Annotated in this window: 103 protein-coding genes and 1 pseudogene (1 of these 104 running past the window's edge); 67 read left to right on the top strand and 37 right to left on the bottom strand. The window is 38.6% G+C overall.

The window, feature by feature from the left end:
* Positions 1 to 1226 carry the 5' portion of a YccS family putative transporter gene (gene yccS, locus AAV97_RS14825; RefSeq protein WP_080633136.1) on the bottom strand. It extends 949 nt beyond the left edge of the window, so the window shows 1226 of its 2175 coding nt (coding positions 1-1226); its start codon is at positions 1224 to 1226; its stop codon lies beyond the left edge, outside the window.
* A gap of 146 nt (positions 1227 to 1372) precedes the next feature.
* Here yccS and AAV97_RS14820 point away from each other — a divergent pair, with 146 nt between their 5' ends.
* The gene (locus tag AAV97_RS14820) at positions 1373 to 2587 is read left to right on the top strand and encodes a multidrug effflux MFS transporter (protein WP_046760944.1); all 1215 of its coding nucleotides are present in this window, start codon (positions 1373 to 1375) and stop codon (positions 2585 to 2587) included.
* Between the two features lie 329 nt (positions 2588 to 2916).
* Positions 2917 to 3372: an ABZJ_00895 family protein gene (locus AAV97_RS14815; protein ID WP_046760943.1), complete on the top strand. Its 456-nt coding sequence runs from the start codon at positions 2917 to 2919 to the stop codon at positions 3370 to 3372.
* 24 nt (positions 3373 to 3396) lie between these two features.
* On the opposite strand, the gene AAV97_RS14810 is transcribed toward AAV97_RS14815, so the two are convergent.
* Positions 3397 to 3819 (bottom strand): hypothetical protein, encoded by a 423-nt coding sequence (locus AAV97_RS14810; protein WP_004830127.1) that lies wholly within the window; start codon positions 3817 to 3819, stop codon positions 3397 to 3399.
* Between the two features lie 552 nt (positions 3820 to 4371).
* Between AAV97_RS14810 and AAV97_RS14805 the strand changes: the two genes are divergently transcribed.
* The 3 genes from AAV97_RS14805 to AAV97_RS21225 all read left to right on the top strand — a co-directional run bounded on the left by AAV97_RS14805 (position 4372) and on the right by AAV97_RS21225 (position 6544).
* Positions 4372 to 5994, top strand: a complete 1623-nt coding sequence (locus AAV97_RS14805) for a mechanosensitive ion channel (RefSeq protein ID WP_046760942.1) — start codon at positions 4372 to 4374, stop codon at positions 5992 to 5994.
* A gap of 82 nt (positions 5995 to 6076) precedes the next feature.
* Entirely contained in the window at positions 6077 to 6241 is a 165-nt protein-coding gene (locus tag AAV97_RS21230) for a hypothetical protein (RefSeq protein ID WP_171248693.1), read from the top strand.
* 150 nt (positions 6242 to 6391) lie between these two features.
* Positions 6392 to 6544, top strand: coding sequence for a hypothetical protein (locus AAV97_RS21225; protein ID WP_171249383.1), 153 nt, complete (start codon positions 6392 to 6394; stop codon positions 6542 to 6544).
* 25 nt (positions 6545 to 6569) lie between these two features.
* On the opposite strand, the gene AAV97_RS14800 is transcribed toward AAV97_RS21225, so the two are convergent.
* From AAV97_RS14800 to AAV97_RS14780, 5 genes are all read right to left on the bottom strand, one after another.
* On the bottom strand, positions 6570 to 7769 hold the full coding sequence (locus AAV97_RS14800) for an NAD(P)/FAD-dependent oxidoreductase (protein ID WP_046760941.1): 1200 nt from the start codon (positions 7767 to 7769) through the stop codon (positions 6570 to 6572).
* 74 nt (positions 7770 to 7843) lie between these two features.
* The gene (locus tag AAV97_RS14795) at positions 7844 to 8713 is read right to left on the bottom strand and encodes a 1-aminocyclopropane-1-carboxylate deaminase/D-cysteine desulfhydrase (protein ID WP_046760940.1); all 870 of its coding nucleotides are present in this window, start codon (positions 8711 to 8713) and stop codon (positions 7844 to 7846) included.
* Between the two features lie 114 nt (positions 8714 to 8827).
* Positions 8828 to 9955: an HlyD family secretion protein gene (locus tag AAV97_RS14790; protein ID WP_009585241.1), complete on the bottom strand. Its 1128-nt coding sequence runs from the start codon at positions 9953 to 9955 to the stop codon at positions 8828 to 8830.
* Positions 9956 to 10029: 74 nt separating this feature from the next.
* The gene (locus AAV97_RS14785; RefSeq protein WP_046760939.1) at positions 10030 to 11682 is read right to left on the bottom strand and encodes an MFS transporter; all 1653 of its coding nucleotides are present in this window, start codon (positions 11680 to 11682) and stop codon (positions 10030 to 10032) included.
* 11 nt (positions 11683 to 11693) lie between these two features.
* Complete coding sequence (locus AAV97_RS14780; RefSeq protein WP_009585243.1) at positions 11694 to 12242, bottom strand: TetR/AcrR family transcriptional regulator; 549 nt, start codon at positions 12240 to 12242, stop codon at positions 11694 to 11696.
* A gap of 235 nt (positions 12243 to 12477) precedes the next feature.
* On the opposite strand from AAV97_RS14780, the gene AAV97_RS14775 reads away from it, so the two are divergent.
* The 5 genes from AAV97_RS14775 to AAV97_RS14755 all read left to right on the top strand — a co-directional run bounded on the left by AAV97_RS14775 (position 12478) and on the right by AAV97_RS14755 (position 15591).
* Positions 12478 to 13119 (top strand): D-Ala-D-Ala carboxypeptidase family metallohydrolase, encoded by a 642-nt coding sequence (locus AAV97_RS14775; protein WP_046760938.1) that lies wholly within the window; start codon positions 12478 to 12480, stop codon positions 13117 to 13119.
* A gap of 70 nt (positions 13120 to 13189) precedes the next feature.
* Positions 13190 to 13828, top strand: coding sequence for a hypothetical protein (locus AAV97_RS14770; protein WP_046760937.1), 639 nt, complete (start codon positions 13190 to 13192; stop codon positions 13826 to 13828).
* 99 nt (positions 13829 to 13927) lie between these two features.
* Positions 13928 to 14689 carry a class I SAM-dependent methyltransferase gene (locus AAV97_RS14765; protein WP_046760936.1) on the top strand — a complete coding sequence of 254 codons (762 nt, stop codon included), beginning with the start codon at positions 13928 to 13930 and terminating at the stop codon, positions 14687 to 14689.
* Between the two features lie 58 nt (positions 14690 to 14747).
* Positions 14748 to 15170 (top strand): hypothetical protein, encoded by a 423-nt coding sequence (locus AAV97_RS14760; protein WP_228136554.1) that lies wholly within the window; start codon positions 14748 to 14750, stop codon positions 15168 to 15170.
* A gap of 241 nt (positions 15171 to 15411) precedes the next feature.
* Positions 15412 to 15591 carry an NF038215 family lipoprotein gene (locus AAV97_RS14755; protein ID WP_046760935.1) on the top strand — a complete coding sequence of 60 codons (180 nt, stop codon included), beginning with the start codon at positions 15412 to 15414 and terminating at the stop codon, positions 15589 to 15591.
* Between the two features lie 64 nt (positions 15592 to 15655).
* Here the strand turns inward: AAV97_RS14755 and AAV97_RS14750 are convergent, their stop codons facing one another.
* On the bottom strand, positions 15656 to 17275 hold the full coding sequence (locus tag AAV97_RS14750) for an oleate hydratase (protein ID WP_046760934.1): 1620 nt from the start codon (positions 17273 to 17275) through the stop codon (positions 15656 to 15658).
* Between the two features lie 399 nt (positions 17276 to 17674).
* Between AAV97_RS14750 and AAV97_RS14745 the strand changes: the two genes are divergently transcribed.
* From AAV97_RS14745 to AAV97_RS14730, 4 genes are all read left to right on the top strand, one after another.
* Positions 17675 to 18298, top strand: coding sequence for a LysE family translocator (locus AAV97_RS14745; RefSeq protein WP_004830107.1), 624 nt, complete (start codon positions 17675 to 17677; stop codon positions 18296 to 18298).
* Positions 18299 to 18438: 140 nt separating this feature from the next.
* Positions 18439 to 19110: a CsgG/HfaB family protein gene (locus tag AAV97_RS14740; RefSeq protein ID WP_046760933.1), complete on the top strand. Its 672-nt coding sequence runs from the start codon at positions 18439 to 18441 to the stop codon at positions 19108 to 19110.
* Positions 19111 to 19124: 14 nt separating this feature from the next.
* The gene (locus tag AAV97_RS14735; protein ID WP_004830102.1) at positions 19125 to 19502 is read left to right on the top strand and encodes a DUF4810 domain-containing protein; all 378 of its coding nucleotides are present in this window, start codon (positions 19125 to 19127) and stop codon (positions 19500 to 19502) included.
* The gene (locus AAV97_RS14730; protein ID WP_004830101.1) at positions 19499 to 20173 is read left to right on the top strand and encodes a DUF799 domain-containing protein; all 675 of its coding nucleotides are present in this window, start codon (positions 19499 to 19501) and stop codon (positions 20171 to 20173) included. Before AAV97_RS14735 ends, AAV97_RS14730 begins: the two co-directional genes overlap by 4 nt.
* Before the next feature lie 337 nt (positions 20174 to 20510).
* On the opposite strand, the gene AAV97_RS14725 is transcribed toward AAV97_RS14730, so the two are convergent.
* From AAV97_RS14725 to AAV97_RS14710, 4 genes are all read right to left on the bottom strand, one after another.
* Positions 20511 to 21254 (bottom strand): amino acid ABC transporter ATP-binding protein, encoded by a 744-nt coding sequence (locus AAV97_RS14725; protein WP_046760932.1) that lies wholly within the window; start codon positions 21252 to 21254, stop codon positions 20511 to 20513.
* Positions 21255 to 21267: 13 nt separating this feature from the next.
* Entirely contained in the window at positions 21268 to 21945 is a 678-nt protein-coding gene (locus AAV97_RS14720) for an amino acid ABC transporter permease (protein ID WP_004830097.1), read from the bottom strand.
* Between the two features lie 2 nt (positions 21946 to 21947).
* Positions 21948 to 22790, bottom strand: coding sequence for an amino acid ABC transporter permease (locus AAV97_RS14715; protein ID WP_004830094.1), 843 nt, complete (start codon positions 22788 to 22790; stop codon positions 21948 to 21950).
* A gap of 91 nt (positions 22791 to 22881) precedes the next feature.
* On the bottom strand, positions 22882 to 23793 hold the full coding sequence (locus AAV97_RS14710; protein WP_004830092.1) for an amino acid ABC transporter substrate-binding protein: 912 nt from the start codon (positions 23791 to 23793) through the stop codon (positions 22882 to 22884).
* A gap of 525 nt (positions 23794 to 24318) precedes the next feature.
* On the opposite strand from AAV97_RS14710, the gene AAV97_RS14705 reads away from it, so the two are divergent.
* From AAV97_RS14705 to hisC, 8 genes are all read left to right on the top strand, one after another.
* The gene (locus tag AAV97_RS14705; protein ID WP_009585239.1) at positions 24319 to 25767 is read left to right on the top strand and encodes an RNA polymerase factor sigma-54; all 1449 of its coding nucleotides are present in this window, start codon (positions 24319 to 24321) and stop codon (positions 25765 to 25767) included.
* A gap of 180 nt (positions 25768 to 25947) precedes the next feature.
* Positions 25948 to 26289, top strand: a complete 342-nt coding sequence (gene hpf / locus AAV97_RS14700) for a ribosome hibernation-promoting factor, HPF/YfiA family (protein ID WP_004830088.1) — start codon at positions 25948 to 25950, stop codon at positions 26287 to 26289.
* Between the two features lie 148 nt (positions 26290 to 26437).
* Positions 26438 to 26689 carry a BolA family iron metabolism protein IbaG gene (gene ibaG / locus AAV97_RS14695; protein WP_004830087.1) on the top strand — a complete coding sequence of 84 codons (252 nt, stop codon included), beginning with the start codon at positions 26438 to 26440 and terminating at the stop codon, positions 26687 to 26689.
* A 6-nt stretch (positions 26690 to 26695) separates the two neighbouring features.
* Complete coding sequence (gene murA, locus AAV97_RS14690) at positions 26696 to 27961, top strand: UDP-N-acetylglucosamine 1-carboxyvinyltransferase (protein WP_004830086.1); 1266 nt, start codon at positions 26696 to 26698, stop codon at positions 27959 to 27961.
* Positions 27961 to 28656, top strand: a complete 696-nt coding sequence (gene hisG / locus AAV97_RS14685) for an ATP phosphoribosyltransferase (RefSeq protein WP_046760931.1) — start codon at positions 27961 to 27963, stop codon at positions 28654 to 28656. The genes murA and hisG overlap by 1 nt, the downstream gene beginning before the upstream one ends.
* A gap of 147 nt (positions 28657 to 28803) precedes the next feature.
* Positions 28804 to 29466, top strand: a complete 663-nt coding sequence (locus tag AAV97_RS14680) for a DUF4272 domain-containing protein (protein ID WP_046760930.1) — start codon at positions 28804 to 28806, stop codon at positions 29464 to 29466.
* 128 nt (positions 29467 to 29594) lie between these two features.
* Positions 29595 to 30896 carry a histidinol dehydrogenase gene (gene hisD / locus AAV97_RS14675; protein ID WP_080971984.1) on the top strand — a complete coding sequence of 434 codons (1302 nt, stop codon included), beginning with the start codon at positions 29595 to 29597 and terminating at the stop codon, positions 30894 to 30896.
* A 192-nt stretch (positions 30897 to 31088) separates the two neighbouring features.
* On the top strand, positions 31089 to 32186 hold the full coding sequence (gene hisC / locus AAV97_RS14670; RefSeq protein WP_009585228.1) for a histidinol-phosphate transaminase: 1098 nt from the start codon (positions 31089 to 31091) through the stop codon (positions 32184 to 32186).
* Positions 32187 to 32298: 112 nt separating this feature from the next.
* Here the strand turns inward: hisC and AAV97_RS14665 are convergent, their stop codons facing one another.
* Positions 32299 to 33654: an anthranilate synthase component I family protein gene (locus tag AAV97_RS14665; protein WP_046760929.1), complete on the bottom strand. Its 1356-nt coding sequence runs from the start codon at positions 33652 to 33654 to the stop codon at positions 32299 to 32301.
* Positions 33655 to 33995: 341 nt separating this feature from the next.
* Here AAV97_RS14665 and AAV97_RS14660 point away from each other — a divergent pair, with 341 nt between their 5' ends.
* Positions 33996 to 34904, top strand: a complete 909-nt coding sequence (locus AAV97_RS14660; RefSeq protein ID WP_042086075.1) for a DUF6160 family protein — start codon at positions 33996 to 33998, stop codon at positions 34902 to 34904.
* Here AAV97_RS14660 and AAV97_RS21620 read toward each other — a convergent pair.
* A pseudogene (locus tag AAV97_RS21620) lies at positions 34860 to 34988 on the bottom strand (hypothetical protein); the annotation flags it as partial. The gene AAV97_RS14660 and the pseudogene AAV97_RS21620 sit on opposite strands and share 45 nt — an antisense overlap.
* Positions 34989 to 35111: 123 nt before the next feature.
* Here AAV97_RS21620 and AAV97_RS14655 point away from each other — a divergent pair.
* The 5 genes from AAV97_RS14655 to AAV97_RS14635 are packed head-to-tail and all read left to right on the top strand — an operon-like array spanning position 35112 to position 42142.
* A complete protein-coding gene (locus AAV97_RS14655) occupies positions 35112 to 35945 on the top strand; it encodes a C39 family peptidase (protein WP_005033675.1) in 834 nt (277 codons plus the stop codon).
* A 53-nt stretch (positions 35946 to 35998) separates the two neighbouring features.
* A complete protein-coding gene (locus tag AAV97_RS14650; RefSeq protein ID WP_046760928.1) occupies positions 35999 to 37189 on the top strand; it encodes a hypothetical protein in 1191 nt (396 codons plus the stop codon).
* Positions 37190 to 37201: 12 nt separating this feature from the next.
* Positions 37202 to 38866 (top strand): OmpP1/FadL family transporter, encoded by a 1665-nt coding sequence (locus tag AAV97_RS14645; RefSeq protein ID WP_042086073.1) that lies wholly within the window; start codon positions 37202 to 37204, stop codon positions 38864 to 38866.
* Positions 38866 to 40188, top strand: coding sequence for a putative pilus assembly protein FilE (gene filE, locus AAV97_RS14640; RefSeq protein WP_046760927.1), 1323 nt, complete (start codon positions 38866 to 38868; stop codon positions 40186 to 40188). Before AAV97_RS14645 ends, filE begins: the two co-directional genes overlap by 1 nt.
* Before the next feature lie 10 nt (positions 40189 to 40198).
* Positions 40199 to 42142, top strand: a complete 1944-nt coding sequence (locus tag AAV97_RS14635) for a hypothetical protein (RefSeq protein ID WP_042086069.1) — start codon at positions 40199 to 40201, stop codon at positions 42140 to 42142.
* A gap of 88 nt (positions 42143 to 42230) precedes the next feature.
* Here AAV97_RS14635 and AAV97_RS14630 read toward each other — a convergent pair whose 3' ends face one another.
* Positions 42231 to 42779, bottom strand: a complete 549-nt coding sequence (locus tag AAV97_RS14630) for an NUDIX hydrolase (protein ID WP_009585212.1) — start codon at positions 42777 to 42779, stop codon at positions 42231 to 42233.
* A 124-nt stretch (positions 42780 to 42903) separates the two neighbouring features.
* Between AAV97_RS14630 and AAV97_RS14625 the strand changes: the two genes are divergently transcribed.
* The 13 genes from AAV97_RS14625 (at position 42904) to AAV97_RS14565 (ending at position 56525) form a co-directional block, all read left to right on the top strand.
* Positions 42904 to 43518 (top strand): CoA pyrophosphatase, encoded by a 615-nt coding sequence (locus AAV97_RS14625; protein ID WP_004830068.1) that lies wholly within the window; start codon positions 42904 to 42906, stop codon positions 43516 to 43518.
* A 53-nt stretch (positions 43519 to 43571) separates the two neighbouring features.
* Entirely contained in the window at positions 43572 to 44105 is a 534-nt protein-coding gene (locus AAV97_RS14620) for a gamma carbonic anhydrase family protein (RefSeq protein ID WP_046760926.1), read from the top strand.
* Between the two features lie 401 nt (positions 44106 to 44506).
* On the top strand, positions 44507 to 45172 hold the full coding sequence (tsaB, locus tag AAV97_RS14615; RefSeq protein WP_004830066.1) for a tRNA (adenosine(37)-N6)-threonylcarbamoyltransferase complex dimerization subunit type 1 TsaB: 666 nt from the start codon (positions 44507 to 44509) through the stop codon (positions 45170 to 45172).
* Positions 45173 to 45234: 62 nt separating this feature from the next.
* Positions 45235 to 46059, top strand: a complete 825-nt coding sequence (locus AAV97_RS14610) for an undecaprenyl-diphosphate phosphatase (RefSeq protein WP_009585249.1) — start codon at positions 45235 to 45237, stop codon at positions 46057 to 46059.
* Positions 46053 to 46871 carry a class I SAM-dependent methyltransferase gene (locus AAV97_RS14605; RefSeq protein ID WP_046760925.1) on the top strand — a complete coding sequence of 273 codons (819 nt, stop codon included), beginning with the start codon at positions 46053 to 46055 and terminating at the stop codon, positions 46869 to 46871. Before AAV97_RS14610 ends, AAV97_RS14605 begins: the two co-directional genes overlap by 7 nt.
* A gap of 121 nt (positions 46872 to 46992) precedes the next feature.
* A complete protein-coding gene (locus AAV97_RS14600; protein WP_005033652.1) occupies positions 46993 to 48408 on the top strand; it encodes a C13 family peptidase in 1416 nt (471 codons plus the stop codon).
* Positions 48409 to 48493: 85 nt separating this feature from the next.
* Positions 48494 to 49330 (top strand): S-formylglutathione hydrolase, encoded by an 837-nt coding sequence (gene fghA / locus AAV97_RS14595; protein ID WP_042086063.1) that lies wholly within the window; start codon positions 48494 to 48496, stop codon positions 49328 to 49330.
* A 171-nt stretch (positions 49331 to 49501) separates the two neighbouring features.
* The gene (locus tag AAV97_RS14590) at positions 49502 to 50608 is read left to right on the top strand and encodes a YjgN family protein (protein WP_046760924.1); all 1107 of its coding nucleotides are present in this window, start codon (positions 49502 to 49504) and stop codon (positions 50606 to 50608) included.
* A gap of 20 nt (positions 50609 to 50628) precedes the next feature.
* Positions 50629 to 51762, top strand: coding sequence for a M48 family metallopeptidase (locus AAV97_RS14585; RefSeq protein ID WP_046760923.1), 1134 nt, complete (start codon positions 50629 to 50631; stop codon positions 51760 to 51762).
* A gap of 268 nt (positions 51763 to 52030) precedes the next feature.
* Positions 52031 to 52717: a ribulose-phosphate 3-epimerase gene (rpe, locus tag AAV97_RS14580; RefSeq protein ID WP_042086059.1), complete on the top strand. Its 687-nt coding sequence runs from the start codon at positions 52031 to 52033 to the stop codon at positions 52715 to 52717.
* 409 nt (positions 52718 to 53126) lie between these two features.
* Positions 53127 to 53552 carry a hypothetical protein gene (locus tag AAV97_RS14575; protein ID WP_228136553.1) on the top strand — a complete coding sequence of 142 codons (426 nt, stop codon included), beginning with the start codon at positions 53127 to 53129 and terminating at the stop codon, positions 53550 to 53552.
* A 134-nt stretch (positions 53553 to 53686) separates the two neighbouring features.
* Positions 53687 to 55606 (top strand): multicopper oxidase domain-containing protein, encoded by a 1920-nt coding sequence (locus tag AAV97_RS14570; protein WP_416202233.1) that lies wholly within the window; start codon positions 53687 to 53689, stop codon positions 55604 to 55606.
* Entirely contained in the window at positions 55593 to 56525 is a 933-nt protein-coding gene (locus tag AAV97_RS14565) for a copper resistance protein B (RefSeq protein ID WP_046760920.1), read from the top strand. Before AAV97_RS14570 ends, AAV97_RS14565 begins: the two co-directional genes overlap by 14 nt.
* A 50-nt stretch (positions 56526 to 56575) precedes the next feature.
* On the opposite strand, the gene AAV97_RS14560 is transcribed toward AAV97_RS14565, so the two are convergent.
* Positions 56576 to 57067 (bottom strand): DUF6985 domain-containing protein, encoded by a 492-nt coding sequence (locus AAV97_RS14560; protein WP_046760919.1) that lies wholly within the window; start codon positions 57065 to 57067, stop codon positions 56576 to 56578.
* A gap of 217 nt (positions 57068 to 57284) precedes the next feature.
* Here AAV97_RS14560 and sugE point away from each other — a divergent pair, with 217 nt between their 5' ends.
* From sugE to AAV97_RS14545, 3 genes are all read left to right on the top strand, one after another.
* Positions 57285 to 57602: a quaternary ammonium compound efflux SMR transporter SugE gene (sugE, locus tag AAV97_RS14555; RefSeq protein WP_046760918.1), complete on the top strand. Its 318-nt coding sequence runs from the start codon at positions 57285 to 57287 to the stop codon at positions 57600 to 57602.
* Between the two features lie 90 nt (positions 57603 to 57692).
* Entirely contained in the window at positions 57693 to 58010 is a 318-nt protein-coding gene (locus tag AAV97_RS14550; protein ID WP_046760917.1) for a DMT family transporter, read from the top strand.
* Between the two features lie 42 nt (positions 58011 to 58052).
* Positions 58053 to 58532: a methylated-DNA--[protein]-cysteine S-methyltransferase gene (locus AAV97_RS14545; protein ID WP_009585224.1), complete on the top strand. Its 480-nt coding sequence runs from the start codon at positions 58053 to 58055 to the stop codon at positions 58530 to 58532.
* A 139-nt stretch (positions 58533 to 58671) separates the two neighbouring features.
* On the opposite strand, the gene AAV97_RS14540 is transcribed toward AAV97_RS14545, so the two are convergent.
* The 4 genes from AAV97_RS14540 to AAV97_RS14525 all read right to left on the bottom strand — a co-directional run bounded on the left by AAV97_RS14540 (position 58672) and on the right by AAV97_RS14525 (position 61750).
* Positions 58672 to 59286, bottom strand: a complete 615-nt coding sequence (locus tag AAV97_RS14540; protein ID WP_035300845.1) for a LysE family translocator — start codon at positions 59284 to 59286, stop codon at positions 58672 to 58674.
* Between the two features lie 86 nt (positions 59287 to 59372).
* On the bottom strand, positions 59373 to 60179 hold the full coding sequence (locus AAV97_RS14535) for a helix-turn-helix transcriptional regulator (RefSeq protein WP_005033624.1): 807 nt from the start codon (positions 60177 to 60179) through the stop codon (positions 59373 to 59375).
* A gap of 162 nt (positions 60180 to 60341) precedes the next feature.
* Positions 60342 to 60887, bottom strand: a complete 546-nt coding sequence (locus tag AAV97_RS14530) for an FG-GAP repeat protein (RefSeq protein ID WP_046760916.1) — start codon at positions 60885 to 60887, stop codon at positions 60342 to 60344.
* Between the two features lie 95 nt (positions 60888 to 60982).
* Positions 60983 to 61750: a hydroxymethylpyrimidine/phosphomethylpyrimidine kinase gene (locus AAV97_RS14525; RefSeq protein WP_046760915.1), complete on the bottom strand. Its 768-nt coding sequence runs from the start codon at positions 61748 to 61750 to the stop codon at positions 60983 to 60985.
* A 105-nt stretch (positions 61751 to 61855) separates the two neighbouring features.
* Here AAV97_RS14525 and AAV97_RS14520 point away from each other — a divergent pair, with 105 nt between their 5' ends.
* Entirely contained in the window at positions 61856 to 62500 is a 645-nt protein-coding gene (locus AAV97_RS14520) for an HAD-IA family hydrolase (protein WP_004830031.1), read from the top strand.
* A gap of 63 nt (positions 62501 to 62563) precedes the next feature.
* Here AAV97_RS14520 and AAV97_RS14515 read toward each other — a convergent pair whose 3' ends face one another.
* Complete coding sequence (locus AAV97_RS14515) at positions 62564 to 63028, bottom strand: Lrp/AsnC ligand binding domain-containing protein (protein ID WP_004830027.1); 465 nt, start codon at positions 63026 to 63028, stop codon at positions 62564 to 62566.
* A 138-nt stretch (positions 63029 to 63166) separates the two neighbouring features.
* Between AAV97_RS14515 and AAV97_RS14510 the strand changes: the two genes are divergently transcribed.
* From AAV97_RS14510 to AAV97_RS14490, 5 genes are all read left to right on the top strand, one after another.
* Entirely contained in the window at positions 63167 to 64426 is a 1260-nt protein-coding gene (locus AAV97_RS14510; RefSeq protein ID WP_009585200.1) for a D-amino acid dehydrogenase, read from the top strand.
* A gap of 89 nt (positions 64427 to 64515) precedes the next feature.
* Positions 64516 to 65631 (top strand): alanine racemase, encoded by a 1116-nt coding sequence (gene alr / locus AAV97_RS14505; RefSeq protein ID WP_046760914.1) that lies wholly within the window; start codon positions 64516 to 64518, stop codon positions 65629 to 65631.
* Between the two features lie 10 nt (positions 65632 to 65641).
* Positions 65642 to 66013, top strand: coding sequence for a RidA family protein (locus AAV97_RS14500; protein ID WP_004830021.1), 372 nt, complete (start codon positions 65642 to 65644; stop codon positions 66011 to 66013).
* A 181-nt stretch (positions 66014 to 66194) separates the two neighbouring features.
* On the top strand, positions 66195 to 67628 hold the full coding sequence (locus AAV97_RS14495; RefSeq protein WP_046760913.1) for an amino acid permease: 1434 nt from the start codon (positions 66195 to 66197) through the stop codon (positions 67626 to 67628).
* Positions 67629 to 67871: 243 nt separating this feature from the next.
* The gene (locus AAV97_RS14490; RefSeq protein WP_046760912.1) at positions 67872 to 68975 is read left to right on the top strand and encodes an acyltransferase family protein; all 1104 of its coding nucleotides are present in this window, start codon (positions 67872 to 67874) and stop codon (positions 68973 to 68975) included.
* Positions 68976 to 69488: 513 nt separating this feature from the next.
* Here AAV97_RS14490 and AAV97_RS14485 read toward each other — a convergent pair.
* From AAV97_RS14485 to AAV97_RS14455, 7 genes are all read right to left on the bottom strand, one after another.
* Positions 69489 to 69941, bottom strand: coding sequence for a CopD family protein (locus tag AAV97_RS14485; protein ID WP_004830008.1), 453 nt, complete (start codon positions 69939 to 69941; stop codon positions 69489 to 69491).
* 82 nt (positions 69942 to 70023) lie between these two features.
* Complete coding sequence (locus AAV97_RS14480) at positions 70024 to 71256, bottom strand: beta-ketoacyl synthase N-terminal-like domain-containing protein (RefSeq protein ID WP_009586190.1); 1233 nt, start codon at positions 71254 to 71256, stop codon at positions 70024 to 70026.
* Positions 71257 to 71540: 284 nt separating this feature from the next.
* Entirely contained in the window at positions 71541 to 75380 is a 3840-nt protein-coding gene (locus tag AAV97_RS14475) for a DUF4132 domain-containing protein (RefSeq protein ID WP_046760911.1), read from the bottom strand.
* A 114-nt stretch (positions 75381 to 75494) separates the two neighbouring features.
* Entirely contained in the window at positions 75495 to 77627 is a 2133-nt protein-coding gene (locus AAV97_RS14470) for a hypothetical protein (protein ID WP_046760910.1), read from the bottom strand.
* Positions 77624 to 78808, bottom strand: a complete 1185-nt coding sequence (locus AAV97_RS14465) for a VWA domain-containing protein (RefSeq protein ID WP_042086027.1) — start codon at positions 78806 to 78808, stop codon at positions 77624 to 77626. The genes AAV97_RS14470 and AAV97_RS14465 overlap by 4 nt, the downstream gene beginning before the upstream one ends.
* Complete coding sequence (locus AAV97_RS14460; RefSeq protein WP_046760909.1) at positions 78805 to 81375, bottom strand: DUF5682 family protein; 2571 nt, start codon at positions 81373 to 81375, stop codon at positions 78805 to 78807. Before AAV97_RS14460 ends, AAV97_RS14465 begins: the two co-directional genes overlap by 4 nt.
* Entirely contained in the window at positions 81375 to 82466 is a 1092-nt protein-coding gene (locus AAV97_RS14455; protein WP_046760975.1) for an ATP-binding protein, read from the bottom strand. The genes AAV97_RS14460 and AAV97_RS14455 overlap by 1 nt, the downstream gene beginning before the upstream one ends.
* 351 nt (positions 82467 to 82817) lie before the next feature.
* Here AAV97_RS14455 and AAV97_RS14450 point away from each other — a divergent pair, with 351 nt between their 5' ends.
* The 7 genes from AAV97_RS14450 (at position 82818) to rimI (ending at position 90731) form a co-directional block, all read left to right on the top strand.
* A complete protein-coding gene (locus AAV97_RS14450; RefSeq protein WP_046760908.1) occupies positions 82818 to 84284 on the top strand; it encodes an EcsC family protein in 1467 nt (488 codons plus the stop codon).
* Between the two features lie 147 nt (positions 84285 to 84431).
* Complete coding sequence (gene rpsL, locus AAV97_RS14445) at positions 84432 to 84806, top strand: 30S ribosomal protein S12 (RefSeq protein WP_002050319.1); 375 nt, start codon at positions 84432 to 84434, stop codon at positions 84804 to 84806.
* A 178-nt stretch (positions 84807 to 84984) separates the two neighbouring features.
* On the top strand, positions 84985 to 85455 hold the full coding sequence (gene rpsG, locus AAV97_RS14440; RefSeq protein ID WP_004655203.1) for a 30S ribosomal protein S7: 471 nt from the start codon (positions 84985 to 84987) through the stop codon (positions 85453 to 85455).
* A 187-nt stretch (positions 85456 to 85642) separates the two neighbouring features.
* The gene (gene fusA / locus AAV97_RS14435; protein WP_009586196.1) at positions 85643 to 87778 is read left to right on the top strand and encodes an elongation factor G; all 2136 of its coding nucleotides are present in this window, start codon (positions 85643 to 85645) and stop codon (positions 87776 to 87778) included.
* Positions 87779 to 87871: 93 nt separating this feature from the next.
* Positions 87872 to 89062, top strand: coding sequence for an elongation factor Tu (tuf, locus tag AAV97_RS14430; RefSeq protein WP_004718491.1), 1191 nt, complete (start codon positions 87872 to 87874; stop codon positions 89060 to 89062).
* 220 nt (positions 89063 to 89282) lie between these two features.
* On the top strand, positions 89283 to 90164 hold the full coding sequence (locus AAV97_RS14425; protein WP_005033594.1) for a metal-dependent hydrolase: 882 nt from the start codon (positions 89283 to 89285) through the stop codon (positions 90162 to 90164).
* Between the two features lie 108 nt (positions 90165 to 90272).
* Positions 90273 to 90731, top strand: a complete 459-nt coding sequence (gene rimI / locus AAV97_RS14420; RefSeq protein ID WP_005033592.1) for a ribosomal protein S18-alanine N-acetyltransferase — start codon at positions 90273 to 90275, stop codon at positions 90729 to 90731.
* 41 nt (positions 90732 to 90772) lie between these two features.
* Here rimI and AAV97_RS14415 read toward each other — a convergent pair whose 3' ends face one another.
* From AAV97_RS14415 to trxB, 4 genes are all read right to left on the bottom strand, one after another.
* Positions 90773 to 91588, bottom strand: a complete 816-nt coding sequence (locus AAV97_RS14415) for an arginyltransferase (RefSeq protein WP_004829984.1) — start codon at positions 91586 to 91588, stop codon at positions 90773 to 90775.
* 22 nt (positions 91589 to 91610) lie between these two features.
* Positions 91611 to 92342 (bottom strand): leucyl/phenylalanyl-tRNA--protein transferase, encoded by a 732-nt coding sequence (aat, locus tag AAV97_RS14410; protein WP_005033587.1) that lies wholly within the window; start codon positions 92340 to 92342, stop codon positions 91611 to 91613.
* Between the two features lie 69 nt (positions 92343 to 92411).
* The gene (locus AAV97_RS14405) at positions 92412 to 93962 is read right to left on the bottom strand and encodes a class I SAM-dependent methyltransferase (RefSeq protein WP_009583865.1); all 1551 of its coding nucleotides are present in this window, start codon (positions 93960 to 93962) and stop codon (positions 92412 to 92414) included.
* 109 nt (positions 93963 to 94071) lie between these two features.
* On the bottom strand, positions 94072 to 95025 hold the full coding sequence (trxB, locus tag AAV97_RS14400; protein WP_004829981.1) for a thioredoxin-disulfide reductase: 954 nt from the start codon (positions 95023 to 95025) through the stop codon (positions 94072 to 94074).
* A gap of 311 nt (positions 95026 to 95336) precedes the next feature.
* Between trxB and AAV97_RS14395 the strand changes: the two genes are divergently transcribed.
* Together AAV97_RS14395 and rhtC are read left to right on the top strand one after the other, a co-directional pair.
* The gene (locus tag AAV97_RS14395) at positions 95337 to 98459 is read left to right on the top strand and encodes a DNA translocase FtsK (RefSeq protein ID WP_046760907.1); all 3123 of its coding nucleotides are present in this window, start codon (positions 95337 to 95339) and stop codon (positions 98457 to 98459) included.
* 155 nt (positions 98460 to 98614) lie between these two features.
* The gene (rhtC, locus tag AAV97_RS14390) at positions 98615 to 99235 is read left to right on the top strand and encodes a threonine export protein RhtC (protein WP_046760906.1); all 621 of its coding nucleotides are present in this window, start codon (positions 98615 to 98617) and stop codon (positions 99233 to 99235) included.
* An 82-nt stretch (positions 99236 to 99317) separates the two neighbouring features.
* Here the strand turns inward: rhtC and AAV97_RS14385 are convergent, their stop codons facing one another.
* Positions 99318 to 99809: a copper resistance protein NlpE gene (locus AAV97_RS14385; protein WP_005033576.1), complete on the bottom strand. Its 492-nt coding sequence runs from the start codon at positions 99807 to 99809 to the stop codon at positions 99318 to 99320.
* Between the two features lie 42 nt (positions 99810 to 99851).
* Here AAV97_RS14385 and AAV97_RS14380 point away from each other — a divergent pair, with 42 nt between their 5' ends.
* Positions 99852 to 100379 (top strand): hypothetical protein, encoded by a 528-nt coding sequence (locus tag AAV97_RS14380; protein WP_227567082.1) that lies wholly within the window; start codon positions 99852 to 99854, stop codon positions 100377 to 100379.
* Between the two features lie 129 nt (positions 100380 to 100508).
* Positions 100509 to 101147 carry a 1-acyl-sn-glycerol-3-phosphate acyltransferase gene (locus tag AAV97_RS14375; protein WP_046760973.1) on the top strand — a complete coding sequence of 213 codons (639 nt, stop codon included), beginning with the start codon at positions 100509 to 100511 and terminating at the stop codon, positions 101145 to 101147.
* A 97-nt stretch (positions 101148 to 101244) separates the two neighbouring features.
* Here the strand turns inward: AAV97_RS14375 and AAV97_RS14370 are convergent, their stop codons facing one another.
* Complete coding sequence (locus AAV97_RS14370; RefSeq protein WP_046760905.1) at positions 101245 to 101571, bottom strand: hypothetical protein; 327 nt, start codon at positions 101569 to 101571, stop codon at positions 101245 to 101247.
* A 468-nt stretch (positions 101572 to 102039) separates the two neighbouring features.
* Here AAV97_RS14370 and AAV97_RS14365 point away from each other — a divergent pair, with 468 nt between their 5' ends.
* From AAV97_RS14365 to AAV97_RS14350, 4 genes are all read left to right on the top strand, one after another.
* The gene (locus AAV97_RS14365; protein WP_046760904.1) at positions 102040 to 103614 is read left to right on the top strand and encodes an amidohydrolase; all 1575 of its coding nucleotides are present in this window, start codon (positions 102040 to 102042) and stop codon (positions 103612 to 103614) included.
* Between the two features lie 43 nt (positions 103615 to 103657).
* Positions 103658 to 104662, top strand: coding sequence for a CobW family GTP-binding protein (locus tag AAV97_RS14360; RefSeq protein WP_046760903.1), 1005 nt, complete (start codon positions 103658 to 103660; stop codon positions 104660 to 104662).
* Positions 104663 to 104800: 138 nt separating this feature from the next.
* On the top strand, positions 104801 to 106192 hold the full coding sequence (locus AAV97_RS14355; RefSeq protein ID WP_046760902.1) for a purine-cytosine permease family protein: 1392 nt from the start codon (positions 104801 to 104803) through the stop codon (positions 106190 to 106192).
* Positions 106193 to 106217: 25 nt separating this feature from the next.
* A complete protein-coding gene (locus AAV97_RS14350) occupies positions 106218 to 107543 on the top strand; it encodes a hypothetical protein (protein WP_046760901.1) in 1326 nt (441 codons plus the stop codon).
* Between the two features lie 316 nt (positions 107544 to 107859).
* Here AAV97_RS14350 and AAV97_RS14345 read toward each other — a convergent pair whose 3' ends face one another.
* Genes AAV97_RS14345 through AAV97_RS14335 form a run of 3 tightly spaced genes read right to left on the bottom strand, consistent with a single transcriptional unit; the run spans position 107860 to position 112798 of the window.
* A complete protein-coding gene (locus AAV97_RS14345) occupies positions 107860 to 109116 on the bottom strand; it encodes an HlyD family type I secretion periplasmic adaptor subunit (RefSeq protein WP_228136552.1) in 1257 nt (418 codons plus the stop codon).
* Complete coding sequence (locus AAV97_RS14340) at positions 109113 to 111248, bottom strand: type I secretion system permease/ATPase (RefSeq protein ID WP_005033558.1); 2136 nt, start codon at positions 111246 to 111248, stop codon at positions 109113 to 109115. Before AAV97_RS14340 ends, AAV97_RS14345 begins: the two co-directional genes overlap by 4 nt.
* Positions 111245 to 112798 carry a TolC family protein gene (locus AAV97_RS14335; protein ID WP_046760900.1) on the bottom strand — a complete coding sequence of 518 codons (1554 nt, stop codon included), beginning with the start codon at positions 112796 to 112798 and terminating at the stop codon, positions 111245 to 111247. The genes AAV97_RS14340 and AAV97_RS14335 overlap by 4 nt, the downstream gene beginning before the upstream one ends.
* Positions 112799 to 113704: 906 nt before the next feature.
* On the opposite strand from AAV97_RS14335, the gene AAV97_RS14330 reads away from it, so the two are divergent.
* Both AAV97_RS14330 and AAV97_RS14325 read left to right on the top strand, forming a co-directional pair.
* Complete coding sequence (locus AAV97_RS14330) at positions 113705 to 114169, top strand: hypothetical protein (RefSeq protein ID WP_046760899.1); 465 nt, start codon at positions 113705 to 113707, stop codon at positions 114167 to 114169.
* 146 nt (positions 114170 to 114315) lie between these two features.
* Positions 114316 to 115343: BapA/Bap/LapF family prefix-like domain-containing protein (locus AAV97_RS14325; RefSeq protein WP_046760898.1), on the top strand; the 1028-nt coding region annotated here is incomplete at its 3' end.

Raw genomic sequence — 115343 nt, 5'->3', positions numbered from 1 at the left:
CCGATAAATAAAACCACAGAAACCCGAATCGCATGTCTAAACAAGACCGATTCAGGGGTTAAATTTTGTTTGATACGGATAACAATATCATCCCAGCCTTTTAAATCATCATCTTTCAGTTGTTGTTCAACATTTTTATTTTGATCATATTTAATATGACGTTCAGTCTCTAAGTTCTGTAATTGGGCATCAATGGATTTTAAGTTTTGATAAAGTGCAAATAATGAGTTGATCCAAATGAGGTCATAGTGTTCTTCTTTTCTGAGTTTATTTAAAGACTGTTTTAAATTTTTAAAAGCATATTCAAAGCGGGCATTATGTTGGTATGTGGTCCGATGTAAAATGCTATCACTTAAATCCTTACATGCTTTGCCTTGTAGTGCCAAAATACGTTGAAAGCGAAATAAAACATCACTATGTTCAAACATTTTTGCCAGTTTTTGATAATCAATGTGTGCTGAATCCGCACGCTCATGTATATCTTGCGCTACAAAGTAATATTGCAAGCTACGCCGTGTATCACGTTGCCCACGGTCGCCTTTGAGACGGGTGAGTAACGCTGTGCGCATATCGTTAAAAATGCTAATCAACTGACCATTCTCCATGGACAGGCTAATCATGCTGTCTTGGTAACTGGTCGCTGTCATATCAACATCAAATAAGTTGGATTTGGAAAAAAGAAAATTACCCAATGATGAAAAACATTGGGACAGCTTGTCTTGGACCTGACGTACTGGGAAGAGCAAAAAACTGATGGTGGAAATGAGACCGTACCAAATCGCCCCAATCACTAAAAGACTAGGTTGGATATACCAATGCTCAAAAAGATGAACGCCAAGCATAGAATAAACTGAAACGACCAAGCAGCCATAAGAAATGGTGGCATAGCGTCGTCCCAAAGAACCCAATAAAATCCATCCGATACAAGAAACAATTAAACCTAAAGCAAAAAGTACAGGATAAGGGAACAACAAACTCACTGAGGCAGCAGTGATAAAGAATCCGATATAGGTATAAATCAAATTCATGATCCGTACCGAAAAGCGATCATCAATATCACTCAGACCTGCGGCAACTACACCCAAGGTCAATGGAATGGTCATCAACTGCTGACCCAACAAATAAGGGACAAAAGCAGTGCCTGTAAAGGCGATGACCATCCTCAAGTTATACATGAAACTTGTGTTATAGGTGGCTTTTCGTAGTTTTAACAGCCATGTGTTCAAAGGAAATCCTTATTCAATCGATACGGTGTTATTGCTGGGGTGCTTGTTTTATTGCTGAGGTGATTTTTCACTTATCTTTGTGACACATCTTACAATGGACAGTGTAAACTTGTTCGCAATATTTAGTATGAAATTATAAACGATCTATGTCTGAAAAAAACGCTGGTCAACAGTATTCAACAGGTTGGATTATGCTTTTGGCACTATTTACCTCGTTAGGTCCTTTATCTATCGATATGTATTTGCCAGCACTCCCACAAATGGCGCAAGATTTTAATGTCACCACCCAGCAAGTTGCCAATACTTTACCTGCGTATTTCTTGGGTTTGGCTGTGGGACAATTGATCTATGGTCCGATCAGCGACCGCATAGGTCGTAAAAAGCCACTTTACTTTGGTATGACCTTATTCGCTTTTGCCAGCTTATTATGCGTTTTAGCTCCTGATCATTGGTCATTGATTGCTGCGCGAATTTTACAGGCTTTGGGCGGTTGTGTAGGTGTGGTCATGGCACGCGCAGCCATTCGAGATCGTTTAGATGTTCAAGGTTCTGCTCAAGCTTTTGCCAGCATGATGATTGTGATGGGAATAGCGCCTATTCTTGCGCCATCTATAGGTGCTGGAATTCTGTATTTCTTTCACTGGCAAACAGTATTTGTTGCTTTATTTTTAATTGGTTTGATCTGCTTAGCCTGTGTTCATTTCTTATTTAAAGAAACTTTAGCGCCATCACGTAGACTTCAACTGAATTTTAGTCAGGTTTTTATTTTATATGCTGCTATTTTTAAAGATCGAAGTTTTCGCTTTCCAATGATGGCAGGTTGTTTTACAGGGGCTGCGCTATTTTGTTATATCAGCTCCGCTGCAGCGGTATTGATGGATGGCTATCATTTAACACAACAACAGTTCGCAATTGCTTTTGGTTTTAATGCTTTTGGTATTATTTTACTGTCTTCAATCAATAAACGTTTAGCCAATCGTTTTTCAGTGATCCGCCGTTTAACCATGGGGGGATTGATTCAGGTTGCAGGTGCATTAATTATTGTGGGAACTGGTTTAATCGCACAAGCACCATTGACAATGGTGATGCTCGGTTTGTTCCTAACAGTTTCAGGGATCGGTTTTACAGGACCTAATGCGATGGCTTTAGCGATGTCAGAACAAGGTTCAAGAGCAGGTACAGCCAGTGCAATTATGGGCAGTATGCAGTTTGCTTGTGGTTTATTGGGTGGTGTGGTGTTGAATTTTTTAGTCTGGAATCACTTATTCAATATGGGGATATTGATGTTGGCTTTTACTGTTGCAGGATTCTTGGCAATTTTAAAAGTATCGCAACAACTTAAGCTCAAACAACTTTCATAAATTCCACGCCATTTTTTACACAAGACATAGAAAAGATCAAATGTAAAAAAACAAAAGCCGACGATTCGAGTGATGAGTAAATCGTCGGCCAAAATACTTCGTTTATAAAGATTCAGGCTGCTATTCTAAATCTTGAAGAAGCATAAGTTTTTAGTCTCTCTGGGGGAGTTAAGGTCTCCAAATTTAACTGCGGATGCCGTGCAATAAACTTGGTTGCTGCAGACCTTATACTTATATAACGACAACAGTTTCTGATTGGTTGACAAGAAAATGAAAAAAAATTTAAAAAATTTTATAATGTCGGTCTCATTGCAATTTAAGTTGACACTATGGTCTCTTTAAATAAATATTTTTTATGGTTTTTTCTACTTTGTTTAGTGTTAACAATGATTGCTGGCATATTGGTGGCAATTTTACCCAATGAGATTGCAGGTGCATTTACTGCGATACCTTATTTACTTGCCGTGATTATTGTATTGTATCGTTTTCTTAAACAACAACGTCGAGCACCAACCGATCAAGAACGTAGAAGTTTAACCCTAGGTTTTACGCTCATTTTCTGGAGTTATAATATATTGGGCGTTTTCGCGGGCGTCTGGTTTTTTTCTCGCAACGACCCTGAAATTTGGCTATCATTCATTGCCTATATGCAAAATATCCGATTTTTGAGCACGATGCTTATTATGCTTCTTTTGCTTGCCGTTCCGCTCTTTTTAATTACTTATTGGTTTTATGGAACGCAAGCAAAACGAATGGCGGCGAAAATGTTTGAGAATGAAAATTAGGTTTGCTGGTGTGCTAGCTAAAGATCAATGCACAAACATATCCATAAATTCACGTAACTCCTGAATCGCGACTTCAATATCAGTGGTCAGCCAAGTGGGTTCAAAAATACCAGCATAATGTTCTAAACGATCTTGAGGCACGACCAGACGTATTGGACAGTCTTCTTCGAGTAAGCGCCAAGGAATAATAGGAACTTCATTGTCAAGAAAGGAGTTGATATTACGAATATCAATGATCATGGCATTGATACATTCAGGGAAGGGCATTACTGAAAATTCATCAGTACGTCTACGGAAATATTCCAGATCTCCCCACTTTAAAATATAGCTAGGCTTACTAAACTCAATGATTCCGATTAAATGATCATCTCTAGATGTATGTAAGAAGCATTGATGAGTGACATCGGTGTCTAAATCGAGTGCGACACTTTGTCGTTGATATGCCATATATACAATAGTCAACAAAAATGGGGGTACATATTATAGCCCATTTATCTGTCTCTTACCGCTTTAGATTAAAATTTACTTTTACTTAAAATATTTTACACAAAGTTGATGAATAGACTGATAGTATAAAAATACATCAAGTTGATGGAGGTGGATGTCATGAGACACGATTTCAATAAACCATCTTACGTAACCAGTAATGAAGAGATTACACATAAGAATCGCCTACCAATTTATATGCTTATTCTTGTGGGATTATTTCTCGTATCATTGCTTATTTATATGGCGGCCGATTGGCTCTAATTTAAAACTTATCAATAATTTAAACTATACATTAAGCAGAAACCCTAGTCAGCAAGCTAGGGTTTTTTGATTCTGCTTAGTATTTATGCTTTGTTTTGTTGTATTTATGCAGTAAAAATTGATCGTTATATAAGCAAATTATAAAGTAAAAGAGTAGTTCATCACGCTTTCTGTTGAAAATAAGAATGATGCTTGGAGTCATTTGAGCACACTCAAATTGTTATAAATCTATGACTTGAGGGAATAAAAATGAATGAAATTTTACACACTCAGGGGAATTTTGATGCCATGTATTATTGGAATCAATTTCACCCAATTTTAGCCGCTGTAGCTATCCTGATTGTCGGATGGATTATTGCATTAATTGTCGCAGCAGGTTTTAGAAAAATCCTAGAGAAACTGGGAACAAATTCGAAATTATCTTCTGCCACAGGGCATCGTTCAAACATCGAAAGTATCCTTTCCAGAATTATTTTCTGGGTGGTCATGGTCATTGCTGTCATTGGCGCGCTCAATGTACTGAATTTGAACAGTGTGAGTAGCCCATTCAGTTTGATGATTCAACAATTCTTATTGTTTATCCCGCAACTATTGGCTGCTGTAGCAATAGGATTCATTGGTTGGATTGTAGCAAACCTCGTCAAGGTTGGGCTAAAAAAAGCTTTAGATCGTACTCAACTTGATGAAAAGCTAAGTGCAGATGTGGGTGTTAGCCCAATTAGTCATAACATTGCTGATATTGTTTACTGGTTGATTTTATTGTTGTTCCTGCCGATTGTTCTGTCGATCTTAGGCTTACAAGGATTATTGGTTCCTGTTCAATCTATGTTGAATGAAGCCATCTCTTATTTACCTAATATTTTCATTGCAGGTGTAATCATTTTTATCGGTTATATTTTGGCAAAAATTGTGCGTGGGATCGTAGAGGGCTTAATCAGTAGCTTAAATTTACAAAGCCAAGCTGAAAAAGTGGGGCTATTTAAAAACTCAGATCAGGGCTTATCTAAGTTTTTAGGTTCATTTGTTTTTGCTGTGGTCATGATTACTGCTTTAATCGTGGCATTTGAAGCTTTAGGTATACAGGCAATTTCACAACCTGCAACAATGATGCTCGGTGAAATTATGTATGCGATTCCACATATTATTGCAGCGGGATTAATTTTAATCGTTGCCTATGTGGTGTCTCGTTTTGTGGGGCGTTTGGTTGCTGAAGTTGTTGCAGGAACAGGTGTAGATTCAATTCCTGCTAAATTAGATGTGCAACGCTTTTTAGGTGAAACTAAAGTTTCTTGTATCATTGGATATTTGATCGTGTTCTTTACTATGTTGTTTGCAGTTTCAGAAGCTGCGAATCGACTCGGTTTTGAGCAGGTCAGTGGTCTGATCTCGATGTTCATTCACTTTGGTGCGAATATTCTCTTGGGTGCAGTGATATTGGTTATTGGTTTCTGGTTGGCCAATATCGTGGCAAATGTTGTACAACGTGGAGAATATAACAGCTCGCGATGGTTAGGAAATCTTGTTCGTGTATTGATCATGGGCTTAGTGATTGCAATGGGCTTAAAAGCCATGGGTATCGCAGACTCTATTGTCAATCTTGCATTTGGCTTAACCTTAGGTTCTGTGGCTGTAGCATTTGCTTTGGCATTCGGTTTAGGTGGTCGTCAACCTGCTGAACGTGTTTTAACAGATTTGATTGACAAAGCAAAACAACAAGCAAATCAACCGAATCCTCTAAATCAGAAAAATACAGATTCCGTTGTCCCTCCAGCAACAGACTCTAGTCAAGTCACAGCGGATACACCTACGATCGAAAATGAATATAAATCTTTAACCGATTCATTTAAAGAGGATAAAGATGACCCGAATTAACATGTAAATCCTTACAAAGATCGATCAGGATTAAAGCTTGATCGATTTTTTATTCTAAGGTCAAAAAATAAGGGAGATTGAGATGTCTAAGAAAAAGCCAAATAATTTTATTGCTCCAATTGTGATCGCAGGTATTACGGTTGGTTTTTTAGCAAGTGCATATAAATTTGTTTTTGCAAAACCGAAGAAGCAACAAGCGGATGATGTTGAAAAACAAGATGAATCTCAAAATAAATCCCAACCGTGATTGATTAGGCATGTGTTAAGTTGTTTATATGATGTTTTTCTTGAAAAGAGATAGACATCGGCTGATTTATTGTCTAAATTTAAGTCATTCATATGCAAGAAGTAAAACACCAATCGAGCTGAATAAAAGTCATTTTTAAAGGAAATAGAAATGAAAATAATCCACTTTGTACAAAAAATTCATCAGTCTTTATTTGTAAAAAAAGATCGCCCGAATCAGATGGATTTAGCCATTCAGCGTGTTACGCAGAAGCAGCAAATTCAAAATCAACTTATTTTGTTTAAAACCGACTATTTAGAATAATTGGATAAATTTGAGTGAGGATGGATTAAACATATTCAGATGCGGCATGTGCTGAAGCCCATGCCCATTGAAAATTAAACCCACCGAGATGCCCAGTGACATCTAGGACTTCACCAATAAAAAACAAACCTTTTTGCTTTTTACTTTCCATGGTTTTGGAAGAAACCTCAGTAGTATCTACCCCACCTAAAGTCACCTCAGCTGTTCGATAACCTTCTGTACCCGAAGGTTTGACCTCGAATTGATGTAATTGTTTGGCGATGTGCTCAAGCTTTTCATCACTGAGTTGTCCGATGGCTGTTTCTGCCCATGTTGACCAAACCAGATTTTGTAATTCAATCACCACACTTTTTGGTAAGTGTTCAGTCAATAATGTTCTCAGCAAAACTTTAGGCTGAGTATGTTTTTTTGCCTTGAAGAAATCAAATAATCCGAGATTTGGTAAAAAATCGATATTAAATGTTTCTCCTGCATTCCAGTAGTTGGACAGTTGTAATGAACTTGGACCACTTAAACCGCGATGGGTAAACAATAAGGCTTCAGTAAAACTATTGAGATCGTTGGATAGAGTTGCTTCAACCGCGTTACCACTCAGACGTGTGGTCACTTCTTTAAATTGATCTGAGAATGTAAAGGGGACTAAGCCAGCGCGTGTTGGAAAGATATGATGACCAAACTGTTTAGCAATTTCATAGCCAATCCCTGAGCCTCCTAAAGTGGGTATAGATAAACCACCTGAAGCAACCACAACAGACTCAGCTTGAAAATAACCTATATTGGTTGCAACCTGAAAATGATCTTGCGCACTACACGTTACCGCTTTGACTTCACAACTGGTTTTGATGTCAACCAAATGAGTTTTTTCACATTCCTTGAGTAGCATGGCTAAAATTTCTTTGGCGCCACTCAGGGTAAATAGTTGTCCGTGTTTACGTTCTTCATAGTCGATACCGTATTCACAAACCAGACCAATAAAATCCCAATTGGTATAACGACTAAGGGCAGAAATAACAAAATGCGGATTATGTGAAATAAAATTGTCAGGTTCGACATAAAGGTTGGTGAAATTACACTTTCCACCACCAGACATGAGGATTTTTTTACCGACTTTATTGGCTTTCTCTACGACCAACACTTTACGCCCACGTGCAGCAGCTTTGGCTGCAAGCATTAACCCTGAAGCACCTGCACCAAGGACTACCACATCGTATTGGTTCGAAGACATAATACACTCATGAAAATGACAAGCAGGGGATTATAGACAAATTTAGGCAATTTTTCAGAACAATTGTTAGTGTATTATATTGTGAGACGCCCTTGTAAACCGCCAGTATGAATCAACAGAATTCTGCTGTTTTCGACAAAATAGTCTTTAGAGATCAGATCAAATATCCCATAGAACATTTTACCTGTATAAATATGTTCCAATGGTAATTGATACTCTTGCTCAAAATTATGAATAAATCTGAGTAGTTCTGGTGTTGTTTTGGCATAACCACCACAACAATATGCATCGGTAAGTGACCAATTGATTCGCTGGGTCCACTGTTGGATCTCTTGTTTAAGAAAATCTCCTTTTAAAGCTGAGAAGCCGAGAATATGTTGTTCAGGCACGCTGCGCTCAATAATGCCTGCAATTGTTCCACCTGTACCGACAGCACAGCAAATCACATCATATTGAGTGCCGTCTTGAGGCTTTAAAATCTCCTGACAACCTTGTATTGCCAAAGCATTTGTACCGCCTTCAGGAATAATATAGGTATCGGGATACTCAACTTGGAGTTGCTGATTAAATTCAGGATCTTGCTTTAGCTTGTAATTTTCACGTGAAACAAATTTAAAATCCATGCCCATTTTTTGAGCAAGCATGAGGGTAGGATTATATGTTTTACTGGCTAATTCCTCACCACGAATGATTCCAATACTTTTAAAGCCAAATAATTGTGCTGCATAAGCTGTGGCGGCAATATGATTAGAGTACGCACCACCAAAAGTCAGAATTTTTTTAAAGCCAAGGCGTTGAGCTTCAACGAAATTATATTTAAGTTTAAAAAACTTATTGCCAGAAATATTTGGATGAATTTGATCAAGACGTCTGACCGTGAGTTGCACAGAACAAGCTAAGTTTAAGTGCTGGTCAGAAATTGTTTGGGCAATAGGATCAAACATCGTCATTTTAAGTACAGGAAAGTGTATTTACAGGCTAGTTTACCCAAATCTGCCCAGAGGAATAAAGAATTGAGTAAACATACTTGCTAAAACGGTATTTAGTATCTCTATTGACTATGATTGTGTATCAACAGAAGTCACTACAGACATTCCAGGTCGTAAAAACTCTAGACCTTTTTGATTTGGATCAATCGCAATCCTGACTGAAATACGCTGTACAACTTTAGTGAAGTTTCCAGTGGTATTGTCGGGTTTCAATACGCTAAATTCAGCACCGGCAGCAGGCGAAATTTGTTCAACGTGACCAGTAAATTTTTGATGCTTCATTGCATCCACAGTAAAGCTTGCCTTCTGTCCAATACGCATATCCGCGATTTGAGTTTCTTTAAAGTTGGCAATCACCCATGTTTGTTGTGGAATCAGATACATTAACTGTGTTCCTGCTGAAACATATTGTCCGACACGAGGTGTAACTTCACCTAACTGCCCATCCATTGGCGCTGAAATTACACTATAGTCTTTAGTCGTAACGGCTTGGTCAAATTGTGCTTTGGCATTGGTCACTTGTGCTTTGAGCCCTGATTCAGCAACTTGTGCTGTTTTTAAGGCTTCTTGAGCGACTAAAACGTTTGCCTCGGCCTGCTTTAATAATGCCAAATTGTTTTTTACATCTGCTGCGGCTTTGTCCTGTTCGGTTTTAGAAGTCGCACCACTGTTGCCTAATTGTTGATAACGACGAAGTTGTGCTGTAGATAGCTCATAGCTTGCTTTGGCTTGTTCCACTTTGGCTTGTGCCGCCACAATATCAGCTTTGCGCTGTTCAATCGCTTGGCTTTGATTGGCTAAAGTTGTATTGGCTTGGTCAACACCTGCTTCAGCCTGAGTAACTTTTTGATCATAAGTGGTGGTATCAATATGCATCAATGCCTGACCTTTTTTAACATGATCAAAGTCAGTGACCAAGACATCTTTGATATAACCATTAATTTGCGAAGATAGAACAGTCGTTTTACCCTTGATATAGCTGTTATCAGTTGACTCTATTGCACTGTCAAATGGACCAATTTTCCAAGCACGCATAATTACCGCGATCCCGACCAACAACACCAAAAACATAATCAATAAGGTTCTTTTGGCGGTAGGAATTAATTTACTGGATGGCGGTGGCGTTACAGCTGCTGCGGATGCCTGCTGTGCAGGTGCTGGCGTTGCTGGTTCTGTTGGCTTTTGATCTTGTGACATAAGAGTTCTCAAATATTTTTAATGCATAGAATGACGTCATAGGGTATTGAATTGATAAAACTCATGAGCGTTGTCTAACTGCTATTGAGGGCTTGTTGCTGTTTTTTGAGTTGGTAACGTGTCCAAGTAATATTAAAACTACTCCAAATCAACAGTAAAATGGCAAATATTCCATTTAATGCAATCACATCATTATACGCGCGTACCTGAGCTTCACGTGTCACAATCTGGTTAAGGTTACGATAAGCTTGATTCTGTTCTAATGCTTGATCAATTGTATATTTATTGGCAGATTGCTGATACAAAGCAAGACGCTGTACAGCTAAAGGGTCTGTTGGCGATAAATCACTGACGATTTCTGCACGATAATTTTGTGTACGCAATTGTTGGTAGGTTGAAAAGAACGAATTTCCAATTAAGCCACCAAAACTTTGTGTTGCTGAGAATAGCACCACAAAAGTAACCATATGCGTTGGACCTTTTTGTAAGACACTGATAAATCCTGTCAATAATAAAGGACCAATAAACATACCACTGGCAAAACCCACGATAAACTGACTACGATAGAAGTTTTCTGGTCGCACATCACTGGTCAGGTGATAATCCAAAGCACAAGCGATCAGGACCAAAATCACAGCACCGACCAGATGCCATGAAATTCGTTCTCGTTTAAAGGTCAATGCACTAAAAATAGTCCCCGAAGCAATTCCTAAAAAAATCACGCTATATAGTGTAACGAACTGATCTGGACCCATGCCCATGGTCTTTAAGAAATTCACAGCAGCATAGCTTTGCTCTGACATCAGTAAACGAATTGCCAACGCACCAAAAACAAATTTTAATGTGCTCGCTGAACCCAGCCAACGGGTAATAATCAATGGATTAACCCGGTAATGTTCATAGGTTAGCCCAATAATAATTAAGCTAAATCCTGCAATGAGAGCATAACCCAACCATTTAACTTCAAACCACCAAAGAATAGGACCTTGGCTAAGTACGATACAGAGTAGGGCAAATCCTGGGGCTAATAGGGCAAAGGTCAAAAAATCTTGCTTTTCAAATACTTCAATTCTTAAACTACGCGGCAGTTTTAAAGAGACCACCATCGCCAAACAACAGATCGCCAAACCCAGCTCAAAGGTATATAACACCACCCAGTCATTGACATCGACCAGTGATGGAGAAATGATCCAAGCCAGTGGAATGCCCAACTGTTGGAAGCCCAGTGCGAGATAGATTCCACGTCCGAAATTTTCCCGTCGAAAGGCTTGCATAATGTAGTACATACCCAGTGAGCTGAGTGGGGCAGCAACCAGACCACTGATGACACGAACAAACAGTGCCATTTCAAACGTATGAACAAAAATATGTAAAACCAAAACGCAGATAAACAAGACCAATCCGATTTCGGAAAAAAGCCGTAGACCATATTGTTGTCTTGCTTTAAACAAAATCATGTTGGAACTGATATTTGCCATGACATAAGCCGCAGGAATCCATGCAGCTTCTGACGGAGTGAGCGAATATTCACCTTGAATCAGGGGGAGGTTTGCGGTAATAAATCCATTACTTAAACTTCCTGAAATTGCCACAAATAAGCCAATAAAAAAATAAATCAGTTTTTTATAAGTTGGATGTGCAATAACAGCAGGCGAACCGGGTAAGGTTGGACGTTCTTCAGGCGTCCAATCGGGTGCAGGTTCAAGTATACGTGGTGATTTATCCATAGCAGTCCCAATTACGCCTTGATACCATCAATCAGCAAATCAACAGCTCTTGTGGCAAGTTGCACCTGTTCCTCATCAGTGAGACCTTGAAATGAAGCACGCAAAATTCCTGTAATCAGTGCATAGTCTTTTGGGGTGAGATCAGGACGGCAAATTTGATGTGCAATTGCTTGGTCAATCAACGGTTGTAAAATCGCATCTCGCCGTTGGTAGATATCCACCATCACTGGATCATTACGATCTATCACACGCCAATATTCCATTAAGGCGGTCAGATAAGGTAAATTCTCAACATGATTACGAATCAAACGAATCAGACCATCTGGATATTCGGAAAAACTTTTTGCCCGTTCATCTAAGCGAGTCAGAGCTTGTTCCATTAACGCAACCACCAGTTCTCGACGATCCTGAAAGTTGCGATAGAAAGTGGCTCTGCCTACTCCAGCTTGATCAATTACTAACTGTAGAGGCGCACGTATCCCTTGTTTGCGGAAAATTGTGAGAGCAGCATCGAGTAAATCCTCACGATTTTGTGCTGCCTGTTGTTGGCGTTTACGCATAGCGATAGAGAGAGTTAATTTTATAGTGATATTTAACGGACATTTTTGTCCGTTGTAAATCATTATCTGTGTGATTTTTTGTAAAGTCAGCGCTTATTGTGGATGGGATTGGTTAGAATATCTTTGTGATTCAAATCATAACTAGTCAAAATCCAAGTTTTTATTTATTTATTTTTTAAAATAAAACAATACGTGTGCTGTCATTGTGAAAAATTCTAAATTAATATTCATCATTATGGGCTGTATCAGTTGGGTGGCTTTGAATGGCTGTACACCATCTGAAAAAAATGCTGAACATTCATCGTCTTCAAAAAAAACATCAGAACAACAAATTGAACAACAATTCAAAGTTTGGAAGGCCCAACAAGACCCTCATTTATTGGCAGATTATTATCAATTTATATCGCAGTATCTAAAACATCCGCCAAGCTTAATGGAACTTACCACGACTCGAAACTATATGCCTGAACAATGCTATCCCAAACGTTTTGCTGTTCCTCCCAAAGCTTATTGGAAAAACGTGGTGAGTAGTTTACAACTGGTGGAAAAGTTAAATCGTAATGGATATTTTAAAACCTATACCATCACAGCGATCTATCGTGCACCTGAATTAAATAAGTGTGTTGGCGGTGCAGGGAAGAGCAAGCATTTAAGTAATTATGCGGTAGATTTTCACGTATTGTCTCCTAAAGAAACGGTTGAAAAAGATCGCGAATTATTGATTAAAAAAATGTGTCATTTTTGGAAAGTGGAAGGCAAAAATTATAAAATGGGGCTAGGGGTGTATGGGAATAACCGCTACCATATTGATACCCAAGGCTATCGAACTTGGGGGAAAGACTATAAATCGAAAAGTTCAGAATGTTTAAAAAATTAGAATAGTATTTTAAAATCAAGCATCATGAATGTGTTTATATTTAAAAATGCTTGAACTTTAGGAAAGTGATATGTCAAGAATAATAAAGAATTGTGTATGTATACTGGGTGTTTTCACTACGACATCTATCTTTGCGCAAAACAATGCTGCTGTAGAAGTTGATATTGAACAAAGTCAGATTTTGGGACATGCAGGAAAGGTGAAAATTAAAGCAGAATCATGTGCTAAGGAAAATTATATCTGTGATTATGTACTGTATGATGCTAAAGGCAAGCGTGAGGTATTACTAGAACAATGGAGTAAAACCGCACATGTTTATCAGTTTAATCCCAACTTAATGGGTTTCCTGATGGGAGCAACGGGTGGTGATCATAACCTTATGGTGGTGAATGATAAAAACCAGCAAAAAGATTATGGTAGTTTTCTTGCTATGAATGCCTCACAGAGCTGTTTTGTCACCTATGAATCAAATTTAAAAAATATGCCAAATTCCTTGGTTTTTTATAGTGTTCCTGATTTTCGAGTCCGTTTAGTGCTCAACAATAAAGTGCCTCAATTCAAACAATTCAGTTATCCAACCACTGCAAATTTTAATGATAATAGCGATTTTTCTTTTAATTATAATATTAAAATTGAAGGTGAAATGGGCGTGCAAGATGTCATTATTCAAAACCCATGTCAGTCCGATTATCGGGTCATTATGAGTTAGGTTTAATAAAATAAAGTTATTAATTTTATTAAAAAGCATCATTTTTATTTTTGAATCAAGTTGACTATTGTAGATTTATTCAACCAAAAGGAATCTATTATGGTCACTCAACATCAAATCAATCAAAAACAATATCAAACTAAATCAGAAGCTTATTTAAATAGTGCTGTACATGCTCAGGGGGACGAGTTTGCAAAAATGCAAAACTTAATCCAACAGCATGACTTTAAGCGGGTCTTGGATTTAGGTTGTGGGGGTGGGCATGTGAGCTATCAAGTTGCACCCATTGTAGAGCAAGTAATTGCTTATGATATTACTCCCGAAATGGTCAATCTTGTGACCACGCAATCGCAACAAAAGGGATTTGATCATGTGGTTGGACAGGTTGGTGCAGCAGAACAATTGGATTTTCCTGCAGAGCATTTCGATTGTGTGATTAGTCGTTATTCTGCACATCATTGGCAAAATATCACGCAGGCACTCCATGAAATTTACCGAGTATTGCGTGTGAATGGCAAAGTGATCATGTTTGATATTATTGGTAACTCCAATCCTGTCTTAGATACCTTTATTCAAACCATTGAAATGATTCGAGATCCAAGCCATGTCCGAAACTATAATTTATCTGAATGGATGGCTTTTGTGGAACAGGCAGGCTTTAAAGTCGAAATCATTGAGAAACAAAGTTTAGCGTTAAATTTTCGTAGTTGGGTAGAGCGGATGCAAACACCTGAAGATGGCATCAGCACGATTCGCTATTTGCAATCTACAATATCAGATCATGTACGCAAATATTACCAAATTCAGAAGGATGGCACATTCACCAGTGAAGCGGTATATTTGGTATTGAGTAAAATTTGATTTATACACCATGTCAAAAATAACAATGAAAAGATGTTTAATCATAATATTGAGCCTGATGTTTTACACAGTAAATAGTCATGCTGAAACATTTAAACGTACTGTGGCAAACATTGGGCAGTTTTCTGTTATTCAAGAATCATGTGATGAGGATGCCAATAAGCATTGTGATTTTGTGCTGTATGAAGGTGATGATTACAGACTACCTTTGGTTGTGGATTGGGAACGAGGTTTAAATTTTGAACATCAGACCAACGATTTTTTGCATTTAAGTTATGGGTATACCTTCAATCTTCATCATAGTTTGTTTATCTCCAAAGATGGTGTAGTTCAAGCCTTGGATGATGTTGTTGCGGTAGATGAAAAGTCGGAGTGTATTGCTCGATTTGAGTTCAAAGATGCACCTACAATTATATTTCAGAAAATGTTTCGCTCGACAGCACTCAATAAAATACAATTAAAACCTAATGAATATCCCTAAGCCGAATCTGTATGGGTGGATGCTTCGCAGTACTTTAGTGATATGAAATTTGATGAACAAGGACGTTTTAATTATCGTTATGCCAATAAAAACGCTGAAGAAATCACTGCTTACTTGAAACACCCTTGTAAAGAATAAAGTGTTTAGACCAATAGAAAACATTTGAAATAAAAAAAGCTGTATTTTTAATCAAAACTGTTATGCTCAAAGGATAAATAAAACAAAAAGTAGAGGAGATGCTATGAAAAAGCTATCCATGGGTTTGAGTGCAATATTGGTGGTGTTGTTAGTTGGATGTGAAAAAAAACCTCCTACACCGACCAAGACTGAAGTTCGCTCCATTCATATTGCAGGAATGCCAGTATATGAAAAAGATTACCGCTTAACTGCTCGCGATACATCAACCGAAATACAACCATAGAAGCGTATTTTGAAAATATTCAACCCACAGATCAAAGTTGATCTATGGGTTGAATTAAATTGACTTAATGAAAGACTGTTTCTAATGCTTTTAATCCGACTTTAGGATCAAGTAAACCATTATAAATATCGGGAATTTCACGTTCTACGCCAAAAAATGCATAGATTGCGAGCATTGCACCACGAACTGAATATTCAACAGTAAAAACAACATCATCTTCAATTTCAACGAATTGTCCCAAGAAGGCAAAGTTTTTAGAACCTTGAGGAATCACTTGAGGGCGATCACCAGACTTGCGACAAGCAAATAATGCTGATGCATAAGGCATCATTGCTGTTGTCACTGTGGTATTCGCTAATACATGTTCGAGAATATCATCAAAACCAAGTTGTTGAATCAGCTCAGTAAGGATCTCATTGCCTGTGGCTTGGGACATCGGCTTTTTGATGTAATCCCCATTTTGATCAATTTGGAAACCATAGCCCCAAAGTGTAAATGTGCCTTGAGGTAAATCAGCAAAATGTGGTTGGGCTGGGACAACAATCGACAAATGCCAACCAGACTCAAACCAAGTCATCAATGCGCCTGTGCCAGGTTGATTACCGGTATATTCAATAATGCGATTTAACAGCACATCATCATGCATGGTGAGGGTGAAAGATTCCCATTTATGTTCATCGATGTTGCCATAAAAAGTCATTGGACGACCAAAGTCAGGCGCTTTTTTTGCCAAGGTTTCCCACAATGTCCAGCCATGATCAAGACGATCACGAATAAGTGCTGGCACATCATCATTCCCACCATAACGGGAATCAGCTGTAATCGAACCTAAAGTAAATATAGCCAGATCATTTTCTTTTAAATCGATTTGCTCAGCACCTTCAGGGAGGTTGATATATAAGCGTGTCGCTCGTCGTTCTGAGGTTTTCTTATCGGTTTGGAAATCAGCATCAGTTACATAATGTCCAAAACGAACATCGACGCCTTGCTCTACCAGCCAGCGTTGTAATGGTAAAATCATTGAGTCATATTGGTTATATTTGGTTCTTTTTACGCCTGCGAGCGTATGAATACGGGGCAGTTCTTGAATAAAGCGTAGAAAATAGCGACGCAGTTCTGCTGCACTGTGCCATTTCTGGAAAGCGAATGTTGTACGCCACATACGCCAGAAATTTGTTTCAAAGAAGGTTTCATCAAAGAACTCATCTATACGACGACTCCCAATTTTTTCTTCTTTTGATGCCAATAAACGTAACATTTGTGCACGATGTAAGGTATTTAAACCCAGTTTAGATGCATCAGAGATAACATGTTGTGCATTGATCAAGCGAGCTTGGGCATGAGTTTTGATCTGCTCATTGAATTCACGACACTCTTCACGAACAGAAATATCAGGATTTTCTAAAGACGGAATACTGGAAAACAAATCCCATAAACATAAATAAGTTTCATCAGTAAGCATACGTCCACCGCGAGTAACCCATGCTTGAGATGTATTGGGTGTGTGTGCACCATCCATAGATCCACCAGATACATCCAGTTCTTCTAGGATATGAATATTTTGAGCAGGAACCTTGGCATCACGGATCGCAAATGCAGCTGCTGCCATACCTGCGATACCACCGCCAACAATCCAAAGATGTGCTTGTTTAGCATCTAAATGATTAGGTTTATAGTTGTTCATTTTTACCCCTGAATATGAAATTTTGATGATGTATAAATTAAAACCATAGTTTTATTATGGGTTTTTATAGCTTAAAAAAGAGTGAAAAGGAAAGTTATTTTTTGTGATCAAAATCTTCAGTTTTATGGATTTTCAGAATATTTCAACGCGATCTATTAATTTTTTGATATGATACAAGTTATTGAAAAATAATTTTTTATTGAGCTTTTGCTCTAAAATGAATCAAAGCTATTGTATTTGAGAATAATTCACAACTGTATAGAACAAAGTGGATGAATTCGATATGGTTTTAAACTATAGAAAAACTTCATAGTGAAATAATCAATTTTTTTGTATCTTCAAAAAACGCTTGTGGCTTAAAATAAGCTTCTTTAAATACTCTTTGTGACGAGGTAACTCTTGGAATCGTTATTGATTTTAGGCTCTATTGCGCTAGCGTTAATGTTGGGTGCAATTAGTCCTGGTCCTACATTTGTGTATGTCGCTAAAAATTCAATTGCGATTTCTCGTAAACACGGATTATTTACAGCATTGGGTACAGGAACTGGTGCAGCATTATTTGGCTTTCTTGCAGTGATGGGCTTACAAGCCATATTACTGGCAGTGCCATCTGCCTATTTAGTTTTAAAACTCTGTGGTGGGCTGTATTTACTTTGGCTGGCTTATAAAATTATAAAACATGCCAAAGATCCAATGGAACAAGCATCTGGCTCTTCGTTTAGTATGAGCTATCAACAAGCTTATCGCTTGGGTTTGATCACACAGTTGAGTAATCCTAAAATTGCCATTATTTTGGCGAGTATTTTTACCGCACTTTTACCTAAAGAAATTCCAACCTATTATTATTTTGTTTTACCCATTTTGTGTTTCTTTATCGATGTTGGGTGGTACTCCTTGGTTGCTGTTGCATTGTCAGCAGAAAGACCACGCCGTGTATATTTAAAATTTAAGAAAGTATTTGACCGAGCTGCTGGCGGTGTGATGACTGTACTGGGGCTAAAGTTGATTTTTGGATTGAAATAATCAAGTGATTATTCTATAAAAACAGCGCCTGTTATTGAAGTTCTTTTATTTTGTTAATTAAATTAAATAGTTAATTTAGTATTTGCTTGTTATAATTGGCTTGAAAATTATAATGGCTTTGACCATAGAGAGATGTAACCTTGAAAAAAATATTATTTATTGCTGCCCTAAATGGGTTAGTTCTGAGTGCTTGTTCAACCACTGAAACTTCAAAAACGATTCAAGCACCGCAAGTGGCTGCTGCGACGACAACGATGAAATATACAGGTGTTAAAACACCCATCTCGATTGGTAAGTTTGATAATCGCTCAAGCTATATGCGCGGCATTTTTTCTGACAATGTTGATCGCTTAGGTGGTCAAGCAAAAACAATTTTAGAAACGCATTTACAGCAAACAGGATATTTTTCTGTATTAAATCGAGATAATCTTTCTGAATTACAACAAGAAGCTGGATTTGGTAAGGCTGCTCAGTCGATTAAAGGCGCTCGTTTTGTTTTGACTGGAGATGTTTCTGAGTTTGGTCGTAAAGAAGTGGGTGATCATCAATTATTTGGTTTACTTGGTCGTGGCAAGACACAAATTGCGTATGCAAAAGTCAATATCAATGTGGTGGATGTAAAAACTGCAGAAGTTGTACATTCTGTGCAGGGTGCAGGTGAATATGCGCTGAGTGAACGAGAAGTTTTAGGTTTTGGTTCAACCGCATCATATGATTCAACACTCAATGGTAAGGTTTTAGATTTGGCCGTTCGTGAAGCTGTCAATAATCTTGTGAATGATATCCAAACCAACAAGTGGTCAACACAATAGGTTTGAATCAACACATGAAAATTGTTTTATTCTTGATCAGTTGCTTGGCGACCTTAAGTTTAGTCGGCTGCGCTTCTGGACCAAAGTCTCTATATCGTTGGGGAGGATTTCCTCAACAAACTTACCTGATGTTGAGCGTTCCTGAAAAAACTTCACCTCAGCAGCAAATTTTGCTGCTTGAGAAAGATATTGAAAAAGCAAAAGCCAAAAACGAAGCAGTACCGCCTGGTTTATATGCACATTTGGGTTTATTAAACTTAAATATCAATAATGCTCCACGTGCAATTGAGTACTTTGAATTGGAGCGTCAAGTTTACCCTGAGTCCACAGTATTGATGGATCGTTTACTTAAGAAAATGACCACTCGATCTGTTGAGGTTAAGACGCCATGAAGAAAATGAAACAATTGCTGATTTTGAGCTGTTTCGCGATGCTTTTTACTGGCTGCGCAGTGGCACCCAAAAACAACCGAGATTTGGCTGCATATCATGCGCATCAACCTAAGTCGATTTTGGTACTACCACCCATTAATAACTCGCCTGATACGCGTGCAACTTATGGATATTGGTCAACGGTGGCACTTCCAGTTGCTGAGGCGGGTTATTATGTGTTCCCCATTTCTGTTGTTGATACCATGTTTAAAGAGAATGGGGTCACCAATGGATTTGATGCGCAAGCAATTGCTCCTCAAAAGTTAAAAGAGATTTTTGGGGCTGATGCTGCACTTTATATCAAAGTCAACGAATATGGTTCTAAGTATCAGGTGATTCAATCTGTTTCGACAGTTGCTGTAGAAGCAAAGTTGGTGGACCTCGCATCTGGAACTTTACTTTGGCAAGGTGAGGAGCGACTTCAACAATCCAATGATAATAGCAATGCAGGTTTACTAGGGGCTTTAGTGGGCGCTGTGGTGGATCAGATTTCTAATCACTTGTCTGATAAAGCTTATGCCTTATCTGGTGTTGTGAGTTCGCAGTTGTATTCCCCTAATTTAAGCCAACAAAAAGGCTTGTTATACGGACCAAGATCGCCCAACTTTACTCAAAATACAGTAAAACCTTAGGGGCTGTGGACATTTCATAAATGGCTTGCGTTGTAGGTTAAAATTGAGCAGGCAAGGCATCAAATGAAGAGAATAGCGAGACTATTTTTAAGTTTCATAACGTAGCCTGAGATAATTTTAGCCACAACCCTTCGGGACTAGCGTGTTTTTTGTCGCTTCGTCGTTACGAACTACTCATTTAGAATGACTAAATTTCGTATTTCGTGCCTAGAATCGCTTAAAAAACACACCTAGTCGCAAACATAGACGAATTGTCCACAGACCCTAATAATTTATTGTTCTTGTTAAAAAAACAAAACCCCAATTTTAATTGGGGTTTTGTTTTAAAGCCGAAATATCAATGTACCATTGAAATCTTGTCTAAGAAGAACTTGGTTCTTTCATGACGCTCATCTGGTTTATTAAAGAAGTCATTGGTTGCACAGTCTTCTAAAATTTTACCTTGATCCATGAAAATCACTCGGCTTGACACTTTACGCGCAAAGCCCATCTCATGAGTTACGCACATCATGGTCATCCCTTCTTTTGCCAGCTGACTCATAACTTCAAGAACTTCGCCAACCATTTCTGGATCAAGTGCAGAAGTTGGTTCGTCAAATAACATACATACTGGATCCATACACAAACCTCGGGCAATCGCAACACGTTGTTGCTGACCACCTGACAGTTGTCCAGGAAACTTGTTCTTATGTGCTGCTAAACCGACACGATCTAAATATTGTAAGGCTTTTTTCTCAGCTTCAGATTTAGAACGTTTCAATACTTTGATTTGCCCAATGACTAAATTGTCTAAAACGGTCATATGCGGAAACAATTCAAAGTGTTGGAATACCATACCAACACGAGAGCGAAACTGTGCCAGATCAGTTTTTGAATCTTTGAGCGCTGTTCCATCAACAATAATATTGCCTTCTTGGAAAGGTTCTAATGCATTGACTGTTTTAATCAGTGTGGATTTTCCAGAACCAGATGGTCCACAAACGACCACAACTTCACCTTTTTCAATGGATGTGGTGCAATCTGTGAGAACCTGAAAATCTCCATACCATTTTGAGATATGTTGTATTTCTATCATTGGCATATTGATTCTCCAATTATCGAATTATTGCTATTTTTTGATGTAAACGCTTCACAAGTCTTGAAAGCGCAAAGGAGATACAGAAGTAAACAACTGCTACAATCAGGTAGAAGGTTGCTTTGGTTTCAGCACCATACGTATTTGCTAAAGTATTTGCATTGCCTAGGAAGTCTGGCGCACTGATCACATACACCAAAGAGACGTCTTGGAAAAGTACGATAGATTGAGTCAATATAACAGGTAACATATTTCTAAATGCTTGAGGCAGTACGACATTGGACATAGTTTGTCCATAAGTGAATCCTAAGGCATAACCTGCATTGACTTGACCTTTTGAGACAGACTGAATACCTGAACGAACAATTTCTGAAAAGAATGCAGCTTCAAAAATTGCAAAGGTGACGACACTGGAAAAGAGTGGTCCATAATAGGTATCAGATTGAAACTCAAAGAATTTAGGCAATAAAAAATAGAAAATAAAAATGACCTGAATCAGTGGAACACCACGGAAAAAGTCAACATATGCTTTAGCAAAATTACTGGCGACTTTATTGTCGGATAAACGCATCATGGCTAAAGGCGTGCCAATCAGAATCCCGCCAATAATAGATAAAATCGTCACAGTAACGGTAAACTTAAACCCTGCAATCAGTGTTTGAATCACATCGTGATTTTGTAAAATACTAAAATCCATGACTATTTACCTCCTGAACCAAGACCAGGAACAGCCATTCTTTTTTCAATCCACGCCATAATAAGCTTAATGGTGTAGGTAATGACCAAATAGACTGGTGTTGAAAGAATAAGAATCACAATATCTTGTGATGTTTCTTCTCGCATCGTTTTGGTATAAGCAAAGAAATTTAAAACACTGAGTGCATACAGCACGGCAGAGTTTTTGAAAATATTCATTGCTTCGGAAGTGAGTGTCGGCCATACAATTCGATATGCAACAGGAAGAATGACATAACGATAGCTTTGGCTTTGGGTAAGACCAATTGCAAAAGCTGCATTTTTTTGACCTCTGGAAACAGTATTGATCCCTGAGCGGACTTGTTCTGCGATACGTGCTGCTGTGTACAATCCTAATGCAAAAACCCCAACTGCGGCTGGATTGTCATTGAGAATATTTTGCCACCATCCACCGTGTACCATTTCACCACTGCCTGTGCTGAGGCTGAGTGGGAGTAGTTCAGGAAAAACGAATGCCCAGAAAAAGAGTTGGACAATCAGTGGAATATTTCGAAACAGTTCGACATAACATGTGCCAATAAATGCAAGTGGCTTGTTGGGAATCGTACGCAAGATTCCGATTAACGAACCCAGCAGGAAAGCGATAAAAAATGCAAGTACCGCAGTCCAAACCATGGTCCAGACACCTGAACCTAAGAGTTGTAACCATGTTGGTGCATCAGCAACAGGAGAGTAACTTTCACCACCTATAGCTTTACAGACGGATTCAGCCCATGCAGCCTTATCCAAACTATATTCATTTGAGGGGAGACAATATGCTGTCCAGTTAAGTGAGCCTACTGACATGTGTGCTCCTTTGTATTTTTAATTTTGTAAAAAACTTATAGACCAGACCTTGATTTAAGCCTGATCTATAAACTGTGATTTGAGCACGGAATTAATTAATGCCAGCGTCTGTAGGATTGGCTTTAAGTTTTAAGTAGGATGAACTCATTGGCATATTTAAGTTCACATTCTTTGGTGCAATTGGAGATTGGAACCACTTTTTATATAAAGCTGCCATTTGACCATTTTTCCACATTGTAGTGACAGTCTTATCTGCAATGGCTTTATATGCTGCATCACCTTTAGGAAGCATAATGCCGTAAGGCTCAGAAGAAAGCACTGGACCTACGATTTTAAAGTCTTTCGGATTTGAAGATTTCGCAATGAGACCTGCAAGAATATTGTCATCCATAACAAATGCTGCTGCACGTCCTGATGCCACCATTGCGAATGAATCAGAATGATCTTTACCGTAAACGTTGTTTACGTTGACCTTTTCACCTTTTTCACCCATTTTGATGTATTTATCAGATGTAGTTCCTTGTGTTGTCACTACAGCTTTACCATTTAAATCTGCTATTGATTTAATTGGTGCATTTGCTTTGACTGCCATGCGTACTTCTGTCGCATAGTAGTTGGTAGAGAAGCTTACTTGTTGTTGGCGTTGAATAGAGTTGGTGGTTGTCCCACACTCCATATCAATATTGCCTGCCAGCATTTCTGGAATACGTGTAGATGAAGTAACAGCCTTATATTCCACTTTAAGGTTAGGCATTTTAAGGGTTTTTTTAAGTTCGTTGGCAAAGTTGTTACAGATATCAACCGCATAACCCATTGGTTTACCACCAACAACATAGGAAATTGGATCTGAAGACTCACGATAACCAATGATGACTTTTCCTGATTGCTTGATTTTTGCCAAAGTATCAGCAGCTTGAACTTGTGAAAAAGCGCCACCAGCCATAAGTACGCCAAGCGCAGTGGTGAATACTTTTTTTGATAGTGCTTTTGTAGATTGTGTCATTTTGAGTTCTCCATTACATGATTATTTTGGCATTACAATAGTGCTTGTCCTTAAATTAAGCAGTTATCGTGCCAATGCTTTTCCTTGAAAGAATGATCCATCATATTTCTTTATATCATTATTTTTATACTCACTATTCCAATAAGTAAAGGATAAAAATAATAAATTTAGCAAAACTAGAAATGTGATTGGTATCACAAAGCGAAACCTATTTTATTTAAATATTTTGAAATAAATAGCCCTAAGCTCATTTATTTTTGCTTATAGTTTTTTAAACTATATTTAGATATTTGATGGCTATTTCACCAGTACCAATATGTGACTATTCGATAAGTCATTCATAAAAATAATACATTTTTAAAATTTAACTTTAACTTATAAATAATAAATATTTTTATGTGATTTATTCATTTTTTTTGCTAGTCGTCCCATGGTTACTGTGGTATAAAAAATCAATAGGCATGAATTTTGCTTTATTTACTAAAGCAAAACAAAGTGAAATAAAGCACTGTGGGAAGTATAGATATGAAGTTATCGGTTGGATTAAAAGTTGCAAACTCGTTGTCGCTTACGCCACAACTGCAACAAGCCATTCGATTACTACAATTATCGAGCTTAGAACTTGAACAGGAAATTCAAATTCAACTGGACAGTAATCCTTTGCTTGAAAAAGTTGAAGAAGAAACACATGAAAGTTTGGAAAGTGCACAACAAGAACAACAAGAGTATGAACTTTCAGATGCTTTAAATGCCAATCATTTGCCTGACGAGTTACCTGTTGATACCGATTGGGATGATGTATATACCCATCAATCTACTGCAATTGAGCGTCCAGAGTTTGAAGACCGTGAAGACAATCGCCATTCCAATGCATCATTAAAAGAGCATATGCTGGGACAAGTGAATTTGTTGCATTTTTCCCCAGTCGATAGGTTAATTGCGTATTGCATTGTGGATGCCTTGGATGAAAAAGGTTTTTTGGAGGCGGATATCGATGAAATAGTCAGTTCTGTTCAACATTTGCTACAACAAATGGACTATGACATTGAAGTAGAAGAAGACGAGGTTTTGGTTGTCTTAAAGCATATTCAACGGCTTGAACCGATAGGTATTGGAGCACGAAATCTTGCAGAATGTCTTTTTGTGCAAATCGAAGCTCTCCCTATAACGACTTTGTTTAGGAAAGAAGCCTTGATGTTATTAAAACATTATGAGCTTTTGGTCAGTAATGATCTCAATAAATTGATTAAGCAAACTGGATTAAATGCTGAATCATTGAAATCAGCAATTGAATTGCTCAAAACCATGAAGCCATATCCTGGGGCAGAGTTTGAGCAAAAAGAATCAGATTACCAAATTCCTGATGTAGTGGTTTCCAAAAAGAATAATCACTGGCATGTTCAGCTGAATCCAGATGTTTTGCCTAAGTTGAGGATCAACTCTTTTTATTCAGGCATGATCAAACGTGCAGATCAAAGTGATGAGAATCAGTATTTACGTAATCAAATGCTGGAAGCTAAAAACTTTATCAAAAGTGTCGATGAGCGCCATAAAACGTTATTAAAAGTCGCCAGTTGTATCGTACAGCATCAACGTGAATTTTTAGAAATTGGTGCAGAAGGTATGAAGCCTTTGGTGTTGAGAGATGTGGCTGAAGAAGTTGAATTACACGAATCAACAGTGTCGCGAGTCACCACGAATAAGTTTTTACTCACACCATTGGGTTTGTTTGAGTTGAAATATTTCTTTTCAAGCCATGTGGGAACGACTTCGGGTGGTGAAGCATCATCAACAGCAATTCGTGCCAAAATTAAAAAATTGGTGGCGGATGAAAATCCTCGTAAACCATTGTCTGATAATACGATTGCTAATTTGTTAAAAGAGGATGGGATCGATGTTGCACGACGTACGGTCGCAAAATATCGCGAATCGTTACATATTCCATCGTCATCAGACAGAAAAGTCTTGATCTAGTTTTTAAAGTGTGGCTATTCTAATGATTCATTATGACGAAATAATGAATCGCTTGTTTGTCTTTTGGAGTAACTTAAATGATTGCATGATATTAAGCACAGTTTTTTCCTTGGTGAATTCTGTCATGAAATCGTTTTGGTTATGACTTTCATATTCCTATAAAAGGAGAGGGATAAAGCTATGCAAATTACAATTCGTGGACATCATTTAACCATTACACCTGCAATAGAAGAAAATATTCGAGATAGATTCGCGCAGATGACAAAGCATATCGATCAAGTGAACAGTATGCAGGTGAAATTAAGTAAAGATCATCAATTAGATAAAAGATCAAAAAAAGGCAGTGCAAATCATATCGCAGAAGCGATTGTTCGTTTGCCCGGGATCGAGCTTTTTGCGCAAGCAACTGCGGATGATATGTATAATGCCATTACTAAGCTGACCGATAAATTAAAAAGACAATTAGATAAGCATCGTAAAATGCAGCTGGATTATCAGCCGATGAATATTTTAGCGACTTAAACTTCAATATTTTTAAACATTTTAGAAAGAGGTTGAAAATACCTCTTTTTTTTATCTATATTTTTTGTACCAGCTAATGAATTATTTTAGTGAGTTATAGTAAAATAGCCAGTTTTTACACTGTTAGTCCTAATAAGAGGTCGATGCAATGAATAGTGAACAGCTCACTGAAATCTTAAAAGCAGCTTTTCCTGATGCTGAAGTTGCTGTCAGTGGACAAGCAGGTAAATTTGATCTCCGTATTGTCGATGATCAGTTTGAAGGGAAACGTCCTGTTCCTCGTCAACAAGCTGTTTATGCACCACTTAACAGTTATATTGCTAGTGGTGAAGTACATGCGGTCACTATTCGTGCGATGACTAAAGAAGAATGGCGCAAAGCCAGTATGTTTGGAGCTTAAGCGTCAATGGATAAATTTGTCATTCAAGGCGGTGTAAAACTCGAAGGTGAAGTACGTATTTCGGGTGCAAAAAATGCGGCATTACCTTTGTTGGCTGCAATGATTCTTGCAGACACACCAATTACTTTAAGAAATGTCCCAAATTTAAAAGATGTCCGTACCTTGGTTAAATTGATTGGTGGTCTTGGCGTCACCATGAGTTACGAGGGAGAAACCGTGATTGCGGACACCTCTACTCTGGATAATCAATTTGCACCTTATGAATTGGTAAAAACCATGCGTGCATCAATTTTGGTGCTTGGACCATTATTAGCGCGCTATGGTAGTGCAAAAGTCTCACTTCCGGGTGGTTGTGCGATTGGCTCACGCCCTGTAGACCAGCATTTAAAAGCGTTGGAAGCTTTAGGTGCGCAAATTGAGGTCGAAGCGGGTTATGTACATGCCAAAGTCGATGGACGTTTGAAAGGTGGTGAAGTCATCTTTGATATGGTGACGGTCGGTGGAACTGAAAATATTTTAACCGCAGCTGTTTTGGCTGATGGGGTCACGACGATTCGTAATGCTGCACGCGAACCTGAAATTACAGATTTAGCGCAAATGCTGATTAAAATGGGCGCAAAAATCGAAGGTTTGGATACAGACACGTTGGTGGTTACAGGTGTTGAAAGCCTACACGGTTGTGAGTATTCAGTGGTTGCTGATCGTATTGAAACTGGTTCATATTTGGCTGCTGCGGCAATCACTGGCGGTAAAGTAAAAACCACCCATACTGATCCAAATTTGCTTGAATCTGTTTTAGATAAATTTGAAGAAATGGGTGCAGAAGTCACCCGTGGTGAAGACTGGATTGAGCTTGATATGATGGGCAAACGTCCAAAAGCAGTCAGTTTCCGTACTTTACCTCATCCAGAGTTTCCAACAGACATGCAAGCACAGATCATGGCTGTAAATGCAATTGGTCGTGGCTTTGCAACAATTTCTGAAACGATTTTTGAAAACCGTTTTATGCATGTCCCTGAATTAGCGCGGATGGGTGCAAATATTCAGGTTGAAGGTAATGATGCTATTGTGACAGGTGTAGAAAAACTATCTGCTGCACCTGTAATGGCAACTGATCTGCGTGCTTCATTTTCTTTAGTTTTGGCTGCTTTGGCAGCTGAAGGCGAAACCATTGTTGATCGTATTTATCATATTGACCGTGGTTATGAGAATATTGAAGCAAAATTACAAGGTCTAGGTGCCCAAATTAAGCGAGTGAGCGAGACAAGTTAATGAGCGATATGAGAAACGATGATCCAAATTTTGACGTTATGGGCAATTTTGATCATGGTTTGACTTTGGCATTGAGTAAAGGACGTATTCTCAAAGAGACGCTTCCTTTACTTGAAACTGCGGGAATTAACTTACTGGAAGACCCTGATAAATCGCGTAAGTTAATCTTCCCAACCACACATAAACAAGTTCGTATTTTAATTTTACGCGCTTCTGATGTGCCAACTTATGTTGAAAATGGCGCAGCAGATATTGGTGTCGCAGGTAAAGATGTGCTAATGGAACATGGCGCTCAAAATGTCTATGAACCATTAGATTTAAAAATTGCCAATTGTAAGTTAATGACTGCAGGTAAAGTGGACATGGTACGTCCTAAAGGACGTTTAAAGATTGCCACAAAATATGTCAATTTAACTCGTCAATACTATGCAAGCCTAGGTGAGCAAGTCGATGTGATTAAACTTTATGGCTCAATGGAGTTGGCGCCTTTGGTAGGTTTAGGGGATTACATTGTAGACGTGGTTGATACAGGAAATACTTTGCGTGCCAATGGTTTAGAACCTTTGGAAGAAATTTGCAAAGTGTCTTCACGTTTGATTGTGAATAAAGCAAGCTTTAAGCGTAAGCAAACTTTATTAAATCCTATACTTGCACAGCTTGAAAAAGCAGTGGAAGAGCGTGAACAGCAAAAGTAATATCCTCAAGTCAATGTATAATCAAAATCACCACTCAAACTAGAGTGGTGATTTTTTATAATCAAAATCAAATTTTTAACAAATTATGGCATAACCTAAATACGGTTTATGATAAAACATCATAGTCATTCATATATAAAAGCTCAGATGAAAACGCCTCAACAACGTAAAAATCAATCTATACAGATCCTTAAGCAAAATTCAATTCCCTATATTGATCACTTACCTGTGATCGAATCTGTGGAAGAAGCGCAAATGCGTACAGCTGAAGAGATTGCTAAACGAGCGATTGCTTGTTTATGGGTCATTCAGGTGGCTTGTGATCTAAACAATGATCAATACGATGATGAAACGCAGGAATTTGTATTTGATATTTTAAAAAAAATGCAAGTTTTAGCGGAATTGACCAAAAAAGAGCAGGCGATTTTAAAGCGTGATGTATCTGAACAAGACGTTGTTAATATGGTTTGGAAATACGAAGCTTATTGGGTCTTGTTATGGGCTTTAGGTCTCGTGGATGAGCTCACTTATCCTGATCATATTATTGATTGTGATTTTGCGATTCAAGCGGTGACCTCCTGTGAAACATTTGATGCTTTTATGAGCAAAGTGAAATTACGTGAGATTGAGGAAATTTTAGATCAGGCAGATTTAATTTATCGTTATGATTGGGCTTGTATGGATGCGCGTTTAAAACAACAGCAAGCACCTGCAAATCTAAACTCATCGGTTGTTGTTGAAAGACACGGTGCATTGAATTGGTTAATTCAGGCAGATAGTGACTGGGATTATCCAGATGTGAGTACTTAAATCAGATTTTGTATGATCAACAGTATTCCTCATCAGACTTTCCTATCAAACTAAGTTAAATTGACTATGTGATCTTTGCCCACAAGATGTTCAAAACAAGGTAAACTAAATCTTTCTTAAACAACCTTGTGGGTAAATTGATGCGACGTTTATCGACTCAAGAGCAGAACTTTAAACAAGTCTTTGCTGACTTGTTAGCTTTTGAAACAGTGAGTGATCCTGAGCTTTTAAAAACAGTAGACCAAATTATTGCAGATGTGCGTCAGCATGGCGATGCACATGTATTAAAACTCACTCAACAGTTCGATCGACATCCAGCGCATCAATTTTCAGATCTAGAACTGTCACAAACCCAATTGAAAGCTGCATTTGAGGGGTTAACGGTTGAAATTCGTGACGCCTTAGAAATGGCAGCACAACGTATTCGTTCATTTCATCAAGCACAAAAACAAGAAGGTTGGACTTATATTGATGATTTGGGCAATACCTTGGGTCAAAAAGTAACACCTTTAGATCGTGTTGGGATTTATGTTCCAGGTGGTTTGGCATCTTATCCATCTTCTGTGCTGATGAATGCCATACCTGCACATGTTGCTGGCGTACAAGAAATTATCATGGTTGTACCTGCGCCGAATGGTGAATTAAACCCTTTGGTCTTGGCTGCTGCATATCTGGCTGGAGTACATCGTGTATTTACCATTGGAGGTGCTCAAGCAGTTGCGGCATTGGCTTATGGTACAGAAACAATTCCACAGGTGGATAAAATCACTGGACCTGGCAATCGTTTTGTTGCCGCTGCAAAACGTGCGGTTTTTGGTCAAGTGGGAATTGATATGATCGCTGGACCTTCTGAAATTTTAGTGTATGCAGAAGGTGAAAATAATCCAGAGTGGTTGGCGATGGATGTATTGTCACAAGCAGAGCATGATGCTGTTGCACAGGCAATTTTTATCACACCGGATGAGCAGCTTTTAAATGATGTGGAGCTGGCAATTGAAGCACATTTGGCTGCTTTGCCAAAAGCAGAGATTGCGCGAACATCGATTGCGAATCGTGGAGCTTTAGTTTTGGTTAAAAACCGCCAAGAAGCGATTGATTTAATTAATCAAGTTGCGCCAGAACATTTAGAGTTGTGTTTGGATGAGGCGCAAATGATGTCAGAAAGTATTCGCCATGCAGGTGCGATCTTTATGGGGCGTTATACACCAGAAGCGATTGGTGATTATTGTGCAGGTCCTAACCATGTACTGCCAACATCAGGCACAGCACGCTTTTCATCACCTTTGGGTGTTTATGACTTCCAGAAACGTTCAAGTTTAATCATGTGTTCTGAGCAGGGGGTTAAACCACTGGCTAAAACAGCAGATCTTCTTGCTCAGCAAGAGGATTTGGATGCACATGCACGATCTGCACGATACCGTTACCAGTAATTAAATTGAATACCTCATTGATTATGTAATGCAAATTCCTCTCAAAGCAAAAGAGAGGAAGCTATTTAAAGTAGAATGCAGAGTCTGTGGCATTTATTTTGATAGCTTTGAATTACCTTCTCTCAATGCGCTTTTAGTGAGTTGCACTTAAAGTGGTGTAAGAGGCAGATGAGGCAAATAAGAGATAAGAAAATGTCAAAGATTCGTCCTGAACAAATGCGTTTTTGGAGTCCTGAGGTACGTGAGTTAGATCCGTATGTCCCGGGAGAACAGCCTAAAATTCAAAATTTATTAAAACTGAATACCAATGAAAACCCTTATCCGCCATCGCCGAAAGTGGTTGAAGCGGTTGAAGCTGTTTTGGAAAATTCCGCGGATGCATTACGACTTTATCCAGATCCCGATGCAACTGCATTGAAACAAGCAATTGCTCAACAACAGCATGTCAATATTGCCAATGTTTTTGTCGGCAACGGTTCAGATGAAGTTCTAGCCCATATTTTTAAGGCTTTTTTCGTACAAGATCAGCCTATTTTATATCCAGATATTACCTATAGTTTTTATCCTGTTTATAGTCAGTTTTTTGGGCTTTCTGCTCAAACAAAAATCATTCCTCTAAATGAGCAGTTTGAAATCGTGGTGGATGATTATAAACAGCCTAATGGTGGAATTATTATTACCAATCCAAATGCGCCCACCAGTATTGCATTGGGTTTAGATGCTATTGAAGAAGTTTTACAATCCAATCCAGATGTTGTGGTGGTGATTGATGAGGCTTATGTTGACTTTGGAGCGGAATCTGCGGTACAGCTGGTTGAAAAATATGAGAATTTAGTGGTCTGTCAAACGACTTCAAAATCTCGTTCTTTAGCGGGACTACGCGTTGGATTTGCGATTGCACAGCCACATCTCATTGCAGCATTAGAAGCTGTTAAAAATAGTTTTAACTCCTATCCGATTGATCGTTTTGCCATTGCTGCTGCCGTTGCGTCTTTTGAAGATCAAGAATACTTTGAAGCGCAATGTCAAAAAGTGATTCTCAGTCGCGACAAACTGGTTGCAGACTTAGAAGCGATAGGCTTTAAAGTGCTGCCATCTAAAGCGAATTTTATATTTGCATCTTTACCGTCTAAAGATGCTGGTGAACTTGCACAGGCGTTGCGTGAAAGGGGGATTATTGTCCGTTATTTTAATAAGCCTCGTATTAACCAGTTCTTAAGGATTACGATAGGTACAGATGAGCAAAATCAACGGCTTGTTGATACTTTAAAGCAGGATATCTTGTCTTAACTGTAATTATTGCATGTGGTCGACATGGATGTCGCCTTGCGATCGTGATGAAGATAAAATGGCTGATAGGGAAACAAAAGCCATTTTATTTATATTGAGTGAATCATGCTCGTTAATTTCGTTCCGTGTATTGGTCTTCTGGCTGATACCAAGTATTGAGCAGATCAAGCATTGCGGAAACTTTATCAAAACATTCCTGATATTCAGCATCGCAGTCAGACGCAATGGTGATTCCCCCACCTGCCCATAATGAAATGTCATTTTTATATTTTTGAATCGAACGAATTAAAATATTCCAAGATCCTGTACCATCAAAATTAAAATATCCCAAAGAACCACAATAAGCACCACGCGGAGCACACTCTAACTCTTCAATAATTTGCATTGCTCGAATTTTTGGTGCGCCTGTGATTGAGCCACCTGGTAAAGCCGTTAAGAGTACATCAAATGGATTGACTTCAGGTTTTAATGTTGCTGTGACTTCACTCACCATGTGGTGGACTTGGTTAAAAGACTCAATATTGAAAAGTTTAGGTGTTTTTACTGAACCTGTTTCGGCATATACACTTAAATCATTACGTAACAAATCAACGATCATGACATTTTCTGCCTGATCTTTTTGAGAATGAATTAACCGATCTTTGGATTGTTGATCTAAAACAGGGTCATCATAACGCGGCATCGTGCCTTTGATGGGCTTAGTGATAATTTTACGATCCGCTTTAAAATCAATAAATAATTCAGGTGAACAACTCAGTAACTCAAAATCATCAAGTTTTAAATAACCTGAATAAGGTGCATCAGTCAGCTTCCAAAAATGTTCAGCTGTATCTAAAAGTAAGCCTTGTGCCTTTGCGCTGAACTCTTGTGTCAAATTGATTTGATAGCAATCGCCAGCCTTAATATATTCTTGAACTTGGGTAAAAGCTTGTGCATAGTCTTGTTTTGTCCACATCGCTTGACAAAGCGTGTTGAGTTTAAATGTGCTTGGTGCTTGATTTGTATGTAGTAGATTCTGTACGAATGTGAAAAATTCTTCTGCACAAGTTTCTAAGCTACAGAAAACTAATTGTTGATTTTCGATGTGAATAAAAGTTTGATATTCACCCATATAAAAATTAGGCTGGGTTCTTGTTGCTGAATCAATATGTTGGGCACTGGCATAATTGTAGTCGATAAATCCAATATAACCTCCTTGAAAATTTTCAACGCTATCCGAAGAGGAGAGTGGATTAAAAGAAAAAAAATGATCGAACTTATTTGTATTTTGATCTTTTTGATAATTGCTAAAGTCGGTTCGTGTATAAGTCTCGTATTGTTGTGAGGTTGAAATACAATACTTTTCAGGTAAGAAGGCGATGACATCTTGCCCTGAATTTTTTAAATAGACACAACCAAAAAGCGAGTGAAGTCGATATAATACTGTAGCAATGCTGTTTGATGGAAAATGTAATAACTTCCGAAACATAGGGAGATTGAACTCAAAAAGAAAAATTGATTGATTCGGCTATATTCTACCTGAAAACCAAGGTGAAAAAACTGTTTACCGTTTATCGGTTTTATCAACTTTGTGATAAACAGCGGTTGAACAAAAAAATAACATAATGTAGTGAAACTGCTTACCGTTTATCGGTTTCATCTCCTTTTTGATAAACAGCAGTTGAACAAAAAGTAACATACAGTTAATTTAAAAGGGCAAAACGGACTACTCAAGGATTGGTGTTCTAAGTTGTAAAACAACTAAAAACAACAGGGAACTACGGAGAGTGGTTAAAAATGAAAAAAAATGCTCTTGGGAGAGTACGGATTATGAAATTATTTACTAAACTCGCTTTAGTTTCTGCTGTTGCTGTTAGCTCAAATGCAATGGCTCTGCAAGCAATGGATGATGCTGCACTGAGTGCAACCACAGGTCAAGATGGTATCAATGTTGGTATTGATGCTTCTAAAATCGAAATTGCTAAACTACATGTTTTTGATGGTGATGGTTTGGCTGTAAACGCAACAACTGGTGGTTCAGGTAAAGCGGGTGCGATCACTTTAAATAATGTGGTTGTGACCAAGACAGGTACTGGTAATCTAGCTGATTTAGTAATTGATACTGATGGTAGTGCAACAGCTGGAGCAACGGGCAAGCCATTTTTAAACGTAGCGGCAGCAATTAATGCGCTTAAAATTGATTTAGGTAAAATTGAAGTTAATAACGTGACAGGTACGGCGGGAGCTTATAAGCCTGATGCTGGTTCTGCTGAAATTTTAAGTGGTTTAACGGTAAATGTAGGCGCAACAACTGCAAACATTCAATTGGGTAATACACCACAAGGTGCAATGATTAAATTGAATGGTTCAATGATTGGTGGTTTATCAATCAGTAACTTAGCATTTAAAGATGCTTCTGCTGGTGGTGGCGGTTATATCGTTTTAGGTGGCGTAAAAGTAACTGATACAGGTTCAGCAAATTTGGCTTTAGATGCTGATATTGCAGTAACACCACAAGGTTTAGCTGTAACAGCAATGAAAAGTGCAACAGGTACAGATATTTATTTAACTAAAGTCGTGTTGGGTGGTGGTACAGGTTTTGTACCAGGTACTCCAGGAACTGCTGGTACAGGTACAGGTACAGGCTCAATCGGTGATGTTTCGATTACAGGTATGAAATTCTATAACGGTGGTTCAGCTACGCCAAATGGTGTAAAACTGACTATTTCTGGTCACTAAGTTAGAATTGATTGGTTGTAAAAAGACGCATGCAGAGCATGCGTTTTTTTTTACAAAAAAACGTCCTAAAAACGACAAAAGTTCAAAAAAAGACTGTTTTTTTTTTCAAAAAACGGTATCTTCTAGTTTCAGGGATGTAGAGTGTTCACTCTAAAAATAAAATCAGCACTTTAGGCAAAATACTGCCGATACTTGATAGTTAAAATTATGTTAGAAATTACTTTAGGTTCGGCATTAATGTACTATTTTGCCAACCATGCGCTAGATGTAAAACCCAAGCCAAAGGATGCTGTTTATTATACTGAGCTTGCGGATTCTCGAGACCCATCATTCTCACGAAATCATCGTGAGATGGTACAGATTAAACCTGCTTTAGAAAATCAATTCCGTGGGATCGTCCGTCAGGCATATGACTATAGTTGTGGCTCTGCGGCGCTCACGACATTGCTTAATGGATATGTCGGAACAAATTTAACTGAACAGCAAACCATGGAAGGTTTATTACGTTTTGGAGAATACAACCGTATTATCGAACGTCGAAGTTTTTCTCTGTTGGATATGAAACGTTTTGTGGCTGCGATTGGTTATGAGAGCGGCGGCTTTAAAGGGGAATTCACAGACTTAATTAATCAAAATCAACCTGTGATTGTGCCTATTTCTTATGCAGGCTTTAAACATTTTGTCGTATTTAAAGCGTATAAAGATGGTCGGGTCTATGTGGCTGACCCTGCATTAGGAAATATTAGTTTTGACCAAGAGCGCTTTAAGCAAGTTTGGGAAAATAATACTTTATTTATGATTAATGCGCCTAAGGACCAACAACGTAATATGTTGGCTTTACAAGAGGCGGATATGCGTCATGTTGATGATGCAACAATTAATCGTTATGCATTGGTAGAGGCTCAATATTCAACAGATTACGTCAATAGATTGGCAGATAAAGCATCAACCATGCGTAAAGTAATTGACCTAGATACCAAGTCAGCAACCTATAATCAGCCAATTACAACTTACCTACGACTCTATTATAAACGTAAGTAAAAGATGGACTAAAAATTACATAACTGAATTGGATTTTTTGGGATAGGAATAATATGAATAATCAATGGATGAAAAGAACTTTACTTGCAGTGAGTATTCAGTTTGCAATTGGAAGTTTATATGCGGCTGAAACAAATACTGAGGTTGATGCAAGTGCTGAAGCAGCAGTAGATCAAGCTGTTCCAGCTAAAGAAGATGTACAGATTAATAAAGATGAAACAAAATCTTTAGCACCAAAGTCAGGCTCTCAAGCGGCTGAAGCATTACAAAAAAAAGAAGGTGATGCTACTCAGGAAACCAACTTACAAGAAGTTTTTACATCCAATGAACGTCAGTATTCCTTAATTAAAAAAGGCGAAATATCAACTTTCTATGATTTGGATTATTCATACTATCGTGATTCACAACTGAATTTGGGGATTAATGAAGGTACTGCTTATCAACTTCGTGTAGATGAGGATGCAAGTCATACCATTACCAATACCTTTACGGCGCAATATGGCGTTCGAGATAATTTAACCTTTACCGCTTCCGTCCCTTTTATCGCAAAATCAGACAGTTTAAAAGATGCAACTGCCGCAGGTCTGGGAGATATCAATTTAGGCGCGCGTTGGGAACCGTTCCCACTTAAAGCTGGTCGTTTACCGCTGATTTTATTTGGTAGTGTATCGACAAAAACAGGGGATAGCCCATACGAAATTAACCCGAATACAGATCTCTCCACAGGTAAGGGCTATTATTCTGTCGGTTTCGGTGCAAGTACCCGAAAATATATTGACCCTGTTGTATTATTTGCCTCTGTTTCGGCTAACTATGGATTTAAAGAAACTGGTTTAAACCAAGTGCGTGGTGGTGGAAATGCCAATGGTCAGGGTGGTCAGCAGCTCGGTCAACGGGTTTTAGAAGAATTTGATCCAGGAATTACGGGCGGATTCTCTTTTGGTTTTGCGTATTCATTTAACTATGATGTATCTATGACCATGTCATATCAACAATCATTTAATATGAATACCTCCTTTACCTATCAGGCAAATCCAGCAACCCCTGAAAAGGGGCGTGAAAAATATGATGCTGCGAATCAATCAAGTGGTATGTTCTCGATTGCTTTAGGTGTGCGAGTCAATCCTGAAACCATTGTGAATGGTACATTGGGCATTGGTTTAACTGAGGATTCACCGGATATTTCACTTGGATTGTCCTTCCCATTAGATATTATTGGCTTTGGTAAGAAAAAAGCTCGCTAAGGAGTGTAAGGTATGAAAAACATACGTTTGCGCCCATTAGTAACAGCAATTTTATTAACAGGGTGTTCAACTCAAGTATTTGCACATTTAGGGCTTAACCTATCTGTAGATATACGTTCATTGACGATGGGGAATGCTGTTACTGCAGACCCTCCAGGAATTAGTGCAATTCATTTTAACCCGGCTGGATTGACGAAACTTAAAGGTCTACAGACCGACGTACAAGGTATCATTGCAAACTTTGATGTTCAACGAGAGTTTTCTGCACCGCCAGGTTATAACGTATTTGGTTATTCTGATGATCCTTTAATCTGTAATGATGCACCTGATAATCCATCCAGCTTATGTACAGACTATAAAGACTCTGTACGTGGTGACGTTGAATATGCAAGTTTATACATTCCTATTTTAAAGAAAGTTGTAGATTTGGGACCTGGATGGCCGGTATTGGCGCCTACTGGTGGGGTTTCATATAACCCACCAGGTTCAAAATTAACCTATGCAACCGCAGCTTATGCACCGATGGTGGCAGGATTTGGTTCAGAAGATAAAAATCCCGGCAACTTTATGGGACAACAGGTTGCCATTGAACGTATTACATATTTATCACCTTCTGTTGCATATCAAGTCAATGATCAACTCTCTTTGGGAGCTTCGATTGGGATGTCATATAATGCCATGGCATTAAAGACGGACTTACGCTTCCCCAATGAAATGATTGGCGTATTACGAATGGTGGATGAGTCTGTTTGTGGACCATTCCGAAATAACTCCAATATGATCACGGATCTTTTGCTATTTGGTATTTGTAATGCCAATGAGGGGATGAATCCTTTTGGTCAGTTCGGGAAAATGCAGGTTTCTTTAGAACAAAGTCTGAGTCCAAGCTATAACTTGGGTTTAATGTGGGAGCCAACTGAAAACTTTGGTTTTGGTATGGTCTATCAAAGCTCGGCAAAAATGCGTATGAAAGGTAAATATTTTATCGATAATGCCAACGCGCCAAGAGAACTGATTAAAGGCTTAAACTCATCTGCGACGGGGCAAATCCTTGCTGCGATTCTTGGGTTTCCAGGTTATATACCACCAACAGAATCTGGTTTGATCGCAATGGATTTGGAATATCCAGCACATTTCCAAGCAGGGATAAAATATAAGGTTTTACCTGATTTACAAGTGAATTTCGATGTTGGGTGGACAGACTTTAAAGCGTGGGAAAAATTCCAATTTGAGTTTGATCGCCAAATTTCAGCATTAAAAATTGCTAAACTTTTGTCCAATCAAGTCACAGATACTTCATTGGCTTTCCCGCTTGGCTTTAAATCACCATGGAGCTGGGGAATTGGTGTTGAGTATTCAGCCAATGACCGTTTAAAACTTCGAGCAGGTTATGAACCTCGTGCCAGTGCGATTCCGGATGATAAACGAAATACTATGGTACCGATCAATAATGCTCAATTATTCGGTTTAGGTTTAGGTTACCGTTTTGATGAAGATACGGATATTGATTTATCTGTGGGCTTCTTACGTAGCCGAGATAATATTCCTGCAAATACCAGTAGTTTAGCGAATAAAACAGGGGTAGATAATTTACTGCTCAACCCATATGCTGGATTGAATGTAAAAACAAATACCAAAGTCACAATTCTAGGGATTAACTACAGAACGAGATGGTAATGCATTTAAAAGCTGAGAAAAAAATAGTTTTGACTTCTTTGTGGCTGGTAATTGGTATGAGCTTAGCCACATCAGCTTGCTATGCATCCAGTTTCTATACCATTATCGGACCTGATGGGCATCCGATGATTATCCAAAAACCTGAATCATCAACAAAACCTGAAACCAAACAAAAAAATAATGAGAAGAATGAAAGCAAAACTGTAAAACCTATTATTGAGGCTATTCAACCTCAATCCAGTACAACACAAAATAAAAATGTGACTCAACCTGAGCGTTTTCCTACAAGTGCGCCAGAGCCAAAAAAATCTGTGATACCTTTAACTAAGCATTCATCAGAAATCCAAACAAAGCCGCAAGAAACTGTTAAGGTTTCACCACAACCACAACCACAACCACAACCACAACCACAACCACAACCACAACCACAAAAAACTATTTCGTCATCAGTACAGCCAGATGAACAAGAAAAAACAGCTGTAGTTGTTCCAGAAACCAAAACTGCTGAAATAGCTAAATCACAACATGAAGCTAAACAAGTCGAAAAACAACAAAAGAGTTTAACGACTCAGAACTCACAAATTTCCAAAGCTGCGCTTAAAACGCAGAGTATCCAAGAAACAGAAGACAAAAATTTCACCATCATTGATGGTGAAAAGTATGTAAATAATGAATATCTGGAAGATCGTGAATTTAATCTCGAGGGGAAAAAGCGATTTTATATGACCCCAGAGATTGGTGCAGTACATGGGCGTTATGAAACAATTGAACGACAAAAGGGACTGAGTACAAGTCTCTTAAACCGTATTCGAGGCAATCCAGATGCTGACGAAAAAAAACCAGTCGTGCTATCTTCAACTTATTTCCGATTACCTAAAGACGAAGTGGTTCATAATTTAGAACAAGCTTGTTTCACAGGTAAAAAAATACTTAAAGCAAAAGGTTTATCACTTAAAAATCAAGAGATTGGTTTATGGCCTGTTGCGCCGATTAAAGCGCATTTTGCTTATGAAGTGGTGAAATTAGATGCTCAGGTACAAAATATACTTTTGACCTCCTACGCATCCTCTTCTAAGACACAAACCTATTATTGGCCTTTAGTTGTATTTTTAGATGAACAAGGCTGTGTCATTGAAGGTGTCAGTGGCTTTAAAAATGAAGAATCACACGACAACAATTTACAATATGCCGCAATGGAAGGTGTGTTGAGAAAACCAGAAAAAGCGACTTATCTATTTTTAACACCATTATCCTCAGCTATAGATGTTGAAAATAAACAGTTAACAAATCATGGACAAATTAAGCTGAGTGTTATTCAGTAAGGACGAGATTATGAAAAAAAGAGTATTAGCCCCTTTCGTTTTAACGAGTTTAGGTTTAGCACTTACTGGTTGTGGTGGTGAAAGTTCAACAGTCAATGAAGATCCCTACAAAGGTATCGTCACTTATACCAATGGCTGTGATGCATCTTATGAAAAATGTTTAGGTTTTTATGTCGATTATCCAGTGACTGGATTAAATTTTGATTGTAGTACAGATACTCGAAATCATTTCAACACCAAATTAGAAGGTGGTTTGGCTTCTGGCGGTTGTTTAATTGGTGATAAGGCAAAATTTTATATTCAGGGTTCTCAATCAGAACGTAAAATTGTTTTGGGGGATGTAGATTTAAACAAAATTCGTCCATTAAAGGTGAGGGGACAACCTGCTGCGATTGGTTTGATTGATATCGCAAGTGCCATGACAGGCAAAACACCTGCCAGTATGGATATGAGCGATGATACTTTTAAAGTCATGGTTGGCTTGGTTCGTGTTTTCCAAGCGATTGGTGTAGAGCAAAATACTCACCAGGTTGGGGATATTCAACCTATCGAATTATCAGATAATTTAAAAAATAACCTTAAAGATTTACCTGCGGATATTGGTGTTGCCGATTTTCTTGATGGCAGTTACATCGAGAAATTAAAACCATGGCTCAATCTTGAAACTGTCGATAATGCTTCAGCACAGTTAACAGCACAGCGTTTGATTCAACAGTCGCTAGTTAATATTTACTCTACAAACTTCCTGATTTTTAGTGGAGCAAATGTTGATATCCAAGGCTTTACAGGGAAGAGTGACTTAAATACGAAGAACGAATCGATAGCCAATATGTATCTCGTGACGGACCGCCAAGGCTATACGACAGGTTATGCGATGCAATGGATAGGTGTTCCGCAAAAAGTCGAAGGTAGCACCATTGCTGATTCATTGTTAAAGTTCCTGTTACTCAATCAAGTGGTTCCACAAAAATTAGATGTCAATCCACAGCAAGGTTGGATCAGTCCATTAACTCGAAAAATCAGCAATCCATTGATATTCAAAAAAGATCAAACAACAACAGATCAACTGAGCATTTATCAAGGTACATTACTGAACAATACCAATGTAGCTGGTACGGAATATATGTATAAACGTGCCACTGGTGCGACCACTGCTCCGACAGATACGACGGTTTATGGCAAGTGGCGTCAGACATTCAATGGGGATCAGCTTTCAGGTGGTATTGATATTTATAAAACCAATCCTGCGAACTATCTAGATCGAAGAGTTTTCATGACGAAAAATACAGTAAAAACAGGAGAAAAATATTACTTCCCACTGTATGCCAATATTACATTTACGTTTACGAATCCTGAAGTTAATCCAAATACTCAAACCTTAGGTATTGTGATTGATGAAAATGGGGATATCCGTACTAACCTTGGTCGAAATGGTACTTTAAATTCAAATACCTGTGCGGATGTCGATCCAAGCACTTATATTGATAAAGAAACAGGTGTTCAACAATATCGACTGGGTACAACAGGGACTGCTTATATTAATGGGGATATTGAAAAATCAATTACACTGCGTATGATTTTAGCCAATCCTATTTTTGGAAGTCTTGATGGTGCTTTAGTGGGATTAAATGAAAAATTGGTCGTTACCCCTACGAGTGGGACTACCAATGATGACTTAAATAAAGCTTCAGTCTCTTCGGGCGGTATTCGTTTAAACCTTCAACGATTAATTAATGAACAAAATACATCTAGTGGGGTGAATATAACCAGTTGGGATGGAGACAAAACAATTCAGGCAACTTGGGTCAATTTACAAGCGGTTTATCAGGCAATCTATAACAATACAGATACTAATAAAGATAAGCTTACTACAGAACAAAAAGAGTTAGCGAAGCGTCAGCAAGGGACCCTATCGGTAAGTTTGCCACAGTGTTATACAGTGAAAACAAAATAATCTCATTGCGCTAAAAAAATCCCCCAATTGAGATTGGGGGATTTTTTTAGCTCTCTATATAATTGACTATCAATAAATTAATTTTTAATCAACCTGTTTGGTCGAGACGTGTTCCTAATGTTTCTAAGTGCATTGGGAAGATATTATTTTTCCGATCTTCAAAATAATGACGTAATGTACGTTCAACGCTTGGAAATGCTAAATCATTCCAAGGGATTTCATGTTCTTCAAATAATCGGCTTTCGAGTGTTTCTTCTCCAGCACCAAAAAAACCATCTTTAATTTGTGTTTTAAACAACACATAAATCTGTCCAATGCGTGGAATATTATACATACAGTACAATTGTTCGATTTCTACTTCTGCTTCTGATTCTTCACGTGTTTCACGTGCTGCACCTTGCTCCATGGTTTCAAACAGTTCCATATACCCAGCAGGTAATGTCCAAAGCCCATAGCGAGGTTCTATTGCACGGCGACAAAGTAAAACTTTATCTTCCCAAAGGGCAAGTGCGCCGCAAATAACTTTAGGGTTGACATAATGAATAGTGCCACAGTGTGTACAAACTTTACGGATTTTTTGATCACCTAAAGGAATTTTTTCGATTGTCGAATGACCACAAACACTGCAAAAACTCATAAGCTTCATTGAAAATGTGAGATAACTCAGCATAACTGAAAAATTCTACTTTCGCATCATTTATAGCCTTATCCATAAAATTTCATATATGATAGAAAGAGAACAAAAATATTGAGTGAGATACATGCAGGATCATGAGTTAACACAAATATTGCAAAACAGATTACGTTTTGGCAGAAGAACATTTCCTGCCAATGCTGCGGTTCTGATTGCAATTACTCAGGAAGCTGATCCTAAAATTTTGTTGACCAGACGTTCTGCATATCTATCAAATCATGCTGGTGAAGTTTCGTTTCCGGGTGGTAAGCGTGATCCGAATGATACCAGTAATATTGTTGTGGCTTTACGTGAAGCTTGGGAAGAAACTGCGTTAAATCCTTTTGATGTCAAGCTGATTGGTGATTTGCCGATGGAGCGAGCAAAAAGCGGAATTACGGTGAAACCTGTGGTGGGCTTAATTCCACCTGATATTCAATTGATTCCACAACCGACTGAAATTGATCGTATTTTTTATGCGCCGATTAAAAAAATGATGGAATCACAACCCATTCCTTATGAAGTGCGATTGGCACATCAATCCGTATATTTTCCTAGCCTGCGAATCGAAAATGAAATTATTTGGGGTTTAACGGCTAGAATTTTAATTTCATTATTTAAATATGGATTGGATTATCAGAAAAACTGGCCATTTTTATTGAATTCTCCATCATTTAAATCTCAAATCTTTAATCGAAAATAAGTTTTATATTTAAAAGTATTGTTACAGGGAAAAATTGAAAGGAATATCACGCGATGATGTATAAATTTAAAGGACTGGCACCTAAAGCGTTACATGAGCCTTTTGATGGTTGGGTTGCTGATAATGCAACTGTAATTGGTCAAGTTGAGTTGGGACAACAAGTCAGTGTTTGGTTTGGTGCCGTTATTCGTGCGGATAATGCGAAAATTCATGTAGGGAATTTCAGTAATGTTCAAGAGAACGCAGTGTTACACACTGATGCAGGTATTGAATTACACGTTGGCGATTATGTGACTATTGGACATCAAGCAATGCTGCATGGTTGTACCATCGGTGAGAATAGTTTGATTGGTATCAATGCAGTGGTTTTAAATCATGCTGTGATTGGTAAAAACTGTATTATCGGTGCCAATAGCTTGATTCCTGAAGGTAAAGTCATTCCAGATAATTCGTTGGTGGTGGGTTCTCCTGGGAAAGTCATTCGAATTTTAGATGAAAATGCAGCTAATTTATTAAAAATGAGTGCAATGCATTATGCCTCACACTATAAAGATTTTATCAATTTAGAAGAGTTTAAGTTTGATTAGCATGGTTGTTTCAAAGTGAATAGCGTCATTTAAAAATGAATGATGTCTTTGAATAAGGCTTTATTTTTCTCGGGCGAGGGGTACATGCTGTACTCTCGCTTCAATACTCATCCCATTAAGTAAAATTACATAACATAAATAAATTGCTTTCATCGCCTTATATTTTAAGAAAATTTAATCAGTTTGCTTAAGTCGTATCCATGCGTTAAAGATATTCAACTAAACACTGCCATCGAGAGTGTTAATATCTTTTTTGCTCAGGAAAAAAGTCTATTGCCTTGATTTTTTGTAGATGAATTTGATCTGATGGATTTTATCTGACAGGCTTTAGCGCTTAGTTCTCGCGCTAATGAAATGAGTGGAGTATCATAGGCAACATTTTTAATACAGTAAGGTTGTGCATGAAATTGCTGGCATTGGAAACTGCCAATGAGCAGTGTTCCGTTTCGATTGTTGATGAAACTCAAACACTCTATTTTCAACTTGATACGCGAGCAAAGGCACAGACTCAAACGATTTTGCCAATGATTGAGCAAGGCTTTCAGCAAAACCAAATCAGTAATCAAGCGCTGACTGCAATTGCGTTTAGCCGTGGACCTGGTTCTTTTAGTGGTGTACGTATCAATGCCGCAGTGACCCAAGCATTGGCATGGGCACATGATATTCCTGTCATTCCTGTGTCTACATTACAAGCATTGGCTCAGGCAGCATATCAACATGCTCAATTGGTAGAAGTTACAGCCGTTTTAGATGCACGTATGAATGAAGTTTATATGGCGAGTTTTAAGCTCGATCAAAATAACATTATGCAACTTGTAGATGAAGAAAAATTATTAGACTATCAGCAGGCTGCAGCGTACCAAAAATATACTTTAATTGGTTCTGGTGCAACATTGGTCGATGCTGAAGCGACTAAATTTCAGCAGCTTACTGCAAATGCCAACGATATTGCGACGATTGCAAGACAATATGCATTGAAACAGCAATGGCTCAGTGCTGAACAGGCATTACCTGTATATTTGCGTGATAATGCATGGAAAAAAATACCAGAACAAGGCAAGCCATAATCGTTTTTCGCTTTAATTTTTAGGATTTAATTTTTTTAGGATTTAATTTTTTAGGATTTAACATGGATCTTTTACTGCTACTCAAAGCAGCCATTATGGGTATCGTTGAAGGTATTACCGAATTCTTACCTATTTCAAGTACAGGGCATTTAATTCTTGCATCTGAATTAATGAATTTCTGGACCAAAGAAAAGAGTGACTTATTTGTTGTTGCGATTCAAATGGGGGCAATTGCTGCCGTCATTTATGAATATTGGGGCAAACTTTGGGGAGCTGCTATCGGTCTGTTTTCTGGCGAGCCTAAAGGTCGACATTTAGGCGTGAGCATTATTGCTGCTTCAATTCCGATCATGATTGTGGGTTTGACTTGTGGTGATATCGTAAAAGAACTTTTGTTTAATGATATTTCAGTAGCGATAGGTTTAATTGTTGGTGGTTTAATTATTTGGTGGGTAGAGAAAAATCCACCTAAAGTTAATGCAGTTGAAGTCGACAATATTACGATTAAAGAAGCAATCTATATTGGTTTGATTCAAGTTTTAGCGCTTATTCCAGGTACTTCACGTTCAGGCGCAACAATTATTGGCGGTATGATGTTGGGTGTATCGCGTAAGGCGGCAACTGAATTTTCTTTTTTCTTAGGTATTCCTGTTATTGTCGGTGCAGGGTTATTAGATCTTTTTAAAAACTATCATATTTATGAAACTACTCAAGATTGGACCGTATTTTTTGTAGGTTTGATTGTTTCGTTTGTTTCTGCATTAATTCTGATTCGTGTTTTGGTGGCTTATGTTTCCAAACGTGATTTTATGGTCTTTGCTTGGTATCGCATTGCATCAGGTTTAATCATTTTATTATTTGCTTTAACAGGTTGGAAATTATGGTAAGCGAGATTCGCTTATTTACAGAACCCACTTTTTTAGAGAAAGCACAGTCTTATCAAACTGTGCTTTCTTTACGTGGAGTCGTGGTTAATATAGAGGTGATTGATAAACTCAACGCGCGTTTTTTAAGGTTAAACCCTGAACTCGCACTGTGTGTTGATGAGCAAGGTTTGAGTCTATGTGCCAATGGCATGAGAATGCAGCCTGATTGGAAAGCTGAAATATCACGTCTAAAACGTGCCAGTTTAAAATCAGAAATGATTGCCCGTGCTTGTCATCTTTCAGAAAAACCAAAATTGGTCGATGCCACAGCAGGTTTAGGTCATGACAGCTTGTTGATGGCTTATCTGGGTGCCAATATTCGCTTGGTAGAGCGTCATCCAATTTTGTTTACTTTGCTTGAGGATGCAAAAGCACAGGCTGAAAATGATCCATTTCTAGGAAAAGTCGTTGCGCGAATTGATTTAATTTTTTCGGATTCCACCGTCTATTTAGAGCAATTGATTCAAGACAAACAAACAGTCGATGTGGTTTATTTAGATCCCATGTTTCCGCAACGTGATCAACATCAGCAGGCAGTCAAAAAGCAGGCGCAAGTCAAAAAGCAAATGCAGTTATTGCACATGCTGCTTCCAGAAGATGGTGAAATGGATTTAGGAGATCATCTTTTAGTCTTAGCTCAACACATTGCCAAACGGGTTGTGGTAAAACGTCCTCGATTGGCTGTATTTTTAAATGATCAACCAACCCATCATCAGTGGCAAGGGGATGCTTGTCGTTTTGATGCTTATTTTAACAGCAATCTTATTGAGTAGTTTGGTAACTGTTTCAATAATAGTCGAATTATTGATATATAGTTAAATCAAACATTGATAATTTTTTAGCCAAGCCTAAACTAGATAGGCTGATTGAAGCGACTGCCTTAACAGAATCTATATGATAGACCTTAAACCCTCAATTAACTTTTGGCATGATTTGAAAAGTAACCAACGTGCAGGGATCTGGTTATTCTTGGGTTCGCGAAAGTCTTTACAAATTGTTCGTCCGTCAATTTTACAGCTTATTTTTTGGGGGCTGTTGGGTGCATGTGCCAATACTTTATTTAGTTGGTTGGTCGCAGGTGATGGTGGGGTATTTAATCGTCAAGGCTTAGTCAGTTATGCTTTATGGCCATTTATTGCTTTGATTGTTGGGATATTCCTCTCTCAACGGACCAATAATCCACGTTTAATGTTGGTGCCTGCATTATTATGGTTGGTGCTTGATACGCATATCATGTTGTTTCAGTGTCTTTTACAGTATCTGGGCAATCATGATCTGTTACCGTATTTCACTTATGATGTGATTCCGCTGTTGTTCTTTGCTTTATTTATTTGGCAGAGCCTTGCAGTAGTTTGGGTGTTTTCGAGAGAGTTAAAATGGCCGTGGTGGGAACGTGCACTGATCATGTTTGCTACGGTTGCGACACTGTTTACTTGGCAAGTGTCTATTAAAGAGCAGCCGATTTGGAAAGTAGAAGAGGTTCCACCGAGTATCAGTGAAAATGCGTTCTATGCTCAAAGTCGTTTACTCAATAAGGCATTAGAACAAATTCAGTTTGGTGAGTTTGCCAAAACACACTGGTACTTTTTAGGTGTGGCAGGGGCAAGTTATCAGGATGTATTTAAATTTGAGATCGATCGAATTAAAGAGCAATTCGATACGCGTTTTGGAACATTCGGGCGCTCTATCGAGTTGGTGAATAATCCTGCAAGTATTAACGAGACCCCAATCGCTTCAAAAACCAGTATAGATCTCGCCTTACGCCGTATCGGGCAGCAAATGAATCGTGAAAGTGATGTGTTGTTTTTGTATATGACATCACACGGTTTACCGAATCGTTTTGAATTGGAAAATGAACCGATTGATTTAAGCGATGTTGATCCAAAATGGCTCAGAGAAAGTTTAGATAAATCGGGTATTCGTTGGAAAGTAATCGTTATATCAGCCTGCTATTCAGGTAGTTTTGTTTCAGCACTGCAATCACCAGATACCTTAATTATTACTGCTTCTGCAGCTGATCGTGCATCATTTGGTTGTTCAAATGAAGCAGATTATACTTATTTCGGTCGAGCGTTCTTTGATCAAGCAATGCGTGAACAAGGCTCATTAAAAGCGGCGTTTAAAGAAGCATCTGAAACAGTTGCGAAATGGGAAAATGCACAAGGATTTGATCCATCTGAGCCGCAGTGGGTGATTGGAAAAAATATGGAATTGATGTTGCCTCAATTGGAGCAGCATTTATTTCCACAACAAGGTGTGATTGCTTCCGCACAAAGTCAGAATGAAAAGTTAGATCCAGCTAAACCTTGATGGTTATTGTCATTTAGGCATCAGGTAAGTGATATAAGACTATAAACCTTAAACAATTTGTAAATCCAAATTTAGAGAGATGGCAATGGAACTTTTAACTAACACGATTTGTTTTGATGGTGAACAACGAATTTATCAGATTCAGTCGAATTATTTAAAAGGTGCAAGCAAAGTTGCTGTTTATATGCCACCTCAAGCTTTAAAAGGGCAAAAGTGTGCAGCATTGTTTTATCTGGCTGGTCTGACCTGTACTGAGGAAACATTCATTATTAAGGCGCATGCCCAGCGCTTGGCGTCACAACTCGGTTTAATATTGATTGCGCCAGATACTTCGCCACGAGGTCAAGACGTTGCTCAAGGCGATTCATGGGATTTGGGACAAGGTGCTGGATTCTATATCAATGCAACTCAGGCACCGTGGTCTAAACATTTTCAAATGGAAAGTTATATCGTCGATGAACTTTATTCTTGGGCGCTTGAAACATTCCCAATCCAATCAAATGCGATCGGTATTTTTGGGCACAGTATGGGAGGACATGGCGCTTTAACATTGGCATGGAAATATCCACATTATTTTAAATCTGTGTCTGCCTTTGCGCCAATTTGCGCACCAAGTGAATGTCCTTGGGGCGAAAAAGCTTTTTCCCATTATTTAGGGGATGACCAATCAGTATGGCGCCAACATGATGCCACGCAGTTGTTGTTTAACAAGGGTTCACTGTTTGATGAGGTTTTGATAGACCAAGGCTTAAAAGATCAATTTTACAGTCAATTGAATCCTGAAAAATTCCAGCAAGCGTGTAATGCTGTTGGGCAAAAGATCAGCCTGAGATTTCACGAAGGCTATGATCATGGATATTATTTTATCCAAAGTTTTATGGATGATCATTTGCAATTCCATGCTTTACAATTGCAAAAATAGAATGCGATTTATCCCAAAATATTAAAAAAAGCAAATTGATGCTGAGTAAAAGTAAATTGTTGTTTGCTTTTACTCTATTTCTTTCAGTTTAGAAAAAATATACACTGGCACTGATATTTTTTATTATGAAAAACTTGAGTTCACCATCATAATTTGAATAAAGAGAATAATATGCAAGATCAAATTCCACCTCCATTTCCTGATCATTTGAATGTGGATCAACAGCTCACACCACCCAGTATTCCGCAATATACAGACCAACAATACCCTAAAGTTCACCGCTTTAAGTTTCATGGTGATGCAATGGAGTATTTTGGAATATGGATTGTCAATATCCTATTGACCATTGTGACTTTAAGTTTGTATGCACCTTGGGCAAAGGTTCGTCGTTTACGTTATTTTTATGGAAACACGGAGTTTTTTCAGCGACGTTTTGACTTTACGGGTATACCAACCAAAATTTTAATAGGGCGTTTGATCGCATTGGGGATCTACGCAGCATTTTCCATTTCATCCCACTATTCAATGATAGCAACTGTGGTTGGGTTGGTTGTGTTATATGCTGCAGTCCCTTGGTTGATTCGTGCAACTATGCGTTTTACTGCGCGAAACAGTAAATTCGGGAACAGCCGATTTTATTTTGCTGGAACCACTAAAGAGTCTTATAAAGTCTTTTTCTTGAGCATATTGGTGTATATTTTTACTTTGGGTATCTTTTCGCCTGTAGCGATATGGCTATATAAAAAATATTATCTCAATCATTTATATGCAGGGCAGTTAAACTTTAAATTAAATGCAGATTGGTCTGCTTATATGGCAGCAGTTTATGTGCCGATTTTTATGTCGATTGGTGTAATTATTGCATTTTCTGTGGTTTATTTCGGCATCATTGGCACTGTTGCAGGCTTCTCACCAAGCTTTTTCATTACTGGGATATTTATCATGTATGCAGTGGTTGGATTATTTATTTATCCATTGATTGCTGCACGTCTTTTTATTACCACATGGAACAATACCACGGTCGGCAACAGCCAATTTAAAACAGATTGCAATCAGTGGCGTTACGCATGGATTATTGCCTCAAACTGGATTGTCAAAATTTTAAGCATAGGATTGATGTCTGCTTGGGCTGCGATTCGTATTCACAAATATCAGGTTGAGTCGATGAGCTTAATTTTGCATGATGATCCAGATCAAATGATGAATTTGGCACAGCAAGAACAAAGCGCTTTAGCCGAAGAAATCAGTGACATTTTTGACATTGATATTTCTTTATAATGATATGAGTTGAATAATCTATGTCACAACCAGTAGATATTATTTTCTATGATGGTGTGGTGTCTAAACCGCACCATGCACAGATTTCAGCTCAATCTGAGTCTGAAGTTCTGATTCGCTATGGTGATCGTTTAGAGCAGCATCGTCGCTATCAATATTCAGATATGGCATTGATTGGTGCGCTTGGGCAATTACATCCTGTGATTGAATTAAAAGACGATGCGCGTATCGAGTTTCATGGAGCATTACCTGAATGGTTTAATTATGGAACTAAAAAAGTTCAGCATTCAATCTGGAAACTTGAACGTTCACCAAGCCTGATCATTTTTAGCGTGATTTTTGTGGTTGCTTTTGTGTTTGCCTTAGTCAAATGGGGCGTTCCAGCTGCTTCACATTATGTGGCTTTTCAATTGCCTGAAAATAGTTTGAAAAAATTAGGGGATGAAGCCGAAACCTATGTTTTAAATAATTGGACAGCGCCCAGCCAATTGGCTCAAGGTCAAAAGGATTTAATTTCCAAACAATATTTAAATACAGTGGCTGAAGGCAAACCTGCCAAATTGGTTTTTCGTGAAGGAGGGCGCTTGGGTGCCAATGCGGTGGCATTGCCCAACAATACCATCATTATCACGGATGAATTGATCGAAATGGCACATAGTGATCAAGAAATTTTAGGCGTCTTGGCGCACGAGCAAGGTCATTTAATTCAGCGCCATAGCCTACAACAAGGCTTAACCAGTTTAGGGCTTAGCGTCTTGTATATTGCCATGACGGGAGATAGTTCGGACTTATTTACTTCATTACCTGCTGCAATGATTGGTGCAAATTATTCACGTAAATTTGAATCTGAAGCTGATCTATATGCTTTACAGTTGATGGATCGAAAGGGCATTGAAGTCTCACATTTTGCCAATTTCTTACAACGTTTAAGTGATGAAACAGAAGATTCAGAAAAAGCTGACAATGCGAGTCAAACTGCCAATGCTGATAAAAAGGCATCCGCTAGTTCGCCTTCATCGCAAAAAGAGTCGGATAAAAATCAGTCTTTAGCAATTCTGGATGCATTATCTTCGCATCCTGCAACTCAAGAACGCATTCAAATGGTTCGCGATTTTGAGAAAAAACAACAAGAGAAGCATCAGCAGTCCAAATGATCTTCTATCTTTAGATAACGACTGATTTGATCAAGGGCTTGTTAAAGCCCTTGATTTTTTTGGTTATCCAAAACGCTTAAAAGAAAATATTTTAAGTTTGCAGTATCATTTATTGTAGTTGGAAACAATTTACACAGGATTCATCGATGGTCTGCATTAGAATTATTTTATAAATACTGATGAAGATTAAAGCTGTCTACTTTTAAATCAACCTTGTAAGGTAAGTTTGTTATAATAGGAAAAATTTTTATATCTGCTAGGTTGTTTCATGTCCAAGCCATTTCTAATTGCCCCTTCAATTTTGTCTGCTGATTTTGCCCGTTTAGGTGAAGAAGTTGAAAATGTATTGGCTGCAGGCGCAGATGTTGTTCATTTTGATGTGATGGATAACCATTATGTTCCAAACTTAACTTTTGGTGCTGGGGTGTGTAAGGCATTAAAGAAATATGGCATCAAAGCACCGATTGACGTGCATCTCATGGTTTCTCCTGTAGATCGTATGATTGGTGATTTTCTTGAGGCAGGTGCGGATATTATTACCTTCCACCCTGAGGCAACACACCATATTGATCGTTCTTTGCAACTGATTAAAGATGGTGGCGCAAAAGCGGGTCTAGTATTTAATCCAGCAACACCATTACATTATTTAGATTATGTGTTGGATAAAGTAGATCAAGTCTTATTGATGAGTGTTAACCCTGGTTTTGGCGGTCAAAAATTTATTCCAAAGACTTTAGAAAAACTCCGTGAGGCACGTAAGATTATCGATGCTTCAGGTCGTGATATTCGTTTAGAAATTGATGGGGGCGTTGGACCTGTCAATATTCGTGAAATTGCGGAAGCGGGTGCAGATATGTTTGTGGCAGGTTCAGCGATTTTTGGAAAACCTGACTATCAAGCGGTAATCAATGAAATGCGAGCTGAATTAGCCAAAGTGGGTCAAGTTTCAGTTTAAAAGTTTTCCACAAAAATTGAAAATACCCTGTGGATAACATTGTGATTAACTATATGGATAACTATGTTGATAAGCATATGGATAAGCTGGGTATAGATTAAACAATTAGTTGTCAATTGTTTAGTCGTTCATCAAGAATCGTTTAAAAAGAGTTCATATGCGCTCTTTTTTTATGAAATGTGTTGTTTATTGACCTGCTCAATGATTCAGCATTGTATAAAAAATAACGTGCTGAAGATTTATCCAATCAGTACTTATGCATTGAAATGTGCGATATTTGCCAAAATCGAGATTATTGGCTATGCTTTAGGCTCATGATGGGCTTAACAAGGTTCAAGTTTTGTTTATACAACTCCGCAAACAGCTGTGGTTTGTTTGTCTTATGGTTTTTGCCATAGGGTGGAGTGGTGTGTCTATTGCATCTGCAAAAGTCATGCAGATGAGTATGCAGCATCAGCAAATGATGTCATCATCTCATCACATCGATGGGCATCAAACAAAAAAGGAATATGGGTCTGTACAACAGCTTAAAAATCTTTGTACAGATATAAATAAGAATAAAAATGGACAAAATCAGCATACAAATGATGATCAAGCGATAACGGATCAAAATGATTGTCATCAGCAAGTGAGTCAATCTGAGCCAACACAAGCGTTTAAGTGCCAAGATTGTAGCTTGTTATCCTGTCAATCTACCGTGATTTGGTTGAACAGTGATATCCCCAAATTGACCATACCTGATCATTTTCAAAATAGTGCTTCTTATCAAGCAAACTACAGAGCACAGCATCTTGCTGGTTTTTGGCAAGAAATCTTACGTCCACCCAAAGCTTAGCCTGATTTTAGAAACTTTTTATTCGTAAAGTTTATTTTTAAAATTTAGGTTAAGTTATGTCTATTTATTTAGTTCAAAAACGTTTGGCGAAAAGCCTGCTTGTCTCATTGTGTTTGTTTTCCTCAACATGGGGAATGGCGGCAGTGAGAGAGTATCGATTGACGATTGATGAAGGAATGGTCAATGTTATTGGCAAGCCCTTAAAACGTATTACTGTGAATGGTCAGTTTCCAGCACCCCTTTTAGAGTTTGAAGAAGGTGATGATGCTGTTATTCGTGTCACCAATAAATTAAAAAATCAGGATTCCTCCGTTCATTGGCATGGTCTGTTACTTCCTGGAATTATGGATGGAGTTCCAGGTTTTAATGGTTTTAATGGAATTAAACCCAACGAAGAATATGTATATAAGTTCAAGATTCGTCAAAGTGGAACCTACTGGTATCACGCGCATTCAAAAGGACAGGAACAAGACGGTTTATATGGTTCTTTAGTTATTTATCCCAAAGATAGAAAACCTTTGGCAGCGCATGAACGAACAGAACGTGATTACGTGGTCATGCTATCGGACTTTCATAAGCAGACCAGTGATCAAATTCAAAACAATTTAAAAGTCTCAGCGGAATACTACCAAAATCGACGAGAAACGGTTTTTGATGTTTGGAAACAAATACAGCGTGATGGTTTAAAGACCACGTGGTCTGATCGGAAAATGTGGAATCAGATGCGTATGTTAAAAACAGATATGTCTGATGTGACGGGTTATACCTTTTTGGTCAATGGCAAAACCCCTGAACAGAATTGGACGGGTATGTTTAAACCAAATGAAAAAGTACGTTTACGCTTTGTGAATGCATCAGCAATGTCATTTTTTGATGTCAGAATTCCTCATTTAAAAATGACGGTTGTCAGTGCTGACGGGCAACCAGTGAAACCTGTTGCTGTTGATGAGTTCCGCATAGGAACGGCTGAAACTTATGATGTAATCGTTGAACCTAAAGGCAATCATTATCAAATTGAGGCTGAGTCGATTGACCGTTCAGGATTTGCGATTGGAACACTGCATAATGAATTGATGCCTAAAGCCTCAGGTATTCATATGCCTAATGCTCGTCCACGTTCACTGTTGACCATGGAAGATATGGGAATGGACCACTCCAGTATGGGAGGAGGAAGTATGCAAGGCATGGACCATTCAAAAATGAGCACCGACAGTATGCAAGGCATGGACCATTCAAAAATGAGTGCCAACAGTATGCAAGGCATGGACCATTCAAAAATGAGTGCTGACAGTATGCAGGGCATGGATCATTCAAAAATGAGTGCCGACAGTATGCAAGGCATGGACCATTCAAAAATGAGTGCCAACAGTATGCAGGGCATGGACCATTCGAAGATGAGTGCTGACAGTATGCAGGGCATGGACCATTCGAAGATGAATGCTGACAGTATGCAAGGCATGGATCATTCTCAGCATGACCAGGCCTCAAAGTCTAAGAATGACCAAGTGGTTTATGGTTGGGCAAATGCCTCAACACCTCAAGGAGATAAAGCGCTTCAATACAGTGATTTAAAGTCACTCACACCACAACCAGATACGCGTGAGGCGACCAGCGAACTGGTGGTCCGTTTAGGTGGAACTATGGAGCGTTATGTCTGGACCATTAACGGTAAAAAATTTAGCGAGGCTGAACCGCTTAAAGTGAAATACGGTGAGCGCATTCGTATTAAATTTATTAATGACAGCATGATGGCGCATCCAATGCATTTGCATGGCATGTTTATGCAGCTGGAAAATGGTCAACCTCCAGTAGATATGCCAAATAAACACACTGTTGTTGTACCGCCAGGTAAAACAGTGACGGCATTGCTTACTGCTGATGAATTAGGTGAATGGGCAATCCATTGTCATTTGTTGTATCACATGACGTCAGGCATGATGAATAAGTTGATTGTTGCAAATGTCAGTGATGGCAAAGTGTCAACACAACCTATTCAAGCAACAAAAGCAAATCAAAAAACTGAAATGAAAGGAGGCGAACATGCGAATCATTAATCTTTTTTCAAAATCAGTTTTAAATATTTCATTGTTGTCAGTCAGTGGTTTAGCAATCGCCCATGAAGGTCATCAGCTGCAAGGTGTAACGAATGCAATCACTGAATCCACCACGACGATGAGCAATTCATCCATGGATCATTCCAAAATGAACTCAATGGAAAACCCAAACCAAACAGTTGATCATTCTCAACATCAAATGGATGCTGAGCAGAGTAATGACTCAGCAAATACGGGTTCATCCCATGATACACATGACCATCGAAAGGAGCATGGTAGACAAGTATATCAACGGGTAACGATCGACAATGCCTGGATGTTGGATGAGGATGGTAAAGGTACTCTGGATTCTTCATTCGAACTCAGAGTTGGAACAGATGAAAATAAACTGTTTATTAAAGGAAGTTCCAGTAAAGCCGAATCAAGCAAAGCTGAATATGATCTGAGTGCCTTATATAGCCGTAATATTGCAGCATTCTGGGATGTTCAAGCGGGTGTGCGTTATAGTGATAATCCTGAACGAGAAACTGATCAAGAACGTGTAGATGCTGCACTCGGTTTGCATGGTTTGGCGCAGTATTTCTTTGAAACAGATGCTTATCTTTATTTTGGTCAAGACAGCAGAGTGGCGTTTAGTTTAGAAACCTCACGTGATTTACTGTTAACTCAAAAACTGATTTTGCAGCCATATTTAGATCTCAATGTGGTCTTTAGTGATGACTCTCGATATGCAAAAAAGTCAGGTCTAAACAGTATGACGACGGGTTTAGAAACACGTTATGAAATCACCAAAAAAGTCATGCCTTATGTCAGTGTTGCCTATACTTACTCTAAGGGTAATAAAGAAACTCAATGGCAAACAGCAACTGATTCAGAAAACGGTTGGTTATATGGTGCAGGGTTGCGTTTAAGATTCTAATTTTTGATTTTCAAAAATAAATAAAAGGTCACTTCTGAGGAGGTGACCTTTTATGTTTCAGCGATACCTGCTACGGTTTCAAGCTGATCATTGACAAACTTAAACTCCATTCCGTGCTCAGTATCCAAATCATAATGAATGGATAGCCTTAATATGTCTGGTGAACTTAGTCGTAAATTTAACATGGTTTGAATATAAGGATTATGTGACTCAACATCGTGAATATTTAAAGCCGCTTCTCCTGACTTTTCAGGATTTTCATAGTGGTGTGCATAAAGTTTTTGGTAACGTTCGAAAGCATGTTGCTGTATTGTTTTGAGGTGTTGTTCAAAATTTTGTAGGAATTTTTGATATGTTTTGGCGAATGCATTAAGTTGTTCTTGATCAGGTTCTTGTTCTATTTCATGACCTTCTTCATCGAACTCTTCTCCCAAAAAAATTTCTCGATCTGCATGTTGATTAAAAAATGCATGTGAAAAAAAAGTTTCTGAACTAAATCCTGCCCAACTTGGATGAATTTCACCCCAATAATCATGTTTCATGGCGTATCTACTCCGCTTTTATAATGACTGTGAATGATCATAAAGTAAGCCTGATGAAAAAGTACCATTCAAATGTAAATAAGGTCAAATTTTGTAAATTTTAATAAATTTAGTCAGATGAGTTGATATAATTAGGATTCTTTAGGAGGAACGACCTCCCTCAATCTGAGAAAAATCGTCAGGACGACCTGATTCTAATTTAATTTTGGAGCTGGTCATGGCTTGGATTGTTCTCGTCTTTGCAGGTATCTTTGAAATCGTTTGGGCATATACCATGAAAATGTCTGAAGGATTTACTAAGCTCACACCGAGCATTATCACTTTATTTTTTATGATTTTAAGTTTTGGTCTATTGGCATATGCGATGCGTACCTTGCCATTGGGAACGGCTTATACCATTTGGACAGGAATTGGTGCAATTGGTTCATTCTTAGTGGGGATTTTTATCCTCGGTGAACCTGCAACAGCAATGCGTATGATGGCAGCTGTACTGATTATTTCCGGTCTAGTGCTGATGAAGCTTTCATCCAGTTAATTGGAATATCGAAGTGCCATCCTGATTGGGGATGGCACTTTTTTGTGTGATCATATTGAGAAATAACATATAGAAAATGGTGAATATCGAATGGCATGGGTTTTATTGGCGGTTGCAGGGTTATTTGAGGTGGTTTGGGCATATTTTATGAAGGTCTCAGATGGCTTTAGTAAACTGATTCCTAGTGTTTTAGCCCTTATTTTTATGATCGCAAGTTTTGCCTTATTATCTTATGCAATGAAAAGCTTACCACTTGGTACTGCCTATACGGTTTGGACAGGAATTGGCGCTGTGGGTTCATTTGCTGTCGGTATCTTCTTTTTAGGTGAACCGGCATCTGCCATGCGGATGTTGGCTGCTGTACTGATTATTTCTGGGTTAGTGTTGATGAAATTATCTTCAAGCTAAGTTAATCTGTGAAAATAGATATCAGCAACAGTGAGTCATTTGATGCAGCTTTCATTTATGGAAATGAATTCACCTGTAGGTAAATTGAAACTAGTGGCCCACGATCAAGCGTTGGTTGCAGTACTTTGGGAAAATGAAAATCCTAAACGTGTCCGTTTAGCACAATTGATTGAAAATAAAAATCATCCCGTTTTGTTGGAAACACAGCAACAATTGAATGAATATTTTCAAGGACATCGAACCCAATTTGACTTAGCCCTAGATTTTGCTGGAACAGAGTTTCAACAAAAGGTTTGGCAAGCTTTACTTACGATTCCATTTGGTGAAACGCGAAGTTATAAGCAAATTGCTGAACAGATTGGTAATGTGAAAGCCGTTCGGGCAGTCGGCGCTGCGAATGGTAAAAATCCAATTTCTATTATCGCACCATGTCATCGTGTGGTGGGTGCAAATGGTAAATTGGTTGGTTTTGCCGGAGGTTTGGAAAATAAGGATGTGTTATTAAAGTTGGAGAAAATTTAGCTCAAATTTGAATTAATTTTTTGACTTAATCTCCGTCAAAACGAAATTAAATTTGAGCAATGCTATAAATAGCTTTTCAATTCTTCACTTTGATCAAATCGTATATATGATTTAGACACTTAGAAAGAGAGTAAAACTTTCATGATTTTGAACTAAATAAGAGTTTCATACTTAAACCAACAAAACTCATAGAAAATATGCGCCTAAGCCATTTTAGTACACTCGGTTTTCCTAACACATATCGGCGCATCATTGCAGCGAAACACCCATAGAAAATAAAAACAACTAATGTAAGCAGCATAAATATTAGACTTAAGCCGAGCATGTCCAATATAGGTTGAGCGGTATGGCTAGAAATAAACTGAGGTAAAAAAGCTAAAAAAAACAAGGGAAGTTTTGGATTGAATAAATTAATAAATATTGCGTGTTTGATAATTTTAAGAGAGGAGTGCTTAGTCTCATTTTGTTCAAATTGAAAGGAGCCTTTCTCTTGGAGTGCTGACCAAGCCATATATAGTAAATAAGTCACACCTAGAAACTTTAAAATCATAAATACTGAGCTACTCATGGTAAACACGAACGCCAGTCCGAGGATTGCTATGAATATATGGGGAATAATCCCTAATGTACATGCAATTGCAGCAATCAAACTGGCTTTTGTACCACGTGATATCCCTGTGGCTATGGTATAAATGGCACCTGTACCCGGTGAAATAACAACAATAAGTGATGTAATTAAAAATTCGAAACTCATGTACATGAGCCTGCTCCAAATATAAATGAAGCTTGATTATCTTAAAGATATAAAATTAAAGTCTTGAATAAAATTGCAGGATACTTTTAACACAAATAATATTTTTGATAGCGACTTGGCGTCATTGCAAATTGACGTGCAAAGGCTCTTGTCATATGACTCTGATCGGCAAAGCCTGCAAATAAAGCAGCTTCAACTAAAGTTTTTCCTTGTAATAGGTAGTTTCTCGCTTGGCAAACACGTCGTTGCATTAAGTAAGCATGTGGTGTAATGCCAAATTCATGCGAAAAACTTCTGAGTAGTTGAAATCGACTGATATCGCATAAATCAGCGAGCTCACTCAGAGTAACTGTATATCCAGACATCTCGTCAAGATATTCTTTAGCACGCTTTACAGAAAAGTGTTGCGTGGGTCGATGTTTTTTCGAGAGTATGTGATGACGACTTGTATGCATTAAACTAAACAAAAGCATTTCTTCTAATGCAACACTTTCAATGTCAGGTTGAGACATATGTTTAAAAAGTTGAGATAAATGCTGACTCAATAACTGATCATGTATGAGTGGATGCAATATGGCATCTGCACAGCGTCCTTCAGCAAGCAATTCTTGTTGCAATAGTTCTGGTTGAAAATAAATCATTTGCCAACAACGTGGTCCATCAATAGGAATACCATCATGAATTTCACCGGGATTTACGATAATGACATCACCAGATGCTGCTTCCACTTGACCAATTAAACTCCAAGAACGTTGTGCTCCCCGTGTAATAATACCTATACCAAAGTAATCATGTGAATGCCGAGGAAAAGAGTGCTCCGTCAACAACGATATTGCTTCTGTGCCAGCAATAGGAAGGCTTAATGGGGTGATTTGATGAATACGTTTGGACAATCGTTATCTTCTCATTTTGTTATAATGATTAATTTCATTGAAAAAGCATGATCACCATTTCAAGTTATTAATTTACGCTTTTATATGGGGTGGGTAAAGTTTTTGGTCCTTGCTATTTATTGTGCTGATTTTTTAAGACGCGCTGATCATAAAATTGTTGAATCATTCATCCTCTGCCTTAGATTTTAACCATTTCCATTGCCCATGTTTAAATTGAAAGGTATCAACCCACCATCTTGCGCCACCTCGACATGAACTGGTCATTTGTTTTTTCTGAGGAATCAATTTGAGATCTGCCAATATAGAACATTGGGCATGGCTAAAATCAATTTTACTTTGATCTAATACTTGATAGTCTTTGCTTTTTGGTTGGTAAAGAAAAATATCAAAGACAGCATAAACTCCCATACCCATATCTGGAGCAGACACAGCAATATCGGTATATCCATCAAAATTATAATCATTAAAATAGATTTGATAGGAGCGTTGATAAGGCAATTCTTGTAGTGGGAATGTTTGCCGTTTTGATGCAGTTTTAATGGTGAGCTGCCCTAACTCTTCATCGCCATTTTTAAATAAAAATTGTGTTTTTTGTCCATTTACAGTGTAGTTTAAATTGCCTGTAACAGTTTGTTGTTGGGGTAAGGCAAAAGTGAGTGGACTGAGAAAAAAAACACAAGCCAGGATGATTGAGCTTTTTTTAATCATTGTTGTTCTCTGTTATGTTTGATCAATTGTCCAAAACTTTACTTATCAATGGATGGATAAAATTTTGGACATTAGTTTGTTTAGGATCATTAGGTTTAAAAACGTTTTGGAATTTTTTGCCCACCTTCAATGGGTGTTTCTGCATTTTTCAATACACCAAATAACCATGTTTCAGCATGTTGTACCGCAATTTTAAGTTGATCACCCAGTGCCAAGCGCCCAGCAATAAAGCTCGCAAGTGAACAACCTGAGCCATGATATTCACCCGCTAAACGCGGACATTTCGATTCAGTGATCATTTCACCATTTACATATAAAGCATTGCGAATATAGTCAGGTGTATCTTCATGTCCACCTTTAACTAAAACGGCTTGAGCACCCATTTCAAAGAGTTTCTGGGTTGCCTGTTCTAAATTATCTTCACCTGTTAAGGCACGTAACTCAACTGTGTTTGGGGTAATGACAGTTGCTAACGGAATCAGTTCAACAAAGGCTTTAACTAAGGTCTCTTGATTACCTAGAGAACCACCACTATTCGCCACTAAAACTGGATCAAGCACATAGAGATAGTCTGGATGTTCTCTTAAAAAATCAGCCAAAGCGGCAATGTTATCTGTAGTCCCCAGCATCCCAGACTTCACTGCTTTAATCGGTAAGTCGCCAACAACAGCATTGGCTTGAGCAAGTAAGAGTTGTTTTGAGGTCGCTTCAAAACCAAAGACTTGTTGAGAGTTTTGAATGGTTAATGCTGTACAAGCAATTGCCGCATGCGCACCACTTTGACCAATTGCTTCAATATCAGCTTGTAAGCCAGCTCCACCTGAAGGGTCTAGACCTGAAAAACAAAGTACAGTAGGGCGCACGATGATGTCCTTAATTCTCAAATTTGCGTTAGTATAGGCAACTTTGAGAGAACACTCGATAGTAATTTGATAATTGTTTGAAACGCAGATTTAAAGGATTGGACCATGATAAAGAATATTTTAATTGATTTGGATGGAACACTCACTGACCCAAAGGTAGGGATTACCACATCTGCACGATACGGTCTTGCAAAAGTAGGACATCCTATTCCTGAGTCTGAAAATATTGATTGGATCATTGGTCCACCGCTAAAAGCATCTTTAGCAAAATTGTTGAATATTGATGTAAATGATGTATTGGCTGAGCAAGCTTTATTGGGTTATCGAGAGCGTTTTGCTGTTACTGGGCTATTTGAAAATCATGTATTTGAGGATGTTGCGCAGACCTTAGCTGCACTGAAAAATAAAGGTTATCGACTGTTTTTAGCAACAGCAAAACCTGAAGTCTATGCGCGTCAAATTCTAGATCATTTCGATTTATTGAGTTATTTTGACTATCCTTATGGAAGTGAACTCAATGGTGAACGAACCAATAAAGCCGAATTGATTGCCTATATTTTAGATAAAGAACAGCTCAATCCAGAACAATGTCTTATGGTCGGAGACCGAGAGCATGATATTTTCGGTGCTCGCAAAAATGGTATTGAAACGATTGCTGTTGAATATGGATATGGAAGTCAGCAGGAATTAGATCTCGCTCAGCCAAAGGCTCGGATCAAAAGCTTTGCTGAACTGCTCAATTTTGTTTGATGCGATCTATGGTGGTGACCAAAAGAAAATCAGTCTAGCAATATAAGCGAATGAAATAGATGCTTATTTTACGTCTAGATAGAGTGATTCTTTAATTTCTTCCATCACAATATAACTATGTGAAGATGCGGAAGAGGGGAGTTTTTTAAGTAAGTCACCCAATAAACGGCGGTAAGCACTCATTTCTTTTAGTCGGGCTTTGACCAGATAATCAAAGTCCCCAGAAATGAGGTGGCATTCTTGTACTTCTGGTATTTCCATTAAATCTTTCGCGACTTGTTCAAAAACGTCACCAGATTTTGCAGAGAGACTAATTTCAAGAAAAACCAATAAGTTACGATCGAGGTGTTTTGGATTGAGGCGCGCATGATAACCCATAATGATGCCATCACGTTCCAAACGCTTCACTCGCTCAGAACAAGGTGTTGTTGATAAACTAACTCGCGAAGCCAATTCACTGATGGCAATGCGACCTTCATTCTGAAGAATTTCTAAAATCATTCGATCTATACGGTCTAATTTACGCATCAATAATTTCCTTTTTTTGGTGAATTTTCACGACAAAAAATTAAAACACCTAAATTTTAACATCAAAAATAGTGAAATAAACTATTGAACCAAAAATATACTAGTTAAATAAACTAGTAAATGCGTAAAGGATAAGAAATGCGTGTAATCGTATTAGGTAGTGGTGTGATTGGTGTAGCAAGTGCATATTACCTCGCGCAGCAAGGAGCACAAGTTACAGTTTTAGATCGTCAAGCAGGTCCTGCTGAAGAAACCAGCTTTGGTAACGCAGGTCAAATCTCCCCAGGATATTCAACGCCGTGGGCTGCACCCGGTATCCCATTCAAAGCCGTGAAGTGGATGTTTCAACACCATGCACCGCTGGCAATCAATATCGATGGAAGCATGTGGCAATTACAGTGGATGGCGCAAATGCTTAAAAACTGTAATTCAGAAAGTTATGCCATCAATAAAGAACGTATGACACGTGTTGCTGAATATAGCCGTGACTGTTTAAGAGAGCTTCGTAAAGATACAGGTATTCAATACGAAAACCGTTCAAAAGGTACTCTACAAGTCTTCCGTAATGAAGCACAATTAGAGATGGTTCAACGTGATATTGCTGTACTGAAAGAGTGTGGCGTTCCTCATGAGCTATTGCTTAAAGATGATCTTGCTAAGGTTGAGCCAGCACTCGAACATGCGAAAGATAAATTGGTGGGTGGTTTACATCTTCCAAATGATGAAACAGGCGATTGTTATTTATTTACCAATGCCTTAGCCAACTTAGCCAAAGATTTGGGCGTAGATTTTAAATTTAACCAAAATGTTGAAAAACTTGTGGTTGAAGGTGATGAAATCAAGGGTGTCGTGGTTAATGGTCAAGTATTGACAGCTGATCGTTATGTATTGGCATTTGGTAGCTATTCACGGGATTTCTTAAAACCTCTTGAGTTAAATTTACCAGTCTATCCTGTAAAAGGTTATTCATTAACCATTCCGATTGTTGATCCAACATTTGCACCACAGTCTACAGTTTTAGATGAGACTTATAAAATTGCAATCACGCGTTTTGATCAACGTATCCGTGTGGGTGGAATGGCTGAGCTGAGTGGTTTTAACCATGGTTTAAATGCTGACCGTCGTGGCACTTTAGAAATGGTTACTCAAGACTTATTCCCAGGTGGTGATTTGGCACAAGCATCGTTCTGGACAGGTCTTCGTCCAATGACACCAGACAGTACACCGATTATTGGTGCGACACGTTTTAAAAACTTATTCTTAAATACAGGTCATGGCACATTAGGTTGGACGATGGCATGTGGTTCAGGAAAATTGATCAGTGATCTTGTATTGAATCATCAAACAGATATTAGTACAGAAGGTCTATCTATTCAGCGTTATCCTCACGCAGCTTAAAAACTGCATTCATTTTTATTATTCACATTGTATTAAGGCGTTTAGAGATAAACGCTTTAATTGCAGATTCGTATTCAGGGACGAATAACATGCCTAGACCAATTACTGCTGTCATTCATCATGATGCATTACAGCATAATTTAAATGTTGCTCGTCAATTTATGCCTCAAAGTAAGGTTTTTGCAGTGGTCAAAGCCAATGCATATGGGCATGGAATTGAGCGTGTTTATGAAGCGTTTAAATCCGCAGATGGTTTTGCTTTATTGGATATTGAGGAAGCAAAAAGATTAAGAAAATTAGGTTGGACAGGTCCAATCTTGCTTTTAGAAGGTATCTTCTCCGCAGAAGATCTAATGGATTGTGAAAAATACCAATTGAGCTTTAGTTTGCATCACACAGCACAAATTACTTGGTTAGAGCAGTTCCAAACACAACATGCTCGATCACAGACCCAATTCGACGTATTTTTAAAAATGAATACGGGCATGAATCGTCTGGGTTTTAAACCAGAGGTTTATCGTACAATGTGGCAACGATTGAAACAGTGTGCTGCGGTCAAGTCCATCACCCATATGATGCATTTTTCAGATGCAGATGGAGAGCGTTTGGGAAAATCTGGGATTGAATATCAACAACGTGTTTTTGATGAGACGATTCACGATTTAGCGGGTGACCGCTCGGTCTCAAATAGCGCTGCCATCCTGAGACATTCACAAGATTTACATTCAGATTATATTCGTAGCGGCATTATGCTTTACGGTAGCTCACCTGATTATCCTACCCATTCAATCCAAGACTGGAATCTTAAACCAAGCATGAGTTTGCGCAGTGAAATCATTGCAGTTCAAGATTTACAGGCAAATGAAACAGTGGGTTATGGTTCAAAGTTCACAGCACCCCATGCGATGAAAATCGGTATTGTTGCATGTGGTTATGCTGATGGTTATCAGCGTATTTCTATGGATGCGCCAGTGTTGGTCAATTCTGTACTGACTAAAACCATTGGTCGAGTCAGTATGGATATGCTCGCAGTTGATTTAACTCATATTACGGATGCTGACATTGGCAGTGAAGTGGTGTTGTGGGGACAATCTTCTGACGGTGCTGTACTGCCGATCGATGATGTTGCTGTAAGTTCAGGCACAGTTGGTTATGAACTCATGTGTGGTGTCACTGCACGCGTTAATTTCAAAATTTCGAAATAAGGAAATAAAGATGTCAAATAATCTTCAACATGCTGATATTCAGAAACTGAATAGCAATGAAGTGATGAGTGCAGTCACAATTTTTAATAAAGTGGTTTATTTATCTGGTCAAGTACCTAAAAATACGCAACTTGATGTTGTGGGTCAAACCAAAGATATCTTGGCAACTATCGATCAACTATTGCTTGAAGCCGATACTGATAAATCACGTTTATTGTCTGCAAATGTTTACATAAAAAATTTATCAGACTTTCCAGCATTCAATGCTGTTTGGGTGGATTGGTTAAAAGGTTGTGTTGCCCCTTCTCGTGCCACAATTCAAGCAGATATGGTGAATCCAGATTGGTTGATTGAAATTGCAGTCACTGCAGCACAGAAATAAGCTTTTTAATGTCTACGCATTGATCACTGCATGACTTAAATCGTACTTATTTAGAAACAAAGCCAAAGCACATGTAAACCATGTGCTTTCGCTCAAGTTGGGTAAAACAAAATAGAACGGGAATGTTCTGTTGCCACAAGCAAGTTTTACCTCCAGAAAAATTGTCAAAAAGGATATTTTTATGACAACTTCAAGCCATACAGATGACGCACCATCGTCGCCACATGAGCTGCAACGGAAACTATCAAATCGTCATTTGCAATTAATTGCCATAGGCGGTGCGATTGGTACAGGTTTATTTATGGGATCAGGGAAAACAATTTCTCTAGCAGGTCCCTCGATTTTAATCATTTATATGATTATTGGTGCCATGTTTTTCTTCTTAATGCGTGCATTAGGGGAAATTCTACTTTCCAATCTGCATTACAAATCATTTATCGACATGGCACATGACTTGATTGGTCCTGGTGCAGGTTACTACATCGGCTGGTCTTATTGGCTGGGTTGGATTTTGGTCGGCATTGCTGATTTAGCTGCAATTATTAATTATTTGAATTTTTGGTTACCCGATGGCGTTGCTTTTACGCCCATGGGGCAAGCCCTGATTAGTGCAGGCTGCGTGCTTTTGGTCCTCGGGATTAACCTACTTACCGTAAAATTGTTCGGTGAAATTGAATTTTGGTTTGCATTGATTAAGATTTTAGCCATTCTTGGCTTGATTTTGATTGGTGGGTATATGGTATTTAGCCACTTTCAAGCGCCAAGTGGCTCCGTTGCCAGCTTTAGCAATGTGTGGTCATATGGGGGAATGTTTCCGAAAGGCGGAACTGGCTTTTTAGCAGGCTTCCAAATTGCCTTATTTGCTTTTGTCGGTGTTGAGCTGATTGGGACGATGGCAGCAGAAACCAAAGATCCAGAAAAGAACTTGCCTAAAGCGGTCAATGCAATTCCTACACGGATTATTTTGTTCTACGTATTGGCATTGTTTATTGTTATGTCTGTAACACCTTGGACAGAAATTCCAGCTGACCAAAGTCCTTTTGTATCGTTATTTATGCATGCAGGTATTGGTGGTGCTGCCATTATTATGAATCTGGTGGTGTTATCTTCTGTGATGTCATCAATGAACAGTGGTGTGTTTTCAACCAGTCGTATGCTCTTTGGTTTAGCCAAAGAAGGTCAAGCGCCTGAAAAGCTAGCTGAGCTATCAAAGCGTGCTGTTCCTGCAAAAGGGTTGTTGTTCTCTTGTGGTTTCATTATGGCTGGTGCAGCCTTACAGTATTTTGTACCCAATACTGTTGAAGCATTTACGCTGGCAAGTTCTCTGTGCGTGATTTTGTTCATCAGCATCTGGAGTATCATCATGGTATGTTATATACGCTATCGTAAATTACGCCCAGAACTGCATGTAAAATCAAACTTTAAAATGCCAGGTGGCGTATGGATGTCATATATTGTATTGATCTTCCTTGCGTTTACATTGGTGATTCTCAGCTTGGAGCCTGATACTTTAAAGGCACTCATCATCAGTCCGTTGTGGGTGATTATTTTGGCGGTCACTTATCAGTTCATGTATAAACCGCGTATGAGAAAACGTAGTCATCAACAAGACTAATGTTGAATATCTTCAACTTTTAACTGATCAGGAGATGGTTTTAGGTCATCTCCTGTATATTTTTTCTAATTAAATTGATTTCGTTATAAATTTTATATAGTTCATGATGTCTTGATCGACATTATTTTTAGATTCACAATCCATCGGCTACATCAATTTATTAACAAATTGTTCAAAATAAAATACTGAAATAAAAATAAAAAACACGTTTAATAGCACCACTTTAGGTAAACAATAATATCTATGCGCAATAACAAGATTGATTTATTACGAGGCATTTCAATTTTATTGGTGCTGATTCATCATTTTAATATTCCTTATAAATTACACGACACATTTTTAGGTGTACAAATTTTTGGAGAAAGTCTTAATAATTTGATTGCGCGTAATGGCAACTATGGGGTGACGATGTTTTTCGTCATTTCAGGCTTTCTGATTACCCAGCACACTTTACAAAGAAGTGGATCGTTAGGGCATATCAGAGTAAAAGACTTTTATGTTCGCCGTATTGCACGAATTATACCTTGTTTAGTCCTGCTTGTTGCTTTGGTCACGATATTTGGTGCGATGGGACTTAAACCATTTATGAATCAAGCACCCAATGACATTGAAGTCTCTTATGGGCTCACTGTATTTTCTGCTTTTACCTTTTGGATGAATATATTGATCATTGAGAATGGTTGGGTGAATTATGCACTTGGTGTCTTATGGTCATTGTCGGTTGAAGAGGTGTTTTATTTAGCCTTTCCAATACTCTGTTTGGCTTTAGGGCGAGGGAAAGGTTTTATTGCATTGTTGTTGGTGGTTATTTGTTATGCACCTTACTTTCGTTCTTTACATTTTGCTGAAGAAAGTGGGGCATATTTATATCACTATTTTTCGAGTTTCGATGGCATTGCAATGGGGTGTTTGACCGCATTAATTGCTCAAAAGGTGGGGACAAAGCTTGATATTCTAAAAATCATAGTGCCTGTGGTTTGTATTTTGATGATTATGTTGTACTTTTATGCCCCAATTAAAGATGTCAGTACATGGGGAGTGTCTATTTTTGCGCTATTGTCTGCGATTTTAATTTTCTGTTTTGCTCAATATCCGCAGGCTGAACCATCCTCTATGCTCTCCAAAGCTATGGAGTGGGTAGGGCAGCGTAGTTATGAGATGTATTTATTTCATCTGATTATTCTTGGTATGTTTAAAGTTTTTTATCTTCCCAAAGAAACTCTACCCGCCGAAAAATTGATGCTATTGCCTATTTATTTTATGGGAGTATTTATATTGAGTTGGGCAATCGAAAAGTATTATTCAACACCGTTGAATTTGAAAATTAGACGTTGGTTGATTAAGTAGAATTTAAAGTTAGATGCATACTCATGAAAATTAAACAAAGTAAGGAGTATGAAGGAATTGATTTAATCTGGCTTGATTGTGGCATTTTGTATTGCCGATTGTACATTCATTCATTTATAAGCATTAAACTCTAAAATAAATTCATCTACAGGATTTGGATACGCTGATAAATTCATTCGATATTTTTCTGACTTTGAATTAATGCTAACGAACTTACTCAAAATGGATGATTCTATCGATATTGCCAAAAAAGATATTTTTGTTTATGGCTGGACAAATATGCACAAAGTATTTTTGAAGAAAAAATACTCATGAGATCGTTGAAATTCCAAAAAAACTATTTTTATCAATGATGTTGACAATGAAATTTTAAGAAATTATTGATTGAATATTTAGTTTAAAGATACTGATTTCACTCAGCATAAACTTATTCAAATAGAAAGCACACTTTAAATTGGACGAAATGTCTAACTTTGAGTGTGCTTTTTATAGCATGAGGCTTGAATTTTTTAGTTAAAACGTAGGTTTAACCACCACCAAAATAATCACAGCAAATAAAATCAATGTCGGCATCTCATTAAAAAAACGCCAAAACTTGTGTGATTTATAATGTGCATTGCCAATCAGTTTTTTACGGTAATAACCACAAACAAAGTGGTAAATCACCAACAGACCAACCAAGCCAACTTTGAGATAAAACCATAATGCTTCATGGTAGTGGCGTGTGGCATCACCCCAATCCACTAAAAAATGCGCAGTAATTAGTGTTGCAATCATCGATGGCCACATGATGCCACGATACAACTTACGTTCCATAATTTCGAAACGTTGATGACTGACTGTATCCTCACTCATTGCATGGTAAACGTATAAACGAGGGAGGTAGAACAATGCAGCAAACCAGCACACGACTGCTATGATATGTAAAGCTTTAACCCAAAGGAAAGCTTCAGAAGGAGCATCCATCAATTTACCCTTTTAAGGGCAGTGTGCGAAAACTTGATCATTCACAGTATAGATAAACCATGAATGATCAGAATTGCTTAAATTAGCCTTCCCATTTTTTGAAAATGAGACAAGCATTTACACCGCCAAAACCGAAACTGTTACTCATTACAGTATTCAATTTTGCGTCACGTTTTTCAAGTACGATGTCATAACCTTTTGCGCCTTCATCAAGTTCAGTCACATTGATGTTTGGTGCGATAAAGTCGTTTTGCATCATCAACACAGAGTAAATTGCTTCTTGAACACCAGCAGCACCTAAGCTATGACCTGTCATAGATTTGGTTGAGCTGAGTGGAGGGACATTGCCTTCACCGAACGCACGTCCCATAGCCAGTAATTCTGTTACATCACCAGCAGGAGTAGATGTACCATGCGTATTCACATAGTCGATCTTGTCTACGCCGTGTTGTTTAGCTTCTTCAAGTGCCATAAGGATACAACGTGTTGCACCTTCACCTGATGGTGCAACCATATCCGCACCGTCAGAGTTCGCCGCATAAGCAACAACTTCAGCAAGGATATTTGCACCACGAGCTTGGGCATGTTCAAGTGATTCAAGTACAACGAAACCACCACCGCCAGCGATAACAAAACCATCACGGTCAGCTGAGTAGGGACGAGAAGCTGTTTCAGGCGTTTCATTGTATTTAGAACAAAGTGCGCCCATTGCATCAAACAATAAACTTTGTGACCAGTGATCTTCTTCACCACCACCGGCAAGCATTAAATCTTGTTTACCCAATTGGATCAGGTTGTAAGCATAACCAATGGCATCAGCAGAAGTTGCACAAGCGCTGGTAATGGAATGTGCAACACCTTGTAGTTTGAATGCAACACCGACATTGGCGGTGATTGTGTTTGACATATTGCGTGGTACAAAGAAAGGTCCAATTTTACGTGCACCTTTTTCTTCTAAAAGCTTAACCATTTCTGCGACAGAAGCAGTTGAGTTACCACCTGAACCTCCTGCAATACCATAACGAGGATTACCACCGATTTGTTCAGGAGTTAAACCTGCATGTTCAACAGCTGCAAGCGCTGAATTATACGCATACATGGCACAAACACCCATAAAGCGTTTCAGCTTACGGTCAATACCATCAAAATCTTGTTCAGCTGCAGCACTGACATGACTTTTAAAATTAAGTTCTTCGTAGGTTGAATTATGACGTGTTCCTGAAATACCATTTTCCAAAGAATGCTTAACAGCTTCCAATGTATTACCGATACATGAGTTAATACCCATACCAGTGATCACAACACGACGGTTCATGCAAAGTCCTTTATTTTAGAATACAGAATGAATGGTCACATTTAAACGCGTTTAGTTTTTCAGTTCAATGGCGAAAGATACTGATTCTTAGGCGTCATTTACACGATTAACTCCAAGGATTAAATGTTATTTAATTGATTGAAAATCCAAGATTTTATAGTGTGGTTTAGCGTTTTAATGAATCTTGAGAATTTACATCAATTAGGCAAAACCATCCATAACAACAAGTCATTATAGATGGTTTTGATTGGTGGTTTCTTAAATTAACTTTAAAGAAATATGGCTTACCACGGAGTTTTCTTTTCCCACTCTGGATCAAAACCAGATGTTGCTGCAGCGACTTTTAAATAATCCGCGTAGCTTTCTGCCAGTAAAATAGGTGGGATCTCTTTGATTGGGAGTTCATTATTGTTCCAAGAGCGGCTGGCTTTTTTACTAAATGCCAATTCATATAGCACTGCTGGAATGTTCTCTTCAGGAACATAACTGCCACTGAATGTAATTTCGACATCGATTCCCAGTTGTTTATAAGGCTTGGTATATCGGTCAAATGAGCCACCATCTTCAATGCTGGCACGCTGATATCCCAACTTGGTCACTACACCACGCAAGGTAAATGTATCGGTTAGCCAACCTTTATGATCACTGATCTCTGTGACATTATCATCTTCAAATTGAGGTAAATGATGAGTCATTTGTTCAAATAAAAACTTCACTTTATAGTCTTTGAAGTGTGCAATCCAAGCTTGGGCTTCTTCTTTACCAACTAAAACCGCATGTGAAATTTGAATCTTACTGTCAGGACTGAGTTCAATTTCATCATCGTCCAAATTCAACAGTGCACCGTCATCACTTGGTCTAAAACTGACTTTATCACCGTTGCTTTTAATTTCAAGCCAAGTCAGACGTTGAATCAAGCGACGCATAATTGGATGTTCAAAGATGTATTCTTGCCATTCAGCAACATTCCACTGACGTTCACTGCACATCGCCTCATACAAACGACCTGTTTGCATATCAACCACTTGTTTAAATTCTTTTTTACTGGTACTGAACAGTGATTTAGCCTCTTTGATTAGGCTTTCATCATCATTTTGCCGTGCAGCAGGTAAGGCTTTAACTTCTTTTCCTTCTTCATTTTTTAAAATGAATTTGTCTTTATCATCCACAATGGCAGTAAAGTTACGTGAGCCATATTGTAGTTGTAATACACCATTTTCGTCTAAGCCGGCAGTTGGAATGGTGCGATCAGCAAGTTCATCGCTGGTCCATTGATTGCGTTCTGCGATCTCGGCGACTAAAGCATTCGCAAGGGATTGTACTGAAGCAGTACGATAACGGCGAGAAAGTGCAAGCAATAGCTGGATAATCAAAGGATCATTGCTGATGGACAATGCACTGATCATTGCTTCAATTTGCGAGCGACGCGGGTAGTGCTGTTTCATATAGTTTTGGAGTTGTTTGACTGCAAAACTTCCTTGTGCATTAGCGGTGAGTGAAAGCATACCTTTACTCTTGATTGCAGAACCCAGATAGAGCCCTAAACGTTCACGCTTAATTTCTTCAATCACCTCTTCTAAAGTGATGGTCGCGTATTTGGCATAATACTCAGGATATTTCTCACCGTAGCGTTTATAGGCATCGCGATAAGAGCTTAAGCGACTAGGCGCTTCTTTGGTTGCGTATTGTGTTGCTTCATCAAGTGGTGTCTGCAAAGTATCTTGATGAATAAAACTGTGTAATAAATGGTTTGCCAATTGAACTTGGTCTTTTTCATCAACTAAGCCCATGTACCGCTGTAATAATTCATTGGCTTTTGGTTCTTTCAGTTTTTCAGCCAAAATCACCCACCATTTGATGATCTTAGGATCAACAGCTTTGCCATTTTTCCATTTCACTTTTGGCAGTGTTTCAAAATCAAACCAAGTAAAACTTGCCGATAGTTTTCCTTTAAGTCCATCTTCTGCTTCTTTGAGTAATACTTCTGGTTTGAGATAGGCGCTAATATCTTGCCCTAATTTTTCTAGTGCAGTTAATAGTGCAGCACGTACAATTTCTTTTTTCTCTTTTTTCAGTAAAGCGTTAAGTGGTTTGACTGCATTTTGATTTTGTAATCGTGCGAGCCATTCAATTGCTGTGATTCGAATCTCTTGTTTACCTGAGTCTAGCGCTTCAATCGCACGCTGATGGATATCAGGAAGGTGTTGCAAGGCTTCTTGAGCTTCATAACGTAATCGTTTGTTCTCACCTAAGGCAAATTCCAATAAACGTGGAATAAATTGAGTTGGCAATGACGGGAAGCATTTCAACACAAAAATTGCATCAGATGGGGTAAAGCTTTGATATTCATTTTTTTCGAGTGATGGGGAAAGCCCTAAAGCTTCTGTTAAGTATTGTTGATTCTCAGCAAAGAATGGCCAAATTTTATCTGCGTCATAAATATAATCCTGCAAACTTTCATAATAGGATGATGACGATAAAATACCTTTAGCAACTTTACGTTGTGGACTGAAAAATTTAGCTGCCTCTAAAGCTTGGACAATGTGACGCAACTCATATTGAGCATATTCCTCTGGACGTAGCATTTCAAATAAGTTTGGCCAATAGATCCAGTCTCGATTTCGTGTAGAAACAATTCGAGCAGCGTGGATTATCGAAAACTCAGGATATTTTTTATATTTGTTTTTATAGGTAATAATATTTTCAACATTGTGAAAATTTTTAAATGGTGCATCACCATTTAATTGATCCACAAGTGCCAATAAACTCTCTCGACTGATCTTCTTCAATTGTTTTAAATGGTCTTGTGCCCAATTGCGCTTGTAGTTGGCAGTTTTATTTTCTTCAATCTCATCAAGCGCATTTTGTTCAGCTTTTGCTAAAATTTGCTGATAATTTTCTAAAATAACCTCTGAAAAACTCTGTGGAATTTTTTGTTCGATAAAGGGCTTAAATTCAGGGGTTTCAATATTTTCTTGAAGTTGTGCACTGTCAACGGATCTTAAGCGTTGAATTGCCATTTGTAGGATTTGTTGTACGGACTTTTGCTTTTCTTGCTCAAAAGCTTGTTCTAAAACAGCAAGATTGTCTGCACCTAAACGCGCCAATAAATCTGCTGAAAAGCCACGTTCTTGGCTAGAACCTTCCAGTAAACTGTGCTGTAAATATTTTTGACTATCTTCAGCATTGAGATTGCTCAGCAAACTGGTTGCCTTGGTACGGATCGTTTTAGACTTACCTATCGCGAGTTTTACAATTAAGTCAGGTACCTGTTTGATTAGAGAAGGTTGTTTAACAATATAATCTAAAAAGTTTTCCTGTCCGATAATGCTTAGATTGGGAATAATGTTTTTTAATTGTTCTAGGCGTTCAATAATAAATTCTTTGGTGTCTTTTAAGAGCAATAATTTTTCTAATTTGTTGGCATGGTAACTGTCTATATTTTGACGCTCAAATAAATAAGCTAACAGCTCTTGCCCTAAACCTTGCTGTTCATTTTCAAGTAAATCGACCAGTTTTTGTTGTGTCCAATTTTGCTTTAATAATTTATTTGGATCAGTTTCACTAAAATGCTGGCTATCAAAAGCAGTGATAAATGCATCTACGGTGAGGTAGATAAACCAAGAAGGTACCTTTTCATAAATATTGGTGAAATTTTTTTGCTTGGTGGCGGCTTCGAGCACTTTGGCAAAACGGGTAATTTGATCAGCATTTAATTCATCAAAAATCTCGCCATAATAACGACGGCGTAGTTTTAATGCTGCATCAGCAAGCTTGTTTTGTTTTTTATCTAGTGCTTGACTATTTTGAGGCCAATACCAGCTATAAGTACCAGGCTTGCCCAATAAAAGTAATGCTTTTTCATCGGTGTACTGTTGTAGTTTGATGAGAATTTCAGGGTTTTCACCTTCCAAAATAAATAAAACTACATGCTGATCAAGTTGTTCTTCAATGACAGCCAAAGGGCTAAAAATATGATAAAGCTTTTCTACTTTACTTTTGAGGTTCTCATTATATTTGTCAATATCTTCAGCTGGGGATGAGTTTGCCTGTTGTGCTTGAATGCTTTTATCTTCAGGCTTCGAAAACATAGACTCTATTTTTGAAAAAAGTTGATTTAACATATACATTCCTTTTGAGCAACTGCGTGTTGCTTTTCTATAGTCTTTAATACTTCGCTAGGTTGTTCAGCAAAATTATAGAAAAATATCATCAATTTAAATACCAGAACTAATTTATCACGACGTAACTTGTCCTTCTAAAACGATTCTTTGATTTAAACGTTGTAGTTGTAATAAAACATGTCGCCATTTTAAAAGTTGCGTTGCAAGAGCGTCTTGAGTAGAACCCATTTGTAATGTGTTGCGAATAAAACTTAAACCTAAGTCTGCAAATTGTTGGGCAAGCTCATTGAGTTTATCTTGATCATCACGATCAAATTGAGAACGACCTGTATTGGCATAAAACTCAAGCAATGTTTGTGTTTCTAAAACCAACACCTCTAAAGCAGACAGATGTTGTTGCTTTTGCCATTGTTTTTTCTGTTCCAGAAGCTTTTCAATTCGTCCTGTGATGAGTTCAGCCAAACTACTTTTCTTTTGTATTGGGTGGTCATAGTCAAGACTAAAAATTTTTAATCCTTTGGAGGATTGCCAAATCACACTACATGGAATGAATTGCAGCTGTTGTTGTGTTGTTTCAACACGCACCAAGGTTGCAAGGATTTTTTCATTTTGGATAAGATGGGTAAGATGTTTAATTCGAACACGATATTCTGCTTCGATTGGAATCACTAATTTCAAAGCAATGTCTTGTTGGTCTGTCACGCGATATTCAAAATATTGTTCAAGCTCGTTAAGTTCAGGTGCATTGATACTGCGATGGCGCAACAGAACATAACGTGATTTGAGTTGTTCTAGACTTGAATGTGGGACAAACATCTCTTGTAAAGTTTGCCATTCAGATACGCCGATATTCATCTGGTCTAAGTCAGAAATGCTCAACTCATTGAACGAGCCTTTCTGTAAAAAACGGGTATCCGTGCTTGCACTGAGCTGAGTATCTGAACTTGATTTTGCATGGGTCAGTTCAAGTTGGTGTTGAAGTAAAAAGTTTAAAGAGCTTCCCCAAATTCCTGTGTTAGCTGCACTATGCATATCAAAAGTGCGGTCTAAATGATTGGCTCTGGCTTGAGTGACTTCTTTGAGTTGTTGTTCAGACACATCCCAAAAACACACCGTTAAACCATGCGCACCGCTGTCGGTACTCCACCATTCACAACCCAGTGGAATCAAATGAGCAATCGTTTCATTTTGATAATCACGTTTTATCACACCGCGAAGTTTGGTTAAGGCCTCAGTTTGAAACTCTGGGTTTAAAGACTCAATTTCTGAAAGTGCAGTCAAATAAGCATATAGATGTGCCAATTGATTATAAATCTGTTGTTCATCAACCTGTATATCGTCCTCTAAAAATTGCCGCATAGTGCCATGTAGTGTACGTAATAAACTGCCTAGGCGAGGAAGGTTTTGGGCGCGTGCCTGCATATTTAAAATATGCAGTGACATAACGCTTTCTTTGGCAAGATGAGATAAACCGTGTTGAATAAAGTTCTGACAAATTGTTTTAAGTTCTTCGATGAACTCACGATCATCCAAAGCAAGTTGTTGGTTCGGATTGTTTTGTTGTTCGTTTAACTCAATCGACCATTGCCATTTTTCTGGTGCATATTGCAAAAAGAAGTAAGCAACACATGCTAAATGCGCTGCAATTTTTTGTTTGTGATTGATTTCTGACAAGATGCCTTCAAATCCAGTAGCAGGGTAGAGTAGAACAGGATCAGGGCTTAAATCTGTTTGAAAAGAAATTTTATTGGTTTGAATGTCAATCTGACATTGTTCGGGTTGTGCTAACCAATTTTGAATAAATTCATAAGCTAAACGAATATTGGCTTTACCTGCCTGCTTTTGAATTTTGTTTGGATCAAAGTCCAAGAGTTGTTCTTTTGCAGATGCTGTGGCGTGCTCAGAGGTAACGGATGTATTGGAGCTTTGTTGCAGAGTTGTACTTTCAGTCGTATTTTCCAATACAAGCTGATTTGTTGAAAATTGAGCGACGTTTTCTTGAACCCATAAAATACTGGTTAAAATATGTTTGCAACAACCTTGAGCAGGGCAATTACATTGCGCCTGAGTGATTCCTTTTATCGGTAATAGAACCTCACATTCTTCAACTTTAAAAAGTAGTTGTTCATCACTGTGTTGAAGTAATTCAACGTCATTGAGCGCTTTTCGTGCACGTCTTAATAAGCCTGCATTACTGTGCATAATGAGGCTATCTTCATCGTATTGGGTATATATCTGCCAACTCATTGCATTACCTCTGCAAACCAAGTCGCTAAATGTTCAGGTGTCATTGCGGCGATTTGCATGCCACGTTCTTGGAGTTTTTGTGCCATATTACTGTCATAAACGGGATTGGCAGCTTGATCGAGTGCTGCAAGTCCAAGTAATTTACAACCTTGTTGGTTGAGTTGACTGGTGGTATTGAGCATCTGTTGAACAGATGCTCCTTCTTCAAAATCGCTGATCAAAACTAAAATACTGCGATGAGGCTGTTTGATTTTCTTTTGACAATATTGTAAAGCCTGCCCAATATTTGTTCCTCCTCCAAGTTGCATGGTGAGTAGAACTTCAACAGGGTCATGCGCCAAATGACTGAGATCAACAATTTGAGTATCAAACAGTACCAGACTGATGTTTACTGCAGGCAGTGCAGCTAAAATACTGGCACAAATCGCAGCATACATGATCGAGTCCATCATTGAACCACTTTGATCCACGCAGAGGACAATTTCCCAAGGCAAATGCTTTTGGACACGGGCATTAAAATAAGGCGTTTGAATAATCAGTTTTTGTAAGTCAGGCTGGTAGTTTTTCAGATTGGACTGAATGGTACGTTTCCAGTCAAAATTCTGTGCCTGTTTTAGCTGCGAACGTTTAAAACGATTACGACGCCCCTGAAAGGCTTGTAAAAATTGTGTACGAATTTTTTGTAGTAATTCCTCAACCACCTTTTGAATCAGCTCTCGAATAGCCGCTTTCATCTCATTGTTTAAACGACCACGCATACTCAGTAAGGCTTTGGCTACAGCTGGATTGGGTTCAAGTTGTCGAACATGTTCAGGATTTTTAAATAACTCGGTTAATTCATATCGTTCAATCGCTTGTTTTTGCATGCGTTCAAAAGTCGATTTTGGGAAAAGTTTGCGACTTTGATTCAGCCAATTAATTGCATTTAATTGGGATGCTTCTAAACCACCATGACGATTTTTACCTTGTTGGATTCCACGACGTTTATATTCATTTTGATAGAGATAATCGAGATTGCGTTCAAGCTTCAATTGCTCGCCAGAGAGCGTAGCAGCAGATAAATTTTGATCCGCGTAACGACCCAACATCAGACGCCAGCGACGTGCTTGATCCATTGCATCAAGCGAAACATGGCTGTCTGAGTTGTCATGTTGATTTTGTTCAGGAGGCAATTGGCTCATGAGTTTGCTCCCCAGTGTTCTAAATGGTCATATGCAAATATTTTATAAAGTTGCTGATTCAGTTGAACGCCTTGTAATACATCTTGCTCACTGATATGACTCAATACCTGATCCAGAATGGTGTCATTTCCAAGCCCTGTGATTTGGGCGATAAGTTTAGACACTTGTGTACTTTGTTTAGGCGTGAGTTGACTAAAGATATAACGTAAATCAGGCAAAATCTGAATAAAGGTATCTTCAGTCCAATGGCTGACCAATTGATGTAATGCATCAATTGCTACTTTTGATTGTACAAAGATTTCTGGTGCAATAAAAAACATGCCATGTAAATACTGCACCGAATCTTCAGGAGAACTGCCTGCGGCAAACGCCAGTTGTAAGTATTGTTGAAGCTGCTGTTGCTCGATTTGATGATCTAAAAACTGTAAAGTATGCAGTGCACCTTTCAATGTATTGAGATGGAATTCATCCAGTTTTGTTAGATCAATCTGTTCATACATCAAACTCAATAAATCGAAGTCTTGCGTTTTAAATACATGATGTTCAAGCGGCATCTTTTGTTGTTGGATGTTTAAAATCAGTTCATGTAAACTTTTTAGGTTTTTCAGGTTTTGTTCAACTTTTTCTTCATGGGTATCATAAAGTTGATCAAGTAAAAAACAGGCTTGATAGACCGCAAAGCTTAAACTTTTTAATAGCATTTGTTCTGGAAGCTTAAGTAGTTTGCGACCATGCCATAAATAGTAGAGTTGTTGTGCTGCGCCAATTACTGAAGCCAAGTTTTGATCGCTTTCAAGATATCCATCGAGTTGCTGATTCAACAGTTTTAAATGCTGTTTCAATCCCAAACGGCAGGCGAGAGCCAATAACTTAGCAGTTTCAAATGCAGATTGCCCCATACCCTGTTGTTCATTTTCTTGCTGCAACTTGCGCATTTTAATCAAAGCAATCTGTTCAAGCTGATTGCCCATTTCAGCCAGTTCAATTAAGCGTGCCTCAACACTAGGGGTCCATGCATAACGCCATTCCTCGAATAGAAGGTCCAAGCTTGCCCCTTGCACAAAATCAGGTCCTGAAATACGTTGTGCAAAATGACAGCCGACAAATTCCAATAAATGTAAGTATTGACTGATTTCTTGATGCAATGGTTTACGATAAATATCGAGTTTTCGATGACGTAAAATAGTGTCATTGAGATTAAAACGGTAAGTCTTAATTTGTTGATAGGTATTTTGAAGTAAGGCTGGACTATGTTGATTCTGTGCAACTTTGCCAAGTCGTTGTCCACTTAAAAATTGAAAGATATGGGTAAATAAGTGTTGTTGCCCATCATCCATTTCACCTTTGATCAGTGCAGATTGCAATGCATCGAGTAGATCATAACGGCTAGGTTGATTGTGTCCACGCAGTACCGCCAATTGCCATGCGATTTCCGCAGTATTTTTAAGTGCAATATATGGGGTGATATCAAGCGCATTTTGTTGATTTAAAAAATGGCACAATTCATTTAAATACTGAAAAAAAACTTGTTGTTGATCTGCTGGTGTTGGGGTGTTCTGAGTATTTAAGTTTTGCCAGTGGTGTTGATAGTAGGCTGGTGATGGCATGCCAGAAGCATAACCATTCAGGGCATCAAGACGATCAAAACTATAACGAATCAGCCATGCTTGTTCTTGCCACTTTTGAGTTGAGTTTTGAACAATAAAGCGTTCAGCCTGAGCGGTATCACTCAAATTTTCAATTAAGGCAATACTATGGAACCCGCCTGTCACCACTAAAACTTTGTGTTCGGGATCCATCACCTTTTGGATACAATTCCACATCACGTCTTCACGGTGTAAAGAGGCTTCTCGTAAAAGTACCTCTCGTTCATAATCCAAACGCGCCAATGAGCACCACACAAACACATCATCAAAAAAACGTTGCGCCTGTTGTAGTTGACTGGCGGTTTGTAGTTCAAATAAATGATCCCATAGTTCGTCATGATTTCGACAATGCATGCTTTCAGCAAGTTTTTGAATATATTGGCTATGTGCAAAATATCGTTCAGACATCAAACTTTTTTGTTGCCAATCAGCATCCTTTTGCTGACTTTTTAAAATGCTTTGCTGAGTCCAATCCAAGTCAATAAACTTAACTTCTGCATGTTGTTGTTTTGCCGCTTGAATCGCCACCCATTCTGGTGAATATTCACAAAAAGGGAAATAGGCAGAAAAAAACTCAGGTTGAGATTGATTAGCTTGATGTTGTTCATCCTGTTGTGCGCGAGACGGGGAACCGTTGTGATGAGATTGTGCTTGCGCGAAGATCGCAATCGGAGGTTCGGTGGCTTGGTCTTGTAAGCTTTGGATCAAGAACTCAAAACTGGTTGGCGCTTCAATCAATATATGTGTGGGTTTGATTTCATTGATGTATTGTTTTAAAGCAAAAGCACAGGCTGGACTATGATGGCGAATAGGTGCAAAGAATACATTTTGCTGTGCCAATTGTTGTTTAAGGTGAAATGCTTGTTTTAATCGAGCGGGCATTTCATCAATGACTGTGATTGGGTCCAGTAGTTGCATCATTAAAACTCTCGACTGGCTTCATAAAAACTTTTCCAATCGGCATCTTTACGTGCCCGTTCTTTTACTACTGTGTCCAGATAATAACGCAAGCGTTTGGCATCATCTGGATTATCTTTAAAGACAACCCCAACCAACTGTTGTGCAATATGCTCTGCTTTTAAAATACCGTCACTTAGATAGATGGCTTGAAGTCCTGCGGCATGGGCAATATTTACAGCTTCGGCTGTAGACATGACCGCATCTGGTGTTTTCAAGCTTGCACCTTGTAGACTTTGCCCTGTTCTTAATTCATTGAAAATAGTGACTAATAGCTCAATGATTTCTGGGCGTATTTGAATTTCTTGATAAAGTTCTGCAAGCTGCTGTTTCAGCTGCAATCCAACCAGCTCAATTTCAAACTTTCGGTCACGAATCGCTTTGACGGTTTCAAAATTAAAGCGGCGCTTTAATGCGGCTGACATCTCATGTACACCACGATCACGTAAGTTGGCTGTGGCAATAATATTAAAACCCTGTCTCGCAGCTAAGTTAAAATCTTGTCCCATTTCTGGAATCATCATTTGTTTTTCTGAAAGTAATGACACCAAAACATCTTGAATTTCTGGTGGGCAACGGGTGATTTCTTCAAACCGTGCAATTTGACCATTTTTCATGGCGTGAAATAAGGGGGATGGAATCAGTGATTTTTCAGTAGGACCTTCTGACAATAGCAGGGCATAGTTCCATGAGTATTTAATGTGGTCTTCGGTTGTACCCGCAGTTCCTTGTATGGTGAGATGAGAGTTTCCAGAGATGGCTGCACTGAACAGTTCTGAAAGCATGGATTTAGCTGTCCCCGGTTCACCTACCAGCATCAGCCCTTGATTTCCCATCAATGTGACTAAGGCACGGTCAACAAGGGCATCATCGCCATAAAACTTTTTTTGAATATCAAGTTTGTGATCACCTAAAATAAATGAACGAACCGCATACGCTGAAAGTTGCCAACCTGCTGGTTTTCTGTGTTGATCCTGTTCTTTTAAACGTTCAAGTTCTGCTTGATATTTTTGTTCAGAACTGTATTTAATTTGATTCTGTAAATTCTGTTTCATAATCATTGAGTAAATATATTTGAAGGAATATAAAACTATCATAGCTGGCAAAAGCCAAGATCACCACCCGTTCAATTGTTGTTCGCGACAAATTGTGACATCTATTTGTTAATATTATTGTTTATAAGAAAATATATTGATTTTATCGCCATCGAGTAGCCTTCGGATTGTTTATAATTGTATCGTATACTGATCTGTACTGAAATTTTATGAAATAGTAATTGTATTGGTGAATGATTCGGTACATTAATGTACAGGGGGTGTTGCTGATTCCATCGTAGATGATTTGTCAGCAGACTCAGGGTATATGTCTTAGTATTAGTAATATAAACATAGTTACAGAGGATGCAGATGGTAAATTCCAATAAAAAACATTCAAGCGGACTTATTTCAAATGCTTTTGGTGTAGCAAAAAAACTCAGTGAAACGGGTTTAAATGTGCTTCAGCATGTCGCGCCAGGAACAGTCAGTAAGCTTACACAAAGCCCTCAAGCAGACTCAGTTGTTCAAGGTACAGCCCAAGAAAAAAATGCTTTTGAGCGAAAAAAATATGAAAATCCTCAGCAAATGATGCGTGAGCATTTACCCAATGTAACTGGCAAACTGTTGGGAAAACATTCAAAAAAAATTAATCATGTTGCTTCATTTATTTCCCCAGATTTAAATGAAAAACTGTCAGATTTCCTTTTCGATAAACTCAATGATTTCGTCTCTGAGTTGACCTCTGTTGAGTCCTTATTAAAAGAGGTTGGTGCAAAAAATCTAGCAGAACTTAGTCAAGATACTGAACGTTCAAGAAGGATCAGTACTGCATTAGCGAATCAAAATAAGATTATTGCCGCAATTCAGGGTACATTGACAGGTGCGGTTGGAGGCGTTGGTGCGATTATTGATGTACCAACTTCCTTGGCTCTGGCACTACGCAGTGTTTACCATACTGGGCGAGCATATGGTTTTGAGTTACAGGCTAAAGACCATACCGTTGTAGAATATATTTTTAAACAGATTGACCTTGGGACTGTCGCTGAAAAGCAGGCATTAATTGCGGCAATTCGAACAATTGCGGGTGTTTTGCAAACCCATAATGTCAATCAACTCCAGCAATTATTAGGTTCAGCAAATGATGCTGAGCTGCTAAAAAAATGGATTGCCAATGAAGATGGTTCATTTAAATTATCATGGATGAATAATCTTCCTCAGTTCAATCTGTTGACGCGTTTAACACCTTTAGCCACGATGGGAATCAGCGCTGTATATAGTTGGAAATTGGTGGATGATGCCACAGCGCAAGCTCAAATCGTTTTTTCAGGAGCACGTCAATATTTGCTTCAGCACCCTGATCAAACAATCGATACTTTAGAGGCTTATGAGCAGTTTACTCAGTTGCTGTCTGATGCCAATCCATTACTTTTAGCGGATTCATCGCAAAAGAGTAATCCAGAGAAAACAGACGCACAAATTGAGAACAAAACCATTACTCAAGTTGAAGTGAAAGAAAAACCTAATGAGGAAGATGTTGTTTCAAATCCTGTAGAAAAAGTTGAGCAGGGTATTCAAAAGTTAGCTGATACGCATATTGGAAAAAACACGTCTGAACAGTTGGATGAAAAATCGATCACGGCAAAACCTCGCCGCAATGTACAGAAAAAGCCAGCTACAGCTACTTCAACTTCTGCGGTAAAGGCAACGACAGCCGCAAAAACTGTAACAAAAAAACGTACACCAGCCAAACCGAAAGTTAATGCTGAAAATACAGTAAAAGGCACTGAAAAAAACGCAGAAGCTACTGATAAAAAATCAGAAAATAAGCCAGACTAAGTTTGCTTGGTTTTATCTGCAAAGTTCGAAATGGTCAATATTTGACAGTACGTTGAATATTGACCATTTTTACATCTTGGCTTACAATTGCATGCCCTCAAAAAGTGGTAATTTTTTGAGGCTTTTTATTAACGGGAGAATTGCCATATGGCAACAACAAATCAGTTGATCCGTAAGGGTCGTACAACTTTGGTTGAAAAATCAAAAGTTCCTGCGTTGAAGGCTTGTCCACAACGTCGTGGTGTTTGTACACGTGTTTATACAACTACACCTAAAAAACCTAACTCAGCAATGCGTAAAGTTTGCCGTGTTCGCTTAACTTCAGGTTTTGAAGTTTCTAGCTATATCGGTGGTGAAGGTCATAACCTACAAGAGCACAGTGTTGTTCTTATCCGTGGTGGTCGTGTTAAAGACTTACCAGGTGTACGTTACCATACCGTTCGTGGTTCTTTGGACTGTGCTGGTGTTAAAGATCGTAACCAGTCTCGTTCAAAATACGGTACTAAACGTCCTAAGAAATAATCTTTCGAGATTCGCTTCTTAAGCCGATAGAACCACAATCCTTTATCGTCTCGCTTGTCTGATTTCTGCATTAATTTTGTGAAATTCAAGCGACGTGTAGTAAGGCCAGCGAATAGCACATGACACTTTGTGCTCATGCTGGATAAACCTGAAGTGTCATATTTATAGGTAGATTAAAATGCCAAGACGTCGCGTAGTTGCTGCTCGTGAAATCCTTCCGGATCCTAAGTTCAGTAGCCAAACAATCGCTAAATTCATGAACCACGTAATGCAAGATGGTAAAAAGTCTATTGCTGAAAGTATCGTTTACGGTGCTTTAGACCGCGTTCAAGAAAAAAACAAAGTTGACCCAGTTGAATTTTTTGAGACTACTCTTGAAAAAGTTCGTCCTATGGTCGAAGTAAAAGCACGCCGTGTTGGTGGTGCTACTTATCAAGTACCTATGGAAGTACGCCCATCCCGTCGTACTGCCTTGGCTATGCGTTGGTTAGTAGATGCTGCTGCTAAGCGTTCTGAAAAAACTATGGCGTTACGTCTTGCTGGTGAGTTGCTTGATGCAGCTGAAGGTAAAGGCGCAGCGATCAAAAAACGTGAAGATGTGCACCGTATGGCTGAAGCTAACAAAGCCTTCTCTCACTACCGCTTCTAAGCGGCTAAAACAGTCCCTTATCAGGAGAATACTCATGCGTATTGCAGCTCGATTTAACATCGCCCTCTACCAAAGTGGGGGATTTGCGGGTATTTAAGTTGCCCATTACGTATTGAGTATCCGTACGCATCAATGCTTCATTGATGCGTCCTGTTTTAAACAACAAAATTTAGGAATGCAAGAAATCATGGCTCGTCAAACCCCAATTTCTCGTTATCGTAACATTGGTATTTCTGCGCACATTGATGCTGGTAAAACCACGACTACAGAACGTATTTTGTTCTACACAGGTGTATCTCACAAAATTGGTGAAGTACATGATGGTGCAGCAACAATGGACTGGATGGAACAAGAGCAAGAACGTGGTATTACAATCACTTCAGCTGCTACGACTACATTCTGGTCAGGTATGAGTAAACAGTTCCCTGAACACCGTATCAACGTAATTGATACACCGGGACACGTAGACTTCACAATCGAAGTTGAACGTTCTATGCGTGTTCTTGACGGTGCTTGTATGGTTTACTGTGCTGTAGGTGGTGTACAACCTCAGTCTGAAACTGTATGGCGTCAAGCGAACAAGTACCAAGTACCTCGTTTAGCATTCGTGAACAAGATGGACCGTACAGGTGCAAACTTCTTCCGTGTTGTTGAACAAATGAAAACACGTCTTGGTGCACATCCTGTACCTATCGTTGTTCCAATCGGTGCTGAAGAAAACTTCCAAGGTGTTATCGACCTGATCGAAATGAAAGCGATCATTTGGGACGAAGCTTCTCAAGGTATGAAGTTCGAATACGGCGATATTCCAGCTGATCTTCAAGCGACTGCTGAAGAATGGCGTACAAACATGGTTGAAGCTGCTGCTGAAGCTTCTGAAGAGTTAATGGACAAATACCTTGAAAATGGTGATCTTGATAAAGAAGACATCGTTTCTGGTTTACGTGTTCAAACATTAGCTTGTCAAATTCAACCAATGCTTTGTGGTACAGCGTTTAAAAACAAAGGTGTTCAACGTATGTTGGATGCTGTAATTGAATTCTTGCCATCACCTACAGAAGTGAAAGCGATTGAAGGTGTACTTGACGATAAAGCTGAAACTAAAGCTGTTCGTGAAGCATCTGACGAAGCTCCATTCTCTGCGTTGGCGTTCAAAATCATGAACGACAAGTTCGTAGGTAACTTGACATTCGTACGTGTTTACTCTGGTGTTCTTAAACAAGGTGATTCTGTTTATAACCCAGTTAAATCTAAACGTGAACGTATTGGTCGTATCGTGCAAATGCACGCAAACGATCGTCAAGACGTTGAAGAAATCCGTGCGGGTGATATCGCTGCGTGTGTAGGTCTTAAAGACGTAACTACAGGTGATACACTTTGTGATGAGAAAAATGTCATCACACTTGAGCGTATGGAATTCCCAGAGCCAGTAATTGCACTTGCAGTTGAGCCAAAAACTAAAGCTGACCAAGAAAAAATGTCGATTGCTTTAGGTCGTTTGGCGAAAGAAGATCCATCGTTCCGTGTTCGCACTGACGAAGAATCTGGTCAAACAATTATTGCGGGTATGGGTGAGCTTCACCTTGACATCATCGTTGACCGTATGAAACGTGAATTCGGTGTTGAAGCGAACATTGGTAAACCAATGGTTGCTTACCGTGAGACAATCAAAAAGTCTGTTGAACAAGAAGGTAAATTCGTTCGTCAAACTGGTGGTAAAGGTAAGTTCGGTCACGTATACGTACGTTTAGAACCGCTTGATCCTGAAGCTGGTAAAGAATACGAATTTGCTGAAGAAGTTGTTGGTGGTGTTGTACCTAAAGAATTCTTCGGTGCAGTTGACAAAGGTATTCAAGAACGTATGAAGAATGGTGTCTTGGCTGGTTACCCTGTTGTGGGTATCAAAGCGACATTATTTGACGGTTCTTACCACGATGTCGACTCTGACGAATTATCGTTCAAAATGGCAGGTTCTTACGCATTCCGTGATGGTTTCATGAAAGCAGATCCGATCTTGCTTGAACCGATCATGAAAGTTGAAGTAGAAACTCCAGAAGACTACATGGGCGATATCATGGGTGACTTAAACCGTCGTCGTGGTATGGTTCAAGGTATGGATGACTTACCTGGCGGTACTAAAGCAATTCGTGCTGAAGTTCCACTTGCTGAGATGTTTGGTTACGCGACTCAAATGCGTTCTATGTCTCAAGGTCGTGCGACATACTCTATGGAATTTGCTAAATATGCTGAAACTCCACGTAACGTGGCTGAAGGCATCATTTCTAAATTCCAGTCTGGCGGTAAAAAAGGTGACGACGAGTAATCTTTCGATTACTATAAGCCCAAACTAATTCATAGTTAAAAACCAAGTGCTCATGCAGTGACCCTGCATGAGTAGTTAAAAAAGGAAGCTCTCATGGCTAAGGCTAAGTTTGAACGTAATAAGCCACACGTAAACGTGGGTACAATTGGTCACGTTGACCATGGTAAAACAACTTTAACTGCTGCAATTGCAACTATCTGTGCAAAAACTTACGGCGGTGAAGCTAAAGACTACGCAGCAATCGACTCTGCACCAGAAGAAAAAGCACGTGGTATTACAATTAATACTTCACACGTAGAATACGATTCTCCAATCCGTCACTACGCTCACGTAGACTGCCCAGGACACGCCGATTATGTTAAAAACATGATCACTGGTGCTGCTCAGATGGACGGTGCGATCCTTGTATGTGCTGCGACTGATGGTCCAATGCCACAAACTCGTGAACACATCCTTCTTTCTCGCCAAGTAGGTGTACCTTATATTCTTGTATTCCTTAACAAGTGTGACCTTGTTGATGATGAAGAATTACTTGAATTAGTAGAAATGGAAGTTCGTGAACTTCTTTCTACTTATGACTTCCCAGGTGATGACACTCCAATCATCCGTGGTTCAGCACTTGCTGCACTTAATGGTGATGCTGGTCAGTATGGCGAATCTGCAGTTCTTGCACTTGTTGAAGCGCTTGACTCTTATATCCCAGAACCAGAGCGTGCAATCGACAAAGCATTCTTGATGCCAATCGAAGACGTATTCTCAATCTCTGGTCGTGGTACAGTGGTAACAGGTCGTGTAGAATCTGGTATCGTTAAAGTAGGCGAAGAAGTTGAAATCGTTGGTATTAAAGATACAGTTAAAACAACTGTAACTGGCGTAGAAATGTTCCGTAAACTTCTAGACGAAGGTCGTGCTGGCGAGAACTGTGGTGTACTTTTACGTGGTACTAAGCGTGAAGACGTACAACGTGGTCAAGTACTTGCTAAACCAGGTACAATCAAGCCGCACACTAAATTCGACGCAGAAGTATATGTACTTTCTAAAGAAGAAGGTGGTCGTCATACTCCGTTCCTTAACGGTTACCGTCCACAATTCTACTTCCGTACAACTGACGTAACTGGTGCAATCCAATTACAAGACGGCGTTGAAATGGTAATGCCAGGCGACAACGTTGAAATGTCAGTAGAATTGATCCACCCAATCGCAATGGACCCAGGTCTACGTTTTGCGATCCGTGAAGGTGGTCGTACAGTTGGTGCTGGTGTAGTTGCTAAAGTAACTGCATAATCGCTGATTGTGTATAAAAAAGCGCTCCTATGGGGCGCTTTTTTTATGGCTAAAACAAAACCTGTAAATTGTCAGACAATTACAGTCTAAAGCTGTCCTTAACTGATATTTGTGTGACCTAATCTGCAATTATCCAAAAATTATAAAAAAGTAAGATAAAGAAAGAGAAAAACAAACATAAAGAATTTAAGTGATATCTCACTTAATAGGAGTAACTGCAATGAATGCAAAAGTGAATATTTCAAACCGTGCTGGTGCAACGTTCCCTGTACGTCGTATGGATTTTAATTTTGACGATGTACCTGAATACTGGGCAAATGACTCTGCAGGTATTACACATTTCATGACGGCATTATCTGCTTTGTTCCCAGATGGTGAAAAGTTATTTATTGATTCTGTACGCGCAGTGCGTTATCACCCAGCAATTAAAGACAATCAAGCATTGCAAAAAGAAATTAGTGCTTTTATTGGTCAAGAAGCCATGCACACCAAAGAGCATGAAAACTTTAATGCATCCGCAAAACGATTTGGACACGATGTTGAGAAGTATGAACGTGAAACAGGTGCGCTTATTCAAGGTGCACGAAAATGGTTTGCACGAGTTGTTAAACCATTTGGCATGACTCAAGAAATGGTTGATTTGACTGCGACAACAGCATTAGAACACTTTACTGCCACGATCGCCTCTCAACTATTGATAAATGAACATATTCAAAAGCTCATGACCGATCCAACCATGTCATATATGTGGTATTGGCATGCGGTAGAGGAAAATGAGCATAAAGCGGTGGCTTTTGATGTGTATGAAGCGGTCTTTGGTAAAGGCATTAAAGCTTATGGATTACGTACAACAGCCTTGGTGGTTTCAATGGTACTGATCTTTATGGCGCAATCCTCATTTGTTGTACGTCTATTAAAAGAGGATGGAAAGCTTAATCTAAAAGAGCTCGGCATCATTTATAAATATGCTTATAGCCCCTCAAAAGGCATTATTACAGGCATGACCAAAGAGATGTTGGCTTACTTTAAACCTGGATTTCATCCAAATGATTTAGATACAGTTAGTTTGCTTGAAACATGGAAAGCAAAATTAGGGCTTTAATGTTTCATTGAGAGCATTATCTAAGAGCAACATTTGTTGCTCTTTTTTATTCGACTAATTGTATAAATTACATATAATTCATTTTTTATATTGAGTTAATGAACGAAGATGATTCGTTTAATGCAAGCTTCAGATTTACATGTTGTGGCTGAAATTGAAAATCAAGTACAAAGCCATCCTTGGAAAATAAGTCAATTCGAGGAGTCCATCACAAGCTATGTGAGCACGGTAATTGAACAGAACCATCAAGTTGTTGGTTTTTGTATTTTGCAACCTGTGCTAGATGAGGCAAATCTATTACTCATGGCCATTCATCCAAGTCAGCAGGGGAGAGGGTTAGGTTATCAACTGTTAGAGGAATCGATAACCCTGTTAAAAAATAACCCTGTACAAATCTTTCTTGAAGTTCGTGAGTCAAATCAAGCAGCAATCGCATTGTACGAAAAATCTGGCTTTCATCAGATTGATTTGCGCAAAAACTACTATCCCAATAAAGATGGTAGCCGTGAGCATGCCATCATTATGGTCAAAACATGTAGTGATGATTTTTCGAAATTATTTAAATAAAATGATTTAACAAAAATAGTTTAAATAACAGCTCAAGCCGATTATTTAATAATGGGCTCGTTCCACTCAGAAGGGAGTGTGGTCATTAACATATCGCCTAACTCTTGAATCTCTTTGGCGTCCAAATGTCGATTGATACGACGCCATTGCCCGTCTAGTAACAATTCAAATGGGGCATATTGGGATTTGTAATTCATTTTGTTGGCATGTGGAACCCAATAGCCTAAATAGACATAATCCAAGCTCAACGATTTAACATATTCGATTTGCTTTAGTATCGCAAAAACGCCAAGTGAGCGTTTGCTTTCACTTGGATCAAAGAAGGTATACACCGCAGAGACACCATCATCCAATTGATCACAGGTAGACACACTGATTAAACGATCATCTTTCCACAGTTCAAGAAAGAAACTATTGGTACAGCTGTGGATCAAGAATTTTTCAAATTGATCATAGCTCGGAGGGAACATATCACCATCAGCATGCCGTTCAATAATATAACGTTCATAAAGCTGATAATGTATTTGGCTCGCCTCTTGAGTGGAAATAATTTTTACTGTGAGATCTTGATTGCGTTTCCATGCTTTTTTTTGCGCACTGTTCATTTGAAATTCAGCAACGGGGACGCGGCAAGATAAACATTGACGACACAGATGGCATTCAGGGCGATAAACAAAGTCACCACTGCGTCTAAAGCCCACGCGTGATAATTCAGAAAGCGTGACCACATCAATGCGATGTACAGGATCGAGAAAAACCATACGTGCAGATTTATTTTCTAGATAGCTGCAATCATGTGGTGGAGTAATATAGTACTGTAAGTCGTTCAATAGGGACTTAGGATGATAAGAATTCATAAATCAGCCCCTCCTTTTATTGTCATTCCATTAAGCGCGAAAAATTCGCTATTGTTTTACTTGAAAATACACGCTCTTGATAACTTTTCCAATCTATAGGGGGCTGTTTTATTACATCTTGTAACGATTTAAGATATTCATGGCGAGAAAGTGTGCAAGCACCTAAGCTGATTAAGTGATCATTGACTAGCTGACAGTCAATCCATGGCAAATCATTTTCGCGACCTAAGAGCATCAGTGTATAAAACGCCATTTTGGATACATCCGTTTGTGTGCTGAACATGGACTCGCCAAAACAACCGTGCCCAATACTGACCCCATAAAGCCCACCAACAATTTTATCTTGGTCCCAAACTTCAACACTATACGCATAACCCGCCTGAAAAAGCTGACAGTAACCTTGAATAATTTCTTCAGAAATCCAGGTTTCATCGGCATATTGACGGGGCAGTGAACACGAACGAATGACCTGTTCAAAAGCATGATTAATGGTGATTTGATAATCAAACTTTTTCATGTTGCGCAGCAGTGATTTGCTGGGCTTATAGTCTTGAGGACGAATAATACATCTTGGTTCAGGGCTCCACCAGCAAATCGGCTCACCTTCAGAAAACCACGGAAACAAACCATGCGTATAGGCTTCGTAGAGTGTTGATGGATCTAAATCTGCGCCAATACAAATTAAACCTTGTTCGTCTGGATCAGCTTCTATTGGATCTGGGAAAATAAATTGTGAAGGTGCTAATGAGTTCACGGAATATCATCAATAAAAAAAGATCAGCTTTATCTTAGCTGATCTTCAGTAGGGATGTCTAAATAGAAGCTATGCAAAAAGTTTCAATTGTTGAGCAATTTTGAGTTTATCGCTGTCTAAAAAGAACTGTGCTTTTTCTTCAATAATTTTCAGACTGGTTTCAGTGTCAGAAACAGGCTGCCCTTGTTTATCCAAGACCAACCATCTTAATTGTGTGAGGACATCCCAAACATATTGAGCAAACTCTGATGCAGAATTTAAACCATCAACAAAATGGGCACGATAGAAAAGTTGAGTAAACTGATCACTTGGGATACCAATCCCCGTTAGTGGGCATGCCAAAACCTGATAATTGGTATGATAACTGGCTTGTTCGAGGAAGTAGTGATTTAACTTTTGTGCTTGTTGTGTTGTTTCGTCAGATAATTGGTGCTGACATGGCTGAGCTAAACCTAAGTGACACAAGATCACCAGCGCATTTAACAGTTTGGCATAGGTAATATCAGGCATGACTTGTTCGAGTTGAGCAAGGGTTTGTGGCTGATAATCAGAATTTTTAAAGTGTGCGCCTAAAGGTTGGTAAACTTCTTGGAGCAAATCAAATTCACCTAAGTAGCCAGCAATAGTGGTAGGTAGCTTTTCAGGTGCAATCAATAGCACAAAAGCTGTATTTCTCAGACGATGTTGAATTTCGAGTGGGGTGAGGGTATTTTTACCACGAATAAAAAGATCTTTTCTAAATTGAGTGTTGGCAAAGTAATCTCTACATTGTTCTTTAAAGATCGGATGCTCAATGGTATTTAAAAACTGCTGGTGTTGATCACTAAAATTAATATTATCTAAATGGGTATTTAAATCAGTTGAACCTGCATAGGTCAGTTTAATTTCTTCTAGGATTCGAACCACTTGTTGAAATGAAAAACATTGCCAATCTTGATTGAGATATTCATGAACCAAATAATTGGGATTTTGTTTTTTGAGGTCTTGAACTTTATTGAGTGCATTGGGATTTCGTTGTGCAAATAACGGATTTTGAGTGAGTAAGGCTTCACTGAACTCAAGTGAGTCATTTACTTTTTGTAGTGGGTTGGTGCTGGTGCTGTTAAATTTAAAATGACTGTGAAATAGCTCTCGAATCGGCATATTGGCTGCCCAACCCGTTAAGCAATTATAACTGATATAGACAATCCCGTTTGGACTTAAAAATTTTCGGATGAACTGTAAAATAATATGTTGGTTTTCGTGACTGATCCAACTCCAAATACCATGCAGGCTGATGGAGTCAAACATCGGTAGATCTTTATTCAGTAATTCTTCAAAACTGGCATCATAAAAATGGTGCGGAACTTGCGTTTGTTCAGCCAAAACATTGGCATGTGCTGCATGTGCAGGGTTGAAGTCAGTACCGAAAAATAAGCCGAAACTAGAGGTGGCATGGATATTCAGACTGACCCCTTGTCCAAAACCGAGTTCACAATGTTTATGATCATCTTTGGCAGGTGGGCAATCTACCCCATTGAGTAGTAAACAAAATTTCTGATAATTGGGGCTAAGATCTTTGTAGTAGCCATAGGTGTAATTTACTTCAGTCTGGTAGCCATCGGTCCACGTTGTTGTCATCTTTTTTCCTATAATTGATATTTATTTAAAATCATTGATCTTGTTTATTTATAAATCAAAAATAGACAAACCGCCATGTAGGCGGTTTGTTTTTACAAAAATAATTGAATTATTCTAAGCCATCTAAATAACGGTCTGCGTCAAGTGCAGCCATACAGCCTGAACCTGCCGAAGTAATTGCTTGGCGATACACATCATCAGCCACATCACCTGCAGCAAATACACCTGCAACAGATGTTGCTGTTGCATTACCTGCTGTACCACTGCGGACTTGGATATAGCCATTACGCAATTCAAGTTGATCTTCAAACATCGCAGTATTTGGTTTATGACCAATCGCAACAAACAGACCTGAAACATCAACGTCTTGTGATGAGTCATCTTGGGTTGATTTAAGACGTACAGACGTTACGCCTGAGTTGCTGTCACCGAGAACTTCTTCAACCTGATGGTTCCAGATGATCGAAATTTTTCCTTCTTTAACTTTCTCATTGAGATGATCTTGAAGAATTTTTTCTGAGCGTAATTTGTCACGACGGTGTACAAGCGTTACATGTGATGCGATGTTGGAAAGATATAATGCTTCTTCGACCGCAGTATTACCGCCACCCACAACCATGACTTTTTGGTTTTTGTAAAAGAAACCATCACAAGTTGCACATGCACTGACACCTTGACCCATATAGGCTTGTTCTGACTCTAAACCTAAGTATTGTGCTGTTGCACCAGTTGCAATAATTAAAGCATCACAGGTGTATTCATCCATGTCGCCTTTGAGAACGAATGGACGCACTTTCAAATCAACTTCATTGATGTGATCGTAGAGTATTTCAGTACCAAAACGTTCAGCATGCGCTTGCATACGCTCCATCAATGCAGGACCTGTTAAACCTTCAGCATCGCCCGGCCAGTTTTCAACATCAGTCGTCGTGGTTAATTGACCACCCAACTGCATACCAGCAATCAATGTTGGCTTTAAGTTGGCGCGTGCTGCATATACTGCAGCACTATAACCCGCAGGACCAGAACCGAGAATAATCAACCGAGAGTGACGAGCGCTCATAAGTCATCCTTTTTATAAAAAATATAGCAATTGCTCGAATTATACGTGAAACTTGGTCAAAGTTGTGTGGCTTCAATGTCGATAATATTGATCATCTAAATCGAATTGAGCTATATAGAAAGACGAAATAAGTTTGTTGAGCATTTTCATGCAAATAAAACTTTAAATTTCTAACAATGCTTTACAACACAAGTAAATAATAGTGCATCTTTTTTTAAAGAACAGGTGCATAATATAAAAATTTCTTCTCTCAAGAAAAGCTTAAAAGCTTCAGAAAAGAGTAATTTGAATAATTGGTTACAGGATCGTATATGACTGCGGTGTCAAATGTTTATGCACAGCGCTTTTTAACAACAATATTCTTGATTTCATTTGGGATCTATCTGTTCCTTGCAACAGTGACTTATACCCCATTTGATCCAGGTTGGATGCATATTTCCAGTGATACACAACAGGTTTCAAATGCCAGTGGTGTTGCAGGTGCTTGGATTGCTGATTTATTGTTTGGTTTCTTAGGTTGGGCAAGTCTACTTATCCCTGTATTTATGTTTATTGAAGCCATACAAGTATGGTGGCCACGAAGCTTTGTGAGTCGTCCATTTCGTTATGCTGCTCAATTTTTCATTTTGCTGGCGACATCGAGTTTATTGTATTTGTTATGGAATGTGCCTGCAGATACATTGGCAAATGCCTCGGGTGGGATTATTGGCTATGAATTAGGTGAAAGTCTATCTCAACTGATGACCATCTATGGCGCTGTAATTTTTATCCTGATTTTACTCATTGTGTTATTTACTTTGGCTTTTGGAATCCAATGGAATAAAACATGGGCAATGTTGAAAGCCACACCTGCATATTTACAAGATTTATTTTATAAAAATGTGCCTGAAAGTGAGTCAGCCTATGATTTAACTTCACCACAAAAGAATAAAGTGCATTCGCATAAAGCTGAGCCGATTACAGCACAGGCAGAATTTACTGAAGCTGATCAAGAGCAACAGCCGAAAGAACATTTAATTGTTAAAAATACTAAACATAATCAAACGGCTGAGCGTTTGTTTGATGACATGATTGAACAAGAACATAAAGCTCATCAAGAGACTCACTTTGATCGAGATGATATCGATGATGAAACCTTGGAACGCACCTTAGAAAAGGCGCATCGTTTAGAACAAGACAGTCAACGTACGGTTTCATCTGGTGAAGTATGGAAAGCACTGAATCAAGATCAAGATCACAATCGTGATATAGATGCATTATTAAGAGCTTCAGAAGATCAAACTGAAAATAAATATCCTGATCATTTACCACATGCACATACATCAGTGAGCCATGTGGAGATAAAACAAAAATCATCACTTGACTGGGATGATGATCAAGTTTTTGATGAATTATTATCTGTTGTTCCGAATGGGCAAACCGCAACAGATATTCATACACCATTCAATGCCAATACAGAACATACGCAAGTTGAATCTACAGATACCATTCAGCCCACCACGAGTTTTGCCAATGTTGCTGGAACGACTGCACCGACTGTTGTGACAACATCAGGTTTAGCCCATGAACTGGATGAACTTGCTTCACTTGCTGATGATCCATTTGCTGAAGCACATGATATAACGCATTCAGAACAGTCTTCCATTGAGCCTAGAACAACGGCTGAGGCAAGAACCACCAGTAGTTATGCCCAATCTTCGCCGTTTACCCGTGCCAATATTCAAACTCATTTAGCAGCATCAACTTTGGTAAGCGAAGAAGAGAAATCTCTGATTTCTTCCGATAAAGATGCGTTTAGGGAGGCGTGGCAAGAAACAGCGGGTAAACCTCAAGATGAATTGCAGACTGAGTTTGCAGAACTTGAAGATGACTTCGACTTAGATGCACCGCTTACAGATGCTTTTGGTCGACCAATGTCACGAGCAATGCAGGTTGCCCAAAAGCGTCGTGATTTACCTACTTTGCCAGGCTTTGAGTTACTGGATAAAGTTGATCCAAATAAAAAGGTTAACTTTACAGCTGAACAACTTTCACGCTTATCTGAATTACTAGAAATTAAACTACAAGAGTTCAATGTCAAAGCAAAAGTCATTGAAGCACAACCTGGACCTGTAGTAACACGTTTTGAGTTGGATCTTGCACCAGGCGTTAAAGCTTCCAAAGTCACCAATATTTCACGAGATTTAGCACGTTCAATGTCTATGGCTTCGGTGCGTGTTGTTGAAGTTATTCCAGGTAAACCGTATATCGGCATTGAAGTGCCCAATAGCAGCCGTGAAATGGTGCGTTTGATTGAGTTGCTTGAAACCCCTGCTTTTAGAGATCCAAACGGTTTGCTTTCAATGGCAATGGGTAAAGATATTTCAGGTAATCCAGTGATTACTGATTTAGGTAAAGCCCCCCATATGCTGGTTGCAGGGACAACGGGTTCGGGTAAGTCGGTTGCAGTTAACTCGATGATTTTATCGATGTTATTGAAATATACGCCAGACCAATTACGTTTGATTTTAATTGACCCTAAGCAATTAGAATTGGCAAATTATAATGATATTCCTCATTTATTGACCCCTGTTGTTACAGACATGAAAGATGCTGTAAGTGCTTTGAACTGGTGTGTAAATGAGATGGAACGTCGTTATAAACTGATGTCATTCTTGAAGATTCGTAAACTGGCGGACTATAACCGTAAAGTTGAAGAAGCTATTGCCAATGGCGAGGATTTGATTGACCCGACGTGGAAAGCCAGTGATTCTGCCACACAGGAGCGTGCGCCACGTTTGCAACCTTTACCATCCATCGTGATTGTAGCAGATGAATTTGCAGACATGATCATGCAGGTGGGTAAAAAGGCGGAAGAGATGATCACACGTTTGGCACAAAAGTCTCGTGCGGCTGGTATTCATTTACTGCTAGCGACACAACGACCGTCTGTAGACGTGATTACAGGCTTAATTAAAGCCAACATTCCAACCCGTGTAGCATTACGTGTAAACAGTAAAATTGATTCACGTACAATTCTTGATGGTGGTGGCGCAGAAGATTTGCTCGGTCATGGGGACATGCTCTTCCTCGGACCGGGTAAGATTGATCCTGAACGTGTACATGGGGCGTTTATTTCCGATGACGAGGTCAACCGGATCTGTGACGCATGGCGTGAACGTGGTGAACCTAATTATATCGATGAAATTCTTACCCCATTTGATGAGGAACCGACCTCACGTGGTTTTGAGGACGGGGATGGTGATCCAAACCGTGATGCACTGTATGACCAATGTGTTTCCTTTGTATTGGAAACCCGCAAGGTATCAGTATCATCGTTACAACGTAAGTTTAGCTTAGGTTATAACCGTGCTGCACGTATTGTCGATCAAATGCAAGAGCAGGGGATTGTCAGCGAACAGGGACCTAACGGTAAGCGCGATATTCTGGTCTAACTCGATCAAGTTGCAATGGGTTTCGATCGATTGCAACTTCACTATTATACAAAAAATTTCAATTATACTTCGCATAAAAAGCTGAAATACATGGGTGGTAAAACATGAATTTTCACACTAATATAAAACAGCCATCTTTAAATGGAATTTAGCAAATGTTGATTGCATTAAGCACTTTAATCTTTATTCATTTTTGTGCACTCATCACCCCAGGTCCAGATTTTTTCCTCGTTTCTCAAACAGCAATAAGTCGTTCAAGAAAGCAATCTATCTTTGTTGTGCTTGGAATCACTGCAGGCGTAATGTTCTGGGCATTCTTCGCACTGATGGGGTTGAATATTATTTTTGAAAAAATGGCTTGGCTTCGACATGTCATTTTGGTGGTGGGTGGAATTTATTTGTGTTGGCTTGGCTATCAAATGTTGAAATCTGCATTGAGTAAAAAAGTGATGACAACTCAACATCATTTTGAGTTGCCGCAAAGCAACTTCCGCTTTTTTCTCAAAGGTTTTTTAACCAATTTATCTAATCCTAAAGCAGTGATTTATTTTGGTAGTGTTTTTTCTATCTTTTTGGCAAATCCAAATTTAGATGGATTACATTCATTATTATTTGTCATTGTGTCAATTGAGACTTTAATTTGGTTTAGCTTTGTGGCTTTTGTCTTTTCATTGCCAAGCTTTAAAGCAGCTTATCAAAATGCCGCAAAATGGATTGATGGTGTGTCTGGTGGAATCTTTACATTGTTTGGGATTTATTTGATAGGCAATCATTGATCTTATCGTGCATAGATAAAAAACCTGCTTCAGCAGGTTTTTTATCATGTGAACACTGAATACATCTTTAGTAATTGATTGGTTATTCAGCTGTTTTGCTTAACTGATATAGCTCGGCATTTGGACCTTCAATTTTTTCGCCTGTATCAAAACGACGCGCTTCCAGTATATTTTCACCCACGAAGTATTTACGTCCATCGGCATTTTTATCTAGACCGATAATCGATCCTGACTCATCAAAGCTAAAACTGCCTTGAGTTTTAAATGGTTTGCCTTCACCTTTAACCCCTTCATATTCTTCAATCAATTCGTAAGTATGATCTGATTTGAGAATCAGTTTGGTTTTAATTCCTGAGCAATCAGCACATGGTAGTAAGCCAGTATATTCGCCCGCCCAGTCCAAACTATTTTGTGCATTGTGTTCAGAGTCAATTGTTGGTGTTGCTGCTTCATGAGATGCAGCAGCTTGAGTTTGTGCAGTTGTTTGAATATCTTCAGATGCTTGATGAGTCGGTTTAGAACAAGCACTTAAAGTTAACCCTAATAGTGAAATAACCAAGAGTGTTTTTTTCATCGTATCACCTAAATAGATAAGTTTTTATATCATGTTTTGTTTATGTCATTTGAACCAATAACGCAAGGCATGGTTGAAATGTCAACAGATCCTAAGAATATAAGCTATCTCACTGATAAGAAATGTGAATTATGTAAGGAAATGCAGTGCAATGTAGTCTGCTTACTCAAGTTGAGCTACTATGTTAGTTCTGTTGTGGTGGTGTTATTTAAAGTTATGACTCATTTGGCTGAATATGTTGCTTGTATTTATGATATGCAAAGTAATCAAGAAACACGTAATGACCACCTCAAAATACAACATGTGGTTGAACAGTCTGAACAAACGCGTTTGAATGATATAACATTTACTCAGACCACTAAAATCTATACCTTTATTGATGGAACTCAACTAAAACACACTATAGAACAGGACAATCAGCTTTTTGAAGTGGAAGCATGTTTGGAAAGTTGGATCGAGTATCAAGTCATTCACCAATCAAATAAAAATATTCATCCGCAAAAAATTCATTTTGATAATCATTGTCGTGAATTACATTGGATTCAGTATTTTAATTCAGTTAAAAATTGATATATGCAAATTCTTTGCAAAATTGATTTAATTTGGATGATTTACTGACAAGTTTAGCTTTTAATTATTTTTATACAATTATATATTAATCGCTTGTTTTATAGGCGATTTGCATTTTTATCTAGGATGATGATTGCTACAATCCTGCGCAAATTTTATCTGTTGGGGCGTAGGGTGTTCGAAAAATTAGCTGAGCGAAGTTTGGGATGGATGGGGTGGCAAATCGATAACCATTGGGATTTAAACATTGATCAATGCGTTATGATCGCTGCTCCACATACCAGCAATTGGGATGCACTCTATGCACGTTTAGCACTCAAAGCATTGGGTGTTCATGTTCGTATTACCATCAAAGATAGCTATATGAAATTGCCTTTTGGACCTTTTGTCCGCGCAATGGGCGGAATTGGTATTGATCGCCGTCCTAAGAAAGATGGTGAAGCTCGTCCAAGTATGGTTCAGTTGATGAGCGATTTATTTAAAAGCCATTCTAAATTGGTGATGCTAGTCACGCCAGAGGGAACGCGTTCTAAACAGGAACAGTGGAAAACTGGCTTCTATCATGTGGCGATGAATGCAGGTGTGCCAATTGCATTGGCATATATGGATTATGCAAAGAAAAAAACGGGTATTGGTAAAATTGTATATCCGACAGGAGACTATCAGCAGGATATGGCTGAAATCATGGCATTTTATGCGCAGATTAATCCCAAACATCCAGATTTATTTAGTGTGGATACGAGATTTATGCAAGAAGCTGAGTTTTAATCGACAACTTAGCTAAAATAATAAATACAATCTGTTGGACGTGATTTCATGGGAATAAGCGTTTTAATTATTCCCTATTTTTGCTTGTCCCAAATAATTAGTGCTTTTCCGTTTGCACACCACCAAGTGATTCACATGCAGTCTTATAAATATCATATTGCTGTTGAACCACTTCATCTAAAGGAATTTTAAATAATTCCTCTCCTGACTTATAACGTTCAATGTATTCTGTGGCTTTTTCTTTACTCACAGCAAGTGAATGCTCGTGATAAAGATTAATAGCACTATGATTGAGTTCAGCGGTTTCTATATTGTTACATTGAAATTGGTTGAGAATTTTTTCAGCCATTTTTATTTCACGAGATGTACCCAGTGCACATCCAGCCAAGAGAATAATGACACTGAATAATAAAAAGGCTTTCATTGTAGATATATAACAAAAAGAGATGCGAAATTTTAAGATGAATCCCTAATTAAAAATAGATTGAAATTGAACAATCGTCGGAATTGGATGGGTAATTGGTGAATAAAACGACAGCCAGCTTGGCGCGATAGTTTAAGTAATTATTCAATGCATCATTGTCAACAATACCACTTTGAAATGGATGAAGAGAAACAGGCATCTATCGGTTAATTTTTGCATTTTATCTCACACCCGATTAAGTACAGATTTTGACTCAGTAAAACATGATTGATGAGTTACTTTGAAAATTCAGAACATCTACATCAATTTTTAAGAATTACTTATATGGTTGCCGTGGAGTATAAAAAATAAGCAATACACATAAAAGATTAGCTGTGAAAAACGGAAAAGCTTTTTGATGAATATGTATTTATGACTTTTTCAGAAATTTGAGCTGAATATTCATTGAGCATAAGCAGGGATAAAACAATGAGTAATATTGTTTACTACAATACAAAAATTTATACCGTGAATGAATCACAACCTTGGGCGGAAGCCATGTGGGTCAAGGCGGGTAAAATTTTAGCAATAGGTGATCAAGATGAACTCTTGGCTTTGGCTGAGGGTGCAGAGCACTATGATTTAGCAGGAAAAATGGTTATGCCGGGTATACATGATGCGCATACTCATCTTTTAAAAGCAGCATTGCGTCGCTTGGAATATTCTTGCGAATTAAATGATCCCCAAACATTAGATGAACTGGCACAACAGCTCAAAGCATACTGGGCAAAATATGCTTCAGAAAGGACATGGATTTTTGCAGGTCTTTACAATCCATTAATTTTTACGGCAGAGATATTGACACGTGAGTGGCTAGATCAAGTCATTCCTGATGTACCAATTGTCATACATGATTTCTCATTTCATAACGTTATGGCAAATAGTCTCGCCTTAGAGCTTGCTGGCATTACCCGTGATACACCCAGCACAATACGAGCAAAAATCGAAAAAGATCCTTTAACTGGTGAACCCACAGGAATCTTACGTGAAGGGGCTTGGGTTAAATTATATTTGGCTGCGCCTACCGAGAGTGCAGAACAGAATAAGCAAGCGCTTAAGATGGCGGCAAGTATTTGTAACCAATATGGCATAACTTCAGCGCAGGAAGCCTCAGCAACACGTCCGTTCTTGATTGCGGCGCAAACTTTGGATGAAGCACAGGAACTTACACTGGATTTGTTTTGTCATCTGCCTTGGCGAGCGGAAGTGGTGTCCTTAAGTGATCGTGAGGAAGATGAACAGGTCATTGCACAGCGCGAACAATATGCTTCAAAACGTGTCATGGTCAACGGTATTAAAGTCATGTTGGATGGTACGTCTATGGCGCCTACTTTTAGTCATGTACCTTTAGACCCAGTCACAGATCAGCCAATAACCTATAACTTACTTCTTGATTCAAATGAACTTACTGAAAAAATCCGTGAATGGACCAAGGCAGATTTGGTTGTTAAGGCACATTGTACGGGGTATGGCTCGGTGCGTATTGCGCTGAATAATTATGAAAATGCAAATCATATCGAGCGAAAGGCAGGACATTTTCATGATATTGCACATGCTCATTATGTGTCTTTAAAAGATCGCCCCCGTTTTAGAGAACTCGGCATTATTGCTGAGATGTCTCCAGCAATTTGGCATATCCCTGAATATCAGCAAGCGCTAGGTAAAGCCTACGACTTTCGAAGTTTGTATGAAGCTGGTGCAATCATGACGGTGGGAACGGATTGGCTCTTACCCCCAACCCCTAATTTATTCCCAGCTTTAGCTGGCATTTTGCAACACGGTGATGAAAGTGTGCCATTGGAGGTGGCGCTAGAAATGATGACTTTGAATGGTGCAATTGCCATAGGTCATCGCCATCGCACTGGAAGCTTAGAAATGGGTAAAGATGCAACTTTTATTGTTTTGGATCGCAATATTTTTGAGTCAACAGTAGAAGAAATTGCAGCGACTCAAGTCATCACCACTGTATTGCAAGGTCAGCATGTATTTCAGCGGACCAGTTAATACCGTTTAAAAATATTGTTTGTTTCGCTTAGGGAGAACAGAGATGAATGCAGTAAAACGTATCCCTGTGACATTACTGACAGGGTTTCTAGGGAGTGGTAAAACAACTTTACTCCGAAACTTGTTGGCTGATGAACGAATGAAGCGCACAGCTGTCATCATTAACGAAATCGGAGAGATTGGTTTAGATCATCTGCTGGTTGGTCAGATTGATCAAGATATGGTTTTACTTAAAAGTGGTTGCGTGTGTTGTAGTGTTAAAACTGAATTTTCAGAGACGCTCAAATTACTTTATCAACGTGCACAGGCAGAAATAATACCGATATTTGATCGGGTCATTGTTGAAACAACGGGGATGGCTGATCCTGTACCTTTACTGAAACTATTGTTGGCACATGAAAGTATAGCAATGCTATTTAGTGTGCAAACAGTCATTGCGACTGTTGATACATTATTACCCATAAATTTAGCTCAGCAACGCATGGAAAGAATCCGTCAAATCGCTGTTGCAGACAAAATCATTTTAACTAAAACCGATTTATCTCATGCTTTTCATCAATTCATTGAGGGGATACGCACACTCAATGATGCTGCTGAAATCATTGATTCTTCAGATGTAGAAGCTGTTGCTTCATTAATTTTTGATCGCGAACAGTATCCAATTGTACGTGATTTACCGCAGATCCAATGGATTAAACAAAATAGTCATCTGAGAAACAAGTTGGGTCAATCACTGCACCAAGGTATGAGTAGTTTATGTTTATATGCTGATCAACCATTAGCTTGGCGGAGTATAACCCAGTTTCTTCAGAAACTCGCTCTCCTGTATGGAGAGAATTTACTCCGAATCAAAGGTTTGCTTCATATCAGGGAGTCTTTGAGACCTGTTGTAATACATGGTGTACAGCATTATTTATTTCTAGAGTCTTACCTCGATACATGGGCAGATGATGACCCAAAAACAAGAATTGTGATCATTTTTGAAGGTGCAATTCAACAGAATATACAAGCCTTGTTTGATGACATTGTGCTTGAACCGATGCACTGATAGCACAATTTTTTTCACCCACTCACTTCAATATTTTTCAAATGCGTACTTGAGACGCAGGGGAGTTTATATCTCTAAAAAAGCAATTTAAACAAGAAATCTAAATTTTAAATCTTCCTTTATATAAGGAGCTATATCATGCAAGAACAACCTGTTCATTCAATTGAACAACATACCATTCAGCAAATTCCACTCAATGAACGGCATGGTCGACCTTTGGACCTCTTTACCTTATGGTTTGGTGGGAATTTGATGTTATTGACCTTTGTGACAGGATCACTTTCTGTCATTATTTTTCAGCAATCTTTTATATCCGCGATTCTCAGTACGATTTTGGGAACGTTGATTGGTGCTATTTTTGCAGCCTTACATGCAGCTCAAGGTCCTCAACTTGGTGTACCGCAAATGATTCAAACCAAGGGACAGTTTGGATCTCTTGGCGCATTGCCGATTTTAGGAATTGTGGTGATCATGTATGTTGGTTTTCTTGCCTCCAATATAACTTTGGCAGGACAGGCGATCAACTTGCTTATTCCCTCATTCAGTCAATCTTTCGGGATTTTACTGGCAGGTATTGTCGCTGTGACAGGTGCCATCGTTGGCTATAGGCTGATTCACCTCTTTACCAAAATTATCTTTGTCATTTGTGGGATCGGGTTTGTTTTGGCCTACATATGGGTATTCATTATTTATGGATTACCGCTAGACTTTTTTGAAAGAAACTCTTTTTCTGCAACTGGTTTTCTTGCCTCACTTTCGATAGCAGCTTTATGGCAAATAGCCTATGCACCTTATGTCTCTGATGCAAGTCGTTATCTGCCTAAAGAAACAGGAGCTCGGTCCGCATTTTGGGCAACTTATTGGGGATGCTCTTTGGGGACGATTATCCCCATGTCCTTGGGGATCACAATCGGATTGTTGACATCCAATGGTGATGTTATTTCTGGATTGATCAACTATGTACCAGAACTAGGCAGTGGAATTATTTTTATCCTTGTCATCGCAATCGCAGCCATAAATTCAATGAATTTATATTGTGGTGTATTGACCTTAATCTCTTTTATTCAAACCCTTATTCCATCATTTATCCCGTCAGCAAAGGGTAGAGTGCAGATTTCTTTTGTGTTTATTGGCATCGCATTGTGGATTGGGATTAAGGCATCCATTAATTTCTTGCCGATGTTTACCAATTTTATCTTCTTATTGATTTACGTCCTTATTCCTTGGACAGCAGTAAATTTGGTGGACTATTACTGGGTTCGGCATGGTGAATATGATGTGAAATCATTTTTTCTACAAGATGGAGGGAAATATGGAAAATTTAACATTTTGGCTGTCTCAGCATACATTTTTGGGGTTGTTGTTCAAATCCCATTTATTGCCACAGAGTTGTATACAGGTTCTATTGCCCATGTATTGAATGGTGCTGATATTTCATGGGTTGTGGGGTTAATTCTAACTTCTATTTTTTATCTTGTTGCCATCAAACTCTACGGAGTTCAAGAGTATCCATCCAAAAGCAAAAACTAAAAATAATTTCAAGGAGATATTGATTATGGAAAAATCATCTTATTTTCATTCTATGTTGTGTGTTGTTGTACTTTTCTTTGTGCCTTTAGCAGCTGTTGCTGATTATGAAATAAAATCAGGAAATCTTACTGGAGAATTGGGATTAACCATAACTGCTGCCAATCTGTATGCAGATCATATTAATTTTGGTAGTGGGCGAATCGATTTACGTGATCAGACAATGACAGGTCAACAAGCAACTTGGCAAGAAGCTTATTTAAAACCTAATTTAAACCTGAACTATAAGCTAGATTCAGATATAAATTTAATACTTGGCACATCAATCGTTGCTTCACAAACTTTTGGAGATGGTGATGCCGGTGGCTACACACGACGTTCAGATGGTCGAACCAGTGTTGAGGAGCTTTATGCGGGTATTGGATATGGTGACTGGAAGTTGACGGCTGGACGGCAAAATTATTCGATTGCGACAGGTTTTATCATCATGGATGGTAATTTGGATCAATATCAAGATGGAACCTATTATATTGCTCCACGTTCTGCATTTCGCAATTCCGCAGTGCTTGCATGGGAACAGCAAAATTTAAAAGCACAACTGTTTACGTTAGGTACAGATTATGATTTGGGCAGTTTTAAAATGAATGGTGCGAATCTAGATTATGATTGGAACGAAAATCTTACTTTGGGTTTAACTGCATTTAAAGTTAAAGCTCCTTCTTCCGATGCTGCCCCTAAAGATGGAATGCAAGTTTATAATTTAAGGGCATTAAATGCTAAATCAGCACTGATTCCAGCCTTAACTTTGAACGGTGAATATGCAATTCAACGCGGTCGTGGGGATGGTGTGAGTTATCAGGCAAATGCCTGGTATACCCAAGCTGACTATGTTTTTGATGGTTTGCCATTTCAACCTACATTAGGCTATCGATATTCTTTTTTTTCTGGAGATGATAATTTACAAGATAAGCAACGCCGTAGTTGGAATGCGTTAAGTAAAGGTTATATTGGGTGGGGAACTTGGTTATTGGGTGATGTTGCGGGAAATTATGCTTTGTACAATAGCAATGAAAAAGTTCAGCAATTTTCGATTAAATCCCAATTGAATGATCAACTTACATTCGGAACAATTTATTATCAGTTGGCGTTGGATAAAGCCAATTATTTTGGAACACCTGTTCATAATCGTCGTTTTGCGGATGAGTACAGTATTTATTTAGAGTGGGTACCTACAACTAAACTGTACACCTCTTTATCCTATAGTTGGCTTAACCCTAAAAGTGCCGCCAAAGAGGCGTTTGGAGATCATAAAAACTTTTCCGCATTTGGAATTTATTTAAAATATCGTCTCTGACGTTCAAAAAATAAAGCTGTTATGGTGTGACTAAATTGTCGTATTTTCGCTCATGTTGTTTGAGCAAATAAGTCATCTTAATCATCAATGATTCGTTATAAATGTGTCCAATGGTTAGCTCGTTCGTTGCTCCTATTCACACCGTTAAAATCATATTTGTCGTCTATGTTTGCGTCACTAGGATGAGTTTCAAGATAGCATTATTTTAACATTGCAAGACTTATAGATAAGAATAAACACCAATAAAAACCAATCCGTAGATTGGTTTTTTATTTCCATTGATGTATTTCAATCCATGCTGGTTGATCTTAAAAACTCAACGCTCTCTTAATGCTTCTTTGGCTTTATTGAATGGTTTCAACAAGTATTCAATAATGGTTTTCTGACCTGTGCGAATATCAACAGTAGCCACCATACCCGGCGTAATCGAAAAAGATTTACCTGCCTTATTCACCAGTTTATCTTTATTGGTTCGAATATAGACGCGATAGTAAAACTGATCTTGTTTCACCTCATCACGGATAGTATCGGGTGAAATCACCGTCACTTTACCCTCTAAACCGCCATAAATGGAGTAGTCATAGGCCGTGATTTTCACTAAAGCCGGCTGCCCCGGATGAATAAATGCAATATCTCGTGGGGAAATTCGTGCTTCAATCAATAATTGCTCATCAATCGGAACAATGGTCATCAACTTGCCATTTTGCGGTACCACCCCACCAATCGTGGTCACAGCAATTTCTTTGACCACACCACGGACAGGCGCTTTAAAGGTGGAACGTTTGACCGAATCATTTCGACCTGCCACGATTTGCTGTAACGATTGAATATCTGCATTGGCTTTCGCCAACTCTTCGCGTGACTTTACATAGTAGTCATTACGCTTATCATTGATCTGATTTTCAAAGTTATTGATATCTCGTTTTAGACGTAACACTTCAACTTCGGATGCCGCACCTTTGGCAACCAATGGTTGAGTCATTTGTAATTCATTTTGCACCAAAGCCAAGGCATGTTTTAACCCCGTGATGGACTCATCCAAATTGGCACGACGAGAGGTATACAGTGCCGTTTCCTCTCGAACCAAGGCTGGTACTGCCAATACATCTTTAGGGAAGCGTAGCGGTGTACCATTCACTTCCGCCTCTAAACGTGCAGCAGTGGCTTGGGTTGCCAGTAATTTAGTCTGGCTTTCTCCGACTTGTGACTCAAAACGGGTGGGGTCAATCTGAGCAAGAGTTTGTCCTTTTTGTACAATATCACCTTCTTTGACATCCAAACTGGTGAGCACCCCACCATCTAAGGATTGAATAATTTGCTCTTTGGACGAAGGAATTACTTTACCTGTGCCCGTTGAAACTTCTTCCAATTTAAAAACGCATGCCCAAATCAAGAATGCCAATAAGCCCACTGCCACGATCCAAATAATAAAACTGGATTTAGGCAAGGGCGGTTCTGAAAACTTGAGTGCTGAGGGATTGGTTGGTCGCTGTAGGATATTGGTCGCATCATCAGCTTGAGCAGGCGATTGGGTTTGCAGTTCAATCTTTTGCGGATTTTGTTCTTGGCTCATGCTGAAGCACCTCCTGCATTCGGCTGATGTTGCGGATTCAGAATGGCATCTCGTGGTCCATCTTTAATGATCTTTCCTTCATGTACCACAATAATCCGATCCACCAATTGCAAAACAGCAGGGCGATGGGTTGCCACCACCAAAGTGCGATGACCCAGCCATTGTTTAAGATGTTGAATCAAGACTTTTTCAGAGACATCATCAATCGAGGCAGTAGGTTCATCCAACAACACAATATTCGGGTTTCTCAACAGCAACCGAGTCAGCAACAGCGCTTGTTTTTGTCCACCTGAAAAGCCCACACCTCCCTCAAGAATGGTATGGTCCAAGCCTTCTTTTTTCTGCTCTACGATTTCCAATGCATTGGTGATTTGCAAGGCACGCACAATTTCTTCATCGGTTGCCAAGGGCGCACCCAAGGTTAAGTTTTCTCGGATGGTCCCAAAGAATAAATGGGCATTTTGATTGAGCAGTGCCATATCTCGGCGAATATCATCAGGATCAAGCAAGGATTGATCGACACCATCCAGACTAATTTTGCCCTGTACAGGCAGTTGCATCCCGGCAAGTAATTGTAAAAGGCTCGATTTTCCTGCGCCATTGCGTCCCAGAATCGCCACCTTTTCTCCGACCGCAATTTTGAGTTGCGGTATGACCAAGGTCGGACGTGGGTCATCTTCAGTGTATTTAAACACCACCCCTTTAAAATCATAATCCCCTAACAGCACTTTACGCTGAATCAATTGAGCACGCTCAGGGCGGTCAACCGGTTTTTGCATCAACTCATCTAAACCATTCTTTGCCACTTTGGCTTGTTGCCAACGCCCAAGCACACCCGTCACTTGAGAAATAGGTGCCAACATCCGTGAAGAGAGAATCGAACACGCCACCAAGGCACCCGTGGTCATGTCACCTTTCATCACTGCAAAACAACCGACCAAGACTACGATTGCATAGGTCAAGCCTTGAATCTTCTGTGTCCATGCATTTAACCAACCGACAATTTTTCGTTGACGCATGCTGACATCTGCTGAGACTTCATTCATGTGATTCCATTGATTTTGGAATCGGGCTTCAGCACGCAGTAGTTTGATATCTTCAATGCCTTGCACCGCTTCAACCAAAATCGCATTACGAATTGCCGATTCACGCATGCCTTCAGTCGCCAATTGTGCCAATTTCTTTTGTACCAAAAAGCCTGGAACAATCATCAGCGGTACAACCAGCAACATCACCCAGAAAATATTGCCTCCAATCATCCAAAAAATCACCAAGAACAGGAAGAAAAAAGGAAGGTCGGCAATTGCACTGATGGTGGTTGAGGTGACCAATTCACGGACCCCTTCTAGTTCACGAATCTGCGAAATAAAAGAGCCTGTTGAACGTGCTCGATCTTTATTGCGAATGCGCAGTGCATGACCAAACACCCGATCTGAAATCTTTAAGTCGGCACGTTTACCGATAATATCGGATAAATAGACCCGTGCAATTCGCAGAACAAATTCAAAGATTGCAGCGATCAGTACGCCACCTGCAAGCACCCACAAGGTCGGAATGGATTGAGACGGCACCACACGGTCATAGACTTGCATCGAGAAGATAATGGTCGCCAATGCCAAAATATTGGCAATCATTGAAGCCACCATGATGTCGGTATAGCGTTTCCAGTCTTTTAAAACAATGTCCCAGAACCAGCTTTTTTCATAAGGCTTAATGTATTCATCAACACGCGCATCCGGTACAGAGGTTTCAGGTCTAAATATATAGACGCGCTTGGCATGGGCTTGTAGTTGCTGCACACTGAAGCTTTGTGACAGCCCTTGATCACCACTGAGTTGTAGGCTGACATTTCCAGCAGCATCTACTTTCTCAATCACCGCCACCTGACCATCATTCAGCTCGACCACCACTGGCAAGCGCCATGGATTGAGAACATCCGTGCTAAAGTCAGCTTGACGTATATTTAAGCCGACTTGACGGGTAATCAGTGCCAGCATGTCATCAAGATTGTGATATTTATTCCAATCCAGTTGCAGACGAATTTGTTCTTCTGAGGGTTGAATACGATAATGTTGTGCAACCGCGATAATGGCTTGTAACCAGGGTTGATAATTTAATCTATTATTATTCATGGCTGAACTTCAAACCCCTGAATTTGAATATTATTTAAATGATAAGCATGTCTACTCTTTCCGGTTACATTGATAAATAATGCAATCGTGTCATAGATATCAAATCGTGCTGCTTCTCTTTCAATCCTTGAACTTTGGTACGATTGTTCTGAACTGAGTAAATCTAAAATCGAACGCTTGCCGAGTTTGTATTGTTCTTCATACAGCTCTCGGGTTTTGGCAGTTGAGCGTTCTCGGTCCATCAACACCCAAATCTGTTTATCGGTGTTTTCAATACTTTCACGGGCAATTTGGGCTTGATCCATAATATTGAGATAGGTGGCATTCAGCTTGGCACGGGCGGCTTGTTCAGCATAATTTGCTGCTTTAACCTGTGAACCCACTGCACCGCCTTGATAGAAATTACTCGACATCTGTACCCCAATCGAACTGTCGGTATCATTCTCAATTCCAGTATTGGGATTTTGACCATTCAATGCTTTGGTCACCGCACCCACCAAAGAAATGGTCGGATAGACACTGAGTTGAGTTTGTTTCTTTTGGCTTTGTGCCACATCAATTTCAGCCTTTGCGGCAATCATACTGGGGATGGTATTGACTTCGGGGTCATCATATAGCCCCGATTGCTTGACGAATTCATCAGGAATATTGAACTCAATTTGGCTGACATCAAAACCCAATAAGGTGCGTAACTTTTGTTCTTGCTGTTTAAGAAAATTCTGCTGGGTAATCAGGTAGGAACGAGAATATTCAACATAACTTTGCGCTTGCACAGGATCTGCATGACTGCTGATGCCCGCTTCGGCTCTTAAACGTGCAATCTCATGTAAGCGACTGACCCCATTAAATTGATCTTGGGCGATTTTTATAATATTACGATATCTCAATAAACCTAAAATATCTCGAGCCGTCTGGGTAGAGATTTCATCAATACTGATCAAGACATTGGCTTGTTCAACCGCCAATTTATTTTGTTGTGTGGTGACACTGCTTTTGACTTTGCCAAAATCATAGAGCAATTGATTGGCTTCAACAGAATATAACTGCCGCCCTTTATCATTTGAGGTGAAGTCACCGGTATTCATGCCAGCTTTTAATTGTGGATAGTATTGTGCCTTGGCGACATCAATATTGGCGTTTTGGGAAGCCAGAGTAGAAATCGTTTGGGCAATATTGGGATTGCGTTTGACAGCGATTTGCACGGCTTCTTCAAGGTTTAAGGTCCGTGTGGGTACTGCATATTGCTGGGCAGTTGGTGGATTTTCCAGATAGAGATTATTTAAAGACGCCTTTTGCCCCAGATAGGGTTTGACCACGGGCAAAGGGCTCGCAGTGCTTTGCTCGGGTTGGTATTCAAAGTCAGCGAGTTGTTTAAGTTGCACGGTACGAAAGGAGGAGTCATCTTTGGGTTTGATTAAACTCGATACACTTTCCTTGATGCCTTTTAAATAGCGGGTGTCTTGTGCATGGCTATTGTTCTGAATCAGAACACATAGACTGATTGCACCCAAGCTTTTTAAAAAAATTATGGGTTTGTGAGTGATTAACATTCCTGAATGGCACCTAATCATGCTTGTAATTATCGGCATTGGTTTATTTCAAGTTTCTCGTAAATATTATTTTATTTTACACAGTAATGATTTGATTTTAGCAGAATGATTTAAATTTAATATAAATTTAGCTATTGTTTTGATTGTTAATTAAACAATGAATGATAGTTTATTGGTTATTAATAAATGATTATAGATTGTGGCTTTGCAAAGAATATAATATTTAATTTAATGTTTATGGAATTATAATCTATACATTTGTATTTTAGAGATTATGCGGGAGATAAGAGATTATATGCTGAGCATTTTCTGGATAAAAAATATAAAAATAAAATAAAATTGTAAATGTATTCTTTATAAAAAATACTTTTTTTAACCCGTTGATATGATAATTGTTTTTTTATAAAGAAAACCTAAAAAATCATAAAAAATTTATCATCAAATAAAAAAAAGATAATGATTTGTATCATTTTTATGCTAGGATTGTGTGAGTTAAATCTCATAAAGTTAAATTTAAAGGACTTAATTTATGCGAATACATGAATGAAAAATACCTGTATTGAATAATATTTAATCTATTTAGGCTGAAGTTATCTCCCAATTTTAGTGTAAAAAATATACATAAATTTTGCTGATTTATTTTTATAAAATATTTCGGTAAGGGTATTGTTTTGCATTTTTTTTGTTGATGTTTATTTAGTCTATTTTTGATTTTAAATTAATGGGTTTTCTATTTTTGTAATTATTTTAATCCTTATGCTTTATTGATTTGTGCTGGATGGAATATAGATTTAATTGAATATCATATAAAGATAATACGAGATATAAATGATCTGTTTTTTCATCTAAACCTGCTTATTTTAATGTTGTGATTTTATCGATTATTTTTAATGTCGGAGTACGGTGATGTCAAAAGTTATTTTGATGGTAGTGACTGCTGCAATAGGTATGACAGCCTGTGTAAGCAATCAGTATCAAAAACCATCAAATTTAAGGTTTCAAGAGAAAAGTTTGACGAACAATCAAATTGTTCTTGTGAAAAGAGATGAAAAGCTTTGTTCTGGGGATACCGCAACACATCAGAAGTGTGCGATTGATTTCTATATTGATCGTATACAAGCAGGGAACTTTTATATAAATAATACGGCAAAGTATCACTTAAAGTCTGAAGTTTATAATTTTAAAGTGAAAAATTGCAATACTGAATCATGTTTTAGCTGTGATGTAGATGTAGATGTGCAAAAGTTGAATAGTCATAATTTTTTACTTTCAATAGATGGAGAGGGAAAACCGTTTATTTTAAATGACGGTCAGACGCTTCAATGTTCTAACAAAAGTGAACCCACTCAAACTGTCGTACCTCAAATGTAATCATACTTAATTATCGATTTATTTTTTACTCATAAATATCTCCCAACCCCCATCAAAAATTTCATTTTTGTAGGGTTTCTGCGTGCATATTTTTAAGTAATTGATTTTTTTAAAAGATAAATGTACATAATCTCCTTAGGTAAAAAATGGCTAATTTTGTTGTAATTGAAAAAGATTCTTTAAGTAAATCAACGGTAGATACCAACCATATCACTTTGTCAGAAGCATCAATTATTCATACTAAAATGAATAGAGATGATGTGGCTGAATATATTCGAGATGGTGATCATTTATTATTAAAGCTTAAAAATGGTGAAGTGATTGTTATTGAAAACTTCTTTGTAGTTCACCAAGAAGTAACTTCAGATTTAGTCTTTGAAGATGAAGATGGTTGTATTTTATATTGGTTTGATGGAGTTTCAGGCTTTAAAGAAATCACAGGGCTGGAAGCATTATTACCTGAAGCAAGTAGTCATTTGACTGGAATGCTTCCTTGGCTGATTGGGACAGGTGTAGTCGGTGGTGTCATCGCAGCAACACATGATAATGATAAAAATAAAGAAAATATTCCCAATGGGAAAAATAGTGTTGAAGTAAAAACGGATGGCTCAATCATTGGTAAAACAGAAAATATTCCTGAAGGAACGAAAGTTGTTATTACCATTACAGGACAAGACAAGAACGGAAATACATTAAGCAAAGATATCGAAGTTACTGTTCAGCCAGATGGAAGCTATACAGCTGAAGTTCCAGAAGAATTTGTGGATGGTGATTTGACTGTAAGTTCAGAAGTTGTTGATCGTAATGGCAATACTGTTCAAGCGGAAGATCAGTTAGGTAAAAATACGACTGATGATCCAAATACTCCAGAAGACGAAAGTGCTGGGCTTGATCGTGTAGACAGTAACATAGACATTCACATTGATAACACAGGTAAAATCACTGGAACCACCAAGGATGTTGCACCGAATAGCGATGTGGTGATTACCATTACCGGTAAAGATGCAGCAGGCAAAGATGTCGTGATTCACAAGACAGTGAAGACCGATGCTGATGGCAACTACCAGACAGAACTTACGGTCGCTGATGGTATCGTAGATGGATCGGCAGTGAATGTTGAAGCGACTACTACAGATCGCAACGGTCAAGGTGTTGGACCAGCAAGCGATCATCT

The organism is Acinetobacter sp. Ag2 (assembly GCF_001005515.1).
Classification (GTDB): Bacteria; Pseudomonadota; Gammaproteobacteria; order Pseudomonadales; family Moraxellaceae; genus Acinetobacter; species Acinetobacter bereziniae.
This window is presented reverse-complemented; position numbering and strand designations above follow the sequence as displayed.

What these genes read in the sequence shown, in the direction of transcription:
- AAV97_RS14820 (WP_046760944.1), top strand. Translation starts at nt 1,373, where the DNA reads ATGTCTGAAAAAAACGCTGGTCAACAGTATTCAACAGGTTGGATTATG.
- AAV97_RS14815 (WP_046760943.1), top strand. Translation starts at nt 2,917, where the DNA reads ATGGTCTCTTTAAATAAATATTTTTTATGGTTTTTTCTACTTTGTTTA.
- AAV97_RS14810 (WP_004830127.1), bottom strand. Translation starts at nt 3,819, where the DNA reads ATGGCATATCAACGACAAAGTGTCGCACTCGATTTAGACACCGATGTC.
- AAV97_RS14805 (WP_046760942.1), top strand. Translation starts at nt 4,372, where the DNA reads ATGAATGAAATTTTACACACTCAGGGGAATTTTGATGCCATGTATTAT.
- AAV97_RS21230 (WP_171248693.1), top strand. Translation starts at nt 6,077, where the DNA reads ATGTCTAAGAAAAAGCCAAATAATTTTATTGCTCCAATTGTGATCGCA.
- AAV97_RS21225 (WP_171249383.1), top strand. Translation starts at nt 6,392, where the DNA reads ATGAAAATAATCCACTTTGTACAAAAAATTCATCAGTCTTTATTTGTA.
- AAV97_RS14800 (WP_046760941.1), bottom strand. Translation starts at nt 7,769, where the DNA reads ATGTCTTCGAACCAATACGATGTGGTAGTCCTTGGTGCAGGTGCTTCA.
- AAV97_RS14795 (WP_046760940.1), bottom strand. Translation starts at nt 8,713, where the DNA reads ATGTTTGATCCTATTGCCCAAACAATTTCTGACCAGCACTTAAACTTA.
- AAV97_RS14790 (WP_009585241.1), bottom strand. Translation starts at nt 9,955, where the DNA reads ATGTCACAAGATCAAAAGCCAACAGAACCAGCAACGCCAGCACCTGCA.
- AAV97_RS14785 (WP_046760939.1), bottom strand. Translation starts at nt 11,682, where the DNA reads ATGGATAAATCACCACGTATACTTGAACCTGCACCCGATTGGACGCCT.
- AAV97_RS14780 (WP_009585243.1), bottom strand. Translation starts at nt 12,242, where the DNA reads ATGCGTAAACGCCAACAACAGGCAGCACAAAATCGTGAGGATTTACTC.
- AAV97_RS14775 (WP_046760938.1), top strand. Translation starts at nt 12,478, where the DNA reads ATGGGCTGTATCAGTTGGGTGGCTTTGAATGGCTGTACACCATCTGAA.
- AAV97_RS14770 (WP_046760937.1), top strand. Translation starts at nt 13,190, where the DNA reads ATGTCAAGAATAATAAAGAATTGTGTATGTATACTGGGTGTTTTCACT.
- AAV97_RS14765 (WP_046760936.1), top strand. Translation starts at nt 13,928, where the DNA reads ATGGTCACTCAACATCAAATCAATCAAAAACAATATCAAACTAAATCA.
- AAV97_RS14760 (WP_228136554.1), top strand. Translation starts at nt 14,748, where the DNA reads ATGTTTTACACAGTAAATAGTCATGCTGAAACATTTAAACGTACTGTG.
- AAV97_RS14755 (WP_046760935.1), top strand. Translation starts at nt 15,412, where the DNA reads ATGAAAAAGCTATCCATGGGTTTGAGTGCAATATTGGTGGTGTTGTTA.
- AAV97_RS14750 (WP_046760934.1), bottom strand. Translation starts at nt 17,275, where the DNA reads ATGAACAACTATAAACCTAATCATTTAGATGCTAAACAAGCACATCTT.
- AAV97_RS14735 (WP_004830102.1), top strand. Translation starts at nt 19,125, where the DNA reads ATGAAAATTGTTTTATTCTTGATCAGTTGCTTGGCGACCTTAAGTTTA.
- AAV97_RS14730 (WP_004830101.1), top strand. Translation starts at nt 19,499, where the DNA reads ATGAAGAAAATGAAACAATTGCTGATTTTGAGCTGTTTCGCGATGCTT.
- AAV97_RS14725 (WP_046760932.1), bottom strand. Translation starts at nt 21,254, where the DNA reads ATGCCAATGATAGAAATACAACATATCTCAAAATGGTATGGAGATTTT.
- AAV97_RS14720 (WP_004830097.1), bottom strand. Translation starts at nt 21,945, where the DNA reads ATGGATTTTAGTATTTTACAAAATCACGATGTGATTCAAACACTGATT.
- AAV97_RS14715 (WP_004830094.1), bottom strand. Translation starts at nt 22,790, where the DNA reads ATGTCAGTAGGCTCACTTAACTGGACAGCATATTGTCTCCCCTCAAAT.
- AAV97_RS14710 (WP_004830092.1), bottom strand. Translation starts at nt 23,793, where the DNA reads ATGACACAATCTACAAAAGCACTATCAAAAAAAGTATTCACCACTGCG.
- AAV97_RS14705 (WP_009585239.1), top strand. Translation starts at nt 24,319, where the DNA reads ATGAAGTTATCGGTTGGATTAAAAGTTGCAAACTCGTTGTCGCTTACG.
- hpf (WP_004830088.1), top strand. Translation starts at nt 25,948, where the DNA reads ATGCAAATTACAATTCGTGGACATCATTTAACCATTACACCTGCAATA.
- ibaG (WP_004830087.1), top strand. Translation starts at nt 26,438, where the DNA reads ATGAATAGTGAACAGCTCACTGAAATCTTAAAAGCAGCTTTTCCTGAT.
- murA (WP_004830086.1), top strand. Translation starts at nt 26,696, where the DNA reads ATGGATAAATTTGTCATTCAAGGCGGTGTAAAACTCGAAGGTGAAGTA.
- hisG (WP_046760931.1), top strand. Translation starts at nt 27,961, where the DNA reads ATGAGCGATATGAGAAACGATGATCCAAATTTTGACGTTATGGGCAAT.
- AAV97_RS14680 (WP_046760930.1), top strand. Translation starts at nt 28,804, where the DNA reads ATGAAAACGCCTCAACAACGTAAAAATCAATCTATACAGATCCTTAAG.
- hisC (WP_009585228.1), top strand. Translation starts at nt 31,089, where the DNA reads ATGTCAAAGATTCGTCCTGAACAAATGCGTTTTTGGAGTCCTGAGGTA.
- AAV97_RS14665 (WP_046760929.1), bottom strand. Translation starts at nt 33,654, where the DNA reads ATGTTTCGGAAGTTATTACATTTTCCATCAAACAGCATTGCTACAGTA.
- AAV97_RS14660 (WP_042086075.1), top strand. Translation starts at nt 33,996, where the DNA reads ATGAAATTATTTACTAAACTCGCTTTAGTTTCTGCTGTTGCTGTTAGC.
- AAV97_RS14655 (WP_005033675.1), top strand. Translation starts at nt 35,112, where the DNA reads ATGTTAGAAATTACTTTAGGTTCGGCATTAATGTACTATTTTGCCAAC.
- AAV97_RS14650 (WP_046760928.1), top strand. Translation starts at nt 35,999, where the DNA reads ATGAATAATCAATGGATGAAAAGAACTTTACTTGCAGTGAGTATTCAG.
- AAV97_RS14645 (WP_042086073.1), top strand. Translation starts at nt 37,202, where the DNA reads ATGAAAAACATACGTTTGCGCCCATTAGTAACAGCAATTTTATTAACA.
- filE (WP_046760927.1), top strand. Translation starts at nt 38,866, where the DNA reads ATGCATTTAAAAGCTGAGAAAAAAATAGTTTTGACTTCTTTGTGGCTG.
- AAV97_RS14635 (WP_042086069.1), top strand. Translation starts at nt 40,199, where the DNA reads ATGAAAAAAAGAGTATTAGCCCCTTTCGTTTTAACGAGTTTAGGTTTA.
- AAV97_RS14630 (WP_009585212.1), bottom strand. Translation starts at nt 42,779, where the DNA reads ATGAGTTTTTGCAGTGTTTGTGGTCATTCGACAATCGAAAAAATTCCT.
- AAV97_RS14625 (WP_004830068.1), top strand. Translation starts at nt 42,904, where the DNA reads ATGCAGGATCATGAGTTAACACAAATATTGCAAAACAGATTACGTTTT.
- AAV97_RS14620 (WP_046760926.1), top strand. Translation starts at nt 43,572, where the DNA reads ATGATGTATAAATTTAAAGGACTGGCACCTAAAGCGTTACATGAGCCT.
- tsaB (WP_004830066.1), top strand. Translation starts at nt 44,507, where the DNA reads ATGAAATTGCTGGCATTGGAAACTGCCAATGAGCAGTGTTCCGTTTCG.
- AAV97_RS14610 (WP_009585249.1), top strand. Translation starts at nt 45,235, where the DNA reads ATGGATCTTTTACTGCTACTCAAAGCAGCCATTATGGGTATCGTTGAA.
- AAV97_RS14605 (WP_046760925.1), top strand. Translation starts at nt 46,053, where the DNA reads ATGGTAAGCGAGATTCGCTTATTTACAGAACCCACTTTTTTAGAGAAA.
- AAV97_RS14600 (WP_005033652.1), top strand. Translation starts at nt 46,993, where the DNA reads ATGATAGACCTTAAACCCTCAATTAACTTTTGGCATGATTTGAAAAGT.
- fghA (WP_042086063.1), top strand. Translation starts at nt 48,494, where the DNA reads ATGGAACTTTTAACTAACACGATTTGTTTTGATGGTGAACAACGAATT.
- AAV97_RS14590 (WP_046760924.1), top strand. Translation starts at nt 49,502, where the DNA reads ATGCAAGATCAAATTCCACCTCCATTTCCTGATCATTTGAATGTGGAT.
- AAV97_RS14585 (WP_046760923.1), top strand. Translation starts at nt 50,629, where the DNA reads ATGTCACAACCAGTAGATATTATTTTCTATGATGGTGTGGTGTCTAAA.
- rpe (WP_042086059.1), top strand. Translation starts at nt 52,031, where the DNA reads ATGTCCAAGCCATTTCTAATTGCCCCTTCAATTTTGTCTGCTGATTTT.
- AAV97_RS14570 (WP_416202233.1), top strand. Translation starts at nt 53,687, where the DNA reads ATGGCGGCAGTGAGAGAGTATCGATTGACGATTGATGAAGGAATGGTC.
- AAV97_RS14565 (WP_046760920.1), top strand. Translation starts at nt 55,593, where the DNA reads ATGCGAATCATTAATCTTTTTTCAAAATCAGTTTTAAATATTTCATTG.
- AAV97_RS14560 (WP_046760919.1), bottom strand. Translation starts at nt 57,067, where the DNA reads ATGAAACATGATTATTGGGGTGAAATTCATCCAAGTTGGGCAGGATTT.
- sugE (WP_046760918.1), top strand. Translation starts at nt 57,285, where the DNA reads ATGGCTTGGATTGTTCTCGTCTTTGCAGGTATCTTTGAAATCGTTTGG.
- AAV97_RS14550 (WP_046760917.1), top strand. Translation starts at nt 57,693, where the DNA reads ATGGCATGGGTTTTATTGGCGGTTGCAGGGTTATTTGAGGTGGTTTGG.
- AAV97_RS14545 (WP_009585224.1), top strand. Translation starts at nt 58,053, where the DNA reads ATGCAGCTTTCATTTATGGAAATGAATTCACCTGTAGGTAAATTGAAA.
- AAV97_RS14540 (WP_035300845.1), bottom strand. Translation starts at nt 59,286, where the DNA reads ATGAGTTTCGAATTTTTAATTACATCACTTATTGTTGTTATTTCACCG.
- AAV97_RS14530 (WP_046760916.1), bottom strand. Translation starts at nt 60,887, where the DNA reads ATGATTAAAAAAAGCTCAATCATCCTGGCTTGTGTTTTTTTTCTCAGT.
- AAV97_RS14520 (WP_004830031.1), top strand. Translation starts at nt 61,856, where the DNA reads ATGATAAAGAATATTTTAATTGATTTGGATGGAACACTCACTGACCCA.
- AAV97_RS14515 (WP_004830027.1), bottom strand. Translation starts at nt 63,028, where the DNA reads ATGCGTAAATTAGACCGTATAGATCGAATGATTTTAGAAATTCTTCAG.
- AAV97_RS14510 (WP_009585200.1), top strand. Translation starts at nt 63,167, where the DNA reads ATGCGTGTAATCGTATTAGGTAGTGGTGTGATTGGTGTAGCAAGTGCA.
- alr (WP_046760914.1), top strand. Translation starts at nt 64,516, where the DNA reads ATGCCTAGACCAATTACTGCTGTCATTCATCATGATGCATTACAGCAT.
- AAV97_RS14500 (WP_004830021.1), top strand. Translation starts at nt 65,642, where the DNA reads ATGTCAAATAATCTTCAACATGCTGATATTCAGAAACTGAATAGCAAT.
- AAV97_RS14495 (WP_046760913.1), top strand. Translation starts at nt 66,195, where the DNA reads ATGACAACTTCAAGCCATACAGATGACGCACCATCGTCGCCACATGAG.
- AAV97_RS14490 (WP_046760912.1), top strand. Translation starts at nt 67,872, where the DNA reads ATGCGCAATAACAAGATTGATTTATTACGAGGCATTTCAATTTTATTG.
- AAV97_RS14485 (WP_004830008.1), bottom strand. Translation starts at nt 69,941, where the DNA reads ATGGATGCTCCTTCTGAAGCTTTCCTTTGGGTTAAAGCTTTACATATC.
- AAV97_RS14480 (WP_009586190.1), bottom strand. Translation starts at nt 71,256, where the DNA reads ATGAACCGTCGTGTTGTGATCACTGGTATGGGTATTAACTCATGTATC.
- AAV97_RS14475 (WP_046760911.1), bottom strand. Translation starts at nt 75,380, where the DNA reads ATGTTAAATCAACTTTTTTCAAAAATAGAGTCTATGTTTTCGAAGCCT.
- AAV97_RS14470 (WP_046760910.1), bottom strand. Translation starts at nt 77,627, where the DNA reads ATGAGTTGGCAGATATATACCCAATACGATGAAGATAGCCTCATTATG.
- AAV97_RS14465 (WP_042086027.1), bottom strand. Translation starts at nt 78,808, where the DNA reads ATGAGCCAATTGCCTCCTGAACAAAATCAACATGACAACTCAGACAGC.
- AAV97_RS14460 (WP_046760909.1), bottom strand. Translation starts at nt 81,375, where the DNA reads ATGATGCAACTACTGGACCCAATCACAGTCATTGATGAAATGCCCGCT.
- AAV97_RS14455 (WP_046760975.1), bottom strand. Translation starts at nt 82,466, where the DNA reads ATGAAACAGAATTTACAGAATCAAATTAAATACAGTTCTGAACAAAAA.
- AAV97_RS14450 (WP_046760908.1), top strand. Translation starts at nt 82,818, where the DNA reads ATGGTAAATTCCAATAAAAAACATTCAAGCGGACTTATTTCAAATGCT.
- rpsL (WP_002050319.1), top strand. Translation starts at nt 84,432, where the DNA reads ATGGCAACAACAAATCAGTTGATCCGTAAGGGTCGTACAACTTTGGTT.
- rpsG (WP_004655203.1), top strand. Translation starts at nt 84,985, where the DNA reads ATGCCAAGACGTCGCGTAGTTGCTGCTCGTGAAATCCTTCCGGATCCT.
- fusA (WP_009586196.1), top strand. Translation starts at nt 85,643, where the DNA reads ATGGCTCGTCAAACCCCAATTTCTCGTTATCGTAACATTGGTATTTCT.
- tuf (WP_004718491.1), top strand. Translation starts at nt 87,872, where the DNA reads ATGGCTAAGGCTAAGTTTGAACGTAATAAGCCACACGTAAACGTGGGT.
- AAV97_RS14425 (WP_005033594.1), top strand. Translation starts at nt 89,283, where the DNA reads ATGAATGCAAAAGTGAATATTTCAAACCGTGCTGGTGCAACGTTCCCT.
- rimI (WP_005033592.1), top strand. Translation starts at nt 90,273, where the DNA reads ATGATTCGTTTAATGCAAGCTTCAGATTTACATGTTGTGGCTGAAATT.
- AAV97_RS14415 (WP_004829984.1), bottom strand. Translation starts at nt 91,588, where the DNA reads ATGAATTCTTATCATCCTAAGTCCCTATTGAACGACTTACAGTACTAT.
- AAV97_RS14405 (WP_009583865.1), bottom strand. Translation starts at nt 93,962, where the DNA reads ATGACAACAACGTGGACCGATGGCTACCAGACTGAAGTAAATTACACC.
- trxB (WP_004829981.1), bottom strand. Translation starts at nt 95,025, where the DNA reads ATGAGCGCTCGTCACTCTCGGTTGATTATTCTCGGTTCTGGTCCTGCG.
- AAV97_RS14395 (WP_046760907.1), top strand. Translation starts at nt 95,337, where the DNA reads ATGACTGCGGTGTCAAATGTTTATGCACAGCGCTTTTTAACAACAATA.
- rhtC (WP_046760906.1), top strand. Translation starts at nt 98,615, where the DNA reads ATGTTGATTGCATTAAGCACTTTAATCTTTATTCATTTTTGTGCACTC.
- AAV97_RS14385 (WP_005033576.1), bottom strand. Translation starts at nt 99,809, where the DNA reads ATGAAAAAAACACTCTTGGTTATTTCACTATTAGGGTTAACTTTAAGT.
- AAV97_RS14380 (WP_227567082.1), top strand. Translation starts at nt 99,852, where the DNA reads ATGTCATTTGAACCAATAACGCAAGGCATGGTTGAAATGTCAACAGAT.
- AAV97_RS14375 (WP_046760973.1), top strand. Translation starts at nt 100,509, where the DNA reads ATGATTGCTACAATCCTGCGCAAATTTTATCTGTTGGGGCGTAGGGTG.
- AAV97_RS14370 (WP_046760905.1), bottom strand. Translation starts at nt 101,571, where the DNA reads ATGAAAGCCTTTTTATTATTCAGTGTCATTATTCTCTTGGCTGGATGT.
- AAV97_RS14365 (WP_046760904.1), top strand. Translation starts at nt 102,040, where the DNA reads ATGAGTAATATTGTTTACTACAATACAAAAATTTATACCGTGAATGAA.
- AAV97_RS14360 (WP_046760903.1), top strand. Translation starts at nt 103,658, where the DNA reads ATGAATGCAGTAAAACGTATCCCTGTGACATTACTGACAGGGTTTCTA.
- AAV97_RS14355 (WP_046760902.1), top strand. Translation starts at nt 104,801, where the DNA reads ATGCAAGAACAACCTGTTCATTCAATTGAACAACATACCATTCAGCAA.
- AAV97_RS14350 (WP_046760901.1), top strand. Translation starts at nt 106,218, where the DNA reads ATGGAAAAATCATCTTATTTTCATTCTATGTTGTGTGTTGTTGTACTT.
- AAV97_RS14345 (WP_228136552.1), bottom strand. Translation starts at nt 109,116, where the DNA reads ATGAGCCAAGAACAAAATCCGCAAAAGATTGAACTGCAAACCCAATCG.
- AAV97_RS14340 (WP_005033558.1), bottom strand. Translation starts at nt 111,248, where the DNA reads ATGAATAATAATAGATTAAATTATCAACCCTGGTTACAAGCCATTATC.
- AAV97_RS14335 (WP_046760900.1), bottom strand. Translation starts at nt 112,798, where the DNA reads ATGTTAATCACTCACAAACCCATAATTTTTTTAAAAAGCTTGGGTGCA.
- AAV97_RS14330 (WP_046760899.1), top strand. Translation starts at nt 113,705, where the DNA reads ATGTCAAAAGTTATTTTGATGGTAGTGACTGCTGCAATAGGTATGACA.